The following is a 115,343-nucleotide window of genomic DNA, read 5'->3' as shown; positions in this document are numbered from 1 at the left end:
CTTACCATAGCTACTCCCATCTGGCTGTTCAACACAGGGTCTTCTCCGTACGTTTCTTCCACACGTGACCAACGTGGCTCCCGCGCCAGGTCCAGCACAGGACCATAGCCAATGTGGGCTCCCTGTGTACGCGCTTCAGAAGCAATTGCAGACGCCATACGCTGAATCAGGGCAGGATTCCAGGTGCTGCTTTGCCCGATAGAAGTAGGAAAAACAGTCGTACCAATAGCCATGTGTCCATGTGGGCACTCTTCTGCCAGCAATAGCGGAATACCTAAGCGCGTGTGTTCTACAACATACTTCTGCAGTGCATTAGTTGCTTCTGCTGCCTGAGCAGGATGTAAACCAGTTGTCAGTGTTTTCTTCGTCCAGGGGTCGGCCCGCAGGGTTGCCCAAAGCATCCCAATGTGGCGTTCCTCTACAGCTTTTTTAAATTCGGCACTTGCTGTTACTTTATTTCCCTGTTTCTGATACATTTCCCAACCTAGCAAGGTAGATAACTGCCCAACCTTCTCCTCCAGCGTCATTCGCCTTAGTAAATCCTTTACTCTTTCTTCTGTAGAAGCTTTGCTGTTTTTATAAAGAGGCTTGCCCCCCTGCGCATAGCTAGCTGTGGCACAAATAAAGCTAAAGCCAATAATAATGTACTTGATCATGTCTGATTAGTGTTGAAAAGCAACTCTGGTATTAGTCACTCTTAAGAAGATTACTCCAATTGCTGGTAAACCTTTATAGTCAATTCGCTTGTGCTCTCCTATTAAAGAACCTCCTCCAAAATTGGCTTTACTGCAGTTTTAAGTTCTTTTTGTAGCACATCGTTCTGCTGCTCCAGTACTACTACCTCATTTTTTCCTTTTTTAAGCCAGCAACCCGGTAAGTATAGCGTTTGCTGTGGCCCCACCTTCCAGTATCGGCCTAAGTTATGACCATTAACAAATACAATACCCTTACCCCAGCCCCGCATATCCAGGAACACATCCCCTGTCTGTTTCAGATCGAATGCTCCAGTGTATAAAGTTGGTCGGCCTTCTTTGTTCTTGGCAGAGTACTTCTCCAGATCCGGAACCTGATCAAAAGGAAGCTTATACATACTCCAGCCACCTGTTATTGCGAAGTCATTGATCAAAACCGGAGAAATGATACCTTTCGTGTTGTTCACTATTTCAGCACCATAGTTAATTCGTCCCATATTTTCCACCAGCAACTCGAGTGTGCCATTGAAAGGGACTTGAATGTCCATTTCATAGTTATTATCCTGTCGGTTAAGCTCTCCTATTTTCTTCCCATTTACATAAACGGTGGCATAATCGCGGAGGCCTTTTACCTGCAGCTTTCCTTGTACCGGCTGATTGAAGCGCTTGCTGTAAAGCACGTAACCATGCCCCTGGTTTAAATCTTCAAAGGAAAGTGGTGTGTCATTTATGACAGGTTTTATTTCTTTTTTCAGATCAAACATGTCTACAGTTTTGGTTAACTGAATAGCCGGAACGGTGATAACAGGAATCTGTGCCGGCACTTCCGGAATCTTATATTTCACATATTTTTTCATCAACTCCCGGATAGCTGTGTATTTTGGCGTTACCCAACCTGCTTCGCTTACAGGGGCATCATAGTCATAACTGGTAATATCGGGCTGAATATCGTGTTCTTCATTATAGTTGGCCCCAGAGGTAAAACCAAAGTTAGTACCACCATGCACCATATAGAAGTTGAAGTGCACATTGTTTTTGAGGTATGTTTCCGTCTGTTTCGCAATTTGATCTGCTCCAACGCGAACAAAAGGTTCAGCCCAGTGGTCTAGCCAGCCAGGGTAGAACTCCGCTACCATATAAGGGCCTTTGCCCCCATTATATTGGTTTACCGCTTTCTTAAGGTTCTCAATGTTTCCTTCGCCATTGGCTGTTGGCAGAGCACCTGCTGTAGCTCCACCTTCAAATAACCACGTACCATCAGAAGTAAAGAAAGGCCCTTCAAAACCAGCATCAGTTAATTGTTTTTTAATAGCAGCATTATATTTACGGTGCTCTTCCAACGGTATATCTTCCCGCTGCGACACATAAGAGCCAAACTCATTCTCTACCTGAGTCATAATTATCGGGCCCCCTTTGCTTACCTGCAGGTCTTTTACCTGCTCTGCCAGCTTATTTATATACACGTTGCAGGAGTCCAGAAAGGGTTTGTTATTAGCGCGTATCACCAACTCTTTATTTTTTTGCAGCCACCAGGGGTAACCACCAAATTCCCATTCTGCACAGGCATAAGGTCCCGGACGCAGTATAACAAAAAGCCCTTCTTCCTGAGCTGTTTTAATGTATTCTGCCAGATTCCTGTTACCTGTTTTGAAATCCCAGACACCTGGGGCTGTGTTATGATAGTTCCAGAAAACATAAGTAGCCACCGTGTTCAAGCCCATTGCTTTCATCATCTTCAGACGATGGCGCCAGTATTCTTTTGGGATACGGGCATAGTGCATTTCACCGGAGTGAATTTGTGTTGCCTTGCCATCGTACAGGAATTCTCCGTTCTTGATTTCGAAAGTGTGTTTTTTCTGAGCGTTTACAGAAACTGTAAGTGACAGTAAAATAAATAACAAGCTCTGTGAGAGCCGTAATTTTAAACGAAACATAGGTATGCTAATTATTGATGAAATCATATATGTGAATGAGGTGCCTTCCGCTCCAGATTATATTTACCTATTTTTAATCTAAAGTAAACTTTAAATTAGTAAACTTCTATATTAGATATAACCGGGCTAGCTTTTGCATCAGTAATTTTGATGCGAATCTTATCAGTAGTGACCGGGGTTTCCAGTTTAAGAATGCGCTTAAAACCAATGGTAGTAGCATTCGCAACAGACTCCCATGCGTTGTGCTGCCACACCTCCACAGAGAAAGATTTAACGCGTTGGCCTAGTTTAATGTATTCCTGCAGGAGCACGTACTTTACTGCTTGCTTTTTGCCTAAATTAATTTCTACTGTGCCCGTGTTTATCCCGTCAGCTGTTGCCCAATAAGTTTCTTTATCTCCATCTGTAAGATTTGCAGCGGTATAAGCTTCTGCATTCCCACGAAAAGAATCAGCTTTAACTTTTGCCTGCGCAGCAAAGTTCTCCTTAAAAGCACTATCTATGAGCCGTTTCCATTCTTTGAGTGCTTTCACATCATTTTCATGAATGAGGCCTCTTTGGTCTGGTGGCACATTTAAAAGTAAAGTAGAACCACGCCCAACGGAGGTGAGGTATATTTCAAACAGGTCTTCTGGTGTTTTTACCAGCGAGTCTTCTTTGGCATGATAGAACCACCCCGGCCTGATTGAAGTATTTACTTCCGCAGGAATCCATTTATTGCCATCTTCAGCACCTGTGTTCAGCAACTCTTCAATACCAAATTTACCAGCATATAATGTATCGTTGCTAATTGTGTTCCAATTCGTTTCTCCTCCTATACCTTTCTCATTACCACACCAGCGTAAATCAGGCCCGCCATCGCTAAAGAACAACACTTGCGGGTCTGGCTGTAGTTGCCTAACCATGTTTAGTGTAGTAGGCCAGTTATAGTAAGTAGAACGGTCTATATTTCGGGTCTCTCTGGCTCCGCCATAGTACCCATCGCCTCCGTTAGCTCCGTCAAACCACATTTCAAATATGGGTCCGTAGGCTGTAAATATTTCTTTAAGCTGATTGCGATAATATGCAATGTAAGAAGGTTCTCCATAATCAGCACGGTTTCTGTCCCAGGGAGAAAGATAAACACCAAACTTCAGTCCATGTTTTTTTGCAGCATCAGCTACTTCTTTCACCACGTCTCCCTGTCCATTTTTGTAGGGGCTGTTTTTAACAGAGTGCTCTGTGTATTGGCTAGGCCATAAGGCAAAGCCATCGTGGTGTTTGCAGGTTAATACTACACCTTTAAAACCTGCCTCTTTCAATGTACGCACCCATTGGTCAGCATCTAACTGAGAAGGGTTAAATATAGACGGGCTCTCGTCACCATATCCCCATTCCAGATCAGTAAACGTGTTCGTCGTGAAATGAATAAAAGCATTCATCTCCATCTCGTGCCAGGCTAATTGTGCATCGGACGGCACAGGATATACTGGCTGCGGAGGAGCTACATTATAACTTGATGTGGAAGTATTACCTGTCGAACAGGAAAAAAAAGTGCTGGCAAAGGCATAAGCTAATAAAAGCCGGCTGTATTTCTCCATCAATAATCTCTGGCTTCTTTAAAACTACTAAAACTAAGTCGAATATTTTGTGGTAAATGCGGGGCTTCTATTTATCTACCGTAAACGAAAATGCTAAAGCAGGATAAGTCCCTTTCGAGCCTGCTACATAATTAGGAAGGAAAACTTTTACCTTATCCCCATCCTTTACCCACTTTACAACTTTTCCGTTTTGTAAGAGTTTCATTTTACTGCCGCGTTTTGGTGCATTGCCAACCCATTCTACTGTCGCAGGAACTGTCTCTCCTTCTTTTATACAGGCAATAGCATAGCGTACTCCTTCTTTTCCCTGTGTGAAATAGGTACTGCCATCCTGGAAATGTTCTGTTGTACGTGTACTGTAAATAGCATCCCCATTCGCATCCAGCCACTTCCCTATCTCAGCCATACGCTGCACAGCTTCATCAGGCAGTGTGCCATCAGGTTTTGGTCCCACACCCAGCAGCAAACTTCCTCCTTTAGCTACTACCTCTACTAAAGAATGAATAACTTTGGTTGATGACTTAAACTGATCGTTTGGTACATAACCCCAATTATTGCCAAGCGTCAGGCAACTCTCCCAGGGGTTATCTATTTTATTTTCCGGCACACGCTGCTCCGGCGTCTGGTAATTTTCATAAGGTCCATGCACGGTACGGTCTACTATAAGCAAACCTGGTTGCGCTTCTCGTGCCATGCCGGCGATGCGTGGCATATCTACTTCCTGGCTAAACTCTGGTATAGGAGCCCCCCATGCGCGTACTTCATCATTAACAGTTTCCAGTGGCCTTACCCATCCCCCATCAAGCCACAGAATATCCATCGACCCATAGTCATGCATCAACTCACTAATCTGATTATAGGTAAACTGTTTGTACTGATCCCAGCGCCAGGCATGCTTCCGAATGTCATAGTTTACGTTGCGATCAGGAGTAGCATATTTAGGCCACCAGAAATATTCTGAATGCCAGTCTGGTTTTGAAAAATAGGCACCAATCATAAAACCCTCCTTACGAAAAGCATCAAATACATATTTTGCTACGTTCGCCCGTGGATTATTTTTGAAGGGCCCATTGGTAATCTTAAAGTCCGTTTCTTTTGTATCGAACATGTTAAAGCCATCATGGTGCTTTGTCGTAAACACCAGGTAGCGCATTCCGGCATCCTTTGCTGCACTGGCCCACTGCTCCGGATTGAAGTTTACAGGATTAAAATCTTCACTAAGGCCCCAGTACCATTTTTTGTAATCTTCATACGCAATGGTGCTGTCCCTTTCTATCCAGTCTTCGGAGCATATCTGCCATGACTCTATGATACCTGGCACTGCATACAGCCCCCAGTGAATGATCATGCCAAACTTCTGATCACGCCATTTCTCAAGCTTTTCCTTTACTAACTGATCAGTGGGAGCTTCGTATTCTGTTGACTGCTGATGTATTCCCTGTTGTTGAGCACTGGCAGGTACAGCCAGCTCTAAACTTAAAAGCGACAGGATAAAGAAACATTTAGTTAAGGTAAACTTTAAGAAACGGAACGACATGAACTTATTAGTTTTAAAATAATTTTATCAATTAAGCTATTCAAGTATTTTTTATAAGCTACGGCTGTACAACTTGCTGGCCTTTTTCTATGCTCCAGTCGTTACCATAAAACCCTGCTACCTTTACTCCTTTCTCACCATCTCTAAGCATGTCCAGTGAGAAAACCATATAATCAGGAAAGCCGCTGCCTCCAGCAAAGTACTGGTTTGCATCTGCGGCCTGCATACCTTTCAAACCAGTTCCGGTGATAACTGCCACAGAAGCTATATCACTGTCTGCACGAGGCCACATAAAGTAAGCGCCAATATTATCTCCTTTATATTGCTTACTTCCGACTTTTATATTATCCCGCTGCACTTGAATAGGGCATTTAGCTAAAAGCTTTTTCCAGGCTCGGTTCGTGTTTGCATTGCCATAGATTACAACTCCCCTATCGGCATAAGCAGCAGGTTTAAAGTCTTTATCAGAAACAATATCGACAGCTCCATTTCCCCGGTAGTACCATACTTCTGCATCATAGCGGGCTTTGTTATAAGACCATTCGTTTTCTTCGGGGCTGCCAGCAGTACTGTAAACCAACACCATTCGGTGGTTAAAAGGCTCTTTAAAAGTACCGTTACGGGTGGTTCCCTTCTCATTAAGCTGAGGTGTCTTTCCTATTACCCAATTGTTGCTTCTGTACAAATAAAGCACATCGCTAGCAGAGTTTACCTGATACTTTACAGACGTGCCTCCATCCAACGTTATACTTACGTTGTCTCCTTTCCGAAAATCACTTAAGTTAATGCTTAATATACTAACGTTATCAGTAGTACCGGTAATGTTCTTCTCTGCCTTGTTTCGGTCCAGCATTACCCGGCTATACTTTAGGGGCTGCTGTTGTTGCAGGACTGACACCCAATGATAAGCTGATGAAACGGCCGGATTGGCTGTGCTGAAGTTAACCTTATTTACTGCACTGTCATCTGGAATCGTATGCCACTTAAAGTACTCGAATAAAGGCTTCCAGTCTACGCTTTCATTGCCAAACCAATGCGACCCACCCGGATATTCATAGTAACTGAAATCTTTGTGAAATGAGGCCAGTAACGTTTTCATTTGACGGGCATAGTCCACCGATACAACTTTATCGCTATCTCCATGATGGATGTAAACACCGCCTGCATCGTAGTTACGGGCCAACTCCAGCACATTGCTCGGGTTGCTTGCCTGTAACAATAAGCTTTCTATACCTGACTTGCCAGCATCCGGTATTTTACCGTCGGCAGAACCATAGGCAGAAAGTGTAGGGTAACCGGCACAGGGTGCAATAGCAGCCCATTTGCCCGGATAAGTTGCACCTAAGTACCAGGTGCCGTGGCCTCCCATGGAGTGGCCGGTGAGGTAAATCTGCTTCGGATCAGGCTTAAACTTTGCTTTGGCAATTTCAAATACCTCCAAGGCATCCAGCCTGCCCCAGTCTTCCCAGTTAAAGCCACGTGGCCGCCTGTTGGTGGGGGCAACAAGCGTTCCCCAGTCTTTTTGCTGATAAGCCCTGGCTTGGCCTATCGCTTCAACCCCTGCTCCATGCACCGACAGGAACAGAGCCGATTTATTGTTAGCTATTGCGTTGGCCTGAGGAGCCACACCGTAATACTGTATACTTCCGTCTATGTCACTTACAAAAGTGTTGCTGTAATGCTCTCCTGCCTCAACAGCTTGCAGCATAACATCCTGCTGATCTAACACTTTTCCTTTTTGTAGTAAGCTAATATTTGATGCGTATTCTCCTTTTTGCCTTATACCTGAAGGATCTATTCTAAACCCAATCTTACGCGTTGTCATAGGAGGGATAGTGGGCACTGCCGTTACCATCTCTTTTCTTTCTAACTGGCTTTTAAACTGCAGGTTTGTTAATGGTTGAGCTGATGCGTTGATAACAACTAAGGCTCCCCAAAGCGGCTCTTGCTGATTGCCTACTACAATGTTAGGTAAAGTAGGATCTTCTTTATTGATGATAACAGACTTTGTAGCAGGAGAAATCTTCGCTGATATTCCACCCCACGCAGAAAACCTGGATCCTCTTATATATAGTTCGTTTGTTCCTTTTTTAAGTTGCACAGGCAGGTACAACCATCCATCGCTGTAGATGTCTCCTGTTCGGGGCTGTCCATTAAAGTATACCATGCTGTGTCCGGATATATTTAACAACGCTGTCTGCTCCCGGTCCGATTCGTAAGTCAGGTAAAGGTAGCCGTTCGCAAGCTCTCTGCCTTTAAACTTGTTTGTACTGTCTACCGCTATGGCATGCCAGACAGATTTTGTGTTGTTATCACTGGTATAGAAACTTTGTCCTTCAGAGGGCTTTTTTAAACTGCTATTATAAAGCTGATAAGCCAGTTGGTCTGTATATAAAGCCTCTCTTCCATATTGATGACAATCTTCTACAACCAGACCTTTTGTAAATTGAAAGGCTTTCTGTGCTTTAACACCAACAGAAAACATGAAGAATAATACAAAGATTATACTCTTATTCTTAATCATTATCCTTTTATTTAATTATAATACTTTTCATTGTTCATTAATCAACTACAGTCAGTACCCCATCTCATATAGCTGGTAAGACAAGTAATTCAATATAGAATTATATAGCCCCAACACTAAACTGTTTTATAAATACAGTAGCCTTTATGGAACTGTTGTTTGGCAGTACAAGCTGTAAATAAAAAAGAGAGGCTACCAAAAAATTCAGTAACCTCTCCGAAATTCAACTAATCTATATCCCAAAATATTCTTCCTGTACGCACATCACTTGCTCTAACAGCCTGATAGTTTTCGCTGTTATAGGCGTTCTCACTGCTTGGGTACAACAAACGTGTAGGTGGAGCCTCATAGCCTGACAAAGTAGCCGGCATAAAAGTAAGCTGAGGATAGTTTGTTCTTCTGTACTCAGACCAGCTTTGAACGGCTTGTAAAAAGCCGAAGTGTACCCATTTCTGCGTCCATATTTTTGCCAGCTTCTCTTCCTGAGCCCCAGTATAAGCTACTGAAGGGCTTGCCAGGAAGGCTTCCATTTCCTCAGTTGTTGGAGCAGTTTCTTTGGTTCCGGAACTGGAGCTGGTGTTGTTCAGGTTATAATAAAAATCAACAGATTGCTGTAAAGCCAATTTGTAGGCTTGCTCCGGATCTCCTCCGCCCCATCGTTCAAAAGCTTCAGCTTTAAGAAAATTCACCTCTGAGGCCGTTATAACTATACCAGGTATGTTACTGTTGAACAGGAAAGTAACCGAGTCAAGAATAGCAAAATCTTCTCTTCTTTGCGTTTGTGTCTCAGAACCAAAGGATAATGGCATAGCCTTAAACTCTGCGTTCTGTACAAACACTTCGTCTACAGTTCTGCCATACTTGTCAAATAAAACTTCTATACGAGGATCATTGGCTGGCTTCAATACCTCCTCCAGCATGTACTCTGGTGCAGAGAAACTACCGATCTCAGTTAAAGCAGCGTTCAGGTTATCTATATAGTTGGTAAGAGGAGCCAGTAAAATATTATACTTTGTCTCGTCAACTAACGGGTACTGTGAAGGATTACTGAGTATCTCCATGATTTCCTGCTGAGCGGCGGCCTCATTTACAAAAGAAGTACGCATTAGCAAGCGCAGGCGCAAGGAATTTATATAGCGTCTCCACATGTCTACGTCTCCGCTCAACATTATATCCTGTTTCTGGAAAGCTGGTGTTGTTTGTGCCGAAGCAAAATAGGTTGAAGCTTCTTCCAGACCAGTTAGAATAGTATTGTACACATCTTCCCCATCATCAAACTTGGGTCTCACCACAGTGCCAGTCAGGTTTAGACTGCCTGCTTCGCTGAAAGGAATGGCTCCCCAAAGGTCTACCATCTCAGATGCTTCATCCAACATAACCACTCTGGCAGCCTGCACAATAACTTCTGCTGTGGCTTTTTCAGTATCTGATAGTTCAGAATAAGCGGCTTCTATGGCTCTATAATGGGCCATAGCGCCGCCCCCATCACCGCCAGGTCTGTAAAAGTCGTCCCAACGGTTCTGAACATACCCCGGGTTTTGCTGGTACATTGTATTTGAGTTCTGAAAAGACAACGACTGTGTATACACTCCCGGCTGTACGGCAACAAAGGTCCTGATATCCCAATAAGAAGGGCGCACACGGTTGTTGTCCAGCATTTCAGTAAAAAAACTTCCTATTGATGCCTGCGTAGTTTGTTCCGGGTTATAAAAATCTTCCTCCAACTGATCTTTACAGGCTGTCAGGCTTGTAAAAGCTGTTGCAAAACCAACTATATAAATGAATATCCTCTTCATAATAAAATCATATCAAGTATTAAATCACCAATCATTAAAAACTAGCATTGATCTGGAAACCATAGCTTCTTGTGGCAGCACTAGAACCTTCGTCTATACCTTGTCTGTACCACTGGGTACCAATCGGAGCTTCAGGGTCAAGGTTTTCAAGTGTTCGCCAGAAGTAGAACAGGTTTCGGCCCACCAATGACACACGCAGGTTCTGGAATTTAAACTTCTGTGCAACGGCTTTAGGAAGATTATAACCTAACACAACCTCACGCATTTTCACAAAGCTATTGTCAAACACAGAACCTTTGCTGTTCCAGGAATCTGCACCCCAGGCAAACGTGTTCATGTAATAAGTAGCAGCATCTACAATGGTGCTATTCTGCTGTCCTTCCTCTGTCACACCATCCAATAATACGCCATCGTGGTAAACAGTGCCTCCATTTGGAGCTGTGGCGCTATGGTTTGGCAGAAGGACTTTATTATCACTGGCATCGATATAGTAAGGTAAGCCTCCGTTAGCTTCGTCACGGTACTGCAACGTGTTTTCGAACATACCTGCACCGGTAGCATATTTAAGAGGTGTAGATATAATTTGTCCGCCCAGGCGATAGTCAACCAAAAAGTCTAAAGAAAGGTTTTTATAAGATAAAGTGTTAGAAATACCACCTACTACTTTAGGAAGAATGTTGCCGGCCTTTTCGTAACGGGTTTTGTCTATTACATACAAGCCATCACTATTTATAATGTAGTTTCCTGCTGCATCTGTTGCACGTGGAAACACATAAATATCTCCTATAGTCTCACCAACCCTTGCTACTAACCGCACTGAACTTTGCTCTGCATCATAAAATACCAGCTCTTCCAATCCTTCATTTAAGCTATGTACTTTGCTGCGGTTAAAGGCAAAATTTAACCGGGTATCCCAGTTGATGGTACCTGACACCGGTGTAGCGTTTAATGCTAGTTCCCAGCCATGGCTACGTATTTCGCCCACATTTGAAAGCCTAGAGGTAGCCCCTGTACTAGTTGGCAGAGATAAATACAGAATCTGATCTTTGACTCTACTATCATAGTATGAAAGGTCAAGCCCTATTTTATTGTTCAGTATCTTTGTCTCCAAACCAAATTCTGATTCATATTTGTTTTCAGATACTAGGCTTTCATTTCCATAAGTGGCCTGAGCACTTAAAGATGGTACCGGACCATTGATAGTTTGTAATGGAGTTTGGCTATAGGTAACATTTGCGCTGTAATATGACGGCGCATTACCCACCACACCATAAGAAGCCCTGATTTTACCATAGCTCAGGAAAGTTGGCAGCATAAATGCATCGGTAAACACAAAACCAGCATTTATGGAAGGATAGAAGTAGTTATTGTTAGCTGCTGGAAGTGTAGAGGTATACTCCTGTCTGCCTGTTCCTTCTATATAAAGATAGTCTTTGTAGTTAAAGCTTAATGTTCCCAAATAAGCGTACTTGGTTACTTCTGCCCGCGAAGCAGAGGTAGTAGCTAAGTTGAAGGAGTTGTTTATACTAAACCAGTTTGCAGTTGTTAATCCGTCTCTGGTACCAGAAGATTGATCACGATAACTTTCTTTTCTTCCCTGAAAACCTCCATTTACTGTAAATTCAAGGTCATCTGTTATATTATTCGTATAAGATAGTAAGGCATCTCCATAGAAAGTAGCATAACGACCTTTAGACGTACCAAAATATCCTGTACTGTTGTTCTCATTAAATGCAATTGGATACTCGTTGTATTGGCGGGTTTCAATAGCTCTGCTGGTAAAATCATTACCAACCCGCCCTCTTAAACGCAATCCTTTTGCAATCTCATAATTGATGGTTGCACTTGTAATCAAACGGTCTTCATATTCCTCTTCGCTGTTCCTTAGCTGATTCCATAGGAAGTTTAATACTTCTGGTCTGATGTTATAAGCCAACGCTTCCTCCGGATTACGGTCAGTTTGAGTTGGCAACACATATTTATAACCCTCTGATGTCTGGTAATTATTTAACCACACTGACATATCTTCTGAACGGCCTAAAAAGCCATCAAAAGAGGCTGTCAGACGATTAATCTGCATTGGGCGGTTTTTCACATAAGTGTTCACATAGTTTGCCACGATGTCAGCACTTAACCGATTATTAATCTTAAACGTGCTGTTAAGGTTGAAGGTGTTGCGGTTCATCTCACCACCTCTTTGCACACCTTCATAATCATTACGGGTATACGAAAGTCTGTAAGATGCCTTATCTGTTTGATTTGAAAGCGCAGCATTAATAATGGAACTGTAACCTGTCTGGTAGAAATCTTTATAATTATCGGGCTGAGGAGAGTAAGCTCTCATCGTTCCATCCCACCAAGGCACAATCTGCCCCTCCATTTTAGGCCCAAACTGGCCATATGCCCTGAAGTTAGGGCGCAAACTTTCCTCTACTCCGTCCCCGTCTAAATCAACAGGTATCCAGCCCTCTTCGGTAGCGCCAACAGCCAGGTTTGTAGCTCTGTCGTAGCCTGGCCCGTATATATTCTGGTAATTAGGCGTGAAAGCTACATTCTCTATGTTATAAGTGTAGTTAACATCTATTCCTAAACCTTCTCTTTGTGAACCTTTTTTAGTAGTGATGACAATGACACCACTCGCAGCATCAGAACCATAAAGTGCTGTGGCGCTGGCACCTTTTAGCACCGTTAGTGTTTCTATATCCGAAGGATTTATATCTAAAATACCATTCCCTCTGATTCGTTGGTCATCCCAGTATCCTCCGTTATTAGCACCACTAGCTCCTCTTTCGTTGTTATTTCTAATTAGCACACCATCTACTACATACAAAGGCTGTGAGTTGAAGTTAAGAGAGTTAATACCACGTATCTGCACGTTTACACCACTGGTTGCCCCACCTGGCGCCGTAGTAATTTTAACACCAGCCGCTTTACCATACAGCGCCGATGCAAAGTTTGTATTACCGGCTTCTGTCAGTTCCTTGGCACTTACTGTACTGGTGGCATACCCCAGCGCTCTTTGCTCTTTTGAGATACCCAAAGCAGTTACTACTACCTCACCTAATGCTTTCGCATCATCAGCTAGTGCCACATTTACAGTAGAGCGGCCACTAATAGGCGCTTCTTTTGTTGTATATCCTATAAATGAAAAAACCAAGGTACCGTCACTACCTGGCACCTGAAGTGAGTAATTACCATCTACATCTGTAGCTGTACCAGTAGATGTACCTTTTAAAAGCACTGTAACCCCTGGTAGAGGCTGCTGCTTTTCGTCCGTCACTTTTCCTTTAATTAATTGCTGTGCCCATGCTATCTGACTACAGAAAGCCAGTATGACACTAAAAAGAATAGAACTGTACCTGTTCCTCATTGTTTTGTAGATTTAGTGAATAATGGAGTAAGATGTAAGCTAATATTAGAACTATCTTATATTGAAGTTTCAAACAGAACACTTCCAACGCATGGCAAAGCCATTCAAGACACTAAGAGGATACCCACAGATAAGATCAGAAGCCTTACCACCTATAAAAGCATCTCACCAAATAAACACGGAGATACTACAAACTCTTCACAGACAAAATAGGTCTTCAGCACTACCGCAGGAAAAGGTATTAATTAGTTATGAATTATAAATCACAACCAGCTATTCGAATTTAAGCCGATAAACTAAACAATATAAAGTACTTGTTTTAGAAGCATTTTCACTTAGCAGTACATCAAGTATAATTATTTATAAAAATACACGACAGCATTGTTTAGCTAAAAAAGTCGAACCTTTGTTAGACTTTCTATTAAACTTGTGTTAATTCTTTGCCTAAGGTAAACACATCAGAAATTAAAAACAAGAAAAACATTATAAATGTGTGCGCACACATTTATAATGTTATCGCACACACAAAAGCTTGCAAAACATCTAACGTTCGTTTAAATTAGTTCGAAAAGGCAATGTTTAACACTTAACTAAACCAGGCTAACAACTTAAGTAAGCCTAGTTATTGGTTTTGAATGCACTTACCCTTGTAAAACATGCATATTTTTCTCCGCACCAAATATTTTATAATGTTTTTTCCAATTTTAGAATATAATTGCACCTTAATTAACACATAGCCCCCCTCTGCCAGATGGAAAAGAAGAAAATCAGGATCAAAGACATTGCACAGTTAGCTGGCGTTTCAGTAGGTACAGTAGACAGAGTATTACACAAACGGGGTAAAGTATCGGATGAGGCACTTCAAAAAGTTTTAACAACACTGCACGAGATAGAGTACAAGCCTAACTTAATTGCTCGTACCCTTGGCTCTAAAAAGACTTACCATATTGCAATACTTACCCCTGATCCGTCTTTAGATGAATACTGGCATCAGTCTTTCCTAGGGGCAGGCCAGGCTGAAACAGAATGGGCGCAGTATGACTTTTACATTAAGTCGTTCTTCTTTGATCTTTATGACAGGAATTCTTTTAAAAGCGTAGCACAAGCCGTATACGATGACTGCCCGGATGGTGTCTTAGTTGCACCAATTTTCTATCAGGAAGCACTTCCTTTTTTCGATCTGTTTAAGGAAGATGGTATCCCATACGTACTCTTTAACACTAATATACCAGAAGTACAGCCTCTAAGCTTTATAGGACAAAACCTGTTCGAGAGTGGCAAAGTGGGTGCCGAGCTTTTACATTTACGCCAAAGCAGCACAGGTACTTTTGCCTTACTTCATATAAATGAAGACAGTAATAACTCAGTCCATCTCCTTGAAAAGGAAAGAGGTTTTAAAGAGTATTTCAAGGAGAACAAGCTGAATGTTAAAATAAAAATACTGGATTTAAGTAATAGAGAAGAGTCTTCTATTGAGAATGAACTTCTGGGCCTACTCCTGGAGCCACAGTTACAGGGTATTCTAGTATCTACATCTAAAGGCTCCTCTTATATCGCATCGCTACTTGAGAAGCACAAGAAGCAGGACATAAGATTGGTTGGATATGATTTGCTGGAAGAAAACATCCGTTATTTAAAATCTGGAGTAATTGACTTCCTTATAAACCAAAACCCGAAGCGCCAGGCATTTTTAGGTATAAGCTATTTAGCAAATTACCTATTGCTAAAAAAGGAGCCTCCCCTAACAGACCTCTTTCCACTCGAAATTATTACCCGGCAAAATTTAAAATCTTATTTAGAATCAGGTATACATTAAGTAGCAAACTAATGCAGCTTGTTTCTGTCTAAAAAGCACTATTCTCTCATGCTTCAGTAAACATAAAGCTGATTATCTTACTGTTGCAGAAACTTCCCTAATAGCCCTTATTTTATTTACATCAGCCACCAGGTTTTCGTACTCCGATAACTGCTGCATACTAGACATAGCTGGGTAATTTCTGCAATAGCCCATGGAGCTGCTAACTTTTTTTCGGGCTGAAGCATGGAACTCCTTTACACCAGTTATAGCAACAATTTTGCTTATATTGTTTTCGTTAATGCCACCGCCAGGCATAACAATCAACTGGTTAGCTGACTTCTTAACCAACTCCTTTATCAATGCTGCTCCCTGCAGTGCTGTTTCCTCCTGACCAGAGGTAAGCAGGCGGTCCACTTTAAGGGCTAAAAGATCCTCTAAAGATTTAAAAGGATCAGGAGTAAGATCAAATGCTCTATGAAATGTAACACTAAGAGGATGAGACACCTCTATTAGTTCCCGGGTCCTGCCAACATCTATATTTCCATCTGCCTTCAAAATACCTATCACAACGCCATCTGCTCCCATTCTTTTCGCCAGCTCTATATCTTTCTTCATAATCTCAAACTCCAGATCCGAATACAGAAAGTCGCCCCTCCTTGGGCGAATAAGCACGTGCAGGCCGATACTAATGTTTTTCCTGGTTATTTCAATTAAACCTGCACTAGGCGTAACACCTCCTTCAGCTAAGCTACTACAGAGTTCTACACGCTGGGCACCAGCACTTTCCGCAACAGCAGCAGAGTACACAGAATCAACGCAGATCTCTGCAACTAACTTTTCCCCAGGCTCTCCTTTACAGCTTGTACTTAGCATCTATCAGTTTATTTGTCGACTTGTCCAGCACAGCATAGTTAAACCCTTTGTGTATGCAGTAGCCTCCGTATTCTCCCTGCTTGTTTAAGGCAATAAAGCCAACCTGAAGGTCAGACACATCTTTATGCTTGGCAATTATTCGCTCTACAGCCAACCTGCATGCTTTTTCAGGAGAGTTACCCTGTCGCATAAGCTCTACAACCAAATGGCTACCCACCATACGCATAACAGCCTCTCCTAAGCCTGTAGCAGTAGCTGCGCCTACCTCGTTGTCCACAAACAAACCGGCTCCTATTATAGGTGAATCCCCTACTCTACCATGCATTTTATAAGATGCTCCGCTTGTGGTACAGGCACCTGCTAAGTTTCCATGTGCATCTAAAGCTAACAAGCCTATCGTGTCGTGATTTTCAATATTGATGACTGGCTTGTATTTTGACTCTTTCAACCAATTTTTCCAGTCTTTTTCAGACTCAGGTGTCAGTAAATTCTCTTTTTGAAAACCTTTAGACAGGGCAAACTGCAAGGCTCCTTCTCCTACCAACATGACATGTGGTGTATCTTCCATTACCTTTCGGGCAACTGAAATAGGGTGTTTTATATGCTCCAGAAAAGCAACAGAGCCACAGTTACTGTCTTTGTCCATGATACAGGCATCTAAGGTAACTTTACCTTCCCTGTCAGGATAGCCACCGTATCCTACGGTTCTGATTCTCGGATCTCCTTCAGGAACCATTACACCAGCTTCTACTGCGTCTAAGGCCTGTCCGTTTTGTGACAGAATTTTCCAGGCTGCTTCGTTAGCGGGCATGCCATGATCCCAGGTAGAGATAACCACAGGCTTATTTGCCGCAGCCTCTTTGCCCAATGATCCGGCAAAAGCCCTTTCTAAAGGATAAAGACCACTAAGAAAAGTGGTGCCTAAAGCGGATAGTTTAAGGAAGTTTCTCCTGCTTTTCATTCTTAATATTTTATCTGATTATAATACTTTTTATTTCAACAAAGCCGCTCATTTATCCTATGTTAATTAAGTAGTAGTTTTCATAGCTCCTTACCTTTTGAGAGGAATCAAAAAGCATCAACCCTGTATTTTCATGTCAAACTTCACAAAAGCTTTTGTAATAAACTGCTCTATAAAAAGGCTCTAGAGCTTCTTAAATTAGGGGACTACAATATTTCTAAATTTCAGTTCTTAATAGATGTGGGCGCTCCTGATCTATTTTCAGAATCAACTCTCCAAACAATGTATTTGCCCAAGCAAACCATTTTCGTGTAAATTTCTCCGGGTTATCTTTATGAAAAGATTCATGCATGAAGCCCGTTCCCGCATGTGTCGCTTTCAGCATTTGCAGGCACTCCTTAATTTCCTCGTCTGAATTGCTTGTTAAAGCTCGCATAATAATACTCATGGGCCAAATCATGTCTACTCCAACATGTGGCCCCCCGATTCCTTCAGCAGCTTTACCCTTAAAGAAGAAAGGATTATTCTGGCCAAGGACGAATCTCCGTGTATTTTGATAAACAGGATCGTTTAGGGGAGTAACGTCTAAGTAAGGTAAAGCTAACAAGCTTGGGATGTTTGCATCATCCATAAACAACTTGTTTCCAAAGCCATCCACTTCAAAAGCATATACCTTCCCAAAATTGAGGTGCTCTGCTACTGCATACTCTTGCAAAGCCTGATCCACTTCATCAGCCAAAGCAGTACACTCACGGGCAAAAGACGCATCCTGTAAAACACTCTGGCTCATTTCTGCTAACTGCCGAAGAGAGACAACGGCAAAATGGTTAGACGGCACAAGGAAGAGGTAAACAGTGGCATCGTCAGAAGGCCTGAAGGTAGAGCATATAAGGCCGACAGGATTTACAGGATAGCCATAGCCGGCACCAGCTACTGTATCTGTCTGCTTCTCTGTTACCCTTTGAAAACTATAAGGTCCGTTCCCCTCTTTTCTTTGCTGTGCTTTAAACGTATCTACAACAAGGCGCATAGCTTTTGCCCAGTTACTGTCAAAGCAGGAGGTATCGCCTGTAGTTTTCCAGTAGCCGTATGCCAAACGTATAGGGTAACACAACGAATCTATTTCCCATTTCCGCTCGTGCAGTTCTGGCTTCATATCAGTAAGGTCCGACTTCCATTCACTTCCGGTAGGTCCTTCATTAAAGGCATTCGCATAAGGGTCTATCAAGATACACTTCGTTTGCCTGTTTATAACCCCAGCCAGCATACTCTGGAGCTTTTTATCTTCGTTAGCAAAAGGCAAATATGGCCATACCTGGGCTGTAGAATCTCGTAACCACATAGCCTCAATATCTCCGGTGATGACAAAGGTATCTGGCTTACCATCTTCCACCTGATATTTTACGGTTGTGTCTAAAGTATTAGGCAAACAATTTTCGAAAAGCCACGCAAGTTCTTTATCTGCAATTCTTTTCTTAACTTCCTTTATTTTTTTCTCAACAGCTTTACTTGTAAAGTTCCTGGCATTAGAGGCAGGACGTTTCGTTTCAAAAGCATCTGATGGGACATAAGGAATAAAAGAAAAACCAGAGGCTACTCCAGCTACTGCCAGCCCTCCCGCTTTGATAAAGTTTCTTCTTGTTGTAGGCATTTAAGGCAAACGTTTCTATTAAAGTTTGTCGTTACTGACAGTTTAAATATTCAAACAATAATTTATATATCAAAACAAATCGGCAAAAATAAAGCGTGTACATGCAGTTTTAATGCCTGTTCATGCACGATTAGTACACTATATCATTAAACTACTTGTTTTCAAAGCTGCTTTATATGTTTAAAAGAAAGCCTACTAGTAAATCTATATACATTATTACTAAATTAAAGTACTTTAAAGTTTATCATGCCGTAAAGTGACAATACATGCTAAAACAGGAAAGACATAATTATATTTTAGAAGAAGTAAGAAGCCATAATAAGGTTCTCTCCTCTGAACTCAGCCACAAACTAAATGTATCAGAAGACACCATACGCAGAGACCTGAAAGAACTCTCGGATAATGGCCAGATAAAAAAGGTACATGGAGGCGCCATGCAACATGCTTACATTCCTTTTAGCCACAAAGACAGGGAGATATATGCACATGAGGAAAAAGTTGTAATTGTACGTAAAGCCATTCCGTTGATACAAGACGACTTTGTTGTGGTGATGGATGGAGGCACTACTAACCTGGAGTTAGCCCGTCAATTACCGCTGGATTTAAAAGCTACCGTTTTTACCAACAGTTTACCTATAGCCCTGCAACTTTCAGAACACCCTAAAGTAGAAACTGTTTTTATTGGAGGTAAGATACTTAAAAACGCTCAGGTAGCAGTTGGCCTGGATGTAATTAATTTTGTAGCAGACATTCATGCAGACATTTGCTTTATAGGTACCCGCAGCATCCATCACCAGTTTGGCATTACTGACTTTGACCGTGAGGAAACGCTAACCAAGCAAGCATTGGTTTCTTGTGCCAAACATGTAGTCTCTCTACCTATATCTGAAAAAATTAATACAGTTCAACCCTATAAAGTTACTGGAATTGAAAAGGTGCAAACGCTTATTACCGAACTAGCTTCTGAAGATGACCTGCTGACAGCGTACAGGAAAAGAGGATTACAGGTACTGTAAAATGCACCTTTAAGCTGCAAGTACAAAAGGGCTTTATATCTTCTTAAGAAAGATTAGAAAGAAAGCTATTAACCAGCAAACTTGACCTAATAGCCTTCTTCTTAACATTTAGCTCAAGCTGTGCCTGTTGATGGTATAAGCAAATAGGAATTGAGAATTGTATCTGGCTCTGACAGTTGAACCGTCTTGCCTCGTCTTATTCGAATTATAGAGTAACTAAAACCATCAAAATTATTATAACCTGATATGGAACCCAAAAGGGTACGGAAGCCTTTTAGGACTACATTTACATGCAGCAAATCTGGTAGATAGTTACTTAAAAACGCAAATTCATAAAAGCCTTGGGGTACTCGGCATCTGTTGGAGAGACCTTTGACATAAATTTATTAGCTCAAGCAGAATAACTTTCATCTATTTATACTTTATGCCAAAACGGTCATTTGATCTGATTCCAAAAGGTACACGTGTAACTACCTTTCTGACCGCCATGTTTCTAACTATAAATGTTGTTGCACAGGCACAATTACCTCTCACAAATTCGGACGAACCTGTACAAAAGCACTCTACCTCTGTAGATACAGTCTCTAGAGCACCTGAGCTACCACAGCAACAACCTTATAAAAGAAAATATTCCGGTCCTCTTAGAACTGTTACGACTGTGGCGGCAGGTGCTACTCTTTGGAGTGCTGCTTATGCCCTTATGGATGAACCTGCTCAAAAGTATACGCAAAGTCATCAGAATTCAGTGACTAATGGCATTTCAAAGCTGGTAGAGCCTCTTGGACACGTAACCTATCTGGCACCCGTGGCTGGTGCAGCTACCATTGGAGGTATACTGGCAAAAGACCCAAAACTGGAAAAGGCAGGGTTACTGTCTTTGGGAAGTATGCTTGCTGGTTCGTTGGTAACTAATGCTCTAAAATCTTCTGTAAATCGGCACAGACCAATGATTACAACACAAAACCATTTCTATGGCGGTCCGGATAAAGAATGGAACTATACCTCATTCCCTTCGGGCCATACTACTGTTGCATTTGCTGTAGCTACCTCTGTAGCCACTGTGTATAAAGATCATAAGTTTGTACCTCCCGTTGCTTATGGAGTTGCCACACTTGTCGGATTATCCCGAATACACGACAATGCGCATTGGGCTACCGATGTAATGGCTGGTGCTGCTGTTGGGTTTTTAACGGCAAAGGGGTTGAATAAACTTTACGATGCAGCTGAGCAAAAATTAAAAATACGAAAACAAAAGCTTCTAATATCCCCACAGTTTGGCTTGAGGTTGGGTGGGCTAAGTACTACACTTGTATTTTAATTGGTCTTGAGCTTCACCGAATTAAGATTAGAGCAGCTCTAGTAATCTTCTTCCATAAACAACAAAAGAGGCCACACATTTTACTTGTGAAGTGGCCTCTTTTGTTTATAACTAATAAAGCAAAGGCTTTTACTTAAACATCCCCTTCAGCTTTGCCAGCTTTGCCTGAAAATCATCCATCGGCTCTTCTTTTTCTTTACGACCTCCTTTATTGCGGCTACCTCCCCCTGCTGGTTTAGCTGTTGCCGGATCGCCTTTCATAGATAAAGAAATGCGTTTGCGTGGCACATCTACCTCCAGTACGGTTACTTCTACCTTCTGCCCTACTTTCACTACGTCATGCGGATTGCTTACAAAGCGGTCAGACAAATGGCTAACGTGTACGAGGCCATCCTGGTGAACTCCAAGGTCTACAAAGGCACCAAAAGCAGTGATATTGGTCACGATGCCCGGCAGTTTCATTCCTTCCCGCAGGTCTGTTATTTCGTTCACACCTTCTGTAAAGCTGAACGCTTCAAAAGTCTGGCGAGGGTCGCGGCCTGGTTTGGCTAACTCACTGACAATATCCTGCAGAGTAGGTAAACCAACAGTATCGGTCACATAATTCTTCAGATTGATCTTTTTGCGCAACTCATCGCTCTTTATCAGATCTTGTACAGTTACGCCCAGGTCTTTGGCCATCTGCTCTACAATCGGATAACTTTCAGGGTGTACCGCAGAAGCATCCAGAGGGTTTACTGCATCACGGATTCGCAGGAAGCCTGCTGCCTGCTCAAAAGCTTTGTCACCTAAGCGGGCAACTTTCTTTAGTTCAGTGCGGGTGCGGAAAGGTCCGTTCTGGTTTCGGTACTCTACTATATTCTGAGCCAAAGCCGGGCCTAAACCAGATACATACGTTAAGAGTTGCTTGCTGGCTGTGTTAACTTCCACACCCACAGCATTTACGCAGCTCATTACCACATCATCCAGCGAGTGCTTCAGGGCAGACTGGTCCACGTCGTGCTGATACTGCCCTACTCCAATAGATTTAGGGTCAATCTTCACTAGTTCTGCCAACGGGTCCATCAGGCGGCGACCGATAGAAACAGCTCCACGAACTGTAACATCCTGATCAGGAAACTCTTCGCGTGCTACTTCAGAAGCAGAGTAAATAGAGGCACCACTTTCATTCACCATCACGATCTGTACTGAAGCTGGTAAACCTAAACCTCTGACAAAGGTTTCTGTTTCGCGGCTCGCCGTACCGTTACCAATCGCAACAGCTTCCACATCAAAGCGATCTATAAGGTATTTCACATTCTGCCCGGCCTCCTGTGCCTTATGCTGTCCGGTGTGTGGGTATATTGTTTCATTATGTAGCAGTTTGCCTTGCTTATCCAGCACTACCAGCTTACAACCTGTTCTAAAACCTGGGTCCAGAGCCAAAACTGTTTTCTGGCCTAGCGGAGAAGATAACAGTAACTGGCGCAGGTTATCAGCAAACACACGGATAGCCTCTTCATCGGCACGTTTTTTAGAGTTTAGCCGAACTTCTGTTTCCATGCTAAGCTTTAGCATACGCTTGTAACAGTCTTTGGCAGCCAGACGCACCTGCTCAGAAGCAGCATTATTGCCCTTTACAAACATATCTTCCAGCTTCGCCAGTGCCAGCTCCTCTTCAGGCTGAGCACTTAGCATAAGTACCATTTCGCTTTCGCCACGGCGCATCGCCAGCACCCGGTGCGACGGTGCTTTTTCAATAGGCTCGTCCCACTCAAAATAATCTTTATACTTCTGGCCCTCTTCTTCTTTGCCCATTATCACACGGCTCCTGAAAACGCCTTGTTTCTCAAAAAGCTGGCGCATAGTGGCACGTGCCTCTGCGTTCTCGTTCATCCATTCGGCCATAATATCACGGGCACCAGCCAAAGCCTCATCGGTATCTTTTACCTCTTTTTCTTCGGAGATAAAGTTGGCAGCCTCTGCAGCTACATCAAAGTTCTCCTGCTGGAAAATATGCTCCGCTAGCGGCTCAAGTCCTTTTTCGCGGGCAATGGTGGCTTTAGTACGGCGCTTTGGCTTGTAAGGCAGGTAAATATCTTCCAGCACAGCCATTGTTTCAGCACCCATAATCTGTGCCTCCAGTTCGGGCGTCAGCTTCTCCTGGTCACGAATTGATTTCAGGACACTTTCTCTTCGCTTATCAAGCTCCCGTAACTGCTCCAACCTGTCGCGTACGGCGGCAATTTGTACTTCGTCCAGAGAGCCTGTTGCTTCTTTCCGGTAACGGGAAATAAATGGCACTGTCGCCCCTTCGTCCAGTAATTTTGCTGTAGCCTCCACTTGTTTAATGGTAATGGTAAGCTCCGTAACGATTTTTAATAAATGGTCAATATTTGGCTCCATGTATATCAGTAAAACTATTATTTTGATCTTTGCAGCGATTAAGGGGTATGAGGAGTGATGAATGAATAAGATGTGTTTATTCTGTACCCTGCTATGCCTTCCGCTCTGGTTTATTAATCTCTTTTTTTATCCTTCAAGTGAATGAGTTGTCAAAAATAAGGTATTAATGCCTAAACCTAAAACAACTTGAGGGTGTTAATTTGCCTTGTTGTCGCAACAATCAGCGTAACTTTACCACAACTAACAGCTTTTATAGTATTGAAGCACTCTACAACAAATAAAATAATAAAGTATATTTTACTTATCCTGCTGCTTCTTTTACTGCTGGCTGCCCTGGTAATACGCCCTATAAATGAGACTCCACTTAGTAAAACAAGCTACTACAATGCAACAGAAGCACAGCTGCAAAAGCAACCGCCTGTTATTACTACCGGGGATACGATTCGAGTAGGATGGGCCAAAGTCAACATTACGCCACCTGCTCCTGCACCACTGGCTGGATATGGGAAAAGGTTAGGTATGGAGTATGAGGAAGTGCATGATTCGGTCTGGGTACGAACCTTTGCCTTTGATAACGGACAAACAAAAGCTTTTTTTGTTTCGCTTGATATGCTGATAGTACCCATGCGGATAACGGCGGCGCTAGAGAAAGAGTTTTTGACGCTTGGGCTAAAACCGGAACAGGTGTATTTATCAGCCATACATAGCCACACCAGCTTTGGTGGTTGGGGCAAGAAGCCGGGTATTGCCTTGCTGTCTGGTGAATATGATGAACAAATAGTGCAGCAAACCACGCAACGAATTATTGAAAGTATAAAACAGGCCCTACAAAGGCTGCAACCAACACGCATAGGTTACGGTAGCGCCAATGCAGCCAGTTGGGTGCAGAACCGGCTTACAGAATCGCGCCAGCACCGCGACACGAACATAAGATTTTTAAAGTTTGAACAGGCTGGTGGAAAAACGGCTATATTATGTTCTTTTGCCGCACACCCGACCATACTACCTTCTATGCAACCCATCCTGTCCAGGGACTATCCAGGAGAACTAGTAGATGCTTTGGAAGAACGCATAGAGTTTGCGGCGTTTTCGGCTGGTGCTGTCGGAAGCCATAGCACCACTCATTTTTATGGTGATACATTTGAGAGCACAGCAGAAGTTGGCCAGCGACTGGCGACACTTGTACGGCAAGAACTCCCACACGTAAACACTGCTTTTAAACATAGACTCGGTTATGCCCGGGCACCACTTGTACTACCGGAACCCCAGTGGCGCATCACAGAAAATCTGCGCCTAGCCCCTTTCCTCTTCAATTTGATTTTTGGTAAGCACGCTGCTTTTATTTCCAGTCTCCAGATTGGGAACACAATTTTGTTAGGAGTTCCTGCAGATTATTCAGGTGAATTTATGCCTGTGCTAGAAAAACAAGCCCTTAAACAAAAGCAACAGGTAATAGTAACCAGCTTTAACGGAGGCTACATGGGCTATATTACACCTGACCAGTACTACGGTCTAAATGAGTACGAGACTCGCGGCATGAACTTTTATGGTCCTCACAGCGGAACCTATTTAACTCACGTGATGCAGCGGGTGCTTCAGGAGCACAGAAATTGATTTTAAAATACTGTTTATAGCTTTTGTCTCCGTTTATGAGTTAACTTATAATTTGCTAACTTAGTAGCATTGAAACACCACCAGTACTATAGTTGCCTTCTTTGTTGTATGCTGCTCTTTTTTCAGAGTTGCATCGTACAGCCCATAGATACTACCCCACCGGAACAGACAGATTACTATAGAAAAACAGTAGCCCAAATTGAGCAAGCAAAGCTTGATACTACTGCAGGAGACACGCTGAAAATTGGGTGGGCCAAGGTAAACATAACTCCTCCCCCACCGGCCCCGCTGGCAGGTTATGGCAAGCGGCTTGGTTTAAAATACAAGGAGGTACATGATTCTGCTTACGTCAGAACTTTTGCTTTTGATAACGGACAGCATTTAGCTTTTCTGGTAACGCTAGACATGCTTATTACTCCTATGGAACTGACAAAGGTGCTGGAAAAGCAATATTCAAAACTCGGACTAAAGCCGCAGCAAGTATACTTAACCGCTACCCACACCCATACCAGCTTTGGAGGCTGGGGCAAACGCATAGGCGGACGGATGATGGCAGGAAAGTATAAAAAGAAGCTTGTGCAACAAGCGGCAGAGCATGTATTACAAAGCATTAATCAGGCACAGGCTAATCTAGAAGCTACACGTGTTGGTTATGGCTATGCCAATGGAGCTCCTTGGGTATACAATCGCCTGACAGGTTCTGCTACTGCCCGTGATACAACAATACGCTTTCTGAAGTTTGAAAAAAAGAATGGCAACACAGCCATCCTCTGCACATTTTCGGCACACCCGACCATACTTCCGTCTATGCAACCCGTTCTTTCCCGAGACTATCCGGGCGTGTTAGTAGATCAACTGGAGAAGCAGGTAAATTTTGCAGCCTTTGCTGCCGGTGCTGTTTCCAGCCACAGATCAAATTACCAACATGGCGAAACATTTAAAAGCGTAGAGGAAATCGGTCATGCTCTTGCTGAAATAGTACTTCAGGAATCAGCTACTGTTCAGTTAACTTACACTAACCAGCTAAACTCCGTTCGTATTCCGTTATCTCTTCCTAAACCTCATTGGCGTCTTGGTGATGAGCACAGGTTTGCACCAGGCCTGTTTTATACCTTCTTTGGAAAATATTCAGCCTACTTATCAAGCTTACAAGTAGGTGAAACAGTATTGTTAGGGACCCCTGCTGATTACTCCGGTGAATTTATGACTCAGTTGGAACAACAGGCACATAAACAGGGGCAACATATGGTTTTAACAGGTTTTAATGGCGGCTACATTGGCTATATAGTGCCGGATGAGCATTACCAGCTTAAGAAGTATGAAGCCCGGGCTATGAATTTTTATGGCCCTTACAGTGGCAGCTATTTAACCCAAATGCTCCTTCAGTTGCTTCGGCTACACCAGTAAAACTCAAACAAGTATAACATAAGACTTCTCTGTAAACAATTAAATTTTAGATACTTCAAAATTATTTAGCCAATACCACCTCTTAAAAATAAAAATACAACTAACTTATTGCACTTTAACAACTAGTGCTACTTTTATCTTTATATAATTATAAACATTACACCACCTTTAGCAGTTTAAACTAATACTAACGAGCCAACTAGGCTCTGGAGGTTGTACAATTTAAACTACAGAAGCAATGGATCTGACTATAAATTTTATATTTCTGACAATACTTACATTATATGTCTTGCTGATGGGCTTTATTCTGACAGGCATTTATTTTGATGCTGAACAAAGAGGAGCCAACGGATGGCTGGTAGCTGGCCTCGTATTCTTTTCCGGTACTATATTGGGCACGTTAGCCTGGTTGGTATTCAGACCAAAGATGCAACCACAGCCAATTCCGGTGAGAAGAAGCTAATGGAAAGTATACTTTAGGTACAGGTTTTAATCTAATGTACCAATAACAGCTAGAAAAAGGCTGCCCCTGATAGTGCTGATAAAAGCGTTTCAGGGGCAGCTTTTTTATTATCATATTACGCTAGTAAAGTACTTTCACAAACACAGTTTAAGGTTGAAAAGTTATCAGCTAGAATTCATTTACAGGCATTTAATTAGCGATAGTAATCATACAGATACCCTAATTATATTCTTTATTAAATAGCTTTTTATAATAAACTACAGCGAGCACGAAATTTTTAATACCTACTCTACGAATTTATACGTTATGCTATCCAACATCATTAAAAACCTTAGTATTTTATGAAGGTACTTTCTTGTTTGAAAGCTTTGCTTCTTATATGCTGTAGCATAATTATTTGTACTTCCTGCGACAGTTGTGAGACATCTTCTGTAACCTTTGTATCGGAAGAAGATGAACGGTGGCTGGTTTACGACCAGGGAGATACCATTCTCTTTGAAAATGAAGCAGGCCAAACTTTAACATACGTTCACACACTACTGACTTCTGAAAATATTCCTGCTGAAGGTTATGAAGCTACAGATGAATGTGTTGATAAGATGGATGTGCAGGTAGGCAGTATTATACAAGATGTAAAAAATGCTAAACCGGGCTTAGGCACTTACATACTGAGAAGGCCGGATAGCTTAACTGTTAAGCTGGCAGTTGAGGGAAATGACACCTGGAAAATTGAAGAAACAACTCCTACCTATAACACGCTTAACGTTAATGGACAAGACTATAACAATGTATATGAAATAAACTCCGACAGCACAAAAGACACTGGTATCAAGCGCTTGCTTTATAGCAAAGAAAAAGGCTTTATCAGCATTGACTTTTATGATGGAAGAAAGCTACAACTTGTCACCTATAAAAGAAGAAGCAACGGTTAAGCTCTTTCAAAATAATAAGGGCATGTGCTTTTGCACCTGCCCTTATTATTTTGAAACTCTTTTTACACTTAATTACATACAACTTCTTCTTCCTGCTGAAGTTCCTGCAACACATCTAAGGCTATATTAACATGTTCCAGTGGTTTAGATACTGAGTTAAAGATATACCTTACTGTGGCATTTCTATCTATAATATAGGTTACGCGGCCAGGTAACAAACCTAATCTGCGTGGTACCCCATAGATTTTACGAATCTGGCTTCCTCTGTCGCTCAACAGTGTAAAAGGTAAATGATGTATCCTTTCAAACTTCTGATGAGACTCTACACTGTCGGAGCTTATTCCTACTACTTCTGCGCCATTTTCTTTAAAAAGCTCATACTGATTTCGGAATCCGCAGGCCTGCTTGGTACAACCAGGAGTACTGTCTTTAGGATAGAAATACAGCACAACATTCTTTTTCTTTTCTTTCAGCAGTTCATACAAACGGAATCGGCCACCATCCTGTCGTTCCAACTCAAAGTCTGGCGCCTTGTCCCCAACCTTTATTGTTTCCTCACTCATGTTAACTTATTCTTTCTACCTTACTTACAACCAATACTGTTAAGAAAAAAGTTCGACGCAAAAGTAATCAACTCTTGACTAAATCTTAAAAAATATATTACTATTTCTTAACAGCAGACCATATTTATAATGAATCAAAAGTGTCTTACGAAGCGACGCTTCCAAAACTACTTTTACTTTTTGCGTAAAAAGAGGTTATCAGATCTTGCTCTAACAGCTTCTAAGGCGATATTTAATGGGTTTAAACTACCTAACTTGCCTTTAACACACCCAACAAACCCAATAGTTAACATTCTCTAATAAAAGTTGATAAAGGTCACTAATCCGACTGATGGCTATCATTCTTTACAAGAATAAACAGACGTAGCTTTAACTTGTTCATTAAGATTTATCAAGTCAGCAATCATGAAAACTATTTTAGTACCTACTGATTTTTCAGAATATGCAGGTAATACGCTGTTATATGCACAGGAAGTTGCCAGAGTGATCAATGCAAAAGTTGTGCTCTTCCATGCTTTTCATCAGCCTCTGGAGCTTTACGATGCCTTCTATGTTGATACAGTCATTCCAAAGCTTGAGCAGGAGAAAACAAAAGAGCTGGAGGCTTATGCAAATAAGATCAGACAATCTGTTTACACAGATTTCGCCCTTCAGTTTAATAGCACTGGAGGTGCAGTAGCTGATAAGAGTACTATACTCCCTGAATTAGAAAGCAAATTTCATACAGTTAAAATTGGTCATGTACCTGCTTACGCAACAGCTGTAGAGCCTATATGTGTCGCTAAGTTTGGAGTGGCTTTTGATCAGATTTTAAAAGCAACTGAAGCTTACAAAGCTGATTTAGTTATCATGGGGATGCGCGGCGAAGGAGCGACAAGCAATGCATTTCTTGGCCGTACTACCATTGCCGTTATGCAGGAAACAAAAGTACCTGTACTGGCAGTACCGCAAAGCTGGCCATTCGGAAGTATTAAATCTGTTGTTCTTGCAGCAGATTTAAATCAGTTTCCTGGTTCTAATGCTCTTAACTGGCTGCGCGGCTTTGTGCAAGATTTTAAGGCTAAGTTACAGGTTTTACACATTTTTAAAGAGGGTTTAAATGAAGCCGAGCAAAACAAAGCTTTAGCAACTTTGAAAGAGTTAGATCAACTCCTTTACAACGTCGACTTTGAAGTTTTCTTCCAGCACAGAAAAGGCATCGCAGAAGGTATTCAGCAGTTTGTTCAGGACCAATATGCTGATTTGCTGGTACTGGCCCCCCAGAGGCACACTTTCCTGGACAGGTTACTGAACCAAAGTGTAACAAAACGAATTACAAAGCAGGTCTTTATCCCTCTTTTAGCTTTACCCAGCTTAGAAACTCGTAAAGCTACTGCCACACCAGAACATTTAGCAGAAGAACAAGTTTAACTACTTAAATCAGAAGTCTGAAATCATAAGCCTCCTTAGCCAGAACGCCTTTATAAAGCAGAACAGGCACTCGAACCATGTAGACTTATAGTTTTATTTAAAACCAGTTTTCAAACTCATAATCAGTTTGTCCCAATATGAGAGTTATATTTTTCAGTGCTAAAGCCTATGATCAGCAGTTCTTCAACGCAGCCAATGAAAAATTCGGATTTACGATAAAATTTCTGGAGGCTCCACTTACCAAAAGCACCGCTGTGTTAGCCAAAGGTTATAATGTAGCTTGTGTTTTTGTAAATGACCTTATCAGTGCAGATGAGTTACAGGAATTAGCCAATCAGGGTGTCGGCTTGATTGCTTTACGTTGTGCCGGCTATAATAACATAGATCTGAAAGCAGCGCAAGAACTGGGTATAAAAGTGGTGCGGGTGCCGGCTTACTCACCCTATTCGGTAGCCGAGCATACCATTGCCTTAATCCTGACGCTAAACAGGAAAACGCACCGCGCTTATAACCTGGTAAAAGAAGGTAACTTTTCTTTAAACGGACTGCTTGGCTTTGACTTGCATAACAAAACTGTAGGCCTGATAGGATTAGGTAAAATTGGTTTATGTACTGCCAGAATATTAAAAGGCTTTGGCTGTCGTGTATTGGGCTACGACATAGCTGAACCGAAAGAAGCAGCGAGTATAGGAATTGAGTTCACTACACCGGATGATTTATATGCTCAATCAGACATTGTCTCTCTTCACTGCCCGCTTACCCCGGGCACCTATCACATCATTAATCCAGACTCAATTAAAAAGATGAAAAAAGGTGTGATGCTGATCAATACAAGCCGGGGAGCATTGATAGATACTAAAGCCGTAATCGAAGGCCTTAAGCATGAGCATATCAGCTACCTTGGGTTGGATGTTTATGAGGAGGAATCAGACTTATTTTTTGAGGACCTATCTAACAAAGTGATTCAGGATGATGTTTTTATGCGCCTGCTCTCTTTTAACAATGTGCTGATAACGGGCCACCAGGCTTTCTTCACCAGCAATGCCTTACAGAATATAGCGGAAATTACCCTACAGAACATCGAAGACTATAAAAACAAACTGGAGCTAAAAAATGAGATAGTCTGCAGCTAAAGCTTATTCTTATGCTTCCAAATCCCGCAACGGGTTCATCAGGAATTCATTAAAGGGCTTTATACTTTTAAAGGCATCTAGTACAACATCCATAAAGCCGTTGCTTAATACGACTTCGTCTTGGAGTGGCATAACTGCGTTCCAGCTTTTATAGCGCAGATATTCTATAGCCGGATTTTCTTTATCATATCCTTTGGGAGTAGTCTTCAGTTGCTCTCCAGACACACCCCCGAACTTTGCCTGAAAGTCTGATGAGGCTACTATGCCTTTAAACTCATCTAGATTATAATCTATCTCCTGACGCACAGCCTTCAGTTGCTCCGATGGAGGAAACCACAACCCGCCAGCCACAAAAGAGTTATTGTTGCCCGCCAGGTGCAGATAATATCCAGGATTGATAGACTTTCTGCCACCCTCTGCTATATAAGCTCCGAAATGATCTTTGTAAGGGCGCTTATCATTAGAGAAACGTACATCACGGTAAATGCGGAATATTAAATCCTTTCCTTTCTGGCCTATGGCTATTGGTTCAAATGGCTGCATGTGTTCCAGCAAATCATCTAAAAAAGAGATGTAGTTTTTCCGGGCTGCCTCATACTGCTTTTTATGCTCATTAAACCATTCGCGGGTATTGTACTGAGTTAAATCCGCCAGAAAAGTAAGTGTAGTATTGGCTATAGTCGCAGGCATTGGCTTTGTGTCCTTTACAGTGTCACATTTATTCAAGGTCTAATCTACAGCAAATCCCTGGAATGAAGAAACTCCATAGCTATTAAAATCTAAAAAGGCTTTAACAAAACAGCCCCGCTAAATACCAAATTTAGCGGGGCTACAAGACCTGGACTTATCCTTAGTCTGTTTTTATATTAGAAGTGGCAGGCTATGTGGTGTATTGCTGCAGCATTTTAGTAATAATGGCAGGCATGGCTCCTATATCCATCACCATAAACCCATGTAGGGAATTAGAAAGTTTAGGATCCATGTTAAAACCAATAATCCGTGCATTATACTTTAGGTATTTTTTTACGGGCAACGATATTGTAGTATGTTCAATATCTATGTCTGCCATTAGCTTTTCCAGTAAATCTTTAGTGAAAGGCTTTTGCTGGAAGAGCATCTTCTCGTAGTGCTCTTTACAGAGTCTGTACCTGAAACTTTTACGGGTCTGCACATACTTAGCCAACTTCAGGTCGTAGAAATGAGAAGTAATCAAATCAACCAACTGCATTTTAGATGTGTTAGTAAAAGTATTGCTGATGTTAACTGAACCAATCAAGTACCGGTAAGACGGGCGCTTCTCCAGATAAGTAGTTATTCCTTTCCAGAGTAACAGCAAAGGCAACGGCTCCGACACATATTCCTCTCTTACAAAAGAGCGCCCTATCTCTACTGACGCCTTAAGTGTAGGCACTAATTTGTCTTTCATCTTAAACAGAGAATGCAAATAGAAGCCTTGTTTACCATACTTTTTGTAGATAGACTTACCTTTGCCTAACCTGTAAGCACCTACTATAAGCCGCGCATCACGATCATACAAGAAGAGGTGCTGGTAATAAGCATCATACTCATCCTGATCTATAGCCTTGTTAGTGCCCTCTCCTATAGCTCTTAAGCTTAGCTCTCGCAAACGCCCCAGTTCCTGTACTATGTTAGGTGCCTGTTCCTGGCTAGCGATATACACCTCCATATTCTGATGTACAAATAGCTTCGCTGACTCAGGCAGTAAAGACAATTCCTTTAATATAACTTTTTTATCTATCTCTGCTACAACAACTTCAGGAACAGTATAACTCTCAAGCTGTTGCAATACGTTGGCTTGCTCCTTATTAAAATCTTTGCCTAATGCGTATGTTTTAGCCCTTACGTATTCCAACAGTTGGTTTTCAGGAAAAGCGTGTAGCTTATTATAAGCTATTGGCTCCCCAATATGCACTTTAATTGTTTTACCTTTCTTGCTCATGAGTTGAGCGGGTAACTGGGCTGTACGCAGCAAAGGATTCAAGTAGCCTAACATACTAGATGATAAGCTGGTATCGCCGCTTATGTACACAGGAATTACATGAACTTTCGCCTTATGAATAAGATGCTCTATGGAACTATGCCATTGTGAGTCTGCTGCCTGTGATGCTCCGGCTTTATAGCTTGCTGGTTCACCTGCCGGGAATATGCCCAATGGCATATCGTTTTGCAATTGCCTTAGCGACTCTTCCAGGCTACTTATACTGCTGTCTAGATGTTGTTGCTTAAGGGGATTAACCGAAACAAGCAGCTTATGCAAGTTAGACACTTGCATAAGCTGGTGGTTGGCCATTATCTTAAAGTCGGGACGGGTGTGGGCAAACAGTTTCATCAAGATAAGGCCATCCAGTGTACCATAAGGATGGTTAGCTACGGTAATAAAACCACCTGTTGCGGGAATATTCGCTAAATCATGGGGGTGAACATCCAGCTTAATGTCAAACTGGTTTAATACTTCATCAACAAACTGTAATCCTTCATAAGCATTAATTGTACTATACAACTGATTTAAATCCTTTAACTTAAGAAACTGCATCAGTAATGGTGACAAATATGTTGCTTTTAGCTTACTGAGAGACGCTGATGTAAATTGCTGCTGGTTGGTAATTATCTCCATACCCCACTTTCACTTTAAAATCTTTTTTATCGAAAGTAAAAATATAAATGCAGTATTACCTGCACGTTAATTGGATGTTATGTTATGATAAAATTACCGGTAGGTTTATGTGCAGAAGTATCTGGGTGTAAAAAAAGAGGGTTCTCCATCCTTATAAAAGCTAAAAGACCCTCGACAGTACTCCTCTTTAAAATTGCACTATTTATGGTTAAGCACAGTCAGTGCAAAAGATTTACATCCAGGTCTTCTATATAATCTAAATCCGAAAGAAGAGGCAATAGCGCATAAGAAAGGTTTAGTTCTTCAACATCCTGTACTGTATCAGGAAAAACATGTGCGGAGCTCCATCGCTTATCACGAAAGAGCTTCGGATAATAGTGCCGCATACCTAAAAGGTAGTATCCACCATCTAGGGCAGGGCCTATTACTACATCATGCTCCTGCAGCTTCCGGAAAGCCAGTTCTACTATCTTCTGCGTTAACTGCTGGCAATCGCTACCAATAATAACGACAGAAGAATAGCCTTCGGCAAAAGCAGCAGCAAAGGCAGCAGACATTTTATCACCTAAATCGCCTGTTGGTTGCAGCTTTTTCTGATATTTTTCATCTGGCCATAAGTCATCTGTCTCAACTTTATCAGAGTAGTAAACTACTTTTTCAGCTGTAAGGTGCTGCGTAGCTAATAAAGTGTGCTTAAGCAAGCGTACATAAATATTCAGAGCAGCTATCGGACCTACTGAAGCTGCCAGGCGGGTTTTCACTTTCCCTAATTCGGGGTTACGAACGAAGAGTATCAGCAACTCAGGCTGCTTCATGAAATGTTTTTTCGCCTTCGTGCAGCCACATTCCCCAACTGAGGGAATGGGCATGCACTCTGGTGGTTTTACCTAAATGGTCGAACACAGGAAAACCTTGGTTTACCCACTCAAAGATGCCGCCGTAGAGGTTGTACACATTCCTGTAGCCTGCTTTCTGGAGTTTCTCTCCCAGGCGCTCGCCCCGAGAACCTGTAGAGCAATAAACTACAATGGGCGTATCTTTTGGTATTGCTTTGAATTCTTTTAGATCTAACTTGTTGTATTCAGCATGGTAAGCGCCGGGAATGTGACTGACTTTATGCTCATTTAAGGTTCGAGCATCCAATAGCAGCATTTGTTCATGCCGCTGCATCATTTTCATCAGATCAGCTGACTTTATTTGCTGAACCGTGTTTCTGTACATCCCCTTAAGCGCTAAAGCATAGGCTTTCCCTGTTCCCTGACCAAAAAGATGGAGCAGCAGGAACCAACAAAAAGCGGCAGTTATATATACTTTTCTGCGCATCATTATAAAAGAACAAGCTATTTTATTGTACCCAGATATTTCACTTCACCGTTTCACCACCACAGCTAGAACCTGCACCAGCAGTACAGCCGTAGCAGTGCTGGTTTAAAACAATGTTCCTGTCATCCAGTTGTTTAATATTAAACTGGTTAATATGCTGTGGCCTATCACGTTCTACTTTCAACTCCAACATCTGGTTGAAGTCACAGTCATATAGGTAGCCATCCCACCCGACAGAGAGGGTGTTACGACACATAACGTTATTTGCAGCAGCAGGGTTGAAGGCATCCACTAATTTTTGCATGTAATTTTGGTAATTGCCACTATTAACCAGGTAATCTAAGTAACGACTAATTGGAAGATTTGTGATACAAAATAAATTATTAAATTCTATTCCGTAGCCATTCTTCAGTCTGCGCTTAAATTCAGCCTCCAATGATTTCTGCCCGCTTGGTAAAAAAGCACCTGACGGATTGTATACCAGGTCCAGCATCAGACCGCTATTTTCCTGTCCGTAGCCTGCCTCATTCAGCATCAGCAAAGCTTTTATAGACTTCTCAAACACTCCATCGCCACGTTGTGCATCGGTGCGGGAAGCCTGAAAATATGGTAATGAAGATACTATATGTACCCGATGCTCTTTAAAGAACTCAGGCAGGTTGTAGTACTTTTTATTAGCCAAAATAATAGTAAGATTACAGCGCACTATAACCTGCCTGCCTCGCTTACATATCTCCTGTACAAACCACCTGAAATCCGGGTTCATTTCGGGGGCACCGCCTGTCAGATCTACGGTCGTAATCTGTGGGGAATTATCTAAAGCAGCAAGGCAATGCTGCATTGTTTCCCGTGTCATAATCTCTTTACGATCCGGCCCGGCATCTACATGGCAATGCTTGCAGGTCTGGTTACACATTTTGCCTACATTAACCTGTAGAATAGTGGTACCTGTAGGCTGCAACGGATACAGCCCATGCTCCAGCAACTGTTCTGCAAAAGCAGGAAAAGTTTCTCCTTGCTTTACAGGCTGCTGCAGCACTTGTAACTGATAAAAAGGGTCAGCAAACTGATGGTGTTGGTTCTTGAGTGATTTTACCGTAGAGGCCATAGGCTACATAGATAACTCTTTCACTTTATTCATCATCTGCACGCCATGCACTAAGGCAGCACCACCTTTTATGGCCGCAGCTACATGCACAGCTTCCATCATCTGTGTTTCGTCAGCACCTTTCTGCAGGCAATCTGTGCTATAGGCATCAATACAATATGGGCACTGAACGGCATGCGCCACAGCCAGGGCTATCAATGCTTTTTCACGTTCGGTTAACGCCCCTTCTTTGAATACTTCTCCATAATAATCAAAAAACTTACGGCCCATTTCAGGCTGAAACTCGGTTACGTTACCAAACTTAGCCAGGTCTGCCGGGTTGTAGTATGAATTCTCCATAATCTTGTTAGTACTTGATGATGTTTGAAAAGAACATTGATATTGATGCTTATGCTGATAATGCAAAGCCAAGATAGCTTCAAGTGTTGGTCAGCTTTTAGAACCAGAAAGATCAAAAGCACGAATGTTAATATAACTATCTTCTAACCTTTTTATCTAAAAAAGGTTTTAAACAAGTACCAAACTTAGTGTATAAACATGCTTAAAAGCACGTATAAGAGGCTTTATGTATATTTATACCATAACCAACTATTAGCAAAATGGCTATAGAAACAAGAAATCCCGCTACAAACGAGTTGATAAAAACCTTTGAACCAGACACTACCGAGGAGGTACAACGTAAAATTGAAGCCGCTGATAAGGCTTTCCAGAGCTGGCGAAAGGTCAGTTTTGATAAAAGAGCAAAGCACATGAACAAGCAGGCCGAAGTTTTGGAAAAGGGAGCAGAAAAATATGGGAGAATCATATCTCTGGAGATGGGTAAGCCCTTAAAAGATGCGATTGCAGAGATAAAGAAGTGTGCGCTGGTATGCCGCTATTATGCCGACAGCGCTGCTGAATTTATGAAAGACGAAGAAATAAATTCAGCAGCATCGAGAAGCCTTATCTCCTATGAGCCCCTGGGTATTATTCTGGCTGTTATGCCCTGGAACTTCCCTTTCTGGCAGGCTTACCGTTTTCTGGCACCGGCCCTGATGGCAGGAAACGTAGGAGTACTAAAGCATGCTTCTAATGTACCTCAGTGCGCTTTGGCTATTGAGGAAATCGTTAGAGAAGCAGGTTTTCCTGATGATGTGTTTCAAACACTGCTAATTGGCTCAAAAGAAGTAAATGCCGTTATTGAACATCCGCTGGTAAGAGCTGTTACATTAACTGGCAGTGAAGGGGCCGGATCTAAAATAGCGGAGAAAGCCGGACAGCAAATAAAGAAAACGGTGCTGGAGCTAGGCGGAAGCGATCCGTTTATAGTGCTGGAAGATGCTGATATAGAAGAAGCCGCTGAGTTTGCCGTAAGAGCGCGTATGATAAACACCGGGCAAAGCTGTATTGCAGCCAAACGCTTTATTGTGGTGGAGAGTGTAGCAGATACATTCCTGCAAAAAATGAAAGATAAAATGGCCAGCCTCCGTACCGGCAACCCACTAGAAGAAGAATGCGACTATGGCCCATTGGCACGTAAAGACCTTGCCGAAGAACTGCAAAAGCAAGTAGATCAGTCTATCAAAAAAGGAGCTACTGTAGTGCTGGACGGCGGGCATGTAAATAAGGACAGTGCTTATTTTAAGCCAATGATTTTAAGAGATGTAAAACCAGGTATGCCTGCTTATGATGAGGAGATGTTTGGCCCTGTTGCTGCTATAATGGTGGCAAAAGACGAAGACGAAGCCATCAAAATTGCGAACGACAACCGCTATGGCCTTGCTGGCGCAGTATGGACCAGAGACAAAGAACGCGGCCTGCGTGTAGCCCGACAGGTGGAGACCGGAGCCATGTTCGTTAATGCAATGGTTGCCTCCTCTCCGGAAGTTCCTTTTGGAGGTATCAAAAAGTCTGGCTATGGCCGTGAACTATCTTACCTCGGTATACGGGAGTTTGTAAATCAGAAGAGTATCTGGATTGGGTAAAAACGCCTGGATTTGGCTATCAAAATAAATGAAGAAAACTTAAATAGTCATCATGTAGGGTTTTCAGTTCTTTCCGGGTTGGCAGCCCTGCATGATGACTATAACTAACCACATCAGCAGTACCCTAATATTTTATATATTATATAACCAGAGATTTCATGGATAAGGCGTTGCCATGAATGAAGTGCATCTGCACTTGGTATAATAGTTTCATCCGGGGTAAACCTTCTTTCATAAGAGTAAAAGTCAGTGCTGAAATGGTCGGTTGCAACACCTGCTTTTTCGAAACAGCCAGCTGCGCGTCGCATGTGAAAAGCAGAGGTTACCAATAACAACTTTTTAAGCTCCGGATGCTGCATAAGCAGTTCTTTAGTATTTACTGCATTTTCGTGGGTATTACGGCTGTTAACTTCTGTTATGACATCTTCTTCCGGCACACCAGCCATCAGCAGTACTTTCTCAATTTGCTCCGACTCCGGAATCCCCTCTCCTAATACTAAACCGTGGCCACCAGAAATAATAAGTTTCTGCACTTTGTCCATTCGGTATAGCTGTAAAGGGTGCAGAAAGCGGTCAGCACCTTTATACGTATGTACACGATCTGGAATATCCTCTCTAAAAGAGGTCACACCCGATAGAATAATGGCAGCATCATAATTATCTACGTCGCTTACAGGCGTTGCTTCAACCTCCCAGGCGCGCCAGGCTTCATTCGCTAAAAAAGGATTTGAAAGCACTAGTAACAACGCTACAGCCGACACTAAACAGCCACGCTTCTTTTCAGGTGATTTAAGGAAAAGGGCCAATAAAAGCAAAACTAACACCCATAGTAAAGGCATTAGCAGGAAATGAAGAGTTTTAGAAAGTATGTAAAACATGTAGCGGATCAAAATAAAATCCAAAGCAACAGGAACACTATTACCATCACCAAAACAGAAATTACATCCTTATGCAGCTTCAATTTTCGAGGCATGATAGAAACCTGCGTTGGAGGCAACAAGTTAGTAAGCTAAGTCAAAGCTAAAAAATAAAGGTTGCTATGCTAAAAGAACTTACGAAAAACCCACATTAGCAGAGACAACAAAATACTGAGAAGCAGCATACTGGTTATAGGAGCATAAAAGCGAGCGTTCTTTTTCTCAACCCGGATATCCCCTGGCAACTGTCCAAACCAGCTAAACTTGTCTCCGGCCAGCCACACGATAAGGCCAAGCACTACCAGTACAACACCTACTACCACAATTGTCTTACCTATTGGCTGCATGGGCTTTTTAACTTTAGTATTTAGCTCTAAAAGCTAGCTCTCACTCCAACGGAGAGACTTAAAATATCACCAAACTTAATAGACTTATCTCTTATCCATGAGGTTACAATAAGATCATATGTACCCACCTCGCCATAAAGACTAAGCCTTTTTAGAAACATATCGTTACCAAAATCACGATTTACAGAGGCACCGGCAAAGCCTAGTACACGCACTGCTTCAGACCACCAGTAATATCCCCTCGGATAATCTTCTGCCCAATTAAGAGACAGCTGATCATTAAAATAAACGCTTGCGCCCAGGCCAACTCTTAAAGGAGTAACGCTATAATCTTCTCCAATATTAATTTTGTATGGTAGGTAGGTTAGCTTTAAGGTAGCCAGATGCAGCACCTCTTTTGCCTGGTACTTGGGAACAAACCCGTAAAGAATGTCTGCTGTAACCTTTTTGCTGAATAGATCATAGCTTGGCCCTACAGCCAAAAAGCCCATATTACCGGCATGCTGTACCACTACCCCCTCAGGCACATACCATGCCCTTTTATGATTCAGGCTATCTTCAGCGCTTTGACTCCTGCCAGACAACGGCAAACTCAACAGCAAGAGCAGTAACAATTTAACGTTCATCGCTGGGGCTTCAAAAGTTTACACGCTCAAACTGAACGTCTTTTCCTATAACGTTCATCACAATATACTCCCGCTTACTTGTAGTAGACACATTCAAATGATCCACCCCTCCCTCTTTCACCTTATAGTAGTCATAGTTGTGGTTGTGGCCATGTATAGACATGCTCACATTATGTTGTTCTAATAAGTTCTCATATTCCGTTGCTTTATCTGCGCCAAACTCAACGTTGGTAGGCGGTATATGTGAAACAACAAACGTATTAAGGTAAGAAGAAGCATCTGCTAATTCACTCTCCAGCCACTCAAGATCCGGGGCATTTTTATCAAATTCCAGGTAGTTTGTATTCAGGAAAATAAATTTGCGATCAGCAACTGTAAAGCTAAAATTAAAGTCCCCGTACATAGCCTCATAAACCTGCTTTCCGTTGTTCGTTGCATCATGGTTTCCGATAACGGCTACATAAGGTACTTTCATCCTTTCAAAGCTTTGGTATATCCACTTAAACTCTTTCAAAAGCCCGAAATCTGTAATATCACCACCTAGCAAAACAAATGCTATATCATTGCGCTTGTTAAGAGCGTCAACTAAATCGTCATCATCTGAGTAAAAGCCCTGTACATCAGCAGTCAGCACAAAACGCAGTGTATCAGAAGGAGATATATTAAGAGCTTTAATTCTTTCAATACTCCGGTTATTAACATCCCTCTCATTTTTATCTAAGCGAACTTCATAGGGGCTGTACTCAAACTTATCACAAGCTTGTAAAGCTAATAAGACAAGTAAAAAGAATGCCATTAAAAGTTTTCGGCAGTATAGAATTGTTTTCATATATCATCATTCTCCTCTCTCCTTTTTTCATCTGCTAGTATTAAATACAGAATCTCGACAGAATTGTTTATTTAGTTAGCGTTATAATGGGGCGTTATGTGTTTTACAAAATGTATAAAGCTTTAATACTGTTATTTTAAAACACACTTCTTTATCATTTTCCTCTACGTTACCATGGCTAGGTTTCAGTGTTGAAGATTCCTGTTGCCCAAAATTGGTTGCATTACTTGTGTTACTAATAACTTAGTACTAAAACTTTACCCAATCTTTTACCCTGTTTATACAGACCACCAGTAAACAATGTTTAAACATTATATGCAAATATAATAAATTAAGGTAACACTATATAAGCTATAGCAGCATGCTTCATCTAAAACCTGTTCATTATTTTGCTGCCTACCTTGTTTATCAAGCTTAATAAAGGTTCGGAATTATAGGCTGAAAGCTGTAAATTTGAATGCTGTAGTAATTATTAAACATAAGATACCTTGAAAGTTTGCATTGCTGAAAAACCAAGTGTAGCCCGTGAGATAGCCATGGTAATTGGTGCCAAAACAAAGAAAGACGGCTATTACGAAGGCAATGGCTATCAGGTAACCTGGACCTTTGGCCACTTCTGCCAGCTTCGCGAACCAGATGATTACCGCCCTGAGTGGAAGCGCTGGAGCCTCTACGATCTGCCTATGTTACCAGAGCAGTATGGCATTAAGCTTTTAAAGGACAAAGGTGTAGAGCAGCAGTTTAAAATCATCAAAAAACTTTTGGACAATGCTGAGGAGGTTATTAATTGCGGTGACGCAGGCCAGGAAGGAGAAGTAATACAGCGCTGGGTACTTACGGAAGCTAAGTTCAGAAGGCCTTTTAAACGCCTTTGGATATCTTCCCTTACAGAAGAATCTATTCGACAGGGCTTTGCTCAACTGCGTGAGGGCTCTGAGTTTGACACACTTTACCAGGCTGGCAAAAGCCGTGCTATAGGCGACTGGCTACTGGGCCTGAATGCTACACGCCTTTTTACATTAAAGTATGCCCAGGGGCGCCAAACCTTATCCATTGGCCGGGTACAGACACCCACGTTGGCAATGATTGTAAACCGGCACCATGAGATTGTAAACTTTGTACCGCAACCTTACTGGGAGCTTAAAACCATTTACCGCGAAACTACCTTCTCCAGTACTAATGGCCGCTTTCAAAAGGAAGAAGAGGCGCAGAAAATAATGGAGGCGATAAAGGAGGCAGAGTTAACTATTACAGATGTTGACACCAAAAAAGGCACAGAGTCTCCGCCAAAACTTTTCGACCTTACCTCGCTGCAGATTGAGTGCAACAATAAACTCAGCCTTTCTGCTGACGAAACCCTGAAAACGGTGCAAAGTCTTTACGAAAAAAAAGTTATTTCTTATCCTCGTGTAGACACCGTCTTTCTGCCTGATGATATTTACCCTAAGATTCCGGGCATATTGCAGGGCTTAAGCAACTACAGCCAAGAAATATCATCACTGCTGCAAAACAAAATAAGAAAGACAAAAAAGGTCTTTAATAACAACAAAGTTACCGACCACCATGCTATTATACCGACAGGTGCAGCTGCTAATAGCTTGTATGGTCGCGAAGCAGATGTGTACGACATTATTACACGTCGCTTTATTGCAGCCTTTTACCCGGATTGTATAGTAAGTAATACCACCGTAATGGCCGATTCTGCTGGTTATGCTTTCCGGGTAAAGGGCAAGCAGATACTGGAACCAGGTTGGCGCGTAATATATGGTGCCGATGAAGCTAAGTCAGAAGGAACAGGCAAAGAAGGGGAAAGCAAAGACGAAGAAGAGGCATCAGGTGTATTACCTCACTTCGATATTGGAGAGCATGGGCCGCACACTCCTTTACTGGATAAAAAGATGACGAATCCTCCTAAAGAATATACCGAGGCAACGTTACTTCGTGCTATGGAAACGGCAGGCAGGCAGGTGGAAGACGAGGAACTGAAAGACGCGCTGAAAGAAAATGGCATTGGCAGACCCTCCACTCGGGCAGCCATTATAGAAACTCTTTTCAGACGCCAATACATCCGGAAGGAGAAAAAGAAAATAGTACCCACCCCCATGGGCATAGACCTGATAGGCGTTATAAAGAACCAGACACTTAAATCTGCTGAGATGACCGGGCAGTGGGAACGCAAGCTACGCCAGATTGAGGGAGGAGAATTTAAGGCCGATGCCTTTTTACAGGAGCTGCAGCGCTTTGTTATGGACCTTGTGCAGGAAGTAAAGTACGACAGAGCCACAGTTACTTTAGAGCCACAACAGGAAACAGAGCAAGCTGGCAAGCCTGTTAAGAAAGCCCAAAGCCAAGGCAAAGCTACCAGCCCTGCTAAAAAAGGACTTGGCCCATGCCCAGCCTGTAAAGAAGGTTATATATTAAAAGGGTCTAAAGCATTTGGTTGTATTCGCTACAAAGAAGGTTGCCGCTTTCTTATACCTATTGAGCTGCAAGGTAAACAACTGAGTGAAAAACAGGTGGAAGCTCTTCTTAGTAAAGGCAAGTCAGGTAAAATAAAAGGCTTTAAGGCTGATAATGGAGAAGATTTTAAGGCAACTATAAGGCTGAATACGTCTAACCAACTGATAGTGGAGAAGGCAGAAGCTGCGCCTAAAGTAGATCCTTTTGAAAGTTGCCCTCGTTGCAAGCAGGGCAAATTACTGAAAGGGAAGTCTGCCTATGGCTGTAGCAGGTTCAGGGAAGGCTGCCAGTTTGTTGTGCCGTTCGAAAAAGGCGGAAAACAGCTAACTGAGAAACAAGTTACGGCCCTCCTTTTGAAAGGCAAGACTCCTAAAATAAAAGGCTTTACATCTGAACAGTCAGGGAAAACCTTTGATGCTGCCTTAACCATAAATGAACAGTGGCAGGTAGTGTATCAGTTTAATTGATACACTACCTGCCATATAGAGAGGGCCGCCATTAAGTAATGGCGGCCCTCTCTATATGGGCGGCTAAAGTTATGTTATCGGATTCACTTAACTGTTATCATCACTTCTCTTTGAGTACGATTAGTTCGCTTATCCACGGCATCTATTACCAAAGAATAAACTCCTGGTTTGACATCACTCAGCATAACTGTGGTGTCAAACTCAACTACTCTTTTATCATGAAATTTACTGAATTTCACTAAATCAGCTTCATCTTCGCTTCCTTTAACTGAAAACGCAATATCTGTTATATTATCTTTATCTGTTCCTGTAATGTTGATGCGCAATCCCTGACTAGCATTTACAGTTTGGTTGGTAGACGGCGTATTGATAACTAAACTTGGGTTAGAACCATCTGGCTTAAGATCATCATCTCCAAAAAGCTCTTCGCAGGAGGTTAACATTACTATGGCCCCTAGTAAAGCCAGCATCGTTTTTGTTTTCATTGTACTATGGCTAAAAGTTATAATTGCGCATCTTTCAAACAGTCTTCGATTAGTCAATAAGAACTACTTCTTCAACAGCAAGCAAATGTACAAATACTATATTAAATACAAAATATAGATAAACTTTTTTACATAAAAAAAGAAGAGCAAATAATCTAACACAAGGCCATAGTCCTAATTTTTAACGCATAAAGTGCTATTAAACATTAAAACATAACATTAATTGAATTATATATAATATTTGTATTATAAACACATAATACAATTAACAAATCATACCAAAATTTTACTCAGCCTAGTTTTTTTACTATCACAGCACTTGTTTTATATAACTGAATGTTAATAAAACATTACAAAAACAAGGCTTAGTAACTAAACTAAACCTTGTCCGTAAAAAAATACTAGGATGTAGAAACATCTGTAGATTATAAATTGATCTCTAATTTAATTTATTGACTATGAGAAGCTATGAAAATTCGGGTTTTAACCCATATAATGATTTTGACAGAACACAATCCAGAAGTTCAGCACGTAACTACTATTCCGATAACTTTAGTTTAGGCGGTGATGAACGCGGTGCACATGGTAAGGATATCCATGGTCGCCGTACTGGAGATTTAGGAGCTGGACGTGACACTAGTGCTACGTCTGGTTATGGCGGTACTTCTACTTATGGTAGGTCCGCTGGTAACACCGGCAGCTATGATTCTAATTACAATAACGACAATAATAATAGCTATAGCTCCCGCAGTAACTACGATTCTGACCATGACCGTTTAGGATTCAGTACAGGTTCTAACCGTAATTATGGTTCATCCAGCAACCGCTATGACAACGACTATAGCAACAGTCGCTATAATAACAACCAAAGTTCTTACGACCGCTCAGGTAATGGTTGGGGACGCTCTTCTGATAATCCCTGGAACCGTTCATCAAATGACAGAGACAGAAGATGGGATGTGAACGACAGAAGTTCATCTGATTACTGGGACAGCAACTCTTCCAACAACTGGAACAGCGACAATAACCGTAGCTATGGGGGCACTGTAGGTTCAACCTATGGTGGATCTAACTATGGCCGCGACAACAACTTTGGTTCATCTTATAGCGATAGAGACCGCTTTTCTTCAGATAATAGCAGAAACAGAAGCTGGGATAACGACAGAAACCGAAACAGATACAATGATGATGACCGTGGTTTCTTTGATCGTGCAGGAGACGAAGTAAAGTCTTGGTTCGGAGATGATGAAGCAGAACGAAGAAGAAGACAGGATGAAATGCAGGACCGTTCAAACAACCGTGATCGTAGCAGCAATAATAACAGATACGGAACCTACAGTTCAGGAGGAACTTATAGTGGACCTCCCTATTCTTATGGTTCAGGCTCCAGAAGAGAATATGAGTGGTAATAGCCACAGAATAAGTTTAAAATAAATGTTTAAGTTTATTTAAGTACAAAAAGAATCCCCGCCGCATAATATGCGGCGGGGATTCTTTTTGTACTTAATATCTAATATAGTTTTATAGTTTTGTGCCTAATATATATGTTTCAGAACAGCTAAACAGAATGAAAAAGTTAATACTAGGAGCAGGATTAGCGTTAATAACAGGTTTTGCAAGTGCTCAACAAGTAGGCATAAAAGCAGGTTTAAATTATACTACTTTTAAAGGCGATGATGCAAAGAACTACGACTATAGACCTGGCTATACAGTAGGAGTAACAGCCCGAAAAGAAATCAACAATCATATTGGAATACAGCCCGAACTACTTTTTACATCAAAAGGAGCTAAGACTGAGACAACAAACGGCAATACAACAAGCAAAGAGAAAACACGCCTAAACTACCTGGACGTGCCTGTGTTACTCAGCATACAAACCAGTGGGCTTTTTTTTGAAGTAGGCCCGCAAATATCCTTCCTGCTAAAAGGAACACATACTAATTAGCTTACTAACACCTCGGGAAGCCGCACCACTACCACCACAACAGAAACGGATATAACAGACAATCCTTATCCTATTGATTTCGGATATGCTGCCGGAATCGGTTACCGCAGCATCAGCGGCCTAGGCATAGGCTTACGCTATAACGGCAGTTTTAAAGATGTAGACGATGAAGGTGCTTACGAAGGCAGGTCTAGGCGCAATTCATCTTTTCAAGTAACTCTCAGCTACACTAAAGGCTTTTAAAGAACCTCTTTTATTATAAAAGAAGAAAGCCTGGCACATAAAACCAGGCTTTCCTTCCAATAATCCTAATAGAGACTAAACTTACTTTAATTCTTATTCCGCAGCCTCATCATTTCCCTCTACGGTTTCCGGCTCCGGCACAATGCTATAAATGTAATCGTAGCGTTTAAAGATGTTCGAATCGACATTAAGATCTTTTAAAATACCCTCTTTGATGTCATATACCAGGCCGTGAATCTTTGGAGGATTATTGGCCTGCATAGCATTCTGAATGATAGATGTTTTATACAGATTACTTACCTGTTCAATTACATTTAGCTCAACTAAACGTCGTAAACGAGCTTCCTCATCCTTGATAGCAGTAATTTCTCCCTCATGCAGGCGCATTATATCTTTAATGTTACGGAGCCAGTTATCTATTAGGCCATACTGCTGGTTGCTTGCAGCCGCTGCGACGCCGCCACAACCATAATGCCCGCAAACGATAATATCTTTTACTTTCAGTACCTCAACCGCATACTGCAATACTGACAGTAAATTCACATCAGTATGTACCACTAAATTGGCAATGTTACGATGTACGAACATTTCGCCAGGCCCGGTACCAGAAATTTCACCAGCAGGAACGCGGCTATCGGAGCATCCAATAAAAAGATAACGAGGCTCCTGCCCTAAGGCTAATTTATTAAAATAATCTTTGTCTTCACTTAGTTTCTGAGCTACCCACTTCTTATTATTTTCAAATATTTTTTCCATATGAATTGTTGATTTTATTTTATAGCTTTTGTTATACCATTCAGTTAAACCAGATTAATGCATTTCCAGAACGCTTACCTCTTTAATATTAACCAGTTCTACCAGTATATTGCGTTCATGGGCAGTTTTTTTAAACTCCTGAATTGCCTCCAGAACATCATAATCTATATATTCTGAGTTGCCGCCGTCTATAATAACATGGCTGTTTTTTGGCAACTTATCTAACGTCATAATAATGCTGGCCTTGTTAAGAAACGAAACATGCTCACTCAATTTAATGCGAATAAGCTCCCGGTTGGTACTCTCCTCTTTATGGAAAAAGTAAGGTGAATTATAATTTGCTTTCAGAATATAGAAGATACCTACAGCCAAACCAATACAAATACCTATAAGCAGGTCAGTAAATAAGATAGCCACTATAGTCACAATAAAAGGAATAAACTGCTCGTGCCCTAACTTAATCTGGCTTTTGTATAAGCTTGGCTTAGTAAGCTTAAAGCCTACTACAAGCAACACAGCTGCCAAGGCTGACAGGGGCACCCGGTTTAAGAAACCAGCCAGGAATAAAACAGAAAGAAACAGGAAAACACCATGCACGAAGGATGACAACCTTGTCTGGGCGCCGGAAGCAACGTTCGCCGAGCCTCGCACAATAACTGCTGTCATTGGTAAACCACCTATCATACCACTTACAATGTTACCTACACCCTGTGCTTTAAGCTCCCGATTCATATCGCTGCGGCGCTTATGTGGGTCAAGTTTGTCAACTGCCTCCACGCTTAACAGTGTTTCTAAGCTAGCTACAATTGCTATGGTAAAAGCTACAAGGTACAGTTGAGGGTTTGTGAAAAAGCTGAAGTCTGGAAAGCGAAGTTCATTCCCCAGTTCCTGTGCACTGCTTATATTCGGGATGCTTACCAGGTGCGTATCAGCAATAGCCAGTTGAGGAATAAAACGCTCAAAAAGAGCATTAATGGCAATAGAAAGCAGAACTACAACTAAGGCACCTGGTACTAGTTTAAAAAACTTAAGGCGCTTCAGCTTTTCATTGTCCCAAACAATCAGGATAATGAGCGAAATGATACCTACAATCAGAGCTCCATGTTGTATGGAAGCAAAGGCATGCCCAATTTCAGAGAATGTATTACGGCCGTCTGCCTGAAAAAACTCCATCTCGCCAAAAAAGTCCTCATCTCCACCCATAAAGTGCGGTATTTGCTTTAGAATCAGAATCAGACCAATAGCAGCAAGCATACCACGAATCACAGACGAAGGAAAATACAGGCCGATAACTCCCGCTTTGACAAACCCTAGCACGAGCTGCAAGAAGCCAGCCAGCACTACAGCTAGCAAAAAAGCCTCAAACGTACCTAATGTTTCAATACCGTTCAGCACAATAACGGTAAGCCCTGCAGCTGGCCCGCTGACACTAAGCTGTGAGCCACTTAGCCAGGCAACCAACAAACCACCCACTATACCAGTAATCAAACCAGAAAATAATGGAGCACCAGAGGCCAGCGCTATACCCAAGCAAAGCGGAAGCGCAACAAGAAAGACAACCAGCCCTGACGGAATGTCTTTTCCTAAATTAGCCACAAAACTGGGTGTGCTTTTTATTTCTTTCATATTTGAATTCTAGTTAATCCCTAGCAGGATATACTAATGCTAATGGTGCCTAAAATTACAGAGGCCTTCACTTTATCAAAGATCGCCCCATAACATTAACATGGAGTTAACGTGAAATTAAAATGAGATTAAAATCACACCCTATTGGGAATGAACATGTAGGCCTGTGGCAGCTTTATGGTTACTTCAGTACCTTTGTTTATTCTCGAGTCTATCTGTATTGAGCCTCTGTGCAACTTCAGAATTCTCTCTGCCAAAGGCAAACCAATGCCATGGCCAGTAATATTCCGCACATTATCAGCACGGAAAAATGGCACAAACACATGCTTAAGGTCTTCTTGCGCAATACCAACCCCCTGATCCTTTACCTTTAGCGAAACATCTAGTTTCTCTACTGTTATGAAACCGGTGATAGCCCTTGTCTGAGGAGAAAATTTAATTGCATTCTCCAGCACGTTAACGACGGCTATTAATAATAGTGCCTCATTCCCTTTAATAATCAGTCGATCTTCATCATCCGGGAAGTTGGCAAAATCTATGTCTATGCGTGCATTAGGCTGTCGTTTCAAGGCTTGCTCCCGTGCCATCCACACCAGCTCATCAAAGCGCAGATAAGATTGTGTTATTTTAGAGGAATCCAAACTTGCCTGCGCAATCTGTAGCAGACCATTGGAAAGTTCTGCCAGCAGGCGAGCGTCTTCCAACGTAGATTGCAGCACACGTTGGTATTCCTTGGTCTCACGTGGTTTCATCAGAGCGACCTCCAACTCACCTATCATAGCTGTTAGCGGAGTTCGCAGTTCATGGGAGGCGTTGGATACAAAGGTACTTTGCATTTCAAAAGCAAGCTCTAATCTATCCAGCATCTTGTTAAAGATCTGAGCCAGGTGCGAAATCTCATCTTTCCCATCTGCATTGCTAAGACGCATGTTAAGGCCTGATGCATTAATCTTTTCAACCTCGCTTACAATCTTCTTAATCGGTCTCATTGCTTGCTTTGCAAAGGCCCAGCCAGCCACAATCACAATGCCCATCGAAACAAGAAAGCTGATGATAAGCAACACTTTCAGGTGCTGCAATTTGCGTAAGCTGTAAACATCAATGCAGGAAGACAGAACGATAAAGTCGCCTTCGTCATCAGGATAAAATACAGCAACAATCTGGCGCACACCCACGTCATACCTTACAACCTTCTGCCTTTTCACTTTTTCCAGCAGCTTTTGGTCTATGCTAAGCTCACCGTCACCATCAGAGAAATAACGGTCGCCATTACTCCTATAGATCCGTACTGCTTCATAAGGCAACGAATGGTAATATTTAATCATGTTCTGGTGCTGCGTAGAATCGCTTAGCTCATTTGCATCCAGCACATGATGTGCCGCGGCATAGGCACGCAGCCGTATACGTTCGTAAAAATCTGACTGCCGATAGAGAGATGTAAAGTAATATACCCCCAACGAAAATACCAGCAGCAAAATAGCAAAAATGCTAGTAAACTGTATCGTTAGCTTTTTCCGGATTATCATACCTCATTCTGCACCTTAAGTACATACCCCATACCCACCAGAGTATGTATAAGCTTTAGGTCATGCTCCTTATCGATCTTTTTCCGGAGAAAGTTAATGTAAACGTCTATGACGTTACTGCCTGTGTCGAAAGATGTCTCCCACACCTGTTCCGTTATATCCACCCTGGATACTACCCTGCCTTGGTTACGAAGCAAATAGTACAGCAAAGCAAATTCCCGGGCTGTAAGGGTAATAGGTTTACCAGCTCTTGTTACTGTTTTCCTGACAACATCCATCTCCAGGTCAGCTATGGTTAGTTTCTCACTGCTTATAGCTTCACTCCCTCGTCGCATAAGTGCCCTGATGCGGGCTAACAGTTCCTTAAACTCAAAGGGCTTGGTCAGGTAATCATCGGCACCGGCATCTAAACCTGTTATTTTATCATCTGTAGAACCCAGGGCTGTTAACATCAAAATGGCAACAGAAGTATTGTGCCTACGGATTTCACGACATGCATCCAGCCCATTCATGTTAGGTAAAATGATGTCTAAAATGATCAGATCATAATCATTCTGTAGTGCCATTTTCACCCCAAAAGTACCATCATAAGCCTGATCAATATCATAGGTTTGTTCTTCCAGCCCTTTTTTTATAAAAGAGGCTACTTTAGGTTCATCCTCAATCAGTAATATCTTCATGAACTTAATTAGATTTAGGTGCAATGTTCCGCTTGTAAAACAGTACTTTCATGCAAATGTAGTCATTAGATGTTAAACAGCTGAATATAGAAGTTGTTGCACTTTGGCATATATCTGATTAATTTGCTATTCGTTTTTATAAATATGGCACACGCACATCATCATAATCATAACCATGCAGGGCATGGGCATCACCATCATCATGCCGGCAGTAATATTAAAGTAGCTTTCTTCCTGAACCTGGGGTTTACCATTCTGGAAATTTTCGGTGGCCTCTGGATTAACAGTGTAGCTATACTCTCTGATGCACTCCATGACCTTGGCGACTCTCTATCGCTTGGGTTAGCCTGGTACTTTGAGAAAGTGGCCAAACGTGGTCGCGATCAGAATTATACGTTCGGTTACAAGCGCTTCTCTATGCTCGGAGCAGTAATAAACTCGGTGGTTCTTTTAGTAGGTTCCTTTATTGTTTTGTCAGAAGCAATACCCCGTATTTTTAACCCTCAGCCTGTAAATGCCACCGGAATGATCGGCTTTGCTGTACTGGGTATAATTGTAAACGGTGCAGCCGTACTCAAATTAAAAGGAGGGCCTTCTCTGAATGAGCGGGTAGTGCGCTTACACCTAATGGAGGATGTGTTAGGATGGGTAGCTGTGTTGGTCGGTGGTATTGTATTGTACTTTTTCAATTTTCCGGTTATAGACCCGCTGCTATCCTTGGCTATTACCATCTATGTACTTTATAATGTAGTACAAAACCTGCGGGAGAGCATGAAAATTATGTTACAGGGTACACCACCGCATATAAACCCAGCTGAGGTACAGGCCCGACTGGAACAGATATCAGCAATAAAATCTGTGCACGACCTGCACATCTGGACTTTAGACGGCATAAACCATGTACTCACTTTACATGCTGTTGTAGATGCAAACCTGCAACTACAGGACGCTGAGCAGATAAAACAAAATGTACGAAACGCAATGGCAGATATATATATAGGCCATGTTACCATGGAGCTAGAAATACCGGATCAGGAATGTAGTCAGCTGAACTGTAGTGCCTAGATCAGTTCTGGTTCAGCAATACAGCTTCCCGTATGAGATCAACAAAATAGGCCTCATCTACGTCGCTGAGCGTACGGATTTTAATGTGTGGATATTGCCCATTACGGCTCACTAGCTTGTGGGCTGGATCTGAGAGCTCCTTTCCACGGAAAAACCCGAAATGGATACCACTACGAGAGGAGGAAAAATAACAAACAGGGCCATAGAAAAAATAGCAGGGAATATCCCAACGTACTGTTTCTTCCAGGTGTGATACTGAATCCTGAACTATTCGTCGTACTTCTTTAGCTAACTGTAGTTTATCAGATGGCAGTTTCTCCAGGTACTCATCTACCTGGTTTGTTGTTATTTTACTTCTCATATATGTTTAGGTCGCTATAAGAAATATATTTTAGCACATAAATATACATGTTATTTAATATTTAAAAAATAGATGTATAAACATCTTTATTTTTAGATGTTAAATATGTACTGCATAAGAATGCTAATTAAAAACAATTCTCTCAGTAACCTGTAGATTTTTAATCAGTCAAGCACAACTTATAAGTACCTATCACGCCTTCACATAATATACGTTAACTAATAGTTAATGAAACTGCTAGGCACTTTCCAGTACCTGCAGTAAACGCTGCTCCAACTGATCTAGCTCAAAATAACCTTTAGTAACCTGTTTAGCACCATGGTCGGTGTTAAGATAAATACTCGGAAAGTTGGTAGCTCCTATATCATATACATAGGTAAATTCGTCCTCCATTTGCTGCATAATTTCCTCAGACTCAAATAAAGTAAGAAACAGATTCTCTGATATGCCAAACAAACCTACAACACGAACCAGCACGGCAGAATCTGTAACATCTACCCCATCAGCAAAAAAAGCAGAGTGTAGTGCTCGCAATACCTCCAGCGTCAGGACCGGACGCAACAGCTTAACGCAGAGCAAAGCTCTGCAGACAGGCTCCGTATTAAAAACAAAGTTTTTCTTTATAAAGAACCTGTAATCGAATGGAACATTCGCGCGCTCCTGCACCCGATGCCAGCTAATGGCTAAATGTTCTTTTTCTTCTTGATGTAAAGGTTCTGTGGCATACGCATTTAAACCGCCACATAGTACACGTACATTAAGCCTGCCGTGCCACAGAGCCCGCAGGCGTCTGACAACATGCGTAAACCCGTAACACCAGGCACACATGGGGTTTGTGATGTACAAAAGTGTTGGTGATTGTGGTGCTTGAATCATTAACAGAAGTATTTAGCCTTCTAGTTTTACCGACATTATAGCACCAAAGGTTTTACTTATGCTTTTCGAGACGATAAAAGGCACATGCGCTGTACAATATAACTACAGCGTTAACTACTCAGCATAGATCATTTTCACGGTCATGCCTCCGTCAATTGTAATGCTTTGGCCAGTTATAAAACCAGCTTTATCAGAACACAAGAACAAGGCTGCTTCCGCTATGTCTTCTGGCGTACCAACTCTACCAACAGGATGCTGTTCCTTATCCTGTTGGCTGTGCTGCGGTACATAGCGTTTGCTTTTCTTTTCCCAACGGCCTGTTTCTATCCAGCCTGGCGCAATGGCATTTACCCTTATTCGGGGCTCGGTAAGGCTAATAGCAAGGGAATGTGTAAGTGCTTCCAAACCTCCTTTAGAGGCAGAGTAAGGAAAGGTGTTCGGTTCCGACATAAAAGCTCTTGTAGAAGAAATATTAAGTACAGCAGGATGTTCAGCTTTCTCCAGCAAAGCAAGCGCATATTTGGTACATAGCAATGGCCCCCGCAGGTTCACAGCCAACACACGATCAAAGTCTGCCAGGTCCATGTCTTGTAAAGGACCCACGGAGGGGTTAGCTATACCGGCATTATTAATGAGCACATCCAGTTGCCCATACTTTTCTTTCACCTGTTCCATCAGCTCTTTTACCTGCTCTTCATCGGCAACATCACAAGGTAAAAAAGTCACCTTAAGGTTTTGTTCCAGAAACCATTGCGTTGCTTCCTGCCCGGCTTCCTTATCATTGTCAGTTATTATTACGTTTGCCCCTGCTTTTGCAAAGGCCTGTGCCATGCCCCGCCCTATACCTTGCGCACCGCCGGTAATAAGTACAGTTTTAGAGGAATAATATTCTTTCATTTAGGTATTCAAAAGGCTTATAATGTTCACTTAAACGAGAAAAGTACTATACATGGCATCAAAAAGTATCCTTTATTTTAACTTACTCACTCCAGGAACTTGCTGCGCCAATTAAAGCAGCTTCTTCTCCTAATACCGCTCTGCGTAAAGGAACATATATTTCCTGTTCAGCCAATTTCTCTTCAGCAATAGGTATAAACAGTTCCCAGGCATTGGCAATATTTCCTCCAACAACCACAACCTCCGGATTGTCGGCTTTGATAAATGATGCTAAGAACAAGGATAGGTTATCGGCAAAAACTTCAAAAGCTTGTCTAGCATAAGGGTCTGCCTTATACAGTCCGGCAAGCTCTTTTACATCTTTAACAGGTAGGCCAGACAGTTCTTTATATGTATTAACTAAGCCTCGGGTAGAAATATATTCTTCTGCGATACTGCTTTTTAAAGGTGCATTCCATAAATCTGCATCAGCGGCAATACCGTCAGCATACCTGGCGGTACCTAAGCCTGTACCAAGTGTTAAGCCAATAGCTTTGCCAGCCCCCACAGCTGCTCCGGCAAAAACTTCTCCCTTCAGAAAACACCCTGCATCGTTAACCAGATTAACATCATCTTTGCTTATCCCTAACTTCTCTCCTAGCAGCTCTTTTACATTTACCCCGTAAAGGGCATCATATTTATTCTGGTTCTGCATTAACGAAATTCCTTTCTCATACTCAAATGGGCCTGGTATAGCTATGCCGATTCTTTTTGAAGCACCAGAACTTTTTGCAAAGGCCATTTCTATTACATTAGCCCATGTAGTTATTATCTCCTCTACTGTACCTTGTGCATTCACCCGTTCACGTGTCAGCGTATTGGGAAGTATGTTCTTTAATTCCAGATCAATCAAAGCAGCTGTAATATGTGACCCTCCGATGTCTACTCCTAAGACAATTGAACTATACATTTGAAAATCCTTTTGAAATAATGAGGGGCCAAAGGTACGTAAATTGATTATTCTAAAACCAACACATTTTTTGAAGTTTACATTAAGAGCGGCATAAATAATAGTGTTCTCATAAAAAAAGGAGGCTTATGTTAAAGATAAGCCTCCTTTACAAAAAGAAACAGTTAATCTACATGATCTATTATAACGCCGGACTTGTCTGAGGAAGGAACTGTACCGTTTTCAGGAGCGGTTTTCTCCCTCCTGCAGCAGAAAGCGGCTTCACCACAATATATACATCATTAAGCTCTTTGTTTACTACCTGCTGTATAGATACAATAGCAGTTTCTCTTCCGTTAGCAGTACTAAAGCTGATTTGCCCTTCTCCTATTTTGCGGCCTGTTGGCTGCCCTAACCGCACCTCTACCTGGTATTGGTTCGCTTGCCCGCTGCCAAAACCTGCTAATCCGATTCCTCTGATGCCTGTTAAATCAAGCTGCTCGACTTTCAGCCATGCCTCCCCTGCCGGAAAAACAAGATATTCACTTCCAGACGAATCTTTACTGGCAAAGCCTTTTACTTCTGACAACTCCGCCACATCTATCAGGTTGCTTCTCAAGTAAACAGCATCTGAAGCAGATAATGGCCTTATGCCTGCATCGCCCTGGTCTGTGTAGGTAGCAGTAAGTTTTAGTATTGTATTCTGCTGCTGTTGTGTACTTACCTGTGGCATAAGCTGACCATTGGCAGGAAGAGACTTCTTAGCATTTTCAGTTTCTCCAAGCGACAGCACCCATTTTACAATTTGCCGGGCTTCCGTTGCACTCATGTCAGGGTGTGCTGGCATGTTGGCTTCGCCCCATACACCACTTCCGCCTTCAATAATCTTGTTAGTGAGGTGCAGGTAAGCAGATGGGTTTTTACGGTATCGCTGCGCCACCTGCATAAAAGCAGGCCCAATGGATTTTTCCTCTACCTGATGACAGGATTTGCAATCAGAGTTCAGCATTAGGTTTTTCCCTAAAATTTCTTCCGATACTACCTGATGTCCCATAGAGGCACCAGCCAGATCTACTCCTTCAACATAATCAGCAGAAATAAAAAGGTTGTTTTTGTCTACACTACCATCCGGGTCTACAATTTTTGTCTGATACTGTACTGGCTTGCCCTTGAAATAAAAACTACGGTTACCCTGCAATGCGAGGTTAACCTGAGGCTGCTCGTTTCCGGCGTACAAGGACACTATGTTACTTTTTGCGGAAGCATTTTTTATGTCAAAGACTTCTACACTAATATCGTTATCTCCGGCACGACCAAATGTATATTCCAGTGTGGGCTCCCAAGTTTCCTTTATTCTGTTGCCAACTTTCCAGACATAACGCATTCTGTCGTTCTCAGGATCAGTAGCCTCCACTTTGGCTATGGCTGTAAACGGCAGTTTACCACTTGTTTTGTTTACAGTTAATTCTTTTATCTTAGGTGGGCGGTTTCCTGACAGGTAGTCAATCCGGGATAAACCAGCCTCAGGGTTTTTGGAAAACCACCCCTGCCCATACTCCAGCACATAAATTTTACCGTCAGGGCCTACTTCCATGTCCATAGGAGCTACAAAGTCGGCGTTTTCTATAAATGGTTCCATCTTATCTAAGTCGCCGTTAGGCAGCATAGTTACTACCTTTATCCAGTTACGAATCCAGTCATAGATAAAGAGCTTGCCGTTGTAGTATTCTGCATAGCGGGTACTTTGCGGGTACATATCGGTATAATAAACAGGACCTGCCATAGCACTTCGGCCACCAGAACCTACCTGCGGGAAGTCTGGGGATTCTCCGTAAGGATACCAGATAAATGCTGGCTGTGCCGGAGGCAACTGCTGAAGACCTGTATTGTTTCGGGAGCGATTAACAGGTTTGGCGGGGTCGGCAGTAGGCCCTGCATCTCCGGTAGCATAATTGTACTGATGGTAAGCGTAGTTATCTCCAATGAATAAGGGCCAGCCAAAGTAGCCCGGCTTACGTGCCTGGTTCACTTCGTCGTAGCCTCTGGGGCCACGGGCTATCAAGCTATCCTCACGGGCATCCGGCCCTACGTCTCCCCAATAAAGGTATCCGTTCTTCTGATCTACAGAAATGCGGTATGGGTTTCGGTGGCCCATAGTGTAAATCTCTGGTCGTGCTTTTGGGTTGTTGCCCGGGAAAAGGTTACCTTCGGGTATGCTATATGTGCCATCTTCATTTACTTTTATGCGGATAATTTTACCCCGAAGATCGTTGGTGTTACCTGATGTACGTCGGGCATCAAACTGCTCATGCCCCGGACGGTCATCTAAAGGAGCATATCCATTATTGGTATAGCGCTGGCCTTTTTCATCGAACGGGGTAGAGTTGTCGCCTGTAGACAAGTACAATAAATTACCAGGGCCAAAAGCAATAGAACCACCGGTATGGCAGCAGATATTCCGCTGTGAGTAAAGCTGCAGAATAACTTTCTCCGACTTCATGTCTAACACCCCATCCCTGTAAACAAAGCGAGAAAGACGATTTACAGAGGTGTCCGCAGGACTATAGTAGATAAACACAAAGTTATTCTCCCTGAAATCAGGATCAGCAGCAATGCCCAGCACTCCTTCTTCTGCATTTACATCCGGAACCTGCGCCATGTGGTAAACATCCAAAAAGCCTACCTGCCTTACATCCTCTGTTTCATGATCAAAAAGCATGATCTCGCCACGACGCTGCGCCACCAGAATATCCAGGTTGGGGAGAATAGCCATTTCAGTAGGTTCGAAGAAAGCGCCTTGCGTAAGCACTGTCCTTACAAAGCGGTCATCTTCAGGCACACGCAGTGTAACAGCCTTATCATAATCCAACTCTTTGTTATCACCAATGGCATACTGTATGCCGCCTAAAATGTGCTGCAGATACTGCGGGTTCTGGTAAGACTCTTCTGTATGGCCCAGTTCAGTATAAAAAGCTCGTCCGCCTTCATAATCATGGTACCAAGCCATAGGGTGCATGTCGCCATTTGTTCCCCCTTCATAGCTTTTTTCATCAATCGCTATCAGCACATTCACATTTTTATTCAGCTTATCAAAGTTATACCACTCATCTGTCCTTTTCCACTGTTCCGGCAGGTGCTCGGTTGAAGCATGATTACGGTTTACGACATTTAAAACTGCTTCCTGCGGCCTAGGGTGGCTCACGAAGTAAGCCCCTACTAACCTGCCGTACCAACCCCAGTCGTATTCGGTGTCTGTGGCAGCATGTATGCCTACAAAACCACCGCCAGCCTGAATGTAACGCTCAAAATCTGCCTCCTGGTAATGGTTTAGAACATCTCCGGTTGTGCTTAAGAAAACTACTGCTGCGTATTGTTTAAGACTATCCTCCTGAAAATAACTGGCATTGGTGGTTGTGTCTACCTCAAAACCATTCTCTTCTCCTAATTTGATAATAGCAGTGTTACCATCGGCAATAGCTGAATGGTGGAAACCACTGGTCTTACTGAAAACAAGTACTTTTGGCTTTCCCGGGCGTTTGTTACTACAGGAACAGCATATAAGCAACAAGACTAAAAATACGCTTACAGACGCATTGATCTTCATTGATCTATAGATTTAAGGGTGTTAAATAATTTATTTCAGCTTAATAAAAGGCAAGATATTAAGAATCAGTAATTTATTTTCAGCAGATGTATTGCCTGCCAATTTTCCAGAAATAGTGCGCCACTCCTGATCTTTTATTACTGCCTAATACAGGTTCTATCATGTGCAGATTGAGAGTAAAAAACAGAACTTAAAAGCAAGCATTACAAAGAAACCAGTGCAACACAAACAATCGGTAGTAATTTAATAAAAGCATTTAGATATAGCACCTCTAATAGAAGAAATTATCTAAAACAACGGTATTATCTACTTTAAAAGGACAACTGATTAGGTTCTGAGGCTTATTCATGAGAGCAGAATTTATTTTTAAAGAGTACACTTTTCATCTTATTGTTATATAACTGGAAGCAAATGTTGCGTAAAAAGCTTATATTAATGTTCTTTAAAAACCAGTGTATAATCTTAAACTCTAAAGTTGAAGGCTATGAACACCCTACCCGTCAACTGGCTAACGGAAGGCCTGCTGGATTTCGAGTATAAAAAATATATGCTGCTGGCTTACCTGCAAACAGCTAAAGCAGAGTTTGGTAAGCAGCGCCTCTACCCTGTTTTCTCTGACCTGATTATGCATTACCGCAATATGCTACAGGTAAAGGAACACAAAAAGCTAGTGTACGAGCAGTTTCCTAAACGCATTAGCCGTGCCGACTTCGAAAAACTGGAGTTGGTATACGAGAAGATTATAGAAGATGATGAGGCTATGAAGCAGATTGAGGAAATTATACTATATGCTTCTCCATTGTTTGATAATGCCATTGAAGAAGGTAAGGAGCTTTATGATTTTATTGAGCGGCACTTGGAAATAAGCACAGTGGGCATCACACCTATGTATCATAATGAGGGCTACCTTTTTCTGGAAACTTTTCCGGGCAAAGAGACAATGATATATATGTATCGCATTACAGTCTTCCGGAATACATACGAAAAGTACCGTGGTATACATATGCAGCATCTGCAAACGATACGAAGAGGTCTTACCTTAACACATGAAAATCTAAAAGTACAGCTCGTTCGGGAACGCCAGGAGTTACCGAACCCAGCCACATTTGTGGCAGTATCTAAAGTCCCTTGCCCGCTTGAACATGCCCTGTTGCCTATAGCTAAACGCTCCCTGGTAAAATATGTAGCTGGGCTTGCTGCTTAAAAGCAAGCCCATTTTCTGTTGCTTTCTTAGTCTCTCCTCTACAAAAAGATCTGCTACAGCCTGTAAAGCAGGCAATTATTCCTTCTTTATTAATTTTTATAACAAAAAAAGCCTTACCTTTGTACAACTCCAATAAGTTAGACTCTAGTAAAGTCTAAAAATTTATAAAGAAGAGGCGAGAGACTAGGCTCTGTGACCCTCTGGCAACCACCTGCTTGGAAGGTGCCAAGTCCTATCCCGGACTAACGGGAGCATATAAATTTAAAGCAAATGCAAACAGCAAACACATTGTCTTCAGTTTCCGGTAGTAGTATTCACACTGCTTTTACCAATCCTGTGTTCTCAACAGCTTATAAAACCATTAGCTGCTGTTGTTGCTGTTGTATCTGCTAGTGTCAAATCTGCATCTTTAAGATTTGTTGCCTGTTGCAAACCAGGCATAACTTTCAATTGCCATTTCTGCCTTTCCTGTTACTGATGTTCTCTGTTAACTGTGCCTCCAAACAGCCAGTTGCTTCATATTTAGATATACACCATCAACAGAATAATTTAACAATAGCAGCGGCATCTTTTATCAATTCATAAAGAAAACAATATTTATGAGCAAGTTATCAGCTTTAGAAACAAAAATTCCATCACTACTTGCTGCTCTGGAAGGCAAGTCAGTTGAGGAAGGCTTACGTATTCTGGCCACAGAGTTCGAGAATCATATAGCCTTTTCTTCAAGTCTGGGAATTGAAGACCAGTTGATTACCCACTATGTCTTCTCTAGTGAGTTACCTATTAAGGTTTTCACCTTAGACACAGGCCGGCTTTTTAATGAAACGTATAGTCTGCTAAATAGAACTAATCAGCGTTACGATAAAAAAATCGAAGTATATTTCCCTAAGCATGAGGCTGTTGAGGAGCTGCTTACGAAAAATGGCCCACTTAGTTTTTATAACTCCGTAGAAGACCGAAAGCAGTGCTGCCACATTCGTAAAGTGGAACCGCTGCAACGTGCTTTAAAGGAAGTAAAGCTGTGGGTAACAGGTATACGTGCCGATCAGTCAGCTGCACGCCAGAGCCTGCAACTGTTGGAGTGGGATGAGGCAAATCAGCTTATTAAATATAATCCTTTGCTGAACTGGACATTGGATGAGGTGCGTGAAGCAATAAAGAAAGATAGAATTCCTTATAACACTTTACACGATAAAGGCTTTGTAAGTGTTGGATGTGCCCCCTGCACGCGTGCTATAAAAGAAGGCGAAGATTTCAGGGCTGGTCGCTGGTGGTGGGAAGACACATCTAAAAAGGAATGCGGTTTGCATGCACATTAATTTCAGAAAAGGATTACGAGAAAAAGATAAAAAACTTCTCCTGAATTAACTTATCTTTTCTCTATCTTAAATTAAAACCATAATACGAAAGTCGGATAACGATTAACGACAACAATAATGAGTAAACAATATCTTGATTACCTTGATCAGCTGGAGGCAGAAGCCATCCATATTATGCGGGAGGTAGCAGGTCAGTTCGAAAAACCAGCACTTCTCTTTTCAGGTGGTAAAGACTCTATCACATTGGTTCGGCTGGCTGAAAAAGCTTTCAGACCTGGTAAATTCCCATTCCCACTCGTGCACGTAGATACAGGCCATAACTTCCCGGAGGCAATACGCTACCGCGACGAACTGGCAGAAAAATTAGGTGAGAAGCTAATTGTACGCCATGTGGAAGACACCATTAAGAGACAGAACCTGTCGGAGCCTAAGGGCCGCTACGCCAGCCGTAATGGATTGCAAACCTATACCTTACTGGAGACCATAGAAGAGTTCGGATTTGATGCTTGTATTGGCGGAGCCCGCCGCGACGAGGAAAAAGCCAGAGCAAAAGAAAGAATCTTCTCGGTGCGTGATGAATTTGGCCAGTGGGACCCGAAACTGCAACGCCCGGAACTATGGAATATCTACAACGGGCACATCCATAAAGGAGAAAACGTGCGCGTGTTCCCAATCAGCAACTGGACAGAGCTCGATGTATGGAATTATATAAAGCGCGAGAAAATCGAGCTGCCTAACATTTATTTCACGCATGAGCGCGACTGTCTGGTGCGCGATGGGAAGCTGATGGCCTGGTCGGACTACATTCACCTCGACCCGGATGATGTAAAGATCACAAAGACAGTTCGGTTCCGCACTGTGGGAGACATGACCTGTACAGCTGCCGTTGAATCTGTGGCTTATGACATAGACAGCGTAATTGCTGAAATTATCGAATCAAAAATAAGTGAGCGTGGTGCCACCCGTATAGACGATAAATTATCGGAAACGGCGATGGAAGACCGTAAAAAAGGAGGCTATTTCTAAGATGGATATATTAAGATTTATAACTGCCGGAAGTGTAGATGATGGTAAAAGTACCCTTATTGGCAGGCTGCTTTACGATACAAAACAAATATTCGCAGATCAGCTAGAAGCCATTGAAAGTTCCGGCAGGCTGAACGAAGATGGACAGGTAGATTTATCGCTTCTTACTGATGGCCTGAAAGCAGAGCGTGAACAGGGTATTACCATTGACGTAGCTTATAAGTACTTTAACACAGAAAAGCGCAAATTTATTATTGCAGATGCGCCAGGGCATATCCAGTATACCAGAAATATGGTAACTGGTGCCTCAAACTCCAGCCTTTCAATTATTCTGGTGGATGCCCGTAAAGGTGTGCAGGAGCAAACCCGCAGACACTCTATTATCTCTTCGCTGCTTGGCATTCCGCACCTGGTAATCTGTATAAACAAAATGGACTTGGTTGGTTTTGATGAAGCGGTCTTCAACAAAATTGTAGAAGATTATAAGCGCTTTGCTCAAAAGCTAAATGCTAAAGACATTAAATTTATACCTGTTAGTGCGCTGAAAGGCGATAACATAGTAGAGAAGTCAACGGCCATGTCGTGGTACACAGGCTCAAGCCTGCTACAACATTTGGAGGAGGTTCCGGTTTCATCCGATATCAATTTAAAGGATACGCGTTTCCCGGTGCAGTATGTTATCAGGCCGCACACAACCGAACTGCACGACTACCGTGGTTATGCCGGTAAAGTTATTAGTGGTGTATATCGCAAAGGTGACAAAATAACAGTGTTACCTTCTGGTGAAACTTCTACTATTAAGTCTGTAGAATTGGGCGGTAAAGAGCTGGATGAGGCTTTTGCCCCTATGTCAGTGGTCATACAACTGGAAGATGCTGTTGATATAAGCCGTGGTGATGTTATTGTAAAGCAGGAGGACAATTTAGAAGCCACCCAGGGCTTTGAAGCTATCTTATGCTGGATGCATAACACACCTTTGAAACCAGGGGCAAAGCTGTTGCTTCGCCATAACTCCAGCGACACACGCTGTGTGGTGAAAGAGATACAGTATAAGATAGATGTAAACTCACTGGATAACATGGAAAATGTAGACCAGGTACAGCTAAATGAGATTTGCCGTGTGTTTATTAAAACGTCTCACCCACTGCTTGTAGACAACTATGGAAACAACCGCTCCAATGGAGGTTTTATTTTAGTAGATGAGACTTCTTACTCTACTGTAGGAGCAGGTATGGTAGTTGATGTTGTCAACGAAAAAGAACCAAGCTATATGATATAGCAGTTATGTAAAAGTGTAGTCTCTCTACATACAGGTTTTCTTGTGCGGGAGGCTATACTTTTATTATTTTGCCTGTGTAGCATTTGCATAAAGAAATTATAAATGAGATGGAAGTTAATTTAACAAGAGTAGATCAGGATTATCATTTCCAGGCGACCGGATCTTCTGGCATTGAGGTAAATATTGATGGCTCCCCTGAAATTGGTGGCCATAACGCCGGAGCACGCCCTATGGAGCTTTTATTAATGGGCCTTGGTGGATGCAGCTCCATAGACATTATCCAGATCCTGAAAAAACAGCGTCAGCAGATTGACAGCTTTGATATCAAGGTTAATGCAGAGCGTACCCCCGGAGAAGTACCTTCCTTGTTCAAGAACATTCACGTTCACTTTAAATTAGGAGGTCCTTTGGATGAGGAGAAAGTTCGTAAAGCCATTGACCTTTCTTTAGACAAATATTGCTCTGTAGCAGCTATCCTTTACAAAACAGCCACTATTACGCATTCTTTTGAGGTAGTTCCGGCAAAAGCACCCGTAGCTTAAGAATAAAAGCTCCTATTCAAGGAATAAAAGAAAGCTATTACATTAACTTGTAATGGCTTTCTTTATTTCTATAAGTGAAAAGAACGGAGAATTTAGTTCCTATAAAGTTTAACACATTCCTGATTGTTACTTTCAGCCTTCTCACTTTAGCTGTAATAAATAAACAGTGCTCCTCAACTTTCTTCTTTTTCTAAAAAAGCGTTGCCCTCTATTTTATTAAAGTTCTATCCTCCATTAGTTAAATAGATTAATTTGTGCATCATCTTATTTGATATATTATTAACATTGAAGTCACATTATGTTACACCACATCTTTACAGGCTTTCCCCCATTTATTTTTGCCGTTGAACCCAATTTGCTTCGTTTGAACAAAAGGAATGGATCTAAGTTTAATCAGAAAAATTACAGGATTGTAACTTCATCAGAGAGCATAAGTCCTACATTGTTTCTACTTCTAAAATAGAGAAAGTTGAAAGGCATCAAATAACTATTGGAGGCATAATAATACCTTTATCAGCAATATATGAGAAGGGCTCATACAAATTGTTGTATGCAAAAAACCTTGTAGCATAAAAGCTTCCAAGGGTTTTTTAGTAGTAATATTGAATATATTTTACCTTCAGGCAATTACACTTTAGCCAATGCCTGCGTAATATCTTCAATAATATCGTCTATACTTTCCAATCCTACAGAAACGCGAATCAAGCCTGGTGTAATGCCAGTTGCCTGTCTTTCCTCCTCTGAAAGTTTAGAATGTGTGGTAGAAGCCGGGTGTGTTACAATTGTTCGGGTATCACCTAAGTTAGAAGTTATGCTTATCATTTTCAGGTTGTCGATAAACTTCCTGGCAGCATCGTAGCCTCCCTTTACAGCGAAAGTAACAATACCTCCCCCCTGCTTCATTTGCTTCTTAGCCAATTCATACTGCGGGAACGATGGCAGGAACGGATAACGCACCATTTCCAGGGCTTCATTACCCTCCAGCACCTGCGCCAGCTTAAGGGCATTTTCGCAATGGCGCTCTACTCTCAATGATAGTGTTTCCAGGCTTTTAGAGATCGTCCAAGCATTAAAAGGAGACATAGCCGGACCGGTATGACGAGCAAAGAAACGAATTTCTGATATCAGTTCTTTATAGCCAACTACCAGACCACCAAGAACACGCCCCTGTCCGTCCATATACTTTGTGGCAGAATGGACTACTAAATCAGCACCATAATCGGTAGGTGTTTGCAGAATAGGCGTCGCAAAACAGTTATCTACCAATAAAATAAGGCCATGCTTTTTCTTTAGTTCTCCCAGCCACTCCAGGTCAATCAGTTCCAGCCCCGGGTTAGAAGGTGTTTCGACCACAATCATTTTAGTGGCTGGCGTAATCAGGCTTTCCCAGGTTTCAGGAGCGTTGGCATCAGCATAAGAATAAGTAATTCCCCATTTAGAGAAAACCTTTGTCAGGAGCTGGTGTGTAGACCCGAAAACTGCTCTTGCTGACAGCACATGGTCACCGGCTTGTAGTAATGCGGCCATACTCGAAAAAACAGCTGCCATACCTGAGGCAAAAGCAAATCCATCTTCTGCTTTCTCTAAATAGCAAACTTTTTCCAGTAACTCATCTACATTAGGGTTGGAGTAACGGGAGTATATATTACCTTCTTCTTCATCGGCAAAAACAGCCCTCGCCTGTTCTGCATCTTCAAAAAGGAAGCTGGAAGTTAAGTAAAGAGGCACCGAGTGTTCACGGTTATGTGAGCGTTTTGCCTGAAGCCTGATGGCTTTGGTTTCTTTATCAGACATAAGTATTTATTACAATTGCAGATTTACGTAGCTTGATCAATTCATAAAATTACAAACCTTTTAACAATTAACTCATTGAATCAAAGTAAAAGATTAAGCTACCACATTAGCTAAAGAAAGACATAAAAATTAGCCGGAGACTAATGATGATAACCACAATACCTACTATAATCATCATGGTTTTAACCGGAAGTTTGCGGGCAAGCATGGCTCCCAACGGCGCCGATATCATACCACCTAATATTAACCCCAGTATAACCTGCCAGTGAGAAATACCCGCCAGCGCAATAAAAGTAGCCGAGCTGGCAAAAGAAACGAAAAACTCCGCCAGGTTCACAGAGCCAATTGTGTACATCGGATGTCTCCCTTTCGCAATTAAGGTAGAGGATACGATTGGTCCCCAGCCGCCGCCGCCAATGGCATCCAGAAAGCCACCCATAGTAGCTAATGGCCCCAACCTGCGGACAGGGCTTTTCTTGATGCGTTTACGGAGCGTTTTTTTGATGATCAGCACACCTAAGACTAAAGTATAAGTAGCTACTATGGGTTTTATAAGATACAAATACTCCTCCAGGGTAACCAGGAAGAAAGCTCCAATGATAGCGCCTAACACACCAGGCAGCACAATAGATTTAAACAACTTACTGTTCACATTACCGAACTTTAAGTGCATTAAACCAGAGGCTCCGGAAGTAAATATCTCAGAGGCATGTACACTGGCACTGGCAAATACGGGGCTAACACCAAAGCTAAGCAGGAAAGTTGTCGCACTAACGCCGTAAGCCATTCCCAGGGCTCCGTCTATTAGCTGTGCAATAAACCCTGCCAGTATGTAAACAAGTATTTCAGAATCTATCTGGGTAAGTGTGTTCCAGGCCATATTGCCTATAGACCTTAATGGAATATAGCTGAAAAGGATATGCCCTGTTACCATTAAAGAAAAAGCGGCCAGCACAATTAGTAAGATGGATTTTATGCCAAGCCAGCTTTTCTTTTTAAGAGGCAACGGTGTTGGCGGAGGTTCCACAAGTGAGCTGGTTATCTCATTCAGTTTCTTTACTTTTTCAGCAAAGTCACCGGAAAGCTTTGTGCGAATTTGGGTAAGGTTTGCCAACAAGTCCTCTGTTTCATCCGGGAAAGTCTCATTTAAAACTTCCTTGATACGTTTGGCTACTGTCGGTGACTTACCGTTAGTAGAAATACCTAACTTCAAGCTTCCCTTTTGCACAATAGAACCTAAATAAAAGTCACACTCCAGTGGTGTATCGGCTACATTAGTCAGTATCTTTTTGGATTTGGCTAAATCACGAATAGACTTGTTTACAACCCGATCGTCGGTAGCTACCAACACGATATCTTTACCATCCAAATCTGCCTCCTGGAACTCACGTTCGAACAGCGTAAGGGTTGGATGAACTAATGCCAGGGCAGAAATTTCTGTATCAATTTCTGAAGCTACTAAAATAATAGGCGCTTTCGGGCTGTTTCTAAGAATGGCTGTCAGCTTTTCCAGGCCTACTGCTCCCCCACCAACAATTAGAGTCTGCAGTTCCTCTAGTTTTAGAAACACCGGGAACAGCGGGTTCGCTGACTGATTTTTTATAGCAGCCGATGGCGGAATTACTGCAGTTTCTTTCTGGACATTCATTTTAAAAATGTATACTATTTCAGCAGAGCCAATATTAGAACCTTCTTTCTGCAAAGCTGTGGCACACTTAACTCTTCCTTTAAAAACAAGAGCAGCAAGCTATCACATTTTGTGATATTGGCTTTACCTGCAAAGATACCCGCTACCGCTGATAAATCTAAATTTACCGAAGCAACAGAATAGTTACGTAAAAGTTTTCAGGCTCTCGCCTTACATGTCAGTTTATAAAAGTATTAGCCAGCAAATGCTGGCTAATACCTCAATTCTATTTGGCAGGGAAGTGCTCCTGATTTAAGTTTCACTTCTTCTAACATTATTTTAAAGTGTTACATTCTCTCGCTGTGCTTTTCTGTAGCTAGAAGCTTCCTGCAAGAACAGGGAAGCTTTTTCCAGGTAAGATTTTGCAAAATCTTCAGATGGCTTGTTCTGGTTTATCTGCAGCACTAAGCTTCTGAAGTCAGGCTCAAACGGAAAAACGCCTTCGGCTACAAAGTTCTTGTCAAATTCCTCAATAATGCTGTTCTGTGAGTTACACTTCACATTCTTGTCCAGCAACAAGGCTTTTGCAGTGCTAATAAAGGCCGTATAGCCGTGGTAGATAGCATCGGCAAAACGTTTTTCTTCCATCGCTTCAGAGGCCCACTCCAGTTTTTCATCAGCTTCGAAAAGTAAAGTAGCTACCAGGTCAATCATTACACCGGCACACTCACCCACACCAATAGCTGGCTGGAACTCTTCCTGATGCCCCCAGTCAACGAAATCATCTGCTGTAAGAGTTGTCAGATCAGCAAGGGGCTTCAGTAACTGGTAGAAGTAATCTTTTCCCTGTCTGTCGAAGTAAGCGTTGAATTTCTCACCTTCCTGCTTATTGCTTCTGTAGTCGTTAATTACATAGCGTAATACTTCAGGGCCTCTTTTGCTTGGCACTTTCAGTAATTTCTGAGCAATGCGGCCTTCTCCGTTACCAAGCGTACCACCACCCAGTAATACCTGAAGTGCCGGCACCACATTTTTACCACTCTTAAGCGATGACCCGTGGAAACCCAAATTAGCCATACCATGCTGACCGCAGGAGTTCATACAGCCACTGATCTTAATTTTAAGGTCGGTATTGAAGATTAACTCAGGATATTCATCTACGATAACATTCTCCAGTACTTTTGTAATGTTTGTACTATTTGAAATACCCAGATTACAAGTATCAGTACCAGGGCAAGTTGTAATATCAGCCACACTGTTGAAACCTGGTTCAGCCAACCCTAACTCATCCAGCTTAGTAAAAACATAAGGCAGAGCTTCTTCTCTCACATACTTCAGCAGCAGGTTCTGGCCTTGTGTTACCCTGATTTCATCTGCGCTAAAGTCACGCACCAAAGGCACTAATGCTCTGGCTGTGTCGCTGCTGATATCGCCTATCTGTACCTTTAGGTACACACCACAATAACCCTCCTGCTTTTGTCTGAACACATTGGTTCTTAACCAGACGTTAAACTTATTATTATTCTCTATAACATAATCAGGAATTTCCCTAGGCTCTGGCAACGATGGTGTGAAATCTATGCTGTTATCAATCTCGAAAGAATGAGACTTAAGCGCTATAGACTCTTCGTTAACCAGACGCATTACTTCTTCCAGCCCAATTTTATTGATCAGGTATTTGAACCTGGCTTTGTTGCGGTTATTTCGTTCACCATAACGGTCAAAAACGCGCAGCACACCTTCAATAAATGGTATAACCCTGTCCTCTGGCAAGAACTCGTAAGCCAGGTGTGCCAGCGAAGGCTGTGCACCAAGCCCACCGCCTATCATTACTTTAAAGCCTCTTACAGTTTGGCCGTTTTCCTCTTTTACCTTAGGAATAAAGCCAAGGTCGTGCATGTAAGCCAATGCGGTGTCTTTATCGCTTGAAGAAAAAGACATTTTAAACTTACGGCCCATGTCCTGGCAGATCGGGTTACGCAGGAAATAGCGGAATGTAGCATCTGCATAAGGAGACACATCAAAAGGCTCCTCTGGGTCTATGCCCGCTTCAGGAGAGGCGGTTACGTTACGCACAGTGTTACCACAGGCTTCGCGCAATGTAATATCGTCCTGCTCTAGTTCAGCCCAAAGTTCAGGCGTTCTGTCCAAGCTCACAAAGTGAATCTGGATGTCCTGGCGAGTTGTTAAGTGTAGGTTTCCGGTTGAGTATTTGTCAGAGATACCTGCGATACGGAGCAACTGCTGCGTCGTAACTTTACCGAAAGGCAGTTTAATACGCACCATCTGCACGCCTTGCTGACGCTGGCCGTATACTCCGCGTGCCAAGCGCAGACTCTTGAATTTATCCTCCGGTAGTTTACCCTCGCGGAATTCCCGGATTTTTCTCTCCAATTCGATTATATCTCTCTCAACTATCGGATTTTCTATTTCTGTTCTAAAGCTTTGCATTTCAAAGATATTACTTGAAAATATGTACTGATACTTATCTAATTATATTTCCCTTTTCTGGTATCTACCACTTACATAGAAGTAAACTTCCGATAAAAAGAGACTGTATTGTTTACTTTAACTGGTGTCTTTTTAGTTTAAGGTTAACTTGCCTTAAGTTATAAAGATACGCCAACATTACTTGTAGCAACAAACATTGTTACAATTTATAAAGTTCTAAAGCTTTCTATTGTAACAAAAAGACGCTTTGGAGATTGTGTAACTCTGATTGTGAACGTTGTAAAGTATTGTTGTACGCATTATTCTGAATATTGCTCCAAAACTACTTAGCAAATATGCTTCTACTTGCTGTAGCAAATAAAATCGGTGCCTGAATAAAAAATTAATGAGTAAATAAAGGCCCGGGAGGTAATCTCTTTATTAATAAACGGGCATAAGCAGGGCTTCCTTAACAGGAACAACAACAGCAACAACAGCAGCCTTGGGTAGAAGCAACACCGGAAAAGGTAAAACCTTGATTTAAGGTAAGTAACCTTAGAGATGGAGAAAAGCTAGTTGTTGTATTCATGGTTTTGTAATTTATATTTTCCCTATTCGTTTGGGCAGGAATTGGCACCTTTCCCAGAAGGATGGTTGCCAGAGGGTCTAAGAGCCTGTTCTCTCGCCTCTTCTATATAAATTTCTCGCAGTAAGCAATAATATTCTTTGCAAAGTTAGTAAAATATATTTAAGAACTTAACCGTTTAGGCACTTTTTCTTGCGGAGTCTGTTTTGCCCTTGCAATTACCTGAAAGTACCCTTCTACAGCACCTTTGTATATGTGCACAAGAGCATTTTAAAGCACCGCCTTTAATCCACTCCACCACCAGTGTCTCTGATGCACAAAAAACAACTAATCGGAAACATCAGCCTATTCATATAGAAAAGACTGTATTTAGTATAATCTGTTTTTTTGCCTTGATACTTCCCTGTTTCTTTGCATTTTCCTGCTGCAAAAGTTTTGTTTCAGGCCTCCTATATTAACTACATCATGCCAATATCAAACAAAAAAATAACAGCCAGGCACTAAAAACTATGAACAAGCACTTACTACTACTTTTACTAGGCCTTAGCACAACTCCTGTGTTTGCCCAAGCCCCGGCTGATACTAGGCCACAAGCAGCAGCCATTCCGGGCACCACTGCACCTCGGGGAAACGCCAGGATAAGTGGCAATGTAATCGACACCGAAACCCAAAAGCCTGTTGAGTTTGCCACAGTAGCGCTCATCAACCTGAGTACAGGCAAGCCCGTGGATGGCACCATGGTAGACGATAAAGGCTGTTTTACATTAAGCAAAGTAGCAGCTGGTAAGTATAAGATCAATGTCAGCTTTCTAGGATACCAGCAGCAGGTAATAGATAATATTACTATATCTTCTGATAACGCTGATGTAAATATAGGCACTATAGCCCTTGCTTCGGATGCAAAGAAACTGGAGGAAGTGGTAATTACGGGTGAAAAGCCGCTGGTCGAAGAGAAAATTGACCGCACGGTTTATAATGCGGAGAAAGATATAACGAATGCAGGTGGCAATGCTGCCGACGTACTGCAAAAGGTACCGGCTCTGTCTTTAGACAATGACGGCAATGTGCAGTTGCGAGGAAGCTCGAATGTTCGCATCCTGATTAACAATAAACCTTCTTCTATTATGGCAGGCAGTGTAGCTGATGCGCTAAAGCAAATACCTGCCGACATGATTAAATCAGTAGAGGTGATTACCAGCCCGTCGGCCAAATACGATGCAGAGGGAACAGCCGGTATTATTAACATCATTACTAAAAAAGAAGGCTTACAGGGGGTAAATGGCTCTGTAAGCTTAACCGCAGGTAACCGCTCCAGCAACGGTAATGCCAGTCTTAACATCCGAAGGGGCAAGTTTGGTGTAAACGGTAACTTTGGCAGCAACATGTTCTACAACAAAGGGAACATGACCAACACTATTCTGGCACCTGCCAACAATTCTATAAGTGTACAGGGAGGTAATACCGAAATTGATGGTTCTTTTATGAATGGTCAGTTGGGGTTCGATTATGAGATCACTCAAAAAAACAGCTTGTCCGGAGGAGTGCGCTTGAATGGCGGGACTTTTAAAATGCAGAACGACCAGGATGTTTATGCAACCATAGAAGGTAATGTTAGCGAAGACTTCAAAAATGAAATCAGGAACCGCAACCAACGAACAGGTACCGATTATAACCTTGACTTCACACATACTTTTAAAAATCCTGGTCAGGAGTTGGCTATTCTGTCGCTTTATTCTGTTACTGATACCGAAAATAAAATAAACCAGGACTTTTTTAATGAAGGTGATGCACCCTACCAGTTAAAGCGTAACGTTAATGACGGCAGCAACAAAGAACTGACATTCCAGGTGGATTACACGCATCCTTTCAAAAATAAAACGACTCTGGAAGTTGGTGCTAAGAACATTATACGCGATGTTGAGAGTAATGCTGTTTATAATGATGTGTTTGAAAATGGCACCACTAACAGCAGAACAGACAATTTCTTTTACGAACAGGACGTGTATGCCTCTTACCTGACCTACGGTTTTATGCTGAAAAAGAAGCTAAACGTGAAGTTCGGAGGCCGCTATGAATATACTGACATCAACGCTGATCTAGAGGAAGATAATAGTGACTATACTACCAACTATGATAACTTTATCCCTAGTATTGCTTTCTCTTATACCTTAAAAGATAAGCATACTTTTAAGGCAAATTTCACACAGCGTATTCAGCGGCCATCGTTGTTTTACCTGAACCCATACCGTCAGGAACAAACATCAAACACATTTGTAGAGGGTAACCCCAATTTGGATGCGGAATTAACAAACCTATATGAATTAGGTTACAGCACGTTCTTCAAAACAACATCTATCAGCGCGTCGCTTTATATGCGCCAGACAGATAATGCCATTGAGCCAATTGCCACTATCGAAGAAGTAGCAGGAAGAGATGTAACCATTTTATCGTACCAGAACATTGCAAAAAACAAAACCTATGGTGTCAGCCTGTTTGGTTCTACCAAACCATTAAACAACTGGACCATCGGTGGTAGTTCTAACATCTACTATGTTGACTTAAACAGTGCCTACAACAAGAACAGCGGCTGGATGTACAATATTAATTTAAACTCGTCTTATATACTGGGCAAAGGTATCAGCGCGCAGTTTAACGGCGGTTTTAATTCCCGTAGAATACAGTTGCTGGGCGAGTTCGCTTCCTTCTCTTACCATTCTATTGCTTTCAAGAAGGAGTTGTTCGACAAGAAAGGTGGTATTAGTCTAGGCTTTGATAACCCGTTCCGTGAGAACATGCGCATGAAAAACGACCTGTATTCCAAAGCTACTCCTACTAACCCAAGAGCTTATGAGCAGCACATCCGCATAAACAACTTTAACCGGGGCATGAAAGTTACTTTTAACTATACCTTTGGTAAACTGGAGCAGGCAAGGCCTAGGCGCAAAAAGAGCATTCGTAACGACGATGCCAAACAAGGTGATGGCAATGGAGTGGGTTAAGAACTGGAACTATCTTTATTTTTATATATCATAAAAGCAAAAGCCTCTAAAGTTCTAGAGGCTTTTGCTTTTATGATATATAACCTTCCTGTTAAAAGCTTTTATAATTCTTATTTCCAAAACCTTATTACTTCTTTTTGCTTATAGTAAAGAGACAGGTGGTATACCTGTTTATGATGTCCTTTGAACTAAACGAATAGAATTATGAAAACAGAAGAAAATAAAAAGTCAGCCCAGGCCATAGAGGAAGAAGGAAGTAAAGTATCCGGAGGTGCTGAGACTCCACAAAATAACTCTCAAAAAGAAGAAAGTGGCGCTACAAGCAGTGGTGAACATGATTCTTCTCAGGTGGGCGAAAAAGATAAAATGTCAGGCTACAACTCACTTCCAGATCAGGAAAAAGTTGGAGAGTGATAGCTAAGTATAAAGAGAGTGCCTGTTAGGTACTCTCTCTTTTATTGCTGTATAACGCTTAACTCTTCAAAGATGCAGCGTTAAGTTTTCCCAACACCTTATTTGCCTCAGACTATGCCAGGCCCTGCCAATTTTCGGTTTTATGGCTCATTGAATGATTTCCTGCCTCGTTCGAAAAAGCATTCTCAAATCTCCTACGACTTCAAAAACACTCCTGCTGTAAAAGATGCGATAGAAGCTATTGGCATTCCTCACCCCGAGATAGATGTTGTCCTGGCAAATGATGTACCTGTTGATTTTACTTACCCCTTACAGCCTAACGATCTGATAAAAGTTTACCCAGCTACTCCTGAATGCAAATGCCCTAGTAGTTACTCTCTACAAGCCAACCTTCCTGTTACAAATAATTTTGTGTTAGATGTACATTTAGGGAAGCTGGCTAAAGCCTTACGTATGCTTGGCTTTAACACCCTTTACCAAAACGATTACACCGATAAAACCATTGCTACCATAGCTGAGCAGGAAAACCGCATTGTGCTTACCCGCGATGTCGGTTTACTAAAACATAAAGCCATTAAACATGGTTACTGGTTGCGCTCTCAGCACCTAGAAGAGCAATTGGCAGAAGTAATCAGCTATTTTAAGCTAAAAAAGAAGTCACAGCCATTTACCCGTTGCCTGGAGTGCAACAACAATATTTCAGTAGTAGCCAAAGAAGCCGTTCTTGATAAACTACCTCCGAAAACCAAACAATATTTCAATGAGTTTTACCAGTGCCCTACCTGTAGCCGAGTCTACTGGAAAGGCTCTCACTATGATCGCATGCTGCAGTTTGTGAAGCGCATTGAAGGTTCTCAAGAAAGATAGCGTAAGAAGCTATTTCAAAGCTTAGCTATAACTATAGAGATATCCGCAACTAATAATTATGACAGGACCAACGCCAGTATACAGAAAGCATCAATGATCAGTAAAGCTACGCTCACCTCTTTATATTTGCCTGTTGCCAGTTTTATAGCAGTATAGGAAAGAAAGCCCCATATGATACCTTGAGTAATAGAATAAGTAAAAGGAATCAGCACAAGAGCCAGAAAGGCAGGAATTGCTTCGTCTAGCTGCAGCCAGTTTATTTTAGTGATAGGCCGCACCATAAACACGCCCACCAGCACCAGTGCCGGGGCAGTCGCAATAGCCGGAACAACAGATAAGAGCGGAGCCAGGAACAGGAAAGGTAAAAACAGGACTGCCGCCACAACTGCCGTCAGGCCTGTTCGTCCACCTGCCTCAATACCAACTGCCGATTCTATAAAAGCAGTGCCGGAGCTGGAACCAACCAGACCTGCTAAGGTAGTGGCAACGGCATCGGTTAACAAAGACCGTTTTACATGCTGAGGCTCCCCATTCTCATCTAAAAGGTCGGCTGCTTCAGCCAGTCCTACAAAAGTGGAAACACTGTCAAACATATCTGTGAACAGGAAAGCAAAAATTACAGGAAGCACCGACCACTGCAAAGAGTTTACAAAGTCCAGTTGAAACAACAGGCTGAAATCAGGCGCAGCAAAAATGCCCTGCCAACTTACAAGTGGTTCTATGCCTGTAGCCGTCTCTCCTCCCCACCAGCGCCCGATAGGATAGGCAGCTAATGTCGTAAATAAAATACCTATCAATATAGCACCTTTCACCTGCCGGGCAACCAACACCGCCGTTACCAGCAGCCCTGCCAGAAAGGTAAGCAAAGTAGCGTTAAGTGAACTAACCCCTAAAATGGTAGCAGAGTTAGGAACAATAAACTTAGCGTTGGCAAAACCAATCAGGGTAATAAATAAACCAATGCCTGCTGCAATAGCATATCGTAAGGGTTTGGGAATAGCCCGTACAATAAAGGTCCGTATGTTAAAGATAGAAAGCAGCAGGAACACCACACCAGACCAGAATACGGCACCCAGCGCTACCTGCCACGGCACATCCATGCCTAATACAGCCGAAAAAGTAAAAAAGGCATTCAGCCCCATACCCGGTGCTACAATAATGGGATTACGCGCATAAAGGCCCATCATAAGGCTGCTAAAGAAACACACCAGTACAGTTGCTGTTAACACCCCTGAAAAAGGCATTCCGGTCTGGCTAAGTATACTCGGGTTAACTACAATAATGTAGGATGTAGCCAGAAAAGAAGAGATACCTGCAATAATCTCCGTTCCGACTGTGGTTTTGTTTTTCTGCAGCTCAAAATATGTTAGCATCAAAGCCCTGATTTTTTAAGTTTTAATATTCTAATCAATAAATATAAGGGTTAGTTATAAAAGCAAGTAAAGCATTTTGCTTTTGATGTGTTTCCAGATGGTCTGTTTAAGGAGTTTCTCGCCCCTAAAAAACACATAACACATTTATTATAAACAAATTAAAACCAAACAAACTCTGAATAAAGAAATTGTATTGTTATATTTGTTTAAGTACTACTAAGGCCTCCCGCTATGAGAAAACAACTTACACTCAGCTTCGCCTTTGTCTTTTTACTGGCCTGCAGATCTTTTGCCTCACAGGTACTGATTCCGATGGATGAAAGCCAGAAAGATCACCTTAAATCTTATGGAGTTGCTTACTGGGTGTTGCAGCACAAGGCAGATGTCGATTGGCTTCTGAACTACCGGGGTGGCAGTTTTGCTTTTAAACATTCGCAGCAAGCAGAACAGGAATTAATAGTAAGGGGTATTACGTATGCCATTATTTCTGATACTGAATACAACAACATTCTCAGTGACATTGCCAGCCCCAATGCGAATATGGATGTCATGAAATTAGAGAAAGTGCCCCGCATTGCTGTTTACTCCCCTAAAACAGACCAGCCTTGGGATGATGCCGTTACTCTGGTGCTCACTTATGCGGAAATACCTTACGATCAGGTTTTTGATGAAGAGGTCTTAAACCAGGAGCTGCCGAATTACGATTGGCTGCACCTGCACCACGAAGACTTTACCGGTCAGTACGGCAAGTCCTTAGGCCGACGTAACCGAACCTGGTTTCTTGCTCAAAAGATGGAATCAGAAAGCACAGCCAGAAAGTACGGTTACAGTAAAGTCTCGCAGATGAAGCTAGGCGTGGTGAATAAGATAAAGGAGTTTGTGGCTGGAGGTGGTTTTATGTTTGCCATGTGTTCGGCAGCTGACACCTACGACATAGCCCTTGCTGCTGCGGGCGTTGACATAGTTGACCAGATGTTTGATGACGACGACCCAGACCCACAGGCGCAGCAAAAACTGGACTTCAGTAAGACCTTTGCTTTCCGCGACTTTACGCTCTACCAAAACCCTTACGATCGTGAATTCTCCAGCATCGACAACCAGAGCCACGAACGGAATATTTATGCTCACTACGATTTCTTTTCCCTTTTCACCTTCTCTGCTAAATGGGATCCAATCCCTACTATGCTCACCCAAAACCATGAGAAAACTATCAAAGGATTTATGGGACAGACCACTGCTTTCAAGAAGGAGCATGTGAAGCCTGATGTCGTTATTATGGGCGAGACGCAGGCAGCAAACGAAGTGCGGTACATGAACGGCACTATTGGCAAAGGCACCTGGACGTTCTACGGAGGCCACGACCCGGAAGATTACATCCATATGCCTGGTGAACCTCCTACAGACCTTTCTATGCACTCCAACTCACCAGGTTACCGCCTTATCCTGAACAATATTCTTTTTCCGGCTGCTAAAAAGAAAAAGCCCAAGACATAATTATCCTGGGCTTTCCACTTTATTAATTCGCTGATTTATTGTCTGTATATTCTTGTCACGTACCCGCCTCCCGGGGCCATATAGATCTTAAGCTTTCTGTTTTGTGGCACATCAATAACTTCACGTTTATAATCAGAGGCTACTCTGTCTGCATTAACACCATCTCTAAACACTTCTGCTTTATAGTTTCCTTCGCCTAAGCAAGACAGATCCAGTTCAAGTTCGCGTGCATCCCAGTTTGTAAGTGCTCCAATATACCACTCATTCCCTTTTTGGCGGGCAATAGCAATATATTCCGCAATTTTCCCATCCAAGGCAACGGTATTATCCCAAACTTCCGGAACAGCAGCAATAAACTTCGTGCTCTCCGGCTCCTTCATGTAGTTGGACGGGTTATCAGCCATCATGTTCAGAGGAGACTCAAAAACAACGTACTCTGCTAACTGTCGCGTGCGGGTCCCTTGGCTCATTGGTTCTGAGTTTACAGGACGATAACTATCTTTAGAGGCATTACGCATAGCTCCCTGAGTATAATCCACAGGGCCAGCCAGCATACGGATGTAAGGCATAGTTACATCGTAAGTTACCTGGTCAACCTCTGGGCCGGACCACTTCATTTGCTCCAGCCCGTGTACACCTTCGAAGTTGATTACATTAGGATAAGTTCTTTGTAAGCCTGTCGGCTTGTAAGCGCCGTGGAAGTCCATCAGGAGTTTGTGCTTAGCCCCTGTAGCAGCAGCGCGATAGTAAAAGTCCACCACTTCCTGATCATCTCGATCCATAAAGTCTACTTTAAAGCCTTTCACGCCCATGTCAGCATAATGCTTCGACACTTTCTCCATATCACGGTCAAAGGCATGGAACCCAGCCCAAAGAATAATGCCTACATTCTTCTGCTTACCGTAGTCAATGAGTTCTTCCAGATCAATTTCAGGCACGACCTGCATCAGGTCTGCTTTCAGGTTAACAGCCCAGCCTTCATCCAGAATCACATATTCAATGTTATTTGCCGAAGCGAAGTCTATGTAATACTTGTATGTCTGGTTATTGATACCTGATTTGAAATCTACACCAGAAATATTCCAGTCATTCCACCAGTCCCAGGCTACCTTACCTGGTTTGACCCATGATACATCTTTCACACGAGATGCAGAGGCCAGTTTATACACCATATCACTATCAGCCAGCTGCTTATCATGTGCGGCAATAACCATAACACGCCACGGAAAGTTACGGGTACCTTTAGCTTTAGCGATGAAGTCTTCTCTTTCTTTTACCAGCATCTGTAACTGGTTATGTCCTCCCTGCTCCGTCCGCTTCGGATAAGCAGCAAATACACCCTTTAAAGCTATCTTTCCTGGGTCATTATTCAAAAACAGGCCTGGGTAACTCTCCAGGTCAGCCTCAGTAATAGCCACTTTTTTACCGTTTGCCACTTCCACTACCAATGGCAGAAAAGCTAAACGTTCTGAATCTAACTTAGATATAGGTTTATGTATATAGCTGTTCTCGAAAGAGTTATTGAACTGTTGCTCAATAGTAGTTTTCTCCTCCTGCTTTACATAAGGCACTATAGCTGTATAATCGTTATTAAAATTGAAGGTGACTTCTTCGTTCTCTACAATAAGATCTTTCTTTTTAGAAGTAGCAAAACGATAGGCCACTCCGTCATTATAAGCCCGAAATATAACACTGTAGTCACCCTTGAAATTAATTACTAATTCATTGTACTGATCTTGCACCTCTGACCTTTTGTAAACAGGAGTCTGAAAAGTTTGGTTAACCGAATTACGTTTTACATTTTTCAGACGCGGACTTACACCTAACGCCTCCCCGTTAGCAAGCTGCATAGAAATAGGCGACGGAGCGATAACTACATCTGTCTCATGTGTGACAGTATAAGTAAGCTGGCCTTTAAAAACTACTGTTGCCTTGATTTTTCCGTCAGGCGACTGTACAGTGTAAGTTTGTGAGGCACCTGAGTTCTGCTGTGCAAATGAGGTGTACCCATAGCATATAAATGAAACTATAAGCAATAGTCTGTAAATCATATGATCTGCTTAAAAGCTTAGTTAAGGCTACAACTTACGAATAATCGATAGGAGAAAAAAGTACTGGTTAACAAAAGAAAGGAAGGTTCTCCATTGTATAGGTTATGTAAGTAACAGAGAATTCTGGATTTGCTTTAGTTTTTGGAACAAGTAAAATAGAAGATGAATATTCTGCCATTTTACAGGAACAAACTTGGAAGCCAATCCTGGTGCAGAGGTGAAGCCAATTAAAGTTCTGAATTGCTACCAGACAGCAACTTACTGCGCCGCTTAGAAAAAAACTTTGAAGTGTAATCTTACGCGGCTGAAGCTAACTTTCTAAACGGCTGCTCCTGTCCCAAAACATGAGGTAAATTTTAGAGGAGGCAACAGGGGCTTTACTAATTATGTTATCTTTGCATATAAGCGTCTTTTTAACGCTTATATGCAAAGATAACATAATTAGTAAGACAGTTTTATTTAATAATACCAGCACAAATAATATGCAATTTTTAAAATTCTTAAAACTTACCCTTGCAGCGACGCTCATTATCAGCGGATGTACAATGAATGCGCAAAAGTCGAAGCAGATCCAATTCAACAACCCAATTGCCTTGCAAAGAGCAGATCCACATGTATGGAAAGCTTCAGATGGCACTTATTATTTTATTGCCACTGTGCCCGAGTACGACCGCATTGAGATACGCAAGTCAAAGACCATTAATGGCATAAAAGAAGCGGAACCAGTGGTAGTGTGGCGGAAGCACAACCAAGGTCCTATGGGCAATCACATTTGGGCTCCTGAACTGCATCGCATAGATGGGAAATGGTACATCTATTTTGCAGCCGGCTCGGCCGAGGATAAGTGGGCAATACGCAAATATGCGCTGTCAAATCCGTCAGAAGACCCTACCAAGGGCGAATGGAAGGAGGAAGGTGAGATTGTGAGCAAAAGGAATGAGTTCACCCTCGATGCCACCACTTTTGAACATAAGGGCCAACGCTACATGATATGGGTAGACCGGGCCTCAGACAAGGAAGTGAACACAGGCTTATATATTGCTAAAATGACTAGTCCGACCACCCTCGATGAGAAACAGGTGGTAATTTCACAACCTGAATATGCGTGGGAAAGGCAAGGACATAATGTGAACGAAGCCCCGGCAGTACTTATCCGCAACGGAAAAGTGTTTGTTACATTTTCTGCCAGTGCCACCGATGCCAACTACGCTATAGGTTTACTTTGGGCCGGGGAGAATGCCAATCTTCTCGATCCTGCCTCATGGCACAAACTACCTGAACCAGTTTTTTACACTAACGAAGCACTTAAGCGTTTCGGCCCTGGGCACAACAGCTTTACAGTGGCCGAGGATGGTAAAACTGATGTAATGATTTACCATGCCCGCGATTATAAAGAGATCAAAGGCGAACCGTTGTATGATCCCAACCGCCATACCCGTGCCAGGGTATTAAGATGGACCAAAGATGGCATGCCTGATTTCGGGCAGGATTTAGATGACAATGAAATGGGCATGAAAAAGGCAAAAAGGCAATAGTGTTTTAAACATTTAAGAGACACAAGAGATTTTCATTGATATGCATTATGTCGCTGAGTGTTGCCTCTCTTTCACAGCTGCCTCACTATCTACGAACCAATAAACTAACAAGATTGTGTTAGTGCATGGGTTAACGAACGCAGCGCAGTCGGAGCCACACTTGGAACAGATAAAATTGCCTGGACTTTAGAATAAAAGAAGCACCCTACTTTCTGGGACACTGCAAGAGACTAAAGCCAGCTTTACAGAACTAGCTATTGGCATAGCTAGTTTAAAATAAAAAGGGACAACCAGTATTACTGGTTGTCCCTTTTTATTTTAAACTGATTAGAAAACAACTTAGAACTACTCTTGCGCAGTAGAGTGAGCAAATCACTTTACATTTGGAAATCACACCTGACGCTTTTTAGTCTTCGATCTTTTTGAATACTGATGACTCTACTTCTCTCTGTGGAAGACCATTGAAGTCAGTAGTCATTTCATCCCGCTCCCACCTCATGTCTTCGAAAGTAAGTTCGGCAAGCTCAAATACACTTGCTTTCCCATTTTTAACTAAAGTGATATATTCTTTACCATCGGCTTTGGTTTCAATGGAATAGGAATAATCATGGCTATCCCCTTCTATGCTTGCTCGGCCACCATAAAAGGAGATAGTATCATCAAGCTGTTCTTCGTACCCAAATTTCTTCTGACCATCCTGGTACACCTCAAATTTCACATCGGTAATTTTCCATTTCCCCTCAATAGTATTGATAGATATTAGATGGAGGATTTCTTCGTCACTACTCTCGCATCCAGAGAAGGTAGAAAACGCCATAAAGGCAAATAAACAGGGTAATAATTTTTTCATACTGGTAATTCTTGCATTGATATTTTTTGCAAAAGTGATGCAATTAATCTTAATCTTAAATAGTTTAGAAGAATATAATTTACTTTGAAGTTTAATTAAAAAAATACAAGATTATTATTATAGTTAATAAAGCAAAAGGTAACCTTTTTATATCTCAACAGGATATCAGTATAAAACCATAGAATACACTCAAAAATATTTATTAAGAAATATACAACTTCATCCATTATTTACTCAGCGCACATTCAAACTTAAATTCACATTCCCCCCTCTCTAGCACATTCTTTTTTACTCTGCAAGAATCTTATTAGCTACTTTAAAGTTTTGCCTCTGGAGCCAGGGGCTCTATTTCTCAAGAACCGGCCTTATTTGAAGCCTGATGTAACCCTCGGTGATGTCCTCCTTCTAAAATGGGTTTATGCTCCTTACTTGTCATTTCATGAAAAGTAAGGAGCATAAACAAGATATGTTTCTTTTACCTGGCTCTGTAACTTTTATGCTTTCTCTTATTTGCAGTTTAGCGCATTACCTTTGGTAAAAAGTAACAAGATAACCCTGCAATTTACAGGTCATAAACACTGAATTTTAGGCTGATACACCCCCATTTCGCCGTTCCGTATCACTAATCTTTTTAAAGCTTTTATTTTTGAGACGATTAATGAAGGCAAGAATAAAGAAATATTACGTTAAAGATTAAGGCTCTCAGTTCAGGGTGTGAAAGACGCAGATTCCTTGCATTAACTAAAACTTATGCTTGGTTACAGCTCCTCTACAGGTTTACTGCGTGATCCTTCGTTTTATGGTAATCGCTTTTTTATGTGCAAAACATGTGCACATAAAAAAAGCACTTACAAGTTTCATCTCGTAAGTGCTTGATTTTTAAGTGGGCCCACCTGGGCTCGAACCAGGGACCACCTGATTATGAGTCAGGTGCTCTAACCAACTGAGCTATAGGCCCGGTTTCCTTTTGAAAAGCGCTTTAGAAGTGCTTTCTTTGATTTCGGAGTGCAATTCTACATATTTGCATTGAAATATCAAACACTAACGAAAAAAAAATTCTGTGAACTTAAAAAAAAATAGAAATATCATCTTTGATCTAGGTGGTGTTATAATAAATATCGACTACGGAAAGAGTATAACAGAACTTCAAAAACTCTGCAAAGAGAATTGTAGTATTGCGTTTAATCAGAAAGAGCAGTCTCAGCTTTTTGATTTGTATGAAACCGGAGCCAGTACATCAGAAGTGTTTAGAGATCAACTACGCGAAACATATAGTATAGATGCCACCGATGAGCAGATAGATGCAGCCTGGAATGCAATGCTGCTCGACATCCCCAAAGAACGTATTGACCTGCTGCTGGAATTAGGAAAGAAATATCGCATATTCCTGTTAAGTAATACCAACGCTATTCACCTGAAGCGATTTAACGAAATAGTAGCACATAGCTTTACGATGCCTAGTCTGGATGCACTGTTTGAGCAAAGTTATTACTCTCATCTGGTAGGTAAACGTAAGCCCGATGCCGCCATATTTGAGCTAATTTTGGAACAACATAATTTGCAAAGAGAAGAAACTTTATTTGTTGACGACAGCATACAACATATCATAAGCGCTGATAAAGTTGGGCTACAGACAATGCACTTGCAACCACCATTAACCATTAACCAGGTTTTTAAGGATGCAGTTATCTAGGGAGCAGCGTACATATGGCCTGCACCTGCTACTCTTTTGCATTACATTAGGTACCACCACAATGGCCGGGGCAGAATGGCGCTTTGGCAAGCTCTTTTTTGTTAGCAGGGAAGGTTTCACAGGTACAGGCAGTATCTCATGGGCAGAGCTTATGGCAGGCCTTTACTTCTCTTTGCCGTTTCTGGGGGTACTGACGGTGCATGAGTTCGGCCACTATTTTACAGCTAAGTATTACCGCACCAATGTTACGCTGCCTTATTACATTCCGCTGTGGTTTGGCATCACCTCTTCTATCGGTACAATGGGGGCATTTATCCGGATCAAGAGCCGTATTTTTTCACGAAGGCAATTTTTTGATATAGGAGTAGCCGGGCCATTGGCTGGTTTTGTAGTGGCAATTCCGCTACTAATGTACGCTTTTACGCACCTTCCACCACCTGAGTACATCTATACTGTACATCCGGAATACCAGCAATATGGCTTAGATTATGCGCAATATGTCTATAATGGTGTGGGGAACTTTGCTCTGGGAAACAATCTGCTGTTTATGTTCTTTGAGAAGTTTATAGCCTCAGACCCAGCTTTGGTACCGAACCATTATGAGATCATACATTATCCATACCTGTTCGCTGGTTACCTGGCGCTATTTTTTACGGCTTTAAACCTATTGCCTATAGGTCAGTTGGACGGTGGACACGTACTTTATGGCTTGTTAGGGTTCAGGCGATTTAACCGCCTATCCCCTATCTTCTATACCTGCTTCATTATCTATGCTGGTTTAGGTATTATATCGCCATATAGCACATTACTGTGGTCAGAAGAGCTACTGGTAATTTTTGCGCCTTTTGCTTACTGGGCCTTTTATAAGCTGTTAGCCAACAAACGAGCTGGTTTTATGGCTGCTTTGGGGATGCTGCTGTTTCAGTATAGCATATCAACTACTTTTCCTGCCTGGCAAGGTTATATCTGGCTATGGCCAATGTACATACTTTACTTACTGTTTGTCTTGCGATCTGCGGTACCTACACTCCGGCAGGCTGTTTACCTGGTGCTGGCAGTAGTTTTCGTTCAGTTAAGTGTCTCTCTGGCTTTTCCGGAAGCAGATGGCTATAGCGGATGGCTGGTGTTCGGGCTGCTTCTGTCGCGGGTTATGGGTATTTACCACCCTGACTGCCCCGATGAAACTCCCCTTACTCCTGCACGAAAAGCATTAGGTATACTGGCTTTTGTTGTTTTTATTCTCTGTTTTAGTCCATCACCTTTTATCATCAACTAATAAAAAAGGTGAATCAGTATAAAAAGATACAAATACTACTATCTGCATACAAATGCTTACAATTCTTATTACCTAAAGGAATAAAAACAAGATAGGCTGTTCTATTTAAGAACAGCCTATCTTGTTTTTATTAAATAAAGTATTTATAAATATCAGCTTTTTTCTTGAATAAATTAGTAGCTAATATTAAGCCTGATAAGCCAGCATACCACCTAAAAGGTTACGTACATTAGTAAAGCCCTGCTGCTGTAAATAAGCCTTTGCATTAGCAGAACGGGCACCTGAGCGGCACTGTACAATCACTTCCTTTTCTTTCAGATCTTCAAGTTCATCCACACGTTGCGGAAGTGTACCTAGCGGAATATTCTGAGCACCTTCAATGTTTGATTCCTGGTACTCCCAATCTTCACGCACATCTATAATAACAGGAGTTTCGCCATTGCTCATGCGCTCCTTTAATTCGTCTACAGTAATATCTGATGAAGCAATCATAGTTTAGTAAGTATAAGTTTTTTGGTGATAAATGATTCTTTTGTTTCAATACGGATGGTATAAAGTCCTGAAGCCAAATGTTCTAGTTCAATCGGAGTACTTTCCGGAGCATAAGACTGGCTGTATACTTCTCTTCCTGTCACATCAAATATACGTAGTTTTTTATACTCTCCGCTGATGTAAATTGTACCTGTTGAAGGATTAGGGTATACGTATAAGCCTACTGTTTCCTCCTCTTCATCCGGAATCACTATTCCTGGCTCCTCATCCTCAATGCCTAATGGCTCTCCTTTCATAACAGGCCTTAGCATGATAGCCCCCACCAACGTAGTGTCTTCCTGCCACCCTGTAACTCCGGTATAAAGGAAACGTCGCCCTGTAATAGGAGTGTTTCTGTCAAACCCGACATTGGCGAATAGTGTACCGGCCTGCGACCAGCCTACATAAAAAGAACCATCTACAGCTAATGGTGTTGTTAGAACTACTTCATAAAAAGCATTCATCTCATCGCTATACTGAATTGGGAGACTTTGCTGGCCTATCATTTCTCCAGGCACACCATTGTTGTCTGCCCATATTCTTAAAGCCAGAGATGTATTATCTAACTGTAACCTCACTCTTGGGAAATAAGCCCTGACAGCTATTACCTGATCAGGTTCCTGTAAATCTATGCGCTGAGCCACTTGTGTACTGCCGGAAGCAAGAAAGCTAAAGCCTGCTTCAGCTGTACCATCGTCAAGCGCGTAATAGTCTCTAAACTCTGTCTTACGAAGCGTACTATCATTTGCCCGTTGTAACGGGTTCTGCTCTCTTGTTTGAAGCAATATGCCATGCTCCAGTACAAAAGCACCCTGTTCCGGCAAATCAATATTATCCAGGCGAGGCTCACCGCTTATTTCATACTGCCTGACATCTCCCGGCACCAATCCTTCTGCAACCAAAAAGGTATCTGCTGCAGAAGCGCCGGCATTTTTTATAAAGCCCCGCCAGCTGATAGCGCCTGGCAAACCTCCCAGGTTATTAAGTGTTGCGTTTACCTCCTCTGCCAGTTCCTCTTGTGGATTTGCCCTGAACTGACGATGCGGCATAGCTGTATAGCTTTTGAGTAGCGGCGATACAGTTTGGCTGATACCGATATCACGCGTGGTATTAACCCCCTTTCGCCTGTTTTTGTCCAGCTCTACATAATCCAGATTCCAGACATCAGCCATCCCATTTCGTTGCCCTACATTCTGGAAACGAAACTGAAACCCATCATATAAATACCTGCTTTCTCTAAGTCCTACAAAAACCTGTGCAAAGTCCGTTGCTTTGCCAGGGCCAAGCTGCTGCCAAACAACCTGCCAGCTATCATTGGCATCTTTAAATTCTAGTTGAAAATAAGTTGTACTGGTTGCGTCAGGCTCGTCGCCCAACCCACCAGACTGCCAGTAAAAGCTAAGATAAACAGAGTCGCCAGGGCTAAGGCCAGCCAGGTTTATAGGTTGAGATGTTAAGGTATCGGACGGCCCTGTAGCTACAGAACCCGACACATAAGGTAAACCATTAATATTTAGCCCATCAAAAGAAGCAACATTTTTTGTGATAGGGTTCAGGCCATAACGGCTGTTAACATACACACCACCAGATGGCAGCCAAAGACTTTCATTAGGGGCTATCAAAGTTGTCGAAAAATCATCAAAGAAAGGCAACGGAAGTGATGCCGCTGCCTTTCTTTGATGATTTTTCGTATTCTCAGGCTGGCGCAGCTCCGACTGCAAAGGCAACAGTATAGTCTGTGCCATTGTTTCTGCAGCACAGCAGAGTATAATTAATATAAGCGCCAGCTTTCTCACTTCTCTTTATTCTTTAGCGTTGTTATTCTTTCTTGTATAACTGAGTAGCTTATGAGCGGATTAGGTTCATTAAGCTTCTTCATTTACAAAGTAAAGTCTCTGATAAAAGAAAAAATAGTTTTAGCTATTGTCATCGCTTTTAGCTAAAACTATTTTTTCTTTTATCAGTCAATTCTTTGGATAGGCTCTTCACCTGCTAACCAAAGGTCTACGAGTTCACCTACACGTATTTTAGCACCAACCTCTGCAAAGGGACGCTGTTTCACAACCGTACCATCAGGCTCTGTACTTGATGCATCATAAAAAATATTGCCTACCTGCAACCCCTGCCCAACCAATACAACTGAAGCCTCATCTACAGGCATTCCTACTACATCTGGCACCTCAAATTCTGTGTTACCCAACCCGTCTCCTATATGCAGATCTACGACAGAACCTTTTGGCACAAGCTCACCGGGTTTTACTTCACGGCCATTTACAAACTGCTTTAATATGGCATTTTCCTGAAGATCCGGCACATAAGTCTTCTTACCTATCTTCAGATCGTAACTTTTCAGTATCAGCTCCGCGTTTTTCACAGAACCATCAATTAGTTTTGGCATTTTAATCATCGGTGGATTCTTCATGTTCACACTGATGTAAATTTTCCGGTTCTCCTTCACCTTCGCTCCAGGTGCCGGATCCTGTGTCAGGATAGTGTACGGCTTCATGTCAGAACTATAGCTGGAGTCATTTACATAATAGCGTAAGTTTTGATCATCCAAAAGTACCTCCGCATCAGGCAACTGCATACCTACTATTCGGGGCACCGATATGCTCTCCCCATGATTAGTGGCAGACGGCAAGTAGAAGTAAAAGAAGCCAACTATAAATAAGGCTACAATAATGCCTATAACAACCAGATGTTTGATAACATCTAAAAAAGAATTCGCTTTGAACATGGGTAAATTGCAAAACAGAGATTAGTGTCAAAAATCAACACTAATCTCTGGTATAGTTTATTAACTTAATCGGCCACGGCAAGAACTAAAGACTCAAACTACTTACTCCAGCACTTTCATCTTCGTACGTTCTATTCCATACTGCAGAATGCGGTCTATAAAGTCATATGGCTTATAACCGTTAATGGCAGTCTGATGGAAGATACAGGTAGCAGGGGTCATACCAGGCAACGAGTTCACTTCTATAATTATAGTCTCAACCTCATCGTTATCATATATCCTTACAAAAGCATCAATACGAGCATAACCTTCAATCTGCAGAATCTGTGCCACCCGCTTCAGGTCTTCTTTTACCTTGTCAGATATTTTCTGCCTGCGCTCAGGGTCAGCAGCATAACGTGCCGGTGTAATATTCTGGCCTTCTCCTGCCAAAAACTTCTCTTCCAGCGATAGTACCTCTCCTTCTGCCAACGCTTCTGAAGCCTCAAATATTTCATAGTTAACCGATCTATCAGGGCCATATTTAGTCAGCAGACCACCAGTGATTTCCAGGAAATGTCTAGCACCGTTTTTAGAGATAAGCGTCTCAATCAGAAAGCCAGCTTTATTGGGGAATTCTTCTTTAAAACCCAGCGACAAAGTACGGGCACACTCAGTATCCAGCTCTTCCATCTCCCGGAAGATAAGTGAACTGAATGCCTCTAACTCTGTACGGCTCTTAATTTTCTTAACTGCAGAACTACAACCGTCATCGGCTGGCTTGGCAATAAACGGATAAGGAAACTCTGACTCTATTCCATTGAAGAATGCTTCTTTATCCTGCAGCCAGTCTTCTTTAAAAGCCATACGATGTTTAGCTACCGGCACACCATGTTTGGCAAGTATTTCATTTGTTTCATACTTGTTAATGGTGATCTGCGAAGAACGAATACCAGAGCCATTATAAGGTATATAAAGCTGCTCCAGTTCTTTCTGTAAAGCACCGTCTTCGCCAGGCCTGCCATGCAGGGCTATAAACACAGCATCCACTAAGTTTTTTAGTTGCGCAGGCGTAAGGCGCTGCGGTTCCTGTAAACTTCTGCCAGTATATTTTTTGGTGATTCCTTCAGCTTCTGCTATAATCTGTGCCAGCACCGGGTGTGGCTTACCGCCATGCTCAAAATGCTGAATCTTCTCTTTGATATCGTCTGCATTATCCTTCAACATAATGTTTACCGGAATTGAATACAGTCGCATGTTCTCTGCGTCACCTGTCAGGAAGATAGGCAATGGCTCATACTCAGTAGAAGACGAAAGTTTTTCATAAATATTACGACCGCTTTCTACCGAAATATGCCTTTCGGAGGAATATCCACCCATAATCACACCTACACGAATTTTATCGTGCCGATGCGCCTGCTCTTCTTTAATTGATTTATCTAACTCGCTAAGCAGTTTGGTTAACGTAACCGTGTCCTTACCAGACTTCAGGCGCTCAGCCAGAGAAGTACGGATGATATATGTCAGGAACTGTGATGGGTTCAAACCAATTTCAGCTGCTTGGTGGAAGAAGAACGACGATGGCAGCATACCAGAGGTAGTGTTAGGGTCGTTTAGGAATATCTCTCCTGCTTCTGTAATAAAGCCATCTAGCCGGGCGTAAACATTAAACCCTAAAAAGGTGAACAACCTGCTGCAGTTTTCCCTGATGCGCTGAATGTCCTCGCTTGGCAGGTTAATAGGTGTGATCTTGCGGCTAAGGCCCGGCAGGTATTTAGAGCGATAATCGAATACCTCGTTACCTTTCACAATTTCAGTTGGCGGCAGCGCCAGTGGCTTAGCGGTTTCATCCTGCACCACAATACAAGAGAACTCTCTGCCCTGGATGAATGTCTCTACCAGTACCATGTGCTCACGCTCCACATTTGTAAGCGTAATGGTATTAGTATCGGTAGTAGCAAAGGTGTCGTTAATATGGTTTAGCAGGGCTTCCGGATGATAAATAACAGTACCATCAGTAAGCGTTACCGGCATACCGATACCTTCCCTAATATCTACTAACTGCTTCATACTGGCCAGCTGCTTTTCCTCGCCCATCGCCAGCCACTGCTCTTTATAAATGTTCTTTGTAAAGAAGCTTCGCTCTACAGCTTGCTCAAAACCTGCAAAATCATGCTCTTTAACAATAGAAACCCCGATAGATGACCCTTGATGCGGTGCCTTTAAAACCAGCGGTAAACCAAGATCAGCTACAAGCGATTCAAATATACTTTCGCGCTTGCTTCGCTCAGACCAATCGGCAAAAGGTATAGTTTTATAATCGGGCGTAGGGAAGCCATGCTGCTTCAGAAGCTCTTTCTGCACGGCCTTATCAATACCAATTGCCGAAGGCAAAATGCCGGAACCGGAATAAGGTATGTGATACCACTCCAACAGTCCCTGTATACTACCGTCTTCACCGTAAGGGCCATGCAAAGCCAGAAAAGCAAAGTCGAAGTAGTTACGAAACTCGTGAGGCAGCAGCCGCTTACCAGCTCTGGCTATAATAGCATCCTGCTCAGCAATGCTTAGTTCCCCCAGCGACTCCAGGTAAATCTGAAGCTGATGCTCACTTTCAGGCAAGGCTTCTACTGGCGGGTAAAAGTCACGGATAGTGCCTTTGTAAATATATTGCCAATCAAGCAAAATAAAGTTGCCAAAGCTGTCGGCAAATACCGGAACAGCCTCAAACAGTGCTTTGTCTAAATTATCGTAAACTGTACGACCACCTGCAAACGAGATCTCACGCTCTCGTGACGGTCCACCGAAGATTATACCTACTTTCATCAACGCAAAGGTAATAAATTACGGCAGGAAAGTTAAGGCTTAAAACTTAGTACTCCAATATGTTTCTAGTGCTTTAACTCCTAATTCAACTTTAAGATATTGATGCCATTCATACGGATCAGCCTCATGCACTATTATTATGGCTTGCTATATAAACATTACAGCATTTAGCTCCCCCTTCCTCAACTGTTATTCTTATGAAATAATACTCATTTCACTATATTTGCTAGTACTTTTAATTAGAGCAACAAAATCTTGTAAATAACGAACAACGAGTAACAAGTATCGGAGAACGAAACAACAGATATATTTCATGAAAACCGTAGACAACTACAACTTTGCCGGTAAAAAGGCGCTTGTGCGGGTAGACTTTAACGTGCCCCTCGACAAGGAGTACAACATTACCGACGATACACGCATCCGTGCGGCTGTACCCACAATTAAGAAAATCCTGGCTGACGGTGGCGCTGTCATCCTGATGTCACACCTGGGCCGCCCTAAAACCGGACCTGAAGAGAAATATTCCCTGAAGCACCTAGTAAACCGCCTTTCAGCAGAATTTGGCACTACTGTTAAATTTGCCCCAGACTGCATTGGCGATGAGGCTGTTGCATTGGCACAAGGTTTACAGCCTGGCGATATATTGCTGTTGGAAAACCTGCGTTTCTATAAAGAAGAAGAGAAAGGCGACCCAGCCTTTGCAGAGAAACTGGCCAGCTTTGGCGATGTGTACGTAAACGACGCATTCGGCACCGCACACCGTGAGCATGCTTCCACAGCTGTAGTAGCCCGTTATTTCCCGAAAGATAAAGTAACTGGTTATGTAATGCAGGCTGAACTGGATAATGCCCGTCGTGTGCTGGAAAACGCTGAGCGCCCTTACACTGCCATTATGGGTGGAGCTAAAATCTCTGATAAAATTCTGATTATCGAAAAATTGCTGGACAGGGTAGATAACTTGATTATCGGGGGCGGTATGTCTTACACTTTCGTTAAAGCAGACGGAGGTCAGATTGGTTCTTCTCTGGTTGAAAATGATAAGCTGGATCTGGCATCGCGTCTTATCGCCATGGCCAAAGACAAAGGTGTACAAATCATGATTCCGGTTGACTCTGTTATTGCCGATGCTTTCAGCAATGAGGCGAACGTAGACACGTGCCTGAGTCACCACATTCCTGAAAACTGGATGGGCCTTGATATCGGACCAACAGCGCGTGAGCAATATGCAGATGTAATCCGCAACTCAAAAACAATACTATGGAATGGCCCGATGGGTGTGTTCGAGATGTCGAACTTTTCTGTAGGAACAGAATTTGTTGCTGATGCGGTAATGGAAGCCACCAGCCGTGGCGCTTATTCCCTGATTGGCGGCGGTGACTCTGCGGCAGCTGTAAACCAAATGGGTTATACAGATAAGGTATCTTACGTATCAACTGGTGGTGGTGCATTGCTGGAATATATGGAAGGTAAAACGCTGCCAGGTGTTGCTGCCATTGAGCGCGATGATTACTAGTCCGGCTTTTTAAGCTTATATTACACCAGAATCCTCTGTTACTAAAAGGTGGCAGAGGATTTTTAGTTATTTTTGCGGGATTAGTACACCTGATTTATATTGTTGATTAATCTGTATAAATGCCTTTTACCTTTTCTCATCCAGCCATTGTTTTACCAGGTTACTATTTTCCTAAAAAATGGAGATCATTAACAGGGCTGATTGTTGGTAGTGTTACTCCTGACTTTGAAATGTTTCTACGGATGGAGGCAAAGAACGCGTTTAGCCACTCCTGGCACAGCATTTTCTGGTTTAACCTGCCTTTGGCAATTGTTCTTGCATTTCTTTTTCACCTGGCAGTCAGGAATCCTTTAATTGATCACTTGCCTGCTTTTTTGCGGCAGCGGTTACTCCCTTTTAAAAGCTTCGACTGGTCAGGCTATTTTAAGAGGCACTATGGTATTATTGTGCTTTCTATTATCGTGGGAGCTGCGTCACACATCTTCTGGGATAGTTTTACCCATGCCTATGGCATCTTTATTAGGTGGTTTCCTGCATTAGCCCAGAAAGTATCTGTTGGCAACTTCACAATGCCTCTATTCTCTTTCCTGCAGTTTGCTTTTTCAGCTTTAGGAGCTCTTATTATTCTTTATGCAATTCTGAAGCTGCCCAGGCAAAAGGACTTTCAGCAAAATATAAATGGATTTAAATACTGGAGCTGGGTTGCCGTTATAACCATATCTTTAACAGCCCTTCGTCTTGCATCCGGCTTAGACGTTAGTTATTATCCTAACATTATTGTTGTTATCATTTCAGCGGGATTACTCGGCTTAATGATATCACCGTTGCTTCTCAACAACCAAAATTCACAATAACACACCAGGACAACTATTCTCTAAGCTTTTTTAGCTGCATATTGTAAACCCTAGCCAACTGTAATAACAACAGTTTTAGTTCTGATTAAAAAATACCTAATAAACTGCAGCGTTGTCTACAGACAAACAAGAAGATGTTTTACCTTCGTGTGTCGTGTATACCTTAATCATGAAAAAAATACTGAGGATCAGATTATCTTTACTTACTCTACTGGTTGTCTTTGCATCAGGCGCTATGGCTCAGACTCAGAATGAAGTTTTACCCGAAAATGTATTTGAACCTGAAATGAGTGTTGGCATCAAGGCCGGAGTTAGCCTTTCACAAGTAGGTTTTACTCCTTCTGTAAGCCAGGAACTTAGCAAAGGCTACACTGCTGGTGCAGTTTTTAAATACATTTCTGTGCCTAGCTTAGGTATACAAGTGGAAGCAAACTACACACAAAAAGGCTGGACAGAAAGTTTAGAGGCAGGAAGCACCTATAGCAGAAGGTTAAATTATCTGGAGATGCCGTTCATGACCCACGTGGAAATAGGGAAGAAGAGTTCCAGGTTTATTTTACATTTAGGACCACAAGCCTCTTTCCTGCTTTCTGAAAGCGAAAGCATTAGTCTCCAGAATGGAGAAAGTACTCCTGAATACTATGGCAGTAGTATTGACTATAAGTTTGACCTCGGTATGTGCCTGGGAGTAGGATACGGTTTCAGATCAGCCATAGGCACTTTTCAGTTAGAAACCAGGTTTGCCTATAGCTTAAGTGATATTATGAACGATGAAAGAAGTTTCTCTTCCTCTAAAAACCAAGGCGGAGAAGTAACACTTAGCTATTTGTTTAACATGTAGTGTTAAGCTACTTTTAATACTTAGCACTACATGTTAATTTGCCAAATGTTCCTGCCTAAGTTACAGTAGGTACTGTTGTGTTTACCCAGCAGCAGCATTATAACGACAGTAAAGACAAATTCAACAAACAAGCAATCACTTTTTATGTAACAGCGTAACATACATGCCAATACTAGTCGATTTAAGTACTTGCCATGGCGTATCATCTGATTTTCTGTAATAAGTCACCTGCCCTTTAGGTTTTGAGGCAAAGGTGGTAAGAGAGTTATCACTCAACTTGTTCGCATCATTTAGCCATTCTACCACTACAGCAAAGTCATCCGTTAACGAGAGGTTGTATTTATTGAGGTTAACAGTGATCCAGCCAGTGTGGTGAGGCGGTATTTGTACAATAACGTTCTCAGGAAGCAGGCCTTTTTGTGGCAGGTTATTTTTTAGAGCGTAAATGTGTATAGCAACCATAACCTTCAGGTTTCCTGACCCTGCCAAAGAGAAAGTGATATCCTGTAAATAAACCGGGTATTTTTTAGATTGAAATTTGTTTCCAATCTCCTGCCCTGGCGGCTTCACAATAAGGCTATCTAAAGGCTGAAACTCATGGTGAAAATCAGAGTATTTATGCATGTTATACCCGACTATCATTTCCTTATACTTTTCCGCCTCAGCTTCTATCTCTACTTCATTAAGGCTTACATTCTTAGGCCTTAAAGGTAGTCTCATCTCATTAGAGCCATAGCTTTTTTTTAGCAACTCAGCTACACTAAACTCCTGAGAAACATAACCCAAAGAGGAAACTACGATTCGGCTTGTTTCTTTTTCAGACGCTACAGTAAAAGCAAACTCTCCTTTACTGTCCGCCTGGATATGTTTCTCCTGGTCTACTACAAGAATATTAGCATAAGGAATAACAAGCTGAGTCTTTTCATCTATAACTGTACCTTTTATGGTAACAGCAACAGCTATAGTTCGCACTGATTGCCGATCAGGTCCAGGCCCAGGAAAGCTAAAGCTGTTAAAACTGCACAGAATCAGCAACACCAGGCAATTAAGGCTTAAGAAATAGCCAAGCCTCGATAGGCCTGATACAAAGGGGTTTTTATGCTTGCTCTTTAACATGCTACCATCATACACAAATCAGCCGCAGCTTATATAGTTAACTCCTGATATTACCTATTATTGTAGATACTGTCACTCTCTTTTTCGCAAAAGCCCAGTTATTCTTGTAAATCAATGTATCAGGAACCTTGCTTCAGCTGATTTAACAGGTAATCATAAAACATTGCTTTATTTACATTTGTAGCGACCTTTATCCACTGCCCTGAGCCAGGCTTTCTAAATGTTCTACCAGCGTCAGCTCCAGATGGTGATACATCTAACTCCACATTCTCGAACTCAAAAGCTTCTGGAATAGCCAAGTAGCTGGTGGTTAATACATCCCACATAAAATATGTGTATTCATAAGACGGAATAGTATCGATGGTTGTGGCCCAGAATTGCCCGGCGAGGTCAGAGGCAAAGAAAGATGACTGTAAGGCAAGCTGCTTTAGAAAGTCGAATGTTACGGGTACACTGTTGGTAGCATCCAGTGGCACAATAGTAACAGGCAAACCAAGCTTAAACAGCTTATTTGCTGAGATAGGATCCCAGAACACATTCCATTCGGCTGTGCCGTTGTGGTTATAGGTTTTCACATTACCAACTACGTCCACGGCCCCGCCCATCCAAACAACTTCTGCGATATTGGCAGCGATGGCAGGTTCCTTCTTTAAGGCATGCACCAAATTAGAACATGGGCCAGTAAGCAACACTATTACAGGCTCCGGAGAGGCAGAGACCTTACGAATGATAAGTTCAATACTATCTGCGTAGAAAGCAGTATCGAAAGGTGCTTCAATGTTGATCATACCAGGCAATGCGTTCAGTATTTTAGGCTTAGCCCGCCAGTCTGCCGGAAAAGCATTTACACCATGATAATGGCCTACACCGACTTCCACATCCGTTTTATTAGCTAAGCTTAGCAACTTTAGCGTCGTTTCAAGGGCATTCTCCAGATAGCAATCTGCTGGCGTGATAGAAACGCCCAGCACATTTACCTGCTGCATATACAGTAGCAGTATTAATGAAAGAAAATCATCTACCCCTCCATCATGATCAAACAGCACTTGTTTTTTCTTTTGTAAAGAATCCGTCATCATTGCTTTTTGTACAACTGTTAATAAAAAGACAGAGCAAAGTTAACCGGAAATTTGGTTGCCGCCGCCTTAGAAGCTCTTATCAAACTGGTTTCTTTTGCACTTTAGATGAACGGAAGTTACTGTATTGTTATAGCTTTAAAAAACAACAACAATCAGAATAACAGGTAAGTAAAAAGCGTTTTTCAATAATAGAAGACAAATGTTTTATATTATGAACTATATTAATCTACATTTTTTCCTTTCTATCTGAAATCCTCTCCGTAACGACTTACCTTTGCCATAACAATCGTAAACAGACCATATGAAAGACTATAAGAAGTACTATACTATACCAGCAGAGCCCGATGATGTATATGCTGCCATCACCAATCCTGTCACTATACAACTCTGGACCGGAGAGCCAGCCGAAATGTCTACAGAACCTGGATCAGAGTTTTCGATGTGGGACGGCAGTATTGTTGGCCGAAATATAGAGTTTGAAGAGGGGAAAAAAGTGGTACAGCAATGGTATTTTGGAGATCAAGCAGAAGAATCTATTGTAACAATTAAACTCCACCCTCACAAACATGGAACATCCGTAGAACTCCGCCACAACAATATACCAGACGAAGCTTACACAGATATAACAGAAGGCTGGGATGAAAGCTACTTTGGTGCTCTGGCTGAGTTCTACGAGGTAGATTATTAAGGCGAACCCGCGACCTTCTTTTCTTTTAATGATCAAAAGAGCCGTATCTGTTTAACAAAAGTAAACTCGATACGGCTCTTGTCTCCCTTCTTACCCTTAAAGTAAACCTCTGTCACGCTTAGTAAGGTAGTCTAATACTTCATCTACAGAAGCCAGATCTCCTTTTTCATGATATTTCCGGATACGCTCCATCTCTCCTGCTATTAGCTCGGCTCTGGTACCTTGCACAGCACCTTGTGAATGCTTTACTTCCTCTTGCCACGGCAAAGCCTCACCCGGAAGACTGTACAAAAACAGTTGGGGATACTCCTGCAATGCTGCCGTAACAGCAGCCATAAAAGCCCGTGTTTGCTGAAACGGTGAAGCTGAAACCAATAATGCTTTGTATCCTTGCTTTTTAGCATGTGCAACCAGCGACTCTGCTTCTATGCGTGTATGCAGCAGCTCGGTATCAGCTGGCACAGGAGGCACCGGCTCCAACTGGCTTTCGGAAACTCCCAGGCTTCTTAACTCCTGTTTCCAATTATCAAAACCAAGATAACCACTTATTGGCCCTGTGTTGACAAACATCACTTTAGCAGCAATATTACTAACCAAAACATGACGAGCTGCAGTAAACACAGCATTCTGATTGTCTGCTGTCTGACCGAATAGAAATAAGCCATCTACTGACGTTGCTGGCGCTGTGTCACAAAGTGTACGAATAATCAGTTCTTCTATCATAGTGCCACCTTATACGATTGCACCGAGGCATAGATACCTGCGAATAAGTTTAGCTTAGTCCGGCCATCATAGAGGTGTATAAGGCACGCCTTTCATAGGCAATATATTTATGGATTTACATTTTGCCCGTTGCTTTTCTTAAATACTTTAAAGAGAAAATAGAAAGCTGGAATGACTAACACTAGTCCTACAAACAAAGCAATTAATAACTGATAAAGTGTTGCATAAGGTGCCTGTGTATTATAAAAAGTAAGATGATTGCCATTTTTTTCATATACCAGTATAGGAAACTGAATAGCAAACCAACCAAACATAATCAATGCAACCTGTAAACTTATTGCCGCTCTTAAGTAAGCAATGTTTGGATGATTAAACAGGTAAAAGACAACAGGTATTAACAGAACTACTAAACTGAAAGCCGTTATACTCAACCGGGATTTAAAGAACTCATTGAACAGGTTATGATTTTCGAATTCAGCAGCGGCAAAAACGAGAACACCCATAACAAATGTCAGCAGCAGAAATATTTTAGAAAGGCTGATATACCTTTTTTGCTCTGTTGAATGTCTTGCCTCACCTATCAGGAATACTGCTGCTATATAGCCAAAAAGCGAGGCTGAAAACAGCCCCATAACCAGACAAAACACATTGAACCAGGGCCTTATAAATTGCTCGTAAAAACTACCTGAATTACTTAAGGTGATGTTTCCCAGAATCATGGCACCAAGTGTGATACCTAAAAAAACAGGTGTTATAAAACTTGATACCTTAAAAAAAGCAGTATAATATTTATGGGTGTTATCATCGGCAACATCATAATGGCGAAACGTAAAAGAAGACCCACGAAGAACGATACCGATCAGCACGACCATAAGCGGAATGTGGAGCGATACGCTTATAGTGGAATATACTTGTGGAAAGCCTGTAAATATGATTACAATAGCTAAAATTAACCATACATGATTAGCTTCCCAAACAGGTGCTATAGCTTTTGAAATAGTTTTCTCACCTTCCTTACCTGCAAATGTCTCTACGATGCCTGCCCCAAAATCTGCACCTCCTAACAATGTGTACAATATAAAGGAGACGCCAAGTATTATGATAATGATCTGAAGCATCGTTTATTCATTTGTGTTTCTAGCCGAAGGATAATGGGTTTCAACGGTTTCTATTTGCCTACGCATTAACCAGATTAATATTAAAGTCAGTAATAAGTAAACCGTACTTATTACATAAAAAGAATACTGCAGCCCCGGCATAGATGAAACTGCATCTTTAGTTTTCATTACTCCATAAATAATCCAGGGTTGGCGGCCTACTTCAGTTACCGTCCAGCCGGCTTCAACTGCAATAAAACCAAGAGGAGTAAGGCAGGCAATAAATAATAACCACCATTTTTCAGACAGAAGATGCTTCCGCCACACGCTCAACACAATGAACAGCAAACCTGCAAAAGCGAGTAAAAAACCGATGCCCACCATTAGTTGAAAAGCGATATGAGTAATTAACACAGGTGGCCTTTCTGCTTTTGGAAACTGATCAAGACCTATGACCTCAACATCAAAATCACCATGAGCCAGAAAGCTCAGAAACCCGGGAACATGAATGGCATAATCAACACGTTCCTCTTCATCGTTGGGAATGCCACCTATTACTAAATCGGCTGGTTTACTTGTTTTGTATAAAGCCTCTAGCGTTGCCAGCTTTGCCGGCTGCCTTTCCGCAATGTCTTTGGCTGAGAAATCGCCGCTTATCGGTTGTAAAAAAGCAGTAACCGCACCAAAGGACAAAGCGATTTTAACCGCTGTTCTATGAAAAGCGTTCTTTCTGTTTTTGATTAATAAGTAAGCATGAACTCCGGCTACTGCAAAAGAAGTGGCAACAAACGCAGCCAAGGTCATGTGTAATGCCTGCGATAGCCAGGCATCATTGAACATAGCAGCTACAGGATCAATATTTACTGCTTTACCATTTTCCCATGTAAACCCTGCGGGGCTGTTCATCCATGCATTGGCAGACACCACAAATACACCTGACATAACTCCAGAAATGCCTACTACAACACCTGAAAGCCAATGCACCCATTTATTCAACCTGTTCCAGCCGTACAAAAAGACACCTAACGCAATGGCTTCCACAAAAAAAGCAGTCCCTTCCCACGAAAAGGGCATACCAATAATAGGTCCGGCATGCCTCATAAACCCCGGAAAAAGCAAGCCCAGTTCAAAAGACAATACTGTGCCTGAAACAGCCCCTACAGCAAAAAATATAGCCACGCCTTTAGACCATGCTTTGGCTACATCTATGTACACCTGTTTATTTGTTTGCAACCATTTCCATTCACTAAAAGCCATTAATACAGGCATCGTCATACCAATACAGGCAAACACAATATGCCAGCCTAAAGACACTGCCATTTGCAAACGCGCTGCCAAAAGATCATCCATGAGGTAAGCATTAAATTAAATCTCTTAAAGCTACTAACGTCTTTCTTTACTTTTGTTTTGATTTATGCAATAAAAGATAATACAGTTGTTTGCATAGGAAGAGTTAGACAAATAATCTCTTATAGGACTAGATATCATAGATTGATATTTATATAACTCTACTTCCTGCCATTTATCTCTATTTTTTTGCTTCTAACTTCTGATAACTGCCGCTATGGGCATCTCATACTTAGGCAATGCCAACAAAAACACTTTGGAATTTCATAAAACATTCTGACCTAAGGTGCTTTGTTATAACAAGCAGTTTAGGAAATATGGTAGTTCTCACTAATGAAGAATCACCAGCTCTTGAGAGCTCTACTATATTTTGCTAAGAGAGAAAGAAGATTATAAATAAAGAGTTCATCTCTTTATTTCAGGGAAAAGAACCCATCAGCAACGGTTTTTGCACCAATACTTATCTTATTGTACAAAAGGATAATCTCCACTGATGTTGCACCATTTACTAATCCTTTGATTAGTGATACCCAAGCACCAAAGTACAAACTGGCATTTTAAGAATGAACTTCTCTAAACGAGGAATATTTAACAAAGAAGATAACAGGACCAATAACTGGCAGAAATAGAGTTCCAATAAGCCAAGCTATCTTTTGAATAGCTTCCAATTTATTAGTTCTCAATATCATTATCCAAGAAACAATAAATACAATTACTGACAGGAAAGTCATTGTCTGCCAAACAATTAATCCAAAGCTTGGTGTAACTAATTCCATAATAGCTAATTTTAACATTAATTTACAAAATTGAGCTGTTTTATTAGAACTGAAGCTTTAATTTTTGGCTAATAACCGCTTCACCCCTATTCATACAAAGAAGCTGTACGTAAATCCATGAGTGTTGACTGTGGAGGAATACGCTTGGCTCTGAGAAACCTATTTAGCTCATTCTCATCAAAATTAGAAGCAGCAGGGTTCATACTGCTAATGCGAACTTTCCCGGAAGAATGAATAAATTCTTGATTACCGCCAATCCACATGCCGACATGTACGACACGCTCCGGCTTACCATCATGTGCGGGCACACCAAAAAATAGCAGATCGCCAGGCCGGAGATTACCCCAACCACTTTTCGTATCTACCAACTCGCCGAGGTGTACCTGCTGCGAGGCATCACGAGGCAGTACCAGGCCATTCATAAAGTAAACTGTTTTTGTAAAGCCACTGCAATCTACTCCTTTAAAAGAAGTACCGCCCCACAGGTAAGGCAGGCCTAAAAGACGCCTGGAAGTTGACACTAGATTTTCTTCTGATGGCTGACGTGTACGAACCCACTCCTTATACTTAACGGCTGCCGAGCCTGGCACATAAGCTAAACGCCCGTCAGGATATCTCACTTCATAAAAACCTTTCTTTGCCTGGCTTTGGATAGCTACTACATCACCATAAACTAAATCGGAAACAGTGGCACCCTCTGCATTAGGTCCAGCATAGGAGAAACCATAAGGATTTGTGTAGAGTAATTTCTCACTTTGCTGCCACTGTGCAAGCTCGGTATCGTTTACCAATTTAATACCACCTGCATCTACCCAGGCTAAATAATCATCAGGTGTCTGCACCAAATACCAGCCATTTTCTTTTTTCCACACATTAAGCGCCATGCCCATTGTCGCCTGCGTAGCCAACTCAGCGGAATGCTTTGGCTGAGACCGCAAATTAGCAACTGATACAGTAACAATAGCATGATTATTTCCGTTGAGTTCTTTTTCCGGTAACACCACAATACTATCCTGATAGGAAATATTTTCAGCTTGAAGGCGCTGTAGCAACGCAGCTTTAGCACCCGGAAGGTTAGTCTCCCCACGAAGTACATTATCTTTGACTTTTACCTGAAACAGGGCAGTACGCTTATCTGGAGCATATTCCTTGCGAATGGCATCTACAGAAGCCTGTATAGAAGAAGCAGAGGAGGTGGATGCTATATTAGACGGGCTACTAACGCAAGCCATCAAAAAACCTAACAGCAGTATAAGTGGACTAGTTTTCATAAGAACAATACTTTAATTCAAATATAGCTTTTTTGCTCATCTTTTAGAAAAACAAAACAGAGCTTGTACTTTAAATAGACATTCATTTTCCAGAAAGCGTTTCTTTATTGGCTTTACACAAATTAAAGATTAAGCCCTGATATCCTTGAACAGCTTATATATGAAAATATCTGGTTGAAATCCTTCTTCTAAAAGCTGGTATATAAAGTTAACCTACGGTGCCACCATCTGCATCAGAATGCCGCAAAGATAAGCGCCATAAGTACCTACAGCATATCCAAACACAGCTAATAAAACACCAACCGGGGCCAGAGCAGTATGGAAAGCACTCGCTATAATAGGTGCAGAAGCAGCCCCGCCTATGTTGGCTTCGCTGCCCACAGCCAAAAAGAAAAAAGGAGATCTGATGAGTTTAGCAACAATAATGAGCAAGGTCACATGAATACAAATCCAGATAAAGCCAACAAGAAACAGCCCTGGATAGTTAACAATAGCCGTTAGATCCATCTGCATACCAATAGTGGCCACCAGAATGTAGAGAAATAAGTTACCAATACGTGAAGCCCCTACTCCCTCCAGTTTACGGGCTTTTGTAAAGGATAATAACATACCAAACGTAGTTGCTATAATTACAAGCCAGAAAAAGCCGGATGTAAGACTAAACTTGTCCAGGTAAGGAGCATGCGTAGCAATCCAAGGAGCAATGATATCAGCTAGAAAATGAGAAAGCCCTGTTACGCCCAACCCCACTCCTATTATCCGCCAGGTATCTGCGGTTGTAGGAACCTTCATAATATTGGCTCTATATTGCTCTATTTTTTCTTTGAGTTCATTAACTGCTGTGTTGTCAGCCTTAAAAAAACGGTCAATCCTTTCCGAGTTACCCGCACCATATAGCAGCACGGCCATCCACAGGTTAGCCATAATTACGTCTACTGCTATCATAGCAGAGAAAAGGCCCGGGCTTGGTTGAAACACCTCAAACATAGCTAACTGGTTGGCTCCTCCTCCTATCCAGCTTCCCGCAATGGTGGTCATTCCTCGCCAGACAGCATCCGGCCCTGCCCCGCCTACTATACCAGGAGCAAACATCGACACTATTAAAATAGCCAGAGGGCCACCTAGTACTATCCCGACAGTGCCCGTAATAAACATAAGCCCGGCCTTATGCCTTAATTTCCATATTTCTTTCAGGTCGAGACTAATCGTGAACAGTACTAAACTGGCAGGCAGTAAGTAACGAGAGGCCATATTATAAAGGCCGGAATACTCACCGGATATAATGCCAAACGAGTTGAGTAAGCTAGGGATAAGATAACACAACAACACGGAAGGAACTACTGAATAAAACTTCTTAAAGAATGGTCTGTCGCTTGCTGAGGTGGAAAACACCAGCATTAAAATAACGGCTAATATGCCTAGTACAACAGCATCGTTGGTGATAAGTGGCTCTTGTAAAGCGTCTTGCTCCATGTTTGTTGGCTAAATTGAGGTATCAAGTATGGTTAAAATTTAAAATAACATATTCTAGTACTGGCCTTTAGTAGGAGTAAAACTACAATAGTACAGGTTTCAAAAATCAGCTTATAAAGAAAAACTGACAGGCGTAAAATACAGCTACTACAGGAAACCAAAAACAGGTTAGGCTCATTATTAAAACCGTAGCCGAACAAATATAGTCAGAAACAGCAGAAACTGGCAAGGTTAAGCAAAGGCATGCAAATTGTTTAAATAACAACACTCAATAAAATAAACTGCAATTGTACTGCTTAATCAGTTTTTAAGTATTTTTGAAAGGATATATGGAAGAACAGAAAAACAACCCCCTACACGGCAAAACGCTGGAGATGATTTTAGTACAACTAGTGGATTTCTATGGATGGGAGCATCTAGGATATAAGATAAACATCAATTGTTTTAATAACGATCCCAGCATTAAGTCAAGCCTAAAGTTTTTAAGAAGAACTCCTTGGGCACGCAAGCAAGTAGAAGACTTGTATATCAGCACCTTTGCCAGTTAGAAAGTTCTTAAGATTTTTCAACTGAAATGGCACAGCTATAGTCTCTTCTCCAGGAGACTATATTAGTTTCTGCCGCACTTGCTTTTCTTTTGGCATTAGTTTTATCTTTATTGTAGCTCGATAGCCATAAAGGGCTCCTTACTGGAACTCAGTAAATCAGACATTACTATTTATTTATAAGCCTAAATAGGCTCTAGTACTTTCACTTGAGCCTGATCTCATAAACAAAAAAGAAAATAGCCGTACAACTGAGCTAAATAAACCAGAATTATGCAAACTGACGGTATTATATTTGATCTTGACGGCACTTTATGGGATGCATCGGAAACCTTAGCTAAAGCCTGGCAAGAGACAAAACCTCAAATAAACTTTGAATTTCAGGATATTTCCCCCGATGATATCCGGCAGGTAGCAGGCATGAAGCACGACCTTGTTTACAAAGAATGGTTCCCGGATTTAAGTGAGGAACAACAGCAGGAATTAATGCAGGTAAGCGGGAAAGAAAAAATAGCTCACCTTAAAAAGTATGGAGGCGAATTATACAATGACCTTGAGGACACACTAAAGTACCTGCACAGCAGGTACAAACTTTTCATCGTCAGCAATTGCCAGGATGGTTACATTGAAGCTTTTCTAGAACATCATCACCTGCACAATTATTTCGACGATTATGAATGCCCAGGCAGAACAGGGCTTCCTAAAGACGATAATATAAAGGATGTTGTTAAGCGCAACAATTTAAAAGCTCCTATATATGTTGGAGATACACAAGGCGACTACGATGCAAGCCACAAAGCTGGTGTACCTTTTATTTACGCCCGCTATGGCTTCAGAGATGTAAAAGGCTATGAGCAAAGCATAGACCATTTCTCTGATTTAAGAAAGATTTTGTAGGAAATAAATTGCTTTTCTATAAGCTCTGTTTTCCTTTCGAATTATAAAGGAAGACCTCTGTGTTGGGTAAGCAATTATGAAATTTGCTTACCCAACATAAAAGTTACACATGTAAACTCAGTAGACAGCGGTTATAACTACAATTACAAGCTAAGAGCTACTTCCTGAAAACAACATATTTCTTAGTTAGGTAATTAAATACCGCTACCACACCAATAGCTAACGCTTTACCAATATTTGCATCTAAAACAACCTGCTCCACAAAATACCACACAAGATACTGGTTCATAGCAACACCCATCAGAGTAAAAATTAAAAAAGCAGTAAATTCAATTCTCCCAGAGTACTTACTTCTTTCAAATACCATCTTTCTGGATACAAAGTAGTTTAAAACTACTGCTGCTAATAAAGACAATATGTTAGCATAGAGATACTTAACGCCATAAAAGTCATTTAGTATTGCGAAGAGAATAAATTCCACTCCTGCACAAAAGCCACCAACTAATATAAATCTTAAAACCTGGCTTTTATGGGCTTTTTTCGTAACTGACATTATATACCTATTTCTAATGTTACTAAAAACATAACCAAATATTTACAAATATGTTATAAAAACAAAATCATCAAAAAAAATGACATAATGCACAACTACCTTAAACTCTAAAACTGTTATTATGTATTTTGATCATGAATTAAGTATAATGATAAAATTTATAATCAAAATACATAATAATTTTAAATATATAAATTATTAATTATAAATTTACATTATCGAATAAACCTTATATAACAATGTTTTAATTTTACAATTAAAGAGAAGCAACACGGCTCATTCATTCTATGATTTATAACAAAACACTCTCAAGATTCTACCATGAACAAAGAAACAACTGTTGATTGGAGAAAAGTAAAAGCCGTCATATTTGATGTGGATGGAACCCTGTATGATCAGTCAAAACTCAGGAAGAAAATGTTGCTCGCACTCCTTAATTTTTATTTGTGGCGTCCTTGGAGGATCAATGAAATAATGATGCTGGCACACTTTAGATCAGAACGAGAAAGAAGAGCCGGAAGATACTGTCAGGACCTGGAAAATGCTCAGTATACATGGTGCTCCGAAAAAAAAGGTTATCCGGTATCTAAAATCAGAGAAGTAGTAGAACAATGGATCTTTAAACATCCTGTAAAGTATCTAGAACAATGTATGTACCTCGGAACACGAGAGTTTTTCAACACACTACGTCAACATGATATAAAAATAGCCATATACTCTGACTACAAAGCTTATGATAAACTTAAAGCTATGAACTTGGGCGCAGACTTAGTCGTAAGTTCAACTGATCCGGAAGTAGATCGGCTGAAGCCAGATCCCAAAGGTTTGATTTATGCATCTGCACGATTAGGAGTGGCCATAGAAGACTGCTTATTTATTGGAGACCGGCATGAAATGGATGGGGCTTGTGCTTTGAGCGCAGGTATGCCTTATTTAATTGTTGATAAAAAGCCTTTTGAAGAATTCGACTTTTATACAACCCTTACCTCTCATTTAACACAAACTATTAAACAACAAACGTATGGGAAACAACACAACGCATCCTGATTCTGTTGCTGCCTCGCAAGCACCTGACTATGCTTCGCAGGAACAAGTTACTATTCCCGCCTCATTTAAAGATTATGTAACTATAGCCCGGCCAGATAATTGGGTCAAAAATGTGTTCATGGTGCCAGGAATGCTTTTTGCTTTGATTGTCTATCAAGCCTCCCTTGATCTAACGTTATTCTCCAGAGTAGTAGTTGGAGTAATAAGTACCTGCCTGATCGCCTCTGCCAACTATGTAATAAATGAGTACTTAGATGCTGAGTTTGACAGATTTCACCCATTAAAGAGAAAACGTACTTCTGTTGTACGTATTGTAAACCCTACTTTAGTTTATCTTGAGTATGCACTATTAGCTGCAACAGGCTTATCTTTGGCTTTTACTATCTCTGTGCAGTTTTTTGTGATAGCCGCGTTTTTACTTTTCATGGGCTTTATATATAACGTTAAACCCTTCCGCAGTAAAGACCGTGTTTTTCTTGATGTATTATCTGAATCAGTTAATAACCCTATCAGGTTTGCCCTAGGTTGGTTTATCTTTACCCCTGTTGTTGTGCTACCAGAAAGTGCATGGAATTTAGAATGGCTTACTTTTCCGCCCCTAAGCATTATTGTAGCGTATTGGATGGGAGGAGCATTTTTGATGGCCACAAAACGCTTTGCTGAATATCGCTTGATAGGTGACCCGGAACGGGCAGGGCTTTACCGCAGGTCGTTCAGGTTTTACACTGAAAACTCTCTGCTCATCTCTATGTTCTTTTATGCTCTTACATCTGCTTTCTTCCTGGGTATATTTCTTATAAAAAATCGTTTGGAACTGCTGATTAGCTTCCCCTTCTTTGCATTACTGTTTGCCTGGTATCTAAAAATCGGGCTGCTCAAAGATTCACCTGTACAAGGTTCAGAAAAGCTTTATACCAGAAAGTGGTTTATGCTTTATGTTGTGTTCTTTTCTGCACTACTCGTAGCGCTAATGTTTGTTGATTTCCCTTGGTTGCAGTGGTTCTTAAAAGAAACTACTTACAAATAAATTAATAATTTAATTAAGGTTCCTACTTATGTCCCGATACCAGTTTAGCTGTTATCGGGACACATTATTATAATATATATCTTCCACTTTCATTCTCCTCACACATTTTTGAAGGGAAGACAACAATGTAATATTAAACACATTACTATTTTGAGTGCATCTTAGGAATGATTTTCTGGAAGGCATTAGCAATGCCTAGTATTCATTTAGTAATTTCTGGAGGGAAAGTATATAGCACCAATGATCTAAAAAAGGCGTTGGAAGCACTAAAACAATAGCTGCAGTTTAGCTAGGTTTTATACTAAGTAGCCAAATGTTTAAGAGAAACAGCCAAAGGCCTGAACTTACTTCTACTCAACCACTTCCAGCTTTCCACTTTCCTGATACTTCAGCACCCCTACATCCAGCAACTCACGAATAAGCACTGTTACAGCTTCTGAATATTTAGGCTCAAATTGTTGTACTAACTCTTTCGGCAGATATTGCTTTTCCTGCAGCAGCCCTAAAAGTTTGTTTTTTAATGGTTCTTCCTCCTGCACCTCACGCTCTTTTTTGCGCTCCGCCAGGCAATAATCACAAATGCGGCAGCGCTTATCTGTTATCTCTCCAAAGTACTCCAACAGCAGCTGTGTGCGACATCGTGTAGTGCTTTCCACATAATGGCCCATTTCCTGCGCATGTTCTCTAGCCCGCCTTCGTAGTTGGTCCAGCTTTTTCGTATCTAGTTTCAGATTGGCAGCATCTTGCCTAGGTTGTGTGAAAATAATTTGCGGAGAGTCGCGTTGGGGTTCATAAACAACTACCTGCAGCTTGTGCAGATAAGCAAGTTTGCGCCTTAGTTCCTGCTCTGGAATATGTAGCTGTTGTGCTAGCCTGTGCTCCGAAATCTTCACAAAGTTAGTAAATGCTTCCCCGCCATAAAGCCTTAGTATCAGGCGAAGCAGTATGTCATGATCTGGGTTAGCCAGTTGATATTCATAAAGAGCCGTATTATCCAATGCCAGCAAAAGCTTTGATGGTGTATAGTAACCTTCATTTAATTGTACATAGCCTTCCGATTCCAATCGTTTTACAGCATAGTGTGTCTCCAGTGGTTTTAACTTATAGCTCTTACTGAAGCCCGCTAAATCAAAATCAAAGTTACTCATTATGCCACTTCCTACTGCTAGTTGATAATAGTTAGCCAATGATTGATACACACGCCGTATCAGCTCTACAGGTGGGTGCGCTTCCTCTACTTTTCGCTGCAGCTCAGCCACATCATTAGAGCCACACAGGACAACGGCATAAGCGTATTTCTCGTCGCGCCCTGCACGACCAGCTTCCTGATAGTAAGCCTCTAAGCTTTCAGGCAGATCCAGGTGAACAACCAGCCGTACATCTGGCTTGTCTATACCCATGCCGAATGCATTGGTAGCGACAATTACCCGTACTTTGTCTTGGACCCAGGAAGTCTGTACCATACTGCGCTGCTCAAACTTTAACCCCGCATGATACGCTGCAGCTGAAATCAGCCTGCTCTGAAGAAGCTTTGCAATCTCGACTGTTTGCTTTCGGCTTCGCACATACACGATGCTTTGGCCTGGCATACGCTGCAAAATCTCTAACAGGCGATTAGTTTTATCTTCTGTGTAAAGGCAGGAGTAAGAGAGGTTAGCCCGGGCAAAGCTTTTCTGGAAAACATTTTTTTCGTTAAACAGCAGCTTCTTCTGTATATCTTCCTTCACCACCTCTGTAGCAGTGGCAGTAAGCGCAATAACAGGAACCCCAGGCAAGGCTTCCCTGAGCTCTGACAACTGCAGGTAAGGAGGCCGGAAGTCGTAACCCCACTGCGAGATACAGTGTGCCTCATCTATAGCCAGCAAACCTACTTTCATGCGTTTTACCCGCTCCTGAAACAACTCCGTAAGCAAACGTTCTGGTGACAGGTAGAGAAACTTCACGTTGCCATACACGCAGTTGTCAAAGGCAATGTCAATCTCTTTTCTGTTCATGCCAGAATATATAGCCACTGCTGGTATACCTCTCTTTTTAAGCTGCTCTACCTGGTCTTTCATTAAGGCAATAAGCGGTGTAATTACCAGGCACAGTCCTTCCTTTGCCAGCGCCGGCACCTGAAAACAGATAGATTTTCCGCCGCCTGTCGGCAACAGGGCAAGCGTATCTTTTCCTGCCAGTACAGAACGGATAATATCCTCCTGCAAAGACCGGAACTGCTCATAGCCCCAATAGGATTTTAATATGTGGTGGATGTCCTGCAAAGGATTTACAATCGAGTTTAGCTCTCAAATTTACAAAACTTAAGCAACTTAGAATAACTGCAATCTTCTAAACATGGCCTCAACTGCTCTATTCGAATTCCTTAACAGTAACAAGAAAAAGCCCTATCTCATTTATGAGACAGAGCTTGGATACGTTTAATGTTGATATACTTAAGCGGCTGCAGACTGACCATCTTCACGCTCTTCAATTACTTTTTTCAGTTTATCTATTGCCTGTGCTGCACGCTCTTCATCCAACCTGTTTATGTTAAGCAACATTTTGGTTTTTTCCTGGCGCGTGATAACCGGGTTATTCAGCAAGCGAATAATTTCCTCTTTCTGCTTAGCAGATGCATAACGCACACTTGTTGATACTTGTGTTTCGGCTACATCTTTCTCTACAGCTGGTGCAGGATCAGCAGCAGCTGCTTTCATGGTTGCTTTCTTCTCTGTCGGTACCGCAGGTCTGGCTTCTTTAGCTGCATCATTGCCAGTGTAGTCCATTTCCTCTACTGGAGTTGGTTCATATCCGGCTGCACGAATTATCCAGGCCAGAATATTTCTGTAAGCTTTACCAATGGCACGTGTCTGAGCCATAGAGGCGATAGCAAATTCTTGATAATACTTTTTACCCTGCTCACGGTTAGAGCAAATGGCAAAGCCTGCACCAACAATTTGCTGACTACGCAAGTCAAGCAGGTTAACTTTAGCCTGGTACTTTATCTCATCATCAGAACTAATGTTGATGACATGATCTACCACAGGTAGAATACCTAACCTGGAGCCAGCATATTGCCAACCTTCCACATTTACATATTCTTTTCCTTGTATGTTCTGATATAACCGGTTTTCCTTGATGAATTTCGCCAGGTCAACCGCCAAATGAAGTGTCTCATCTGACTTAGCGATGTCGTAGCTTTCAATCTTAGATTTTTTCTGCACTTTTGTCTCGTTATTTGACTGACTCATATTCACTTATATTCTTTGTTGTTGTACATATTATAAACACATCGACCTAGTAAATAGTGCAAAAAATAGAAAATATTACATCATGCAATTAATTAAAAATCAGTAACATATAAATTATTTATAAAATATTTTAACGGACTCTTCATCGGCCACAAAAAAAATAGAGAAATAGCTAAGGAATAGGACTGAGTTACCTAAAATAAAGAGAAGAGAGCATTAGCCATTATTAAAAATAGCGTAGGCGGAGGGAACAAACAGAACTTTAAGAGCTTTACAGATAAGCTTATCACTTTTGTACAGCCCCGAAAGAACAAAGCACTACCATGCACACCACTTGCTGGGCGGCAACAGGTGTAAAGTGTCTACAGGAGTATGAATCAGGTTTTATTAGGCAATGGGAGATTCCTGCACGATCATACCATCCTTCATAACCAAAGTACGATCTGCCATAGAAGCAAGCTGCTCGTTATGTGTAACTATAACAAAAGTCTGGTTAAACTCCTGCCGTAACCGAAAGAAGATATCATGCAGCTCCTGGGCATTTTGAGAATCCAGGTTTCCACTTGGTTCATCAGCAAAAATAATGCGAGGGGAATTAACAAGAGCACGTGCCACAGCTGTTCGCTGCTGCTCTCCACCGGACAACTCCGACGGTTTATGGTGTAACCGATGTGACAGGTTAAGCATTTTAAGCAACTCCTCTGCCTGCTGCTTTACTTCTTTTTCAGGCCTTCCAGCTAAAAAGCCAGGTAAGCAAGCATTTTCTAAGGCGGAAAACTCAGGGAGCAGGTTATGAAACTGAAAGATAAAACCAATATGCCTGTTACGAAAACGGGCCATATCTGTAGAATTCATCTTCGCAATATTATTGCCATCGAACAGCACATCACCTGAATCTGCTGTATCCAGAGTGCCCAGAATATGAAGTAAAGTACTTTTGCCGGCACCAGATGCTCCTACTATAGAAACAACCTCACCAGCTTGTATGGTAAGGTCAATGCCTTTAAGCACTTCAAGCGAACCGTATTTTTTATGAATGTTGGAAACCGTTAGCACTAACTATGGGATAAGTAGTATGATAGCTTCTTTAAAATTTAGCAATTACATTGCCAAAACTACAAAACAAAAGCTTTACTTTATATTCTACAGTAAAATTTGATAAAAGTGATGAACAAACAACGCTTTCTTGCTATAGAAAAGTACTTTAAACTAGCATTAAGAAGTAATCCGAGCCAGCAATTTTTATTCATCAAAACAAAGTAACAACTCCTTTGTAGTATTCTTCAGCCAAAGTAAAACCGGACTTCAGTTCTGCGCCTGGCTTGTTTTTCTGTTATCCTACCATCATATTTTGTTTAAACAGCCACTCCTGTCGCATAAGTATCTGGCTGGTCTTTAACATCGTTACAAAATTTATTTCCACAAAGAAGGTGCAGGCAATATTTTTAAAAACCTATTACTTGAATTTAAAGGGATAAAAGTTTACTTTCGTGCATCCAACATAACTGAAAGCATGAACATACACGAATATCAGGCTAAAGACATTCTAAAAGGCTACGGCGTTCGCATACAGGAAGGCATCGTGGCTGATACGCCAGAGCAAGCTGTAGAGGCTGCTAAAAAACTTACTGAAGAAACCGGAACAAGCTGGCATGTTATCAAAGCACAGATTCATGCAGGTGGTCGCGGTAAAGGCGGCGGTGTGAAACTTGCTAAGAACCTGGAGCAGGTTAAAGACATCTCTTCTCAGATACTTGGCATGACACTGGTTACACACCAGACTGGCCCTGAAGGGAAGCTTGTACAAAAAGTACTGGTAGCACAAGATGTTTACTATCCAGGTGATTCTGAGCCAAAAGAGTTTTACCTGAGCATTCTGCTGGATCGTGCCAAAGGCCAGAATGTTATCATGGCTTCTACCGAAGGTGGTATGGACATTGAGGAAGTTGCAGAGAAATCTCCTGAGAAAATATTTAAAGAGTGGATTGATCCAGCAACAGGTCTACAGCCGTTCCAGGCTCGTAAAGTTGCTTTTAACTTTGGCTTAGAAGGCGAAGCTTTTAAAGAGATGGTTAAATTTGTTACCAGCCTCTACAAAGCTTATGTAGACACAGACTCTTCTATGTTTGAGATTAACCCTGTGCTGAAAACATCTGACAATAAAGTATTGGCCGTTGACGCTAAAGTTAATTTAGACGACAACGCTCTTTACCGCCATAAGAACCTGGCTGACCTGCGCGATCTTTCTGAAGAAGATCCGTTGGAGGTTGAAGCTAGTGAGTCTAACCTTAACTACGTGAAGCTTGATGGAAACGTAGGCTGTATGGTGAATGGTGCCGGCCTTGCTATGGCTACCATGGACATCATTAAGCTTTCAGGAGGTGAGCCTGCTAACTTCCTTGACGTAGGGGGTGGGGCTAACGCACAGACTGTAGAAGCTGGTTTCCGTATCATATTGAAAGACCCTAATGTTAAGGCTATCCTGATTAACATTTTTGGTGGTATTGTACGTTGTGACCGTGTTGCAAACGGTGTGGTTGAGGCTTACAAAAACATAGGCGATATTAAAGTTCCTATTATTGTTCGTCTGCAAGGTACAAACGCTGAAGAGGGTGCCCGCATTATTGACGAGTCTGGTCTTAAAGTTTACTCTGCTGTAGCATTGAAAGAAGCTGCAGAAAAAGTAGAGCAAGTTTTAGCTGAAGCTTAATTCCAGATACATAATAAAACAGTAAAGGCTGCCCAGCTGGGCAGCCTTTACTGTTTTATTATGTATCTGGTGCTGTTAAAAGTCTAAGGCTTGAGATGCTTTAACATTTAAACTCATAGCTAGTCACACCTAGTTTCACACCACTTCAAGATCCACTTTTATGTTACCTCTGGTGCCTACTGAATATGGGCAAACCTTATGTGCCTCATCAACCAGAGTTTTAGCTTTCTCCTTATCCATTTCTTTTAAGTCTACTGATAACTTTACACTGAGTCCATACCCACCATCGTCTAGTTTGTTCAAGTCAACATGTGCCGTTACGGTAGACTCCGGGTTAAGGTGCTCCTGTGCTTTACCAGCCACTACCATTAGGGCACTCTGAAAGCAAGCTGCATAACCAGCTGCAAACAACTGCTCAGGGTTTGTGCTACCACCCTTGCCTCCCATTCCTTCCGGTACGGCTACTTTCATATCAACAATTCCGTCAGATGACTTAACATGGCCGTTTCGACCTCCGGTGGCAGTAACTTGTGCCGTATACAATTTTTCCATAGTTTGATATTATTTAATTCAGGCTTTTGTTAGCCAATAGTTTTTTAACTGCTGAGATAGCTGGTTTGTTTAGTAATTATGAAAGGTTTTACAAAAAATTAAAAATAAGCTGCAAGTATATTGATTATTTTTGCTGCTTATATTTCGTTTTATCGCCATACTTCCTATTTTTGCATCACCTAATGCACCCGTAGTTCAACTGGATAGAATATCGGATTTCGGCTCCGAGGGTTAGGGGTTCGAATCCTCTCGGGTGCACCTTACTGGACAAAGAGCTTTTTTGGCTTTTTGTCCAGTTTTTTTTACCCCCTAACTCCCTGTTTATCTGGTAGATAAGCGCTGCCACTCCGTTCACTCTAGCGGTTCGAACTCTATTTTCCTCAAACACCATATTTTCCGGGAATATCGAACCGATCAGCATGCGCCGTTCCAGGTTGCTGCCATGTTCATAGAGGGTGTCAAGCTCCATCAGGCGCTCCACTCCCTGCTTTAAAAGCCCCTCCAGGCTCGGCTTTTGCGACATGGTGTTCAGCTTTGCCTCCAGTTTCTCGATGTTAGCGCTATAGGTCGTCTTCATCTCCCGGAAGTCCTCCGGTTCGATTTGTGCGCTTGCCACCAGGTCGCGGGCATGGGCGATGCGCTTCTCCAAATCCCTGATGCGGCTAAGCACCTGCTGCCGCTCATCGATGTGATGTGCTCTTTGGCCTGGGCAAAGAAAGCTTCCTGGATCAGGCTGCGGTAAAGGGGAGCCAGCTCCCGACGGGGCACGAACTTTTTCAGCTCCTGCCGGAAAGCGCTGTGCACCTCCTCGGCTTTGGCGCGGTGGCGGCATCCCTTGACGCAGTGGTAGTAGGCATAGTAGGCGTTGCGCCCCTTAGACTTGCTGGCTGTGAGCTTCCGGCCGCAGTCCGGGCACATGAGATAGTGGAATTGCAATGTTTTACTGG

90 protein-coding genes, 2 tRNA genes, 1 pseudogene and 2 riboswitches (1 of these 95 running past the window's edge) are annotated in these 115,343 nt (G+C 42.0%); of the genes and pseudogenes, 37 read left to right on the top strand and 56 right to left on the bottom strand.

Features of this window, described 5'->3' with window-relative positions; translation table 11 throughout:
* The 7 genes from LN995_RS15700 to LN995_RS15670 form a co-directional block, all read right to left on the bottom strand.
* On the bottom strand, positions 1–656 hold the 5' portion of the coding sequence (locus tag LN995_RS15700; RefSeq protein ID WP_229962031.1) for a glycoside hydrolase family 3 N-terminal domain-containing protein. Its footprint begins 1,741 nt before the window's first position; 656 of the gene's 2,397 nt are visible here — the first part of the coding sequence; its start codon is at positions 654–656; its stop codon lies beyond the left edge, outside the window.
* Positions 657–757: 101 nt separating this feature from the next.
* Complete coding sequence (locus LN995_RS15695) at positions 758–2,626, bottom strand: beta-galactosidase (RefSeq protein ID WP_229962030.1); 1,869 nt, start codon at positions 2,624–2,626, stop codon at positions 758–760.
* A 95-nt stretch (positions 2,627–2,721) separates the two neighbouring features.
* The gene (locus LN995_RS15690; protein ID WP_229962029.1) at positions 2,722–4,206 is read right to left on the bottom strand and encodes an alpha-L-fucosidase; all 1,485 of its coding nucleotides are present in this window, start codon (positions 4,204–4,206) and stop codon (positions 2,722–2,724) included.
* Between the two features lie 67 nt (positions 4,207–4,273).
* A complete protein-coding gene (locus LN995_RS15685; protein ID WP_229962028.1) occupies positions 4,274–5,743 on the bottom strand; it encodes an alpha-L-fucosidase in 1,470 nt (489 codons plus the stop codon).
* A 58-nt stretch (positions 5,744–5,801) separates the two neighbouring features.
* Positions 5,802–8,267, bottom strand: a complete 2,466-nt coding sequence (locus LN995_RS15680; protein WP_229962027.1) for a carboxylesterase family protein — start codon at positions 8,265–8,267, stop codon at positions 5,802–5,804.
* Between the two features lie 227 nt (positions 8,268–8,494).
* Positions 8,495–10,063, bottom strand: a complete 1,569-nt coding sequence (locus LN995_RS15675; RefSeq protein ID WP_229962026.1) for a SusD/RagB family nutrient-binding outer membrane lipoprotein — start codon at positions 10,061–10,063, stop codon at positions 8,495–8,497.
* A 34-nt stretch (positions 10,064–10,097) separates the two neighbouring features.
* A complete protein-coding gene (locus LN995_RS15670) occupies positions 10,098–13,433 on the bottom strand; it encodes a SusC/RagA family TonB-linked outer membrane protein (protein ID WP_229962025.1) in 3,336 nt (1,111 codons plus the stop codon).
* Positions 13,434–14,184: 751 nt separating this feature from the next.
* Between LN995_RS15670 and LN995_RS15665 the strand changes: the two genes are divergently transcribed.
* Positions 14,185–15,249: a LacI family DNA-binding transcriptional regulator gene (locus tag LN995_RS15665; RefSeq protein WP_229962024.1), complete on the top strand. Its 1,065-nt coding sequence runs from the start codon at positions 14,185–14,187 to the stop codon at positions 15,247–15,249.
* A 72-nt stretch (positions 15,250–15,321) separates the two neighbouring features.
* Here the strand turns inward: LN995_RS15665 and LN995_RS15660 are convergent, their stop codons facing one another.
* The 3 genes from LN995_RS15660 to LN995_RS15650 form a co-directional block, all read right to left on the bottom strand.
* Positions 15,322–16,104, bottom strand: coding sequence for a copper homeostasis protein CutC (locus LN995_RS15660; RefSeq protein ID WP_229962023.1), 783 nt, complete (start codon positions 16,102–16,104; stop codon positions 15,322–15,324).
* The gene (locus LN995_RS15655; protein WP_229962022.1) at positions 16,085–17,065 is read right to left on the bottom strand and encodes an isoaspartyl peptidase/L-asparaginase family protein; all 981 of its coding nucleotides are present in this window, start codon (positions 17,063–17,065) and stop codon (positions 16,085–16,087) included. Before LN995_RS15655 ends, LN995_RS15660 begins: the two co-directional genes overlap by 20 nt.
* Before the next feature lie 217 nt (positions 17,066–17,282).
* The gene (locus LN995_RS15650) at positions 17,283–18,716 is read right to left on the bottom strand and encodes a glycoside hydrolase family 125 protein (RefSeq protein ID WP_229962021.1); all 1,434 of its coding nucleotides are present in this window, start codon (positions 18,714–18,716) and stop codon (positions 17,283–17,285) included.
* Between the two features lie 266 nt (positions 18,717–18,982).
* Here LN995_RS15650 and LN995_RS15645 point away from each other — a divergent pair, with 266 nt between their 5' ends.
* Positions 18,983–19,732 (top strand): DeoR/GlpR family DNA-binding transcription regulator, encoded by a 750-nt coding sequence (locus LN995_RS15645; RefSeq protein ID WP_229962020.1) that lies wholly within the window; start codon positions 18,983–18,985, stop codon positions 19,730–19,732.
* A gap of 424 nt (positions 19,733–20,156) precedes the next feature.
* On the top strand, positions 20,157–21,050 hold the full coding sequence (locus LN995_RS15640; RefSeq protein WP_229962019.1) for a phosphatase PAP2 family protein: 894 nt from the start codon (positions 20,157–20,159) through the stop codon (positions 21,048–21,050).
* 129 nt (positions 21,051–21,179) lie between these two features.
* Here LN995_RS15640 and LN995_RS15635 read toward each other — a convergent pair whose 3' ends face one another.
* Positions 21,180–23,435 carry a Tex family protein gene (locus LN995_RS15635; RefSeq protein WP_229962018.1) on the bottom strand — a complete coding sequence of 752 codons (2,256 nt, stop codon included), beginning with the start codon at positions 23,433–23,435 and terminating at the stop codon, positions 21,180–21,182.
* 258 nt (positions 23,436–23,693) lie between these two features.
* Here LN995_RS15635 and LN995_RS15630 point away from each other — a divergent pair, with 258 nt between their 5' ends.
* The 4 genes from LN995_RS15630 (at position 23,694) to LN995_RS15615 (ending at position 27,851) form a co-directional block, all read left to right on the top strand.
* On the top strand, positions 23,694–25,049 hold the full coding sequence (locus LN995_RS15630) for a neutral/alkaline non-lysosomal ceramidase N-terminal domain-containing protein (protein ID WP_229962017.1): 1,356 nt from the start codon (positions 23,694–23,696) through the stop codon (positions 25,047–25,049).
* A 108-nt stretch (positions 25,050–25,157) separates the two neighbouring features.
* Positions 25,158–26,456, top strand: a complete 1,299-nt coding sequence (locus LN995_RS15625) for a neutral/alkaline non-lysosomal ceramidase N-terminal domain-containing protein (protein WP_229962016.1) — start codon at positions 25,158–25,160, stop codon at positions 26,454–26,456.
* A gap of 238 nt (positions 26,457–26,694) precedes the next feature.
* Positions 26,695–26,919 carry a hypothetical protein gene (locus LN995_RS15620; protein WP_229962015.1) on the top strand — a complete coding sequence of 75 codons (225 nt, stop codon included), beginning with the start codon at positions 26,695–26,697 and terminating at the stop codon, positions 26,917–26,919.
* Positions 26,920–27,260: 341 nt separating this feature from the next.
* Positions 27,261–27,851: a hypothetical protein gene (locus tag LN995_RS15615; protein WP_229962014.1), complete on the top strand. Its 591-nt coding sequence runs from the start codon at positions 27,261–27,263 to the stop codon at positions 27,849–27,851.
* A 68-nt stretch (positions 27,852–27,919) separates the two neighbouring features.
* Here LN995_RS15615 and LN995_RS15610 read toward each other — a convergent pair whose 3' ends face one another.
* Positions 27,920–28,414: a peroxiredoxin gene (locus LN995_RS15610; RefSeq protein ID WP_229962013.1), complete on the bottom strand. Its 495-nt coding sequence runs from the start codon at positions 28,412–28,414 to the stop codon at positions 27,920–27,922.
* 405 nt (positions 28,415–28,819) lie between these two features.
* Between LN995_RS15610 and LN995_RS15605 the strand changes: the two genes are divergently transcribed.
* Positions 28,820–29,824 (top strand): universal stress protein, encoded by a 1,005-nt coding sequence (locus LN995_RS15605; protein ID WP_229962012.1) that lies wholly within the window; start codon positions 28,820–28,822, stop codon positions 29,822–29,824.
* Positions 29,825–29,961: 137 nt separating this feature from the next.
* Positions 29,962–30,957, top strand: coding sequence for a 2-hydroxyacid dehydrogenase (locus tag LN995_RS15600; protein ID WP_229962011.1), 996 nt, complete (start codon positions 29,962–29,964; stop codon positions 30,955–30,957).
* Positions 30,958–30,966: 9 nt separating this feature from the next.
* On the opposite strand, the gene LN995_RS15595 is transcribed toward LN995_RS15600, so the two are convergent.
* From LN995_RS15595 to LN995_RS15570, 6 genes are all read right to left on the bottom strand, one after another.
* Positions 30,967–31,647 (bottom strand): DUF2461 domain-containing protein, encoded by a 681-nt coding sequence (locus tag LN995_RS15595; RefSeq protein WP_229962010.1) that lies wholly within the window; start codon positions 31,645–31,647, stop codon positions 30,967–30,969.
* A gap of 190 nt (positions 31,648–31,837) precedes the next feature.
* Positions 31,838–33,592 (bottom strand): lysophospholipid acyltransferase family protein, encoded by a 1,755-nt coding sequence (locus LN995_RS15590; protein ID WP_229962009.1) that lies wholly within the window; start codon positions 33,590–33,592, stop codon positions 31,838–31,840.
* 218 nt (positions 33,593–33,810) lie between these two features.
* On the bottom strand, positions 33,811–34,407 hold the full coding sequence (locus LN995_RS15585; protein WP_229962008.1) for a TIGR04282 family arsenosugar biosynthesis glycosyltransferase: 597 nt from the start codon (positions 34,405–34,407) through the stop codon (positions 33,811–33,813).
* Positions 34,394–34,918 (bottom strand): rhodanese-like domain-containing protein, encoded by a 525-nt coding sequence (locus LN995_RS15580; RefSeq protein WP_229962007.1) that lies wholly within the window; start codon positions 34,916–34,918, stop codon positions 34,394–34,396. Before LN995_RS15580 ends, LN995_RS15585 begins: the two co-directional genes overlap by 14 nt.
* A 37-nt stretch (positions 34,919–34,955) precedes the next feature.
* Positions 34,956–36,023 (bottom strand): arsenosugar biosynthesis radical SAM (seleno)protein ArsS, encoded by a 1,068-nt coding sequence (gene arsS, locus LN995_RS15575; protein ID WP_229962006.1) that lies wholly within the window; start codon positions 36,021–36,023, stop codon positions 34,956–34,958.
* A 3-nt stretch (positions 36,024–36,026) separates the two neighbouring features.
* Positions 36,027–36,362: an arsenosugar biosynthesis-associated peroxidase-like protein gene (locus tag LN995_RS15570; RefSeq protein ID WP_229962005.1), complete on the bottom strand. Its 336-nt coding sequence runs from the start codon at positions 36,360–36,362 to the stop codon at positions 36,027–36,029.
* 260 nt (positions 36,363–36,622) lie between these two features.
* Between LN995_RS15570 and LN995_RS15565 the strand changes: the two genes are divergently transcribed.
* Positions 36,623–37,987 (top strand): NAD-dependent succinate-semialdehyde dehydrogenase, encoded by a 1,365-nt coding sequence (locus tag LN995_RS15565; RefSeq protein ID WP_229962004.1) that lies wholly within the window; start codon positions 36,623–36,625, stop codon positions 37,985–37,987.
* Positions 37,988–38,100: 113 nt separating this feature from the next.
* On the opposite strand, the gene LN995_RS15560 is transcribed toward LN995_RS15565, so the two are convergent.
* The 4 genes from LN995_RS15560 to LN995_RS15545 form a co-directional block, all read right to left on the bottom strand.
* The gene (locus tag LN995_RS15560) at positions 38,101–38,889 is read right to left on the bottom strand and encodes a YdcF family protein (RefSeq protein ID WP_229962003.1); all 789 of its coding nucleotides are present in this window, start codon (positions 38,887–38,889) and stop codon (positions 38,101–38,103) included.
* Positions 38,890–39,029: 140 nt separating this feature from the next.
* Positions 39,030–39,251 carry a DUF2905 domain-containing protein gene (locus LN995_RS15555; RefSeq protein WP_229962002.1) on the bottom strand — a complete coding sequence of 74 codons (222 nt, stop codon included), beginning with the start codon at positions 39,249–39,251 and terminating at the stop codon, positions 39,030–39,032.
* Between the two features lie 26 nt (positions 39,252–39,277).
* Positions 39,278–39,877, bottom strand: a complete 600-nt coding sequence (locus LN995_RS15550; protein WP_229962001.1) for a hypothetical protein — start codon at positions 39,875–39,877, stop codon at positions 39,278–39,280.
* A gap of 10 nt (positions 39,878–39,887) precedes the next feature.
* Positions 39,888–40,673 carry a metallophosphoesterase family protein gene (locus LN995_RS15545; protein ID WP_229962000.1) on the bottom strand — a complete coding sequence of 262 codons (786 nt, stop codon included), beginning with the start codon at positions 40,671–40,673 and terminating at the stop codon, positions 39,888–39,890.
* Positions 40,674–41,194: 521 nt separating this feature from the next.
* Here LN995_RS15545 and LN995_RS15540 point away from each other — a divergent pair.
* Positions 41,195–43,633, top strand: coding sequence for a type IA DNA topoisomerase (locus tag LN995_RS15540; RefSeq protein ID WP_229961999.1), 2,439 nt, complete (start codon positions 41,195–41,197; stop codon positions 43,631–43,633).
* A gap of 83 nt (positions 43,634–43,716) precedes the next feature.
* Here LN995_RS15540 and LN995_RS15535 read toward each other — a convergent pair whose 3' ends face one another.
* Positions 43,717–44,118, bottom strand: coding sequence for an Ig-like domain-containing protein (locus tag LN995_RS15535; protein ID WP_229961998.1), 402 nt, complete (start codon positions 44,116–44,118; stop codon positions 43,717–43,719).
* A 458-nt stretch (positions 44,119–44,576) separates the two neighbouring features.
* On the opposite strand from LN995_RS15535, the gene LN995_RS15530 reads away from it, so the two are divergent.
* Both LN995_RS15530 and LN995_RS15525 read left to right on the top strand, forming a co-directional pair.
* Positions 44,577–45,527: an SWFGD domain-containing protein gene (locus tag LN995_RS15530; RefSeq protein ID WP_229961997.1), complete on the top strand. Its 951-nt coding sequence runs from the start codon at positions 44,577–44,579 to the stop codon at positions 45,525–45,527.
* Between the two features lie 158 nt (positions 45,528–45,685).
* Complete coding sequence (locus LN995_RS15525; RefSeq protein ID WP_229961996.1) at positions 45,686–46,063, top strand: porin family protein; 378 nt, start codon at positions 45,686–45,688, stop codon at positions 46,061–46,063.
* 336 nt (positions 46,064–46,399) lie between these two features.
* Here LN995_RS15525 and LN995_RS15520 read toward each other — a convergent pair whose 3' ends face one another.
* The 4 genes from LN995_RS15520 to LN995_RS15505 form a co-directional block, all read right to left on the bottom strand.
* Positions 46,400–47,062: a carbonic anhydrase gene (locus LN995_RS15520; protein ID WP_229961995.1), complete on the bottom strand. Its 663-nt coding sequence runs from the start codon at positions 47,060–47,062 to the stop codon at positions 46,400–46,402.
* A gap of 54 nt (positions 47,063–47,116) precedes the next feature.
* Positions 47,117–48,688, bottom strand: a complete 1,572-nt coding sequence (locus tag LN995_RS15515; protein ID WP_229961994.1) for a SulP family inorganic anion transporter — start codon at positions 48,686–48,688, stop codon at positions 47,117–47,119.
* 134 nt (positions 48,689–48,822) lie between these two features.
* Complete coding sequence (locus tag LN995_RS15510; protein WP_229961993.1) at positions 48,823–50,214, bottom strand: HAMP domain-containing sensor histidine kinase; 1,392 nt, start codon at positions 50,212–50,214, stop codon at positions 48,823–48,825.
* Positions 50,211–50,894: a response regulator gene (locus LN995_RS15505; RefSeq protein ID WP_229961992.1), complete on the bottom strand. Its 684-nt coding sequence runs from the start codon at positions 50,892–50,894 to the stop codon at positions 50,211–50,213. Before LN995_RS15505 ends, LN995_RS15510 begins: the two co-directional genes overlap by 4 nt.
* Positions 50,895–51,038: 144 nt before the next feature.
* Here LN995_RS15505 and LN995_RS15500 point away from each other — a divergent pair, with 144 nt between their 5' ends.
* Positions 51,039–51,959, top strand: a complete 921-nt coding sequence (locus tag LN995_RS15500; RefSeq protein WP_229961991.1) for a cation diffusion facilitator family transporter — start codon at positions 51,039–51,041, stop codon at positions 51,957–51,959.
* A gap of 1 nt (position 51,960) precedes the next feature.
* On the opposite strand, the gene LN995_RS15495 is transcribed toward LN995_RS15500, so the two are convergent.
* The 5 genes from LN995_RS15495 to LN995_RS15475 form a co-directional block, all read right to left on the bottom strand.
* Positions 51,961–52,320: a DUF1801 domain-containing protein gene (locus LN995_RS15495; protein WP_229961990.1), complete on the bottom strand. Its 360-nt coding sequence runs from the start codon at positions 52,318–52,320 to the stop codon at positions 51,961–51,963.
* A 237-nt stretch (positions 52,321–52,557) separates the two neighbouring features.
* Complete coding sequence (locus LN995_RS15490) at positions 52,558–53,196, bottom strand: DsbA family protein (RefSeq protein ID WP_229961989.1); 639 nt, start codon at positions 53,194–53,196, stop codon at positions 52,558–52,560.
* A 114-nt stretch (positions 53,197–53,310) separates the two neighbouring features.
* The gene (locus tag LN995_RS15485; RefSeq protein ID WP_229961988.1) at positions 53,311–54,093 is read right to left on the bottom strand and encodes an SDR family NAD(P)-dependent oxidoreductase; all 783 of its coding nucleotides are present in this window, start codon (positions 54,091–54,093) and stop codon (positions 53,311–53,313) included.
* 82 nt (positions 54,094–54,175) lie between these two features.
* A complete protein-coding gene (locus tag LN995_RS15480) occupies positions 54,176–55,042 on the bottom strand; it encodes an ROK family protein (RefSeq protein WP_229961987.1) in 867 nt (288 codons plus the stop codon).
* 181 nt (positions 55,043–55,223) lie between these two features.
* Positions 55,224–58,625 (bottom strand): ThuA domain-containing protein, encoded by a 3,402-nt coding sequence (locus LN995_RS15475; protein WP_229961986.1) that lies wholly within the window; start codon positions 58,623–58,625, stop codon positions 55,224–55,226.
* A gap of 484 nt (positions 58,626–59,109) precedes the next feature.
* Between LN995_RS15475 and LN995_RS15470 the strand changes: the two genes are divergently transcribed.
* The 6 genes and pseudogenes from LN995_RS15470 to LN995_RS15445 form a co-directional block, all read left to right on the top strand.
* Positions 59,110–59,829 carry a hypothetical protein gene (locus LN995_RS15470; RefSeq protein WP_229961985.1) on the top strand — a complete coding sequence of 240 codons (720 nt, stop codon included), beginning with the start codon at positions 59,110–59,112 and terminating at the stop codon, positions 59,827–59,829.
* 159 nt (positions 59,830–59,988) lie between these two features.
* Positions 59,989–60,091: riboswitch (SAM riboswitch) on the top strand.
* A 337-nt stretch (positions 60,092–60,428) separates the two neighbouring features.
* Positions 60,429–61,148 (top strand): phosphoadenylyl-sulfate reductase, encoded by a 720-nt coding sequence (locus LN995_RS15465; protein WP_229961984.1) that lies wholly within the window; start codon positions 60,429–60,431, stop codon positions 61,146–61,148.
* Between the two features lie 117 nt (positions 61,149–61,265).
* Positions 61,266–62,174, top strand: coding sequence for a sulfate adenylyltransferase subunit CysD (cysD, locus tag LN995_RS15460; protein WP_229961983.1), 909 nt, complete (start codon positions 61,266–61,268; stop codon positions 62,172–62,174).
* 1 nt (position 62,175) lies between these two features.
* On the top strand, positions 62,176–63,453 hold the full coding sequence (locus tag LN995_RS15455) for a sulfate adenylyltransferase subunit 1 (protein ID WP_229961982.1): 1,278 nt from the start codon (positions 62,176–62,178) through the stop codon (positions 63,451–63,453).
* Positions 63,454–63,560: 107 nt separating this feature from the next.
* Positions 63,561–63,995, top strand: a complete 435-nt coding sequence (locus tag LN995_RS15450) for an OsmC family protein (RefSeq protein ID WP_229961981.1) — start codon at positions 63,561–63,563, stop codon at positions 63,993–63,995.
* 408 nt (positions 63,996–64,403) lie between these two features.
* A pseudogene (locus LN995_RS15445) lies at positions 64,404–64,568 on the top strand (hypothetical protein); the annotation flags it as partial.
* A 54-nt stretch (positions 64,569–64,622) separates the two neighbouring features.
* Here LN995_RS15445 and LN995_RS15440 read toward each other — a convergent pair.
* The 3 genes from LN995_RS15440 to LN995_RS15425 all read right to left on the bottom strand — a co-directional run bounded on the left by LN995_RS15440 (position 64,623) and on the right by LN995_RS15425 (position 69,867).
* Positions 64,623–65,789, bottom strand: a complete 1,167-nt coding sequence (locus tag LN995_RS15440; RefSeq protein WP_229961980.1) for a trans-sulfuration enzyme family protein — start codon at positions 65,787–65,789, stop codon at positions 64,623–64,625.
* Between the two features lie 106 nt (positions 65,790–65,895).
* Positions 65,896–67,491, bottom strand: coding sequence for a TSUP family transporter (locus LN995_RS22060; RefSeq protein WP_317206960.1), 1,596 nt, complete (start codon positions 67,489–67,491; stop codon positions 65,896–65,898).
* Positions 67,492–67,755: 264 nt separating this feature from the next.
* The gene (locus LN995_RS15425) at positions 67,756–69,867 is read right to left on the bottom strand and encodes a nitrite reductase (RefSeq protein WP_229961979.1); all 2,112 of its coding nucleotides are present in this window, start codon (positions 69,865–69,867) and stop codon (positions 67,756–67,758) included.
* A 576-nt stretch (positions 69,868–70,443) separates the two neighbouring features.
* Positions 70,444–70,548, bottom strand: a riboswitch (SAM riboswitch).
* A 393-nt stretch (positions 70,549–70,941) separates the two neighbouring features.
* Here LN995_RS15425 and LN995_RS15420 point away from each other — a divergent pair.
* The 3 genes from LN995_RS15420 (at position 70,942) to LN995_RS15410 (ending at position 74,712) form a co-directional block, all read left to right on the top strand.
* A complete protein-coding gene (locus LN995_RS15420) occupies positions 70,942–73,431 on the top strand; it encodes an outer membrane beta-barrel family protein (RefSeq protein WP_229961978.1) in 2,490 nt (829 codons plus the stop codon).
* Positions 73,432–73,635: 204 nt separating this feature from the next.
* Positions 73,636–73,845, top strand: a complete 210-nt coding sequence (locus LN995_RS15415; protein WP_229961977.1) for a hypothetical protein — start codon at positions 73,636–73,638, stop codon at positions 73,843–73,845.
* Positions 73,846–73,959: 114 nt separating this feature from the next.
* The gene (locus LN995_RS15410; RefSeq protein ID WP_229961976.1) at positions 73,960–74,712 is read left to right on the top strand and encodes a Mut7-C ubiquitin/RNAse domain-containing protein; all 753 of its coding nucleotides are present in this window, start codon (positions 73,960–73,962) and stop codon (positions 74,710–74,712) included.
* Between the two features lie 56 nt (positions 74,713–74,768).
* Here the strand turns inward: LN995_RS15410 and LN995_RS15405 are convergent, their stop codons facing one another.
* A complete protein-coding gene (locus LN995_RS15405; RefSeq protein ID WP_229961975.1) occupies positions 74,769–76,085 on the bottom strand; it encodes an NCS2 family permease in 1,317 nt (438 codons plus the stop codon).
* Positions 76,086–76,316: 231 nt separating this feature from the next.
* On the opposite strand from LN995_RS15405, the gene LN995_RS15400 reads away from it, so the two are divergent.
* Positions 76,317–77,579 carry an asparagine synthetase B gene (locus LN995_RS15400; RefSeq protein WP_229961974.1) on the top strand — a complete coding sequence of 421 codons (1,263 nt, stop codon included), beginning with the start codon at positions 76,317–76,319 and terminating at the stop codon, positions 77,577–77,579.
* Between the two features lie 35 nt (positions 77,580–77,614).
* On the opposite strand, the gene LN995_RS15395 is transcribed toward LN995_RS15400, so the two are convergent.
* The gene (locus LN995_RS15395; RefSeq protein WP_229961973.1) at positions 77,615–79,630 is read right to left on the bottom strand and encodes a glycoside hydrolase family 97 protein; all 2,016 of its coding nucleotides are present in this window, start codon (positions 79,628–79,630) and stop codon (positions 77,615–77,617) included.
* Positions 79,631–80,112: 482 nt separating this feature from the next.
* Here LN995_RS15395 and LN995_RS15390 point away from each other — a divergent pair, with 482 nt between their 5' ends.
* Positions 80,113–81,165 carry a glycoside hydrolase family 43 protein gene (locus tag LN995_RS15390; RefSeq protein WP_229961972.1) on the top strand — a complete coding sequence of 351 codons (1,053 nt, stop codon included), beginning with the start codon at positions 80,113–80,115 and terminating at the stop codon, positions 81,163–81,165.
* 406 nt (positions 81,166–81,571) lie between these two features.
* Here LN995_RS15390 and LN995_RS15385 read toward each other — a convergent pair whose 3' ends face one another.
* A complete protein-coding gene (locus LN995_RS15385; RefSeq protein WP_229961971.1) occupies positions 81,572–81,982 on the bottom strand; it encodes a hypothetical protein in 411 nt (136 codons plus the stop codon).
* Between the two features lie 917 nt (positions 81,983–82,899).
* Positions 82,900–82,973 (bottom strand) — tRNA-Ile (locus LN995_RS15380).
* Positions 82,974–83,075: 102 nt separating this feature from the next.
* Between LN995_RS15380 and LN995_RS15375 the strand changes: the two genes are divergently transcribed.
* Both LN995_RS15375 and LN995_RS15370 read left to right on the top strand, forming a co-directional pair.
* Complete coding sequence (locus tag LN995_RS15375) at positions 83,076–83,708, top strand: HAD family hydrolase (protein ID WP_229961970.1); 633 nt, start codon at positions 83,076–83,078, stop codon at positions 83,706–83,708.
* Positions 83,695–84,984 carry a site-2 protease family protein gene (locus LN995_RS15370; protein ID WP_229961969.1) on the top strand — a complete coding sequence of 430 codons (1,290 nt, stop codon included), beginning with the start codon at positions 83,695–83,697 and terminating at the stop codon, positions 84,982–84,984. The genes LN995_RS15375 and LN995_RS15370 overlap by 14 nt, the downstream gene beginning before the upstream one ends.
* 186 nt (positions 84,985–85,170) lie before the next feature.
* Here LN995_RS15370 and LN995_RS15365 read toward each other — a convergent pair whose 3' ends face one another.
* The 4 genes from LN995_RS15365 to LN995_RS15350 all read right to left on the bottom strand — a co-directional run bounded on the left by LN995_RS15365 (position 85,171) and on the right by LN995_RS15350 (position 91,057).
* Positions 85,171–85,476 carry a rhodanese-like domain-containing protein gene (locus tag LN995_RS15365; protein ID WP_229961968.1) on the bottom strand — a complete coding sequence of 102 codons (306 nt, stop codon included), beginning with the start codon at positions 85,474–85,476 and terminating at the stop codon, positions 85,171–85,173.
* The gene (locus LN995_RS15360; protein WP_229961967.1) at positions 85,473–87,260 is read right to left on the bottom strand and encodes a T9SS type A sorting domain-containing protein; all 1,788 of its coding nucleotides are present in this window, start codon (positions 87,258–87,260) and stop codon (positions 85,473–85,475) included. Before LN995_RS15360 ends, LN995_RS15365 begins: the two co-directional genes overlap by 4 nt.
* A gap of 215 nt (positions 87,261–87,475) precedes the next feature.
* Entirely contained in the window at positions 87,476–88,252 is a 777-nt protein-coding gene (locus LN995_RS15355) for a PASTA domain-containing protein (RefSeq protein ID WP_229961966.1), read from the bottom strand.
* Between the two features lie 102 nt (positions 88,253–88,354).
* On the bottom strand, positions 88,355–91,057 hold the full coding sequence (locus LN995_RS15350; protein WP_229961965.1) for a D-alanine--D-alanine ligase family protein: 2,703 nt from the start codon (positions 91,055–91,057) through the stop codon (positions 88,355–88,357).
* 313 nt (positions 91,058–91,370) lie between these two features.
* On the opposite strand from LN995_RS15350, the gene LN995_RS15345 reads away from it, so the two are divergent.
* The 3 genes from LN995_RS15345 to LN995_RS15335 all read left to right on the top strand — a co-directional run bounded on the left by LN995_RS15345 (position 91,371) and on the right by LN995_RS15335 (position 94,265).
* Entirely contained in the window at positions 91,371–92,570 is a 1,200-nt protein-coding gene (locus LN995_RS15345) for a phosphoglycerate kinase (RefSeq protein ID WP_229961964.1), read from the top strand.
* A gap of 119 nt (positions 92,571–92,689) precedes the next feature.
* The gene (locus LN995_RS15340; protein ID WP_229961963.1) at positions 92,690–93,424 is read left to right on the top strand and encodes a DUF4184 family protein; all 735 of its coding nucleotides are present in this window, start codon (positions 92,690–92,692) and stop codon (positions 93,422–93,424) included.
* A 169-nt stretch (positions 93,425–93,593) separates the two neighbouring features.
* Positions 93,594–94,265, top strand: coding sequence for a porin family protein (locus LN995_RS15335; RefSeq protein ID WP_229961962.1), 672 nt, complete (start codon positions 93,594–93,596; stop codon positions 94,263–94,265).
* Positions 94,266–94,400: 135 nt separating this feature from the next.
* Here LN995_RS15335 and LN995_RS15330 read toward each other — a convergent pair whose 3' ends face one another.
* Together LN995_RS15330 and LN995_RS15325 are read right to left on the bottom strand one after the other, a co-directional pair.
* Positions 94,401–95,237 (bottom strand): carboxypeptidase-like regulatory domain-containing protein, encoded by an 837-nt coding sequence (locus LN995_RS15330; RefSeq protein WP_229961961.1) that lies wholly within the window; start codon positions 95,235–95,237, stop codon positions 94,401–94,403.
* A gap of 263 nt (positions 95,238–95,500) precedes the next feature.
* Positions 95,501–96,460 carry a nucleoside hydrolase gene (locus LN995_RS15325; RefSeq protein WP_229961960.1) on the bottom strand — a complete coding sequence of 320 codons (960 nt, stop codon included), beginning with the start codon at positions 96,458–96,460 and terminating at the stop codon, positions 95,501–95,503.
* Between the two features lie 301 nt (positions 96,461–96,761).
* Here LN995_RS15325 and LN995_RS15320 point away from each other — a divergent pair, with 301 nt between their 5' ends.
* Entirely contained in the window at positions 96,762–97,148 is a 387-nt protein-coding gene (locus tag LN995_RS15320; protein WP_229961959.1) for an SRPBCC domain-containing protein, read from the top strand.
* Positions 97,149–97,244: 96 nt separating this feature from the next.
* Here the strand turns inward: LN995_RS15320 and LN995_RS15315 are convergent, their stop codons facing one another.
* From LN995_RS15315 to LN995_RS15295, 6 genes are all read right to left on the bottom strand, one after another.
* Positions 97,245–97,871, bottom strand: coding sequence for a YdcF family protein (locus LN995_RS15315; RefSeq protein WP_229961958.1), 627 nt, complete (start codon positions 97,869–97,871; stop codon positions 97,245–97,247).
* A gap of 107 nt (positions 97,872–97,978) precedes the next feature.
* Positions 97,979–98,989 (bottom strand): cytochrome d ubiquinol oxidase subunit II, encoded by a 1,011-nt coding sequence (locus LN995_RS15310; RefSeq protein ID WP_229961957.1) that lies wholly within the window; start codon positions 98,987–98,989, stop codon positions 97,979–97,981.
* Between the two features lie 3 nt (positions 98,990–98,992).
* Complete coding sequence (locus tag LN995_RS15305) at positions 98,993–100,318, bottom strand: cytochrome ubiquinol oxidase subunit I (protein ID WP_229961956.1); 1,326 nt, start codon at positions 100,316–100,318, stop codon at positions 98,993–98,995.
* 554 nt (positions 100,319–100,872) lie between these two features.
* Positions 100,873–101,046 carry a PLDc N-terminal domain-containing protein gene (locus LN995_RS22185; protein ID WP_394801833.1) on the bottom strand — a complete coding sequence of 58 codons (174 nt, stop codon included), beginning with the start codon at positions 101,044–101,046 and terminating at the stop codon, positions 100,873–100,875.
* A gap of 131 nt (positions 101,047–101,177) precedes the next feature.
* Entirely contained in the window at positions 101,178–102,362 is a 1,185-nt protein-coding gene (locus LN995_RS15300; protein WP_229961955.1) for a C40 family peptidase, read from the bottom strand.
* 213 nt (positions 102,363–102,575) lie between these two features.
* Positions 102,576–103,835 (bottom strand): DUF819 family protein, encoded by a 1,260-nt coding sequence (locus LN995_RS15295; protein ID WP_229961954.1) that lies wholly within the window; start codon positions 103,833–103,835, stop codon positions 102,576–102,578.
* Between the two features lie 329 nt (positions 103,836–104,164).
* Here LN995_RS15295 and LN995_RS15290 point away from each other — a divergent pair, with 329 nt between their 5' ends.
* Positions 104,165–104,383, top strand: a complete 219-nt coding sequence (locus LN995_RS15290) for a VF530 family protein (RefSeq protein WP_229961953.1) — start codon at positions 104,165–104,167, stop codon at positions 104,381–104,383.
* A 270-nt stretch (positions 104,384–104,653) separates the two neighbouring features.
* A complete protein-coding gene (locus LN995_RS15285; RefSeq protein WP_229961952.1) occupies positions 104,654–105,277 on the top strand; it encodes an HAD family hydrolase in 624 nt (207 codons plus the stop codon).
* Positions 105,278–105,434: 157 nt separating this feature from the next.
* On the opposite strand, the gene LN995_RS15280 is transcribed toward LN995_RS15285, so the two are convergent.
* Positions 105,435–105,830, bottom strand: coding sequence for a GtrA family protein (locus LN995_RS15280; RefSeq protein ID WP_229961951.1), 396 nt, complete (start codon positions 105,828–105,830; stop codon positions 105,435–105,437).
* A 321-nt stretch (positions 105,831–106,151) separates the two neighbouring features.
* On the opposite strand from LN995_RS15280, the gene LN995_RS15275 reads away from it, so the two are divergent.
* Both LN995_RS15275 and LN995_RS15270 read left to right on the top strand, forming a co-directional pair.
* The gene (locus tag LN995_RS15275) at positions 106,152–106,877 is read left to right on the top strand and encodes an HAD family hydrolase (RefSeq protein ID WP_229961950.1); all 726 of its coding nucleotides are present in this window, start codon (positions 106,152–106,154) and stop codon (positions 106,875–106,877) included.
* Positions 106,852–107,904 carry a UbiA prenyltransferase family protein gene (locus LN995_RS15270; RefSeq protein ID WP_229961949.1) on the top strand — a complete coding sequence of 351 codons (1,053 nt, stop codon included), beginning with the start codon at positions 106,852–106,854 and terminating at the stop codon, positions 107,902–107,904. The genes LN995_RS15275 and LN995_RS15270 overlap by 26 nt, the downstream gene beginning before the upstream one ends.
* Before the next feature lie 350 nt (positions 107,905–108,254).
* On the opposite strand, the gene LN995_RS15265 is transcribed toward LN995_RS15270, so the two are convergent.
* From LN995_RS15265 to LN995_RS15255, 3 genes are all read right to left on the bottom strand, one after another.
* A complete protein-coding gene (locus tag LN995_RS15265) occupies positions 108,255–110,165 on the bottom strand; it encodes a RecQ family ATP-dependent DNA helicase (RefSeq protein WP_229961948.1) in 1,911 nt (636 codons plus the stop codon).
* Positions 110,166–110,336: 171 nt separating this feature from the next.
* Positions 110,337–111,134 carry a hypothetical protein gene (locus LN995_RS15260; protein WP_229961947.1) on the bottom strand — a complete coding sequence of 266 codons (798 nt, stop codon included), beginning with the start codon at positions 111,132–111,134 and terminating at the stop codon, positions 110,337–110,339.
* Between the two features lie 387 nt (positions 111,135–111,521).
* On the bottom strand, positions 111,522–112,190 hold the full coding sequence (locus LN995_RS15255; protein ID WP_229961946.1) for an ABC transporter ATP-binding protein: 669 nt from the start codon (positions 112,188–112,190) through the stop codon (positions 111,522–111,524).
* A 457-nt stretch (positions 112,191–112,647) separates the two neighbouring features.
* On the opposite strand from LN995_RS15255, the gene sucC reads away from it, so the two are divergent.
* Positions 112,648–113,844, top strand: coding sequence for an ADP-forming succinate--CoA ligase subunit beta (gene sucC / locus LN995_RS15250; RefSeq protein WP_229961945.1), 1,197 nt, complete (start codon positions 112,648–112,650; stop codon positions 113,842–113,844).
* Between the two features lie 135 nt (positions 113,845–113,979).
* Here sucC and LN995_RS15245 read toward each other — a convergent pair whose 3' ends face one another.
* The gene (locus LN995_RS15245) at positions 113,980–114,396 is read right to left on the bottom strand and encodes an organic hydroperoxide resistance protein (RefSeq protein WP_229961944.1); all 417 of its coding nucleotides are present in this window, start codon (positions 114,394–114,396) and stop codon (positions 113,980–113,982) included.
* Between the two features lie 184 nt (positions 114,397–114,580).
* On the opposite strand from LN995_RS15245, the gene LN995_RS15240 reads away from it, so the two are divergent.
* Positions 114,581–114,654, top strand: a tRNA-Arg gene (locus LN995_RS15240).
* The last annotated feature ends 689 nt before the right edge of the window (positions 114,655–115,343 follow it).

Source organism: Pontibacter silvestris (assembly GCF_020907275.1).
In the GTDB taxonomy this organism is placed as follows: Bacteria; Bacteroidota; Bacteroidia; order Cytophagales; family Hymenobacteraceae; genus Pontibacter; species Pontibacter silvestris.
This window is presented reverse-complemented; position numbering and strand designations above follow the sequence as displayed.

What these genes read in the sequence shown, in the direction of transcription:
- LN995_RS15310 (WP_229961957.1), bottom strand. Translation starts at nt 98,989, where the DNA reads ATGCTTCAGATCATTATCATAATACTTGGCGTCTCCTTTATATTGTAC.
- LN995_RS15485 (WP_229961988.1), bottom strand. Translation starts at nt 54,093, where the DNA reads ATGAAAGAATATTATTCCTCTAAAACTGTACTTATTACCGGCGGTGCG.
- LN995_RS15675 (WP_229962026.1), bottom strand. Translation starts at nt 10,063, where the DNA reads ATGAAGAGGATATTCATTTATATAGTTGGTTTTGCAACAGCTTTTACA.
- LN995_RS15335 (WP_229961962.1), top strand. Translation starts at nt 93,594, where the DNA reads ATGAAAAAAATACTGAGGATCAGATTATCTTTACTTACTCTACTGGTT.
- LN995_RS15400 (WP_229961974.1), top strand. Translation starts at nt 76,317, where the DNA reads ATGAGAAAACAACTTACACTCAGCTTCGCCTTTGTCTTTTTACTGGCC.
- LN995_RS15245 (WP_229961944.1), bottom strand. Translation starts at nt 114,396, where the DNA reads ATGGAAAAATTGTATACGGCACAAGTTACTGCCACCGGAGGTCGAAAC.
- LN995_RS15605 (WP_229962012.1), top strand. Translation starts at nt 28,820, where the DNA reads ATGAAAACTATTTTAGTACCTACTGATTTTTCAGAATATGCAGGTAAT.
- LN995_RS15300 (WP_229961955.1), bottom strand. Translation starts at nt 102,362, where the DNA reads ATGAAAACTAGTCCACTTATACTGCTGTTAGGTTTTTTGATGGCTTGC.
- LN995_RS15475 (WP_229961986.1), bottom strand. Translation starts at nt 58,625, where the DNA reads ATGAAGATCAATGCGTCTGTAAGCGTATTTTTAGTCTTGTTGCTTATA.
- LN995_RS15565 (WP_229962004.1), top strand. Translation starts at nt 36,623, where the DNA reads ATGGCTATAGAAACAAGAAATCCCGCTACAAACGAGTTGATAAAAACC.
- LN995_RS15525 (WP_229961996.1), top strand. Translation starts at nt 45,686, where the DNA reads ATGAAAAAGTTAATACTAGGAGCAGGATTAGCGTTAATAACAGGTTTT.
- LN995_RS15470 (WP_229961985.1), top strand. Translation starts at nt 59,110, where the DNA reads ATGAACACCCTACCCGTCAACTGGCTAACGGAAGGCCTGCTGGATTTC.
- LN995_RS15650 (WP_229962021.1), bottom strand. Translation starts at nt 18,716, where the DNA reads ATGCCTACAACAAGAAGAAACTTTATCAAAGCGGGAGGGCTGGCAGTA.
- LN995_RS15515 (WP_229961994.1), bottom strand. Translation starts at nt 48,688, where the DNA reads ATGAAAGAAATAAAAAGCACACCCAGTTTTGTGGCTAATTTAGGAAAA.
- LN995_RS15685 (WP_229962028.1), bottom strand. Translation starts at nt 5,743, where the DNA reads ATGTCGTTCCGTTTCTTAAAGTTTACCTTAACTAAATGTTTCTTTATC.
- LN995_RS15415 (WP_229961977.1), top strand. Translation starts at nt 73,636, where the DNA reads ATGAAAACAGAAGAAAATAAAAAGTCAGCCCAGGCCATAGAGGAAGAA.
- LN995_RS15425 (WP_229961979.1), bottom strand. Translation starts at nt 69,867, where the DNA reads ATGCAAAGCTTTAGAACAGAAATAGAAAATCCGATAGTTGAGAGAGAT.
- LN995_RS15280 (WP_229961951.1), bottom strand. Translation starts at nt 105,830, where the DNA reads ATGTCAGTTACGAAAAAAGCCCATAAAAGCCAGGTTTTAAGATTTATA.
- LN995_RS15615 (WP_229962014.1), top strand. Translation starts at nt 27,261, where the DNA reads ATGAAGGTACTTTCTTGTTTGAAAGCTTTGCTTCTTATATGCTGTAGC.
- LN995_RS15325 (WP_229961960.1), bottom strand. Translation starts at nt 96,460, where the DNA reads ATGATGACGGATTCTTTACAAAAGAAAAAACAAGTGCTGTTTGATCAT.
- LN995_RS15665 (WP_229962024.1), top strand. Translation starts at nt 14,185, where the DNA reads ATGGAAAAGAAGAAAATCAGGATCAAAGACATTGCACAGTTAGCTGGC.
- LN995_RS15455 (WP_229961982.1), top strand. Translation starts at nt 62,176, where the DNA reads ATGGATATATTAAGATTTATAACTGCCGGAAGTGTAGATGATGGTAAA.
- LN995_RS15315 (WP_229961958.1), bottom strand. Translation starts at nt 97,871, where the DNA reads ATGATAGAAGAACTGATTATTCGTACACTTTGTGACACAGCGCCAGCA.
- LN995_RS15345 (WP_229961964.1), top strand. Translation starts at nt 91,371, where the DNA reads ATGAAAACCGTAGACAACTACAACTTTGCCGGTAAAAAGGCGCTTGTG.
- LN995_RS15385 (WP_229961971.1), bottom strand. Translation starts at nt 81,982, where the DNA reads ATGGCGTTTTCTACCTTCTCTGGATGCGAGAGTAGTGACGAAGAAATC.
- LN995_RS15680 (WP_229962027.1), bottom strand. Translation starts at nt 8,267, where the DNA reads ATGATTAAGAATAAGAGTATAATCTTTGTATTATTCTTCATGTTTTCT.
- LN995_RS15305 (WP_229961956.1), bottom strand. Translation starts at nt 100,318, where the DNA reads ATGGATGATCTTTTGGCAGCGCGTTTGCAAATGGCAGTGTCTTTAGGC.
- LN995_RS15410 (WP_229961976.1), top strand. Translation starts at nt 73,960, where the DNA reads ATGCCAGGCCCTGCCAATTTTCGGTTTTATGGCTCATTGAATGATTTC.
- LN995_RS15550 (WP_229962001.1), bottom strand. Translation starts at nt 39,877, where the DNA reads ATGAACGTTAAATTGTTACTGCTCTTGCTGTTGAGTTTGCCGTTGTCT.
- LN995_RS15570 (WP_229962005.1), bottom strand. Translation starts at nt 36,362, where the DNA reads ATGGAGAATTCATACTACAACCCGGCAGACCTGGCTAAGTTTGGTAAC.
- LN995_RS15610 (WP_229962013.1), bottom strand. Translation starts at nt 28,414, where the DNA reads ATGAGTGAGGAAACAATAAAGGTTGGGGACAAGGCGCCAGACTTTGAG.
- LN995_RS15520 (WP_229961995.1), bottom strand. Translation starts at nt 47,062, where the DNA reads ATGGAAAAAATATTTGAAAATAATAAGAAGTGGGTAGCTCAGAAACTA.
- LN995_RS15595 (WP_229962010.1), bottom strand. Translation starts at nt 31,647, where the DNA reads ATGCCTGCGACTATAGCCAATACTACACTTACTTTTCTGGCGGATTTA.
- arsS (WP_229962006.1), bottom strand. Translation starts at nt 36,023, where the DNA reads ATGGCCTCTACGGTAAAATCACTCAAGAACCAACACCATCAGTTTGCT.
- LN995_RS15625 (WP_229962016.1), top strand. Translation starts at nt 25,158, where the DNA reads ATGCTGCTCTTTTTTCAGAGTTGCATCGTACAGCCCATAGATACTACC.
- LN995_RS15290 (WP_229961953.1), top strand. Translation starts at nt 104,165, where the DNA reads ATGGAAGAACAGAAAAACAACCCCCTACACGGCAAAACGCTGGAGATG.
- LN995_RS15490 (WP_229961989.1), bottom strand. Translation starts at nt 53,196, where the DNA reads ATGATTCAAGCACCACAATCACCAACACTTTTGTACATCACAAACCCC.
- LN995_RS15645 (WP_229962020.1), top strand. Translation starts at nt 18,983, where the DNA reads ATGCTAAAACAGGAAAGACATAATTATATTTTAGAAGAAGTAAGAAGC.
- LN995_RS15405 (WP_229961975.1), bottom strand. Translation starts at nt 76,085, where the DNA reads ATGCTAACATATTTTGAGCTGCAGAAAAACAAAACCACAGTCGGAACG.
- LN995_RS15640 (WP_229962019.1), top strand. Translation starts at nt 20,157, where the DNA reads ATGCCAAAACGGTCATTTGATCTGATTCCAAAAGGTACACGTGTAACT.
- LN995_RS15495 (WP_229961990.1), bottom strand. Translation starts at nt 52,320, where the DNA reads ATGAGAAGTAAAATAACAACAAACCAGGTAGATGAGTACCTGGAGAAA.
- LN995_RS15590 (WP_229962009.1), bottom strand. Translation starts at nt 33,592, where the DNA reads ATGGAGATAATTACCAACCAGCAGCAATTTACATCAGCGTCTCTCAGT.
- LN995_RS15545 (WP_229962000.1), bottom strand. Translation starts at nt 40,673, where the DNA reads ATGGCATTCTTTTTACTTGTCTTATTAGCTTTACAAGCTTGTGATAAG.
- LN995_RS15635 (WP_229962018.1), bottom strand. Translation starts at nt 23,435, where the DNA reads ATGGAGCCAAATATTGACCATTTATTAAAAATCGTTACGGAGCTTACC.
- LN995_RS15505 (WP_229961992.1), bottom strand. Translation starts at nt 50,894, where the DNA reads ATGAAGATATTACTGATTGAGGATGAACCTAAAGTAGCCTCTTTTATA.
- LN995_RS22185 (WP_394801833.1), bottom strand. Translation starts at nt 101,046, where the DNA reads ATGACTTTCCTGTCAGTAATTGTATTTATTGTTTCTTGGATAATGATA.
- LN995_RS15510 (WP_229961993.1), bottom strand. Translation starts at nt 50,214, where the DNA reads ATGATAATCCGGAAAAAGCTAACGATACAGTTTACTAGCATTTTTGCT.
- LN995_RS15350 (WP_229961965.1), bottom strand. Translation starts at nt 91,057, where the DNA reads ATGAAAGTAGGTATAATCTTCGGTGGACCGTCACGAGAGCGTGAGATC.
- LN995_RS15655 (WP_229962022.1), bottom strand. Translation starts at nt 17,065, where the DNA reads ATGAAAAGCAGGAGAAACTTCCTTAAACTATCCGCTTTAGGCACCACT.
- LN995_RS15260 (WP_229961947.1), bottom strand. Translation starts at nt 111,134, where the DNA reads ATGAGTCAGTCAAATAACGAGACAAAAGTGCAGAAAAAATCTAAGATT.
- LN995_RS15450 (WP_229961981.1), top strand. Translation starts at nt 63,561, where the DNA reads ATGGAAGTTAATTTAACAAGAGTAGATCAGGATTATCATTTCCAGGCG.
- LN995_RS15285 (WP_229961952.1), top strand. Translation starts at nt 104,654, where the DNA reads ATGCAAACTGACGGTATTATATTTGATCTTGACGGCACTTTATGGGAT.
- LN995_RS15600 (WP_229962011.1), top strand. Translation starts at nt 29,962, where the DNA reads ATGAGAGTTATATTTTTCAGTGCTAAAGCCTATGATCAGCAGTTCTTC.
- LN995_RS15585 (WP_229962008.1), bottom strand. Translation starts at nt 34,407, where the DNA reads ATGAAGCAGCCTGAGTTGCTGATACTCTTCGTTCGTAACCCCGAATTA.
- cysD (WP_229961983.1), top strand. Translation starts at nt 61,266, where the DNA reads ATGAGTAAACAATATCTTGATTACCTTGATCAGCTGGAGGCAGAAGCC.
- LN995_RS15535 (WP_229961998.1), bottom strand. Translation starts at nt 44,118, where the DNA reads ATGAAAACAAAAACGATGCTGGCTTTACTAGGGGCCATAGTAATGTTA.
- LN995_RS15555 (WP_229962002.1), bottom strand. Translation starts at nt 39,251, where the DNA reads ATGCAGCCAATAGGTAAGACAATTGTGGTAGTAGGTGTTGTACTGGTA.
- LN995_RS15620 (WP_229962015.1), top strand. Translation starts at nt 26,695, where the DNA reads ATGGATCTGACTATAAATTTTATATTTCTGACAATACTTACATTATAT.
- LN995_RS15465 (WP_229961984.1), top strand. Translation starts at nt 60,429, where the DNA reads ATGAGCAAGTTATCAGCTTTAGAAACAAAAATTCCATCACTACTTGCT.
- LN995_RS15420 (WP_229961978.1), top strand. Translation starts at nt 70,942, where the DNA reads ATGAACAAGCACTTACTACTACTTTTACTAGGCCTTAGCACAACTCCT.
- LN995_RS15275 (WP_229961950.1), top strand. Translation starts at nt 106,152, where the DNA reads ATGAACAAAGAAACAACTGTTGATTGGAGAAAAGTAAAAGCCGTCATA.
- LN995_RS15660 (WP_229962023.1), bottom strand. Translation starts at nt 16,104, where the DNA reads ATGCTAAGTACAAGCTGTAAAGGAGAGCCTGGGGAAAAGTTAGTTGCA.
- LN995_RS15695 (WP_229962030.1), bottom strand. Translation starts at nt 2,626, where the DNA reads ATGTTTCGTTTAAAATTACGGCTCTCACAGAGCTTGTTATTTATTTTA.
- LN995_RS15365 (WP_229961968.1), bottom strand. Translation starts at nt 85,476, where the DNA reads ATGATTGCTTCATCAGATATTACTGTAGACGAATTAAAGGAGCGCATG.
- LN995_RS15440 (WP_229961980.1), bottom strand. Translation starts at nt 65,789, where the DNA reads ATGTCTGATAAAGAAACCAAAGCCATCAGGCTTCAGGCAAAACGCTCA.
- LN995_RS15390 (WP_229961972.1), top strand. Translation starts at nt 80,113, where the DNA reads ATGCAATTTTTAAAATTCTTAAAACTTACCCTTGCAGCGACGCTCATT.
- LN995_RS15355 (WP_229961966.1), bottom strand. Translation starts at nt 88,252, where the DNA reads ATGTTCAAAGCGAATTCTTTTTTAGATGTTATCAAACATCTGGTTGTT.
- LN995_RS15320 (WP_229961959.1), top strand. Translation starts at nt 96,762, where the DNA reads ATGAAAGACTATAAGAAGTACTATACTATACCAGCAGAGCCCGATGAT.
- LN995_RS15370 (WP_229961969.1), top strand. Translation starts at nt 83,695, where the DNA reads ATGCAGTTATCTAGGGAGCAGCGTACATATGGCCTGCACCTGCTACTC.
- LN995_RS15340 (WP_229961963.1), top strand. Translation starts at nt 92,690, where the DNA reads ATGCCTTTTACCTTTTCTCATCCAGCCATTGTTTTACCAGGTTACTAT.
- sucC (WP_229961945.1), top strand. Translation starts at nt 112,648, where the DNA reads ATGAACATACACGAATATCAGGCTAAAGACATTCTAAAAGGCTACGGC.
- LN995_RS15500 (WP_229961991.1), top strand. Translation starts at nt 51,039, where the DNA reads ATGGCACACGCACATCATCATAATCATAACCATGCAGGGCATGGGCAT.
- LN995_RS15270 (WP_229961949.1), top strand. Translation starts at nt 106,852, where the DNA reads ATGGGAAACAACACAACGCATCCTGATTCTGTTGCTGCCTCGCAAGCA.
- LN995_RS15360 (WP_229961967.1), bottom strand. Translation starts at nt 87,260, where the DNA reads ATGGCACAGACTATACTGTTGCCTTTGCAGTCGGAGCTGCGCCAGCCT.
- LN995_RS15580 (WP_229962007.1), bottom strand. Translation starts at nt 34,918, where the DNA reads ATGATGCGCAGAAAAGTATATATAACTGCCGCTTTTTGTTGGTTCCTG.
- LN995_RS15480 (WP_229961987.1), bottom strand. Translation starts at nt 55,042, where the DNA reads ATGTATAGTTCAATTGTCTTAGGAGTAGACATCGGAGGGTCACATATT.
- LN995_RS15530 (WP_229961997.1), top strand. Translation starts at nt 44,577, where the DNA reads ATGAGAAGCTATGAAAATTCGGGTTTTAACCCATATAATGATTTTGAC.
- LN995_RS15670 (WP_229962025.1), bottom strand. Translation starts at nt 13,433, where the DNA reads ATGAGGAACAGGTACAGTTCTATTCTTTTTAGTGTCATACTGGCTTTC.
- LN995_RS15295 (WP_229961954.1), bottom strand. Translation starts at nt 103,835, where the DNA reads ATGGAGCAAGACGCTTTACAAGAGCCACTTATCACCAACGATGCTGTT.
- LN995_RS15395 (WP_229961973.1), bottom strand. Translation starts at nt 79,630, where the DNA reads ATGATTTACAGACTATTGCTTATAGTTTCATTTATATGCTATGGGTAC.
- LN995_RS15690 (WP_229962029.1), bottom strand. Translation starts at nt 4,206, where the DNA reads ATGGAGAAATACAGCCGGCTTTTATTAGCTTATGCCTTTGCCAGCACT.